The 106,576-nt window shown below is 70.5% G+C and carries 95 protein-coding genes and 2 tRNA genes (1 of these 97 cut by a window edge); 47 read left to right on the top strand and 50 right to left on the bottom strand.

Annotation, left to right across the window (positions count from 1 at the left end):
• The 4 genes from cofE to IEW13_RS10905 form a co-directional block, all read left to right on the top strand.
• Positions 1 to 71, top strand: partial view of a coenzyme F420-0:L-glutamate ligase gene (gene cofE / locus IEW13_RS10890; protein WP_188550944.1) — the 3' end only. 1,105 nt of this gene lie to the left of the window's left edge; 71 of the gene's 1,176 nt are visible here — the last part of the coding sequence; its start codon lies off the left edge, out of view; the stop codon is at positions 69 to 71.
• Positions 72 to 80: 9 nt separating this feature from the next.
• Positions 81 to 851: a TIGR03089 family protein gene (locus IEW13_RS10895; RefSeq protein ID WP_188550945.1), complete on the top strand. Its 771-nt coding sequence runs from the start codon at positions 81 to 83 to the stop codon at positions 849 to 851.
• Positions 852 to 935: 84 nt separating this feature from the next.
• Positions 936 to 1,715 carry a CoA transferase subunit A gene (locus IEW13_RS10900; RefSeq protein ID WP_188550946.1) on the top strand — a complete coding sequence of 260 codons (780 nt, stop codon included), beginning with the start codon at positions 936 to 938 and terminating at the stop codon, positions 1,713 to 1,715.
• Positions 1,712 to 2,368, top strand: a complete 657-nt coding sequence (locus IEW13_RS10905) for a CoA transferase subunit B (protein ID WP_188550947.1) — start codon at positions 1,712 to 1,714, stop codon at positions 2,366 to 2,368. The genes IEW13_RS10900 and IEW13_RS10905 overlap by 4 nt, the downstream gene beginning before the upstream one ends.
• A 124-nt stretch (positions 2,369 to 2,492) precedes the next feature.
• On the opposite strand, the gene manA is transcribed toward IEW13_RS10905, so the two are convergent.
• From manA to IEW13_RS10930, 5 genes are all read right to left on the bottom strand, one after another.
• Entirely contained in the window at positions 2,493 to 3,710 is a 1,218-nt protein-coding gene (manA, locus tag IEW13_RS10910) for a mannose-6-phosphate isomerase, class I (protein WP_188550948.1), read from the bottom strand.
• 418 nt (positions 3,711 to 4,128) lie between these two features.
• Positions 4,129 to 6,873: an NlpC/P60 family protein gene (locus IEW13_RS10915; RefSeq protein WP_188550949.1), complete on the bottom strand. Its 2,745-nt coding sequence runs from the start codon at positions 6,871 to 6,873 to the stop codon at positions 4,129 to 4,131.
• 442 nt (positions 6,874 to 7,315) lie between these two features.
• Positions 7,316 to 8,935: an LCP family protein gene (locus IEW13_RS10920; protein ID WP_188550950.1), complete on the bottom strand. Its 1,620-nt coding sequence runs from the start codon at positions 8,933 to 8,935 to the stop codon at positions 7,316 to 7,318.
• Positions 8,936 to 8,944: 9 nt separating this feature from the next.
• Positions 8,945 to 9,460, bottom strand: a complete 516-nt coding sequence (gene purE / locus IEW13_RS10925; protein WP_229745103.1) for a 5-(carboxyamino)imidazole ribonucleotide mutase — start codon at positions 9,458 to 9,460, stop codon at positions 8,945 to 8,947.
• Between the two features lie 98 nt (positions 9,461 to 9,558).
• Positions 9,559 to 10,659: a 5-(carboxyamino)imidazole ribonucleotide synthase gene (locus IEW13_RS10930; protein ID WP_229745104.1), complete on the bottom strand. Its 1,101-nt coding sequence runs from the start codon at positions 10,657 to 10,659 to the stop codon at positions 9,559 to 9,561.
• Positions 10,660 to 10,936: 277 nt separating this feature from the next.
• On the opposite strand from IEW13_RS10930, the gene IEW13_RS10935 reads away from it, so the two are divergent.
• Entirely contained in the window at positions 10,937 to 11,422 is a 486-nt protein-coding gene (locus IEW13_RS10935) for a GtrA family protein (protein WP_229745094.1), read from the top strand.
• A 30-nt stretch (positions 11,423 to 11,452) separates the two neighbouring features.
• On the opposite strand, the gene IEW13_RS10940 is transcribed toward IEW13_RS10935, so the two are convergent.
• Together IEW13_RS10940 and IEW13_RS10945 are read right to left on the bottom strand one after the other, a co-directional pair.
• Positions 11,453 to 12,616, bottom strand: a complete 1,164-nt coding sequence (locus IEW13_RS10940) for an alkaline phosphatase family protein (protein WP_229745095.1) — start codon at positions 12,614 to 12,616, stop codon at positions 11,453 to 11,455.
• Positions 12,617 to 12,627: 11 nt separating this feature from the next.
• Complete coding sequence (locus IEW13_RS10945) at positions 12,628 to 13,251, bottom strand: DUF5998 family protein (RefSeq protein WP_188550954.1); 624 nt, start codon at positions 13,249 to 13,251, stop codon at positions 12,628 to 12,630.
• 142 nt (positions 13,252 to 13,393) lie between these two features.
• Between IEW13_RS10945 and IEW13_RS10950 the strand changes: the two genes are divergently transcribed.
• Both IEW13_RS10950 and IEW13_RS10955 read left to right on the top strand, forming a co-directional pair.
• The gene (locus IEW13_RS10950; protein ID WP_229745096.1) at positions 13,394 to 16,075 is read left to right on the top strand and encodes a bifunctional acetate--CoA ligase family protein/GNAT family N-acetyltransferase; all 2,682 of its coding nucleotides are present in this window, start codon (positions 13,394 to 13,396) and stop codon (positions 16,073 to 16,075) included.
• Positions 16,076 to 16,136: 61 nt separating this feature from the next.
• On the top strand, positions 16,137 to 18,791 hold the full coding sequence (locus IEW13_RS10955) for a DNA gyrase/topoisomerase IV subunit A (RefSeq protein ID WP_188550956.1): 2,655 nt from the start codon (positions 16,137 to 16,139) through the stop codon (positions 18,789 to 18,791).
• Positions 18,792 to 19,118: 327 nt separating this feature from the next.
• Here the strand turns inward: IEW13_RS10955 and IEW13_RS10960 are convergent, their stop codons facing one another.
• Both IEW13_RS10960 and IEW13_RS10965 read right to left on the bottom strand, forming a co-directional pair.
• On the bottom strand, positions 19,119 to 20,687 hold the full coding sequence (locus IEW13_RS10960; RefSeq protein ID WP_188550957.1) for an adenylate/guanylate cyclase domain-containing protein: 1,569 nt from the start codon (positions 20,685 to 20,687) through the stop codon (positions 19,119 to 19,121).
• Complete coding sequence (locus tag IEW13_RS10965; protein ID WP_188550958.1) at positions 20,684 to 21,616, bottom strand: biotin--[acetyl-CoA-carboxylase] ligase; 933 nt, start codon at positions 21,614 to 21,616, stop codon at positions 20,684 to 20,686. The genes IEW13_RS10960 and IEW13_RS10965 overlap by 4 nt, the downstream gene beginning before the upstream one ends.
• Before the next feature lie 129 nt (positions 21,617 to 21,745).
• Between IEW13_RS10965 and IEW13_RS10970 the strand changes: the two genes are divergently transcribed.
• The 8 genes from IEW13_RS10970 (at position 21,746) to IEW13_RS11005 (ending at position 29,999) form a co-directional block, all read left to right on the top strand.
• A complete protein-coding gene (locus IEW13_RS10970) occupies positions 21,746 to 23,335 on the top strand; it encodes an acyl-CoA carboxylase subunit beta (RefSeq protein WP_188550959.1) in 1,590 nt (529 codons plus the stop codon).
• A gap of 62 nt (positions 23,336 to 23,397) precedes the next feature.
• The gene (locus IEW13_RS10975) at positions 23,398 to 23,604 is read left to right on the top strand and encodes an acyl-CoA carboxylase subunit epsilon (protein WP_188550960.1); all 207 of its coding nucleotides are present in this window, start codon (positions 23,398 to 23,400) and stop codon (positions 23,602 to 23,604) included.
• A gap of 157 nt (positions 23,605 to 23,761) precedes the next feature.
• A complete protein-coding gene (locus IEW13_RS10980; protein WP_188550961.1) occupies positions 23,762 to 24,970 on the top strand; it encodes a CaiB/BaiF CoA transferase family protein in 1,209 nt (402 codons plus the stop codon).
• Positions 24,967 to 25,788: an enoyl-CoA hydratase gene (locus IEW13_RS10985; protein ID WP_229745097.1), complete on the top strand. Its 822-nt coding sequence runs from the start codon at positions 24,967 to 24,969 to the stop codon at positions 25,786 to 25,788. The genes IEW13_RS10980 and IEW13_RS10985 overlap by 4 nt, the downstream gene beginning before the upstream one ends.
• Positions 25,789 to 25,878: 90 nt before the next feature.
• Complete coding sequence (locus IEW13_RS10990) at positions 25,879 to 26,838, top strand: MetQ/NlpA family ABC transporter substrate-binding protein (RefSeq protein WP_188550962.1); 960 nt, start codon at positions 25,879 to 25,881, stop codon at positions 26,836 to 26,838.
• Between the two features lie 5 nt (positions 26,839 to 26,843).
• Positions 26,844 to 27,890: a methionine ABC transporter ATP-binding protein gene (locus tag IEW13_RS10995; protein ID WP_188550963.1), complete on the top strand. Its 1,047-nt coding sequence runs from the start codon at positions 26,844 to 26,846 to the stop codon at positions 27,888 to 27,890.
• Entirely contained in the window at positions 27,883 to 28,545 is a 663-nt protein-coding gene (locus IEW13_RS11000) for a methionine ABC transporter permease (protein WP_188550964.1), read from the top strand. The genes IEW13_RS10995 and IEW13_RS11000 overlap by 8 nt, the downstream gene beginning before the upstream one ends.
• Positions 28,542 to 29,999 carry an FAD-binding oxidoreductase gene (locus tag IEW13_RS11005; RefSeq protein WP_308420817.1) on the top strand — a complete coding sequence of 486 codons (1,458 nt, stop codon included), beginning with the start codon at positions 28,542 to 28,544 and terminating at the stop codon, positions 29,997 to 29,999. The genes IEW13_RS11000 and IEW13_RS11005 overlap by 4 nt, the downstream gene beginning before the upstream one ends.
• A 70-nt stretch (positions 30,000 to 30,069) precedes the next feature.
• Here the strand turns inward: IEW13_RS11005 and IEW13_RS11010 are convergent, their stop codons facing one another.
• From IEW13_RS11010 to IEW13_RS11030, 5 genes are all read right to left on the bottom strand, one after another.
• Positions 30,070 to 30,399, bottom strand: a complete 330-nt coding sequence (locus tag IEW13_RS11010) for a hypothetical protein (RefSeq protein WP_188550965.1) — start codon at positions 30,397 to 30,399, stop codon at positions 30,070 to 30,072.
• Positions 30,400 to 30,521: 122 nt separating this feature from the next.
• Positions 30,522 to 31,352 (bottom strand): Bax inhibitor-1/YccA family protein, encoded by an 831-nt coding sequence (locus IEW13_RS11015; RefSeq protein ID WP_188550966.1) that lies wholly within the window; start codon positions 31,350 to 31,352, stop codon positions 30,522 to 30,524.
• A 175-nt stretch (positions 31,353 to 31,527) separates the two neighbouring features.
• The gene (locus IEW13_RS11020; protein WP_188550967.1) at positions 31,528 to 33,102 is read right to left on the bottom strand and encodes an AbgT family transporter; all 1,575 of its coding nucleotides are present in this window, start codon (positions 33,100 to 33,102) and stop codon (positions 31,528 to 31,530) included.
• Between the two features lie 61 nt (positions 33,103 to 33,163).
• A complete protein-coding gene (locus IEW13_RS11025; protein ID WP_188550968.1) occupies positions 33,164 to 34,249 on the bottom strand; it encodes an inositol-3-phosphate synthase in 1,086 nt (361 codons plus the stop codon).
• Positions 34,250 to 34,374: 125 nt separating this feature from the next.
• Positions 34,375 to 36,057 carry a peptide chain release factor 3 gene (locus tag IEW13_RS11030; protein WP_188550969.1) on the bottom strand — a complete coding sequence of 561 codons (1,683 nt, stop codon included), beginning with the start codon at positions 36,055 to 36,057 and terminating at the stop codon, positions 34,375 to 34,377.
• A gap of 99 nt (positions 36,058 to 36,156) precedes the next feature.
• Between IEW13_RS11030 and IEW13_RS11035 the strand changes: the two genes are divergently transcribed.
• On the top strand, positions 36,157 to 36,546 hold the full coding sequence (locus tag IEW13_RS11035; RefSeq protein ID WP_188550970.1) for a hypothetical protein: 390 nt from the start codon (positions 36,157 to 36,159) through the stop codon (positions 36,544 to 36,546).
• Between the two features lie 7 nt (positions 36,547 to 36,553).
• On the opposite strand, the gene IEW13_RS11040 is transcribed toward IEW13_RS11035, so the two are convergent.
• On the bottom strand, positions 36,554 to 37,480 hold the full coding sequence (locus tag IEW13_RS11040) for a putative RNA methyltransferase (RefSeq protein WP_229745099.1): 927 nt from the start codon (positions 37,478 to 37,480) through the stop codon (positions 36,554 to 36,556).
• Entirely contained in the window at positions 37,477 to 41,700 is a 4,224-nt protein-coding gene (gene hrpA, locus IEW13_RS11045; protein WP_188550971.1) for an ATP-dependent RNA helicase HrpA, read from the bottom strand. The genes IEW13_RS11040 and hrpA overlap by 4 nt, the downstream gene beginning before the upstream one ends.
• Before the next feature lie 272 nt (positions 41,701 to 41,972).
• Here hrpA and IEW13_RS11050 point away from each other — a divergent pair, with 272 nt between their 5' ends.
• Both IEW13_RS11050 and IEW13_RS11055 read left to right on the top strand, forming a co-directional pair.
• A complete protein-coding gene (locus tag IEW13_RS11050; protein ID WP_188550972.1) occupies positions 41,973 to 42,896 on the top strand; it encodes an AEC family transporter in 924 nt (307 codons plus the stop codon).
• Positions 42,897 to 42,966: 70 nt separating this feature from the next.
• On the top strand, positions 42,967 to 43,947 hold the full coding sequence (locus IEW13_RS11055) for a TIGR01906 family membrane protein (protein ID WP_188550973.1): 981 nt from the start codon (positions 42,967 to 42,969) through the stop codon (positions 43,945 to 43,947).
• 181 nt (positions 43,948 to 44,128) lie between these two features.
• Here the strand turns inward: IEW13_RS11055 and IEW13_RS11060 are convergent, their stop codons facing one another.
• On the bottom strand, positions 44,129 to 44,674 hold the full coding sequence (locus tag IEW13_RS11060; protein WP_188550974.1) for a YceI family protein: 546 nt from the start codon (positions 44,672 to 44,674) through the stop codon (positions 44,129 to 44,131).
• A gap of 402 nt (positions 44,675 to 45,076) precedes the next feature.
• On the opposite strand from IEW13_RS11060, the gene IEW13_RS11065 reads away from it, so the two are divergent.
• Positions 45,077 to 46,045 carry a ribosomal RNA small subunit methyltransferase A gene (locus IEW13_RS11065; RefSeq protein WP_188550975.1) on the top strand — a complete coding sequence of 323 codons (969 nt, stop codon included), beginning with the start codon at positions 45,077 to 45,079 and terminating at the stop codon, positions 46,043 to 46,045.
• 61 nt (positions 46,046 to 46,106) lie between these two features.
• Here IEW13_RS11065 and IEW13_RS11070 read toward each other — a convergent pair whose 3' ends face one another.
• Both IEW13_RS11070 and IEW13_RS11075 read right to left on the bottom strand, forming a co-directional pair.
• Complete coding sequence (locus tag IEW13_RS11070; RefSeq protein WP_188550976.1) at positions 46,107 to 47,324, bottom strand: multidrug effflux MFS transporter; 1,218 nt, start codon at positions 47,322 to 47,324, stop codon at positions 46,107 to 46,109.
• A gap of 124 nt (positions 47,325 to 47,448) precedes the next feature.
• The gene (locus IEW13_RS11075; protein ID WP_268235196.1) at positions 47,449 to 48,441 is read right to left on the bottom strand and encodes a DMT family transporter; all 993 of its coding nucleotides are present in this window, start codon (positions 48,439 to 48,441) and stop codon (positions 47,449 to 47,451) included.
• A gap of 141 nt (positions 48,442 to 48,582) precedes the next feature.
• Between IEW13_RS11075 and IEW13_RS11080 the strand changes: the two genes are divergently transcribed.
• Positions 48,583 to 48,939 carry a VOC family protein gene (locus IEW13_RS11080; RefSeq protein WP_188550978.1) on the top strand — a complete coding sequence of 119 codons (357 nt, stop codon included), beginning with the start codon at positions 48,583 to 48,585 and terminating at the stop codon, positions 48,937 to 48,939.
• A gap of 114 nt (positions 48,940 to 49,053) precedes the next feature.
• On the opposite strand, the gene map is transcribed toward IEW13_RS11080, so the two are convergent.
• Positions 49,054 to 49,821: a type I methionyl aminopeptidase gene (map, locus tag IEW13_RS11085; protein ID WP_188550979.1), complete on the bottom strand. Its 768-nt coding sequence runs from the start codon at positions 49,819 to 49,821 to the stop codon at positions 49,054 to 49,056.
• 67 nt (positions 49,822 to 49,888) lie between these two features.
• On the opposite strand from map, the gene IEW13_RS11090 reads away from it, so the two are divergent.
• Positions 49,889 to 50,179 (top strand): helix-turn-helix transcriptional regulator, encoded by a 291-nt coding sequence (locus IEW13_RS11090; RefSeq protein WP_188550980.1) that lies wholly within the window; start codon positions 49,889 to 49,891, stop codon positions 50,177 to 50,179.
• A gap of 163 nt (positions 50,180 to 50,342) precedes the next feature.
• On the opposite strand, the gene IEW13_RS11095 is transcribed toward IEW13_RS11090, so the two are convergent.
• Positions 50,343 to 50,504, bottom strand: a complete 162-nt coding sequence (locus IEW13_RS11095) for a hypothetical protein (RefSeq protein ID WP_188550981.1) — start codon at positions 50,502 to 50,504, stop codon at positions 50,343 to 50,345.
• Between the two features lie 210 nt (positions 50,505 to 50,714).
• Between IEW13_RS11095 and IEW13_RS11100 the strand changes: the two genes are divergently transcribed.
• The 15 genes from IEW13_RS11100 (at position 50,715) to IEW13_RS11170 (ending at position 61,688) form a co-directional block, all read left to right on the top strand.
• Positions 50,715 to 51,128 (top strand): hypothetical protein, encoded by a 414-nt coding sequence (locus IEW13_RS11100; protein ID WP_188550982.1) that lies wholly within the window; start codon positions 50,715 to 50,717, stop codon positions 51,126 to 51,128.
• 421 nt (positions 51,129 to 51,549) lie between these two features.
• Complete coding sequence (locus tag IEW13_RS11105; RefSeq protein WP_188550983.1) at positions 51,550 to 54,390, top strand: DUF4040 family protein; 2,841 nt, start codon at positions 51,550 to 51,552, stop codon at positions 54,388 to 54,390.
• Positions 54,387 to 54,746: a sodium:proton antiporter gene (locus IEW13_RS11110; RefSeq protein ID WP_188550984.1), complete on the top strand. Its 360-nt coding sequence runs from the start codon at positions 54,387 to 54,389 to the stop codon at positions 54,744 to 54,746. The genes IEW13_RS11105 and IEW13_RS11110 overlap by 4 nt, the downstream gene beginning before the upstream one ends.
• On the top strand, positions 54,743 to 56,272 hold the full coding sequence (locus tag IEW13_RS11115; RefSeq protein ID WP_188550985.1) for a monovalent cation/H+ antiporter subunit D family protein: 1,530 nt from the start codon (positions 54,743 to 54,745) through the stop codon (positions 56,270 to 56,272). Before IEW13_RS11110 ends, IEW13_RS11115 begins: the two co-directional genes overlap by 4 nt.
• Entirely contained in the window at positions 56,272 to 56,625 is a 354-nt protein-coding gene (locus IEW13_RS11120; RefSeq protein WP_188550986.1) for a Na+/H+ antiporter subunit E, read from the top strand. Before IEW13_RS11115 ends, IEW13_RS11120 begins: the two co-directional genes overlap by 1 nt.
• On the top strand, positions 56,626 to 56,883 hold the full coding sequence (locus IEW13_RS11125; RefSeq protein WP_188550987.1) for an MrpF/PhaF family protein: 258 nt from the start codon (positions 56,626 to 56,628) through the stop codon (positions 56,881 to 56,883).
• Positions 56,880 to 57,236, top strand: a complete 357-nt coding sequence (locus IEW13_RS11130; RefSeq protein ID WP_188550988.1) for a cation:proton antiporter — start codon at positions 56,880 to 56,882, stop codon at positions 57,234 to 57,236. Before IEW13_RS11125 ends, IEW13_RS11130 begins: the two co-directional genes overlap by 4 nt.
• Before the next feature lie 115 nt (positions 57,237 to 57,351).
• Positions 57,352 to 58,176: a fluoride efflux transporter FluC gene (locus IEW13_RS17465; protein ID WP_229745100.1), complete on the top strand. Its 825-nt coding sequence runs from the start codon at positions 57,352 to 57,354 to the stop codon at positions 58,174 to 58,176.
• A complete protein-coding gene (locus tag IEW13_RS11140; protein WP_188550989.1) occupies positions 58,173 to 58,547 on the top strand; it encodes a fluoride efflux transporter FluC in 375 nt (124 codons plus the stop codon). The genes IEW13_RS17465 and IEW13_RS11140 overlap by 4 nt, the downstream gene beginning before the upstream one ends.
• A gap of 331 nt (positions 58,548 to 58,878) precedes the next feature.
• Positions 58,879 to 59,502 carry a PepSY domain-containing protein gene (locus IEW13_RS11145; RefSeq protein WP_188550990.1) on the top strand — a complete coding sequence of 208 codons (624 nt, stop codon included), beginning with the start codon at positions 58,879 to 58,881 and terminating at the stop codon, positions 59,500 to 59,502.
• 409 nt (positions 59,503 to 59,911) lie between these two features.
• Complete coding sequence (locus IEW13_RS11150) at positions 59,912 to 60,496, top strand: dihydrofolate reductase family protein (RefSeq protein WP_188550991.1); 585 nt, start codon at positions 59,912 to 59,914, stop codon at positions 60,494 to 60,496.
• The gene (locus tag IEW13_RS11155) at positions 60,493 to 60,798 is read left to right on the top strand and encodes a hypothetical protein (RefSeq protein ID WP_188550992.1); all 306 of its coding nucleotides are present in this window, start codon (positions 60,493 to 60,495) and stop codon (positions 60,796 to 60,798) included. The genes IEW13_RS11150 and IEW13_RS11155 overlap by 4 nt, the downstream gene beginning before the upstream one ends.
• A 31-nt stretch (positions 60,799 to 60,829) precedes the next feature.
• Positions 60,830 to 61,129 (top strand): DUF4287 domain-containing protein, encoded by a 300-nt coding sequence (locus IEW13_RS11160; protein ID WP_188550993.1) that lies wholly within the window; start codon positions 60,830 to 60,832, stop codon positions 61,127 to 61,129.
• A complete protein-coding gene (locus IEW13_RS11165) occupies positions 61,126 to 61,533 on the top strand; it encodes a VOC family protein (RefSeq protein WP_188550994.1) in 408 nt (135 codons plus the stop codon). The genes IEW13_RS11160 and IEW13_RS11165 overlap by 4 nt, the downstream gene beginning before the upstream one ends.
• Before the next feature lie 11 nt (positions 61,534 to 61,544).
• On the top strand, positions 61,545 to 61,688 hold the full coding sequence (locus tag IEW13_RS11170) for a hypothetical protein (protein ID WP_188550995.1): 144 nt from the start codon (positions 61,545 to 61,547) through the stop codon (positions 61,686 to 61,688).
• A 46-nt stretch (positions 61,689 to 61,734) separates the two neighbouring features.
• On the opposite strand, the gene IEW13_RS11175 is transcribed toward IEW13_RS11170, so the two are convergent.
• From IEW13_RS11175 to mfd, 10 genes are all read right to left on the bottom strand, one after another.
• Positions 61,735 to 61,811: transfer RNA gene (locus IEW13_RS11175), tRNA-Leu, on the bottom strand.
• A gap of 365 nt (positions 61,812 to 62,176) precedes the next feature.
• Positions 62,177 to 63,547, bottom strand: a complete 1,371-nt coding sequence (locus IEW13_RS11180) for an NAD(P)/FAD-dependent oxidoreductase (protein WP_188550996.1) — start codon at positions 63,545 to 63,547, stop codon at positions 62,177 to 62,179.
• Positions 63,548 to 63,576: 29 nt separating this feature from the next.
• Positions 63,577 to 64,896 (bottom strand): S8 family peptidase, encoded by a 1,320-nt coding sequence (locus tag IEW13_RS11185; protein ID WP_188550997.1) that lies wholly within the window; start codon positions 64,894 to 64,896, stop codon positions 63,577 to 63,579.
• Entirely contained in the window at positions 64,881 to 65,813 is a 933-nt protein-coding gene (locus tag IEW13_RS11190; protein ID WP_188550998.1) for a Ppx/GppA phosphatase family protein, read from the bottom strand. The genes IEW13_RS11185 and IEW13_RS11190 overlap by 16 nt, the downstream gene beginning before the upstream one ends.
• A 140-nt stretch (positions 65,814 to 65,953) precedes the next feature.
• Complete coding sequence (locus IEW13_RS11195; protein ID WP_188550999.1) at positions 65,954 to 67,747, bottom strand: OmpA family protein; 1,794 nt, start codon at positions 67,745 to 67,747, stop codon at positions 65,954 to 65,956.
• Between the two features lie 121 nt (positions 67,748 to 67,868).
• Positions 67,869 to 68,411, bottom strand: coding sequence for a DUF501 domain-containing protein (locus tag IEW13_RS11200; RefSeq protein WP_188551000.1), 543 nt, complete (start codon positions 68,409 to 68,411; stop codon positions 67,869 to 67,871).
• A complete protein-coding gene (locus tag IEW13_RS11205) occupies positions 68,408 to 69,070 on the bottom strand; it encodes an FtsB family cell division protein (RefSeq protein WP_188551001.1) in 663 nt (220 codons plus the stop codon). The genes IEW13_RS11200 and IEW13_RS11205 overlap by 4 nt, the downstream gene beginning before the upstream one ends.
• 173 nt (positions 69,071 to 69,243) lie before the next feature.
• A complete protein-coding gene (gene eno, locus IEW13_RS11210; RefSeq protein ID WP_188551002.1) occupies positions 69,244 to 70,521 on the bottom strand; it encodes a phosphopyruvate hydratase in 1,278 nt (425 codons plus the stop codon).
• Positions 70,522 to 70,573: 52 nt separating this feature from the next.
• On the bottom strand, positions 70,574 to 71,455 hold the full coding sequence (locus tag IEW13_RS11215) for a MazG nucleotide pyrophosphohydrolase domain-containing protein (protein ID WP_188551003.1): 882 nt from the start codon (positions 71,453 to 71,455) through the stop codon (positions 70,574 to 70,576).
• 280 nt (positions 71,456 to 71,735) lie between these two features.
• Entirely contained in the window at positions 71,736 to 75,413 is a 3,678-nt protein-coding gene (gene mfd / locus IEW13_RS11220; protein WP_373283572.1) for a transcription-repair coupling factor, read from the bottom strand.
• Positions 75,414 to 75,705: 292 nt separating this feature from the next.
• Between mfd and IEW13_RS11225 the strand changes: the two genes are divergently transcribed.
• Positions 75,706 to 76,326, top strand: a complete 621-nt coding sequence (locus tag IEW13_RS11225; protein ID WP_188551004.1) for a rhomboid family intramembrane serine protease — start codon at positions 75,706 to 75,708, stop codon at positions 76,324 to 76,326.
• A gap of 53 nt (positions 76,327 to 76,379) precedes the next feature.
• Here IEW13_RS11225 and IEW13_RS11230 read toward each other — a convergent pair whose 3' ends face one another.
• Positions 76,380 to 76,877: a GNAT family N-acetyltransferase gene (locus tag IEW13_RS11230; RefSeq protein WP_268235197.1), complete on the bottom strand. Its 498-nt coding sequence runs from the start codon at positions 76,875 to 76,877 to the stop codon at positions 76,380 to 76,382.
• Between the two features lie 244 nt (positions 76,878 to 77,121).
• On the opposite strand from IEW13_RS11230, the gene IEW13_RS17830 reads away from it, so the two are divergent.
• Positions 77,122 to 77,439: a type II toxin-antitoxin system RelE/ParE family toxin gene (locus IEW13_RS17830; protein WP_188551006.1), complete on the top strand. Its 318-nt coding sequence runs from the start codon at positions 77,122 to 77,124 to the stop codon at positions 77,437 to 77,439.
• Positions 77,440 to 77,462: 23 nt separating this feature from the next.
• Positions 77,463 to 77,732 (top strand): helix-turn-helix domain-containing protein, encoded by a 270-nt coding sequence (locus tag IEW13_RS11240; protein WP_188551007.1) that lies wholly within the window; start codon positions 77,463 to 77,465, stop codon positions 77,730 to 77,732.
• A gap of 27 nt (positions 77,733 to 77,759) precedes the next feature.
• Here IEW13_RS11240 and pth read toward each other — a convergent pair whose 3' ends face one another.
• Together pth and IEW13_RS11250 are read right to left on the bottom strand one after the other, a co-directional pair.
• Positions 77,760 to 78,356: an aminoacyl-tRNA hydrolase gene (pth, locus tag IEW13_RS11245; RefSeq protein WP_188551044.1), complete on the bottom strand. Its 597-nt coding sequence runs from the start codon at positions 78,354 to 78,356 to the stop codon at positions 77,760 to 77,762.
• A gap of 5 nt (positions 78,357 to 78,361) precedes the next feature.
• Positions 78,362 to 79,018 carry a 50S ribosomal protein L25/general stress protein Ctc gene (locus IEW13_RS11250; RefSeq protein WP_188551008.1) on the bottom strand — a complete coding sequence of 219 codons (657 nt, stop codon included), beginning with the start codon at positions 79,016 to 79,018 and terminating at the stop codon, positions 78,362 to 78,364.
• Between the two features lie 245 nt (positions 79,019 to 79,263).
• On the opposite strand from IEW13_RS11250, the gene IEW13_RS11255 reads away from it, so the two are divergent.
• Together IEW13_RS11255 and IEW13_RS11260 are read left to right on the top strand one after the other, a co-directional pair.
• Positions 79,264 to 80,055: a response regulator transcription factor gene (locus tag IEW13_RS11255; protein ID WP_188551009.1), complete on the top strand. Its 792-nt coding sequence runs from the start codon at positions 79,264 to 79,266 to the stop codon at positions 80,053 to 80,055.
• The gene (locus IEW13_RS11260; protein ID WP_188551010.1) at positions 80,052 to 81,524 is read left to right on the top strand and encodes a HAMP domain-containing sensor histidine kinase; all 1,473 of its coding nucleotides are present in this window, start codon (positions 80,052 to 80,054) and stop codon (positions 81,522 to 81,524) included. The genes IEW13_RS11255 and IEW13_RS11260 overlap by 4 nt, the downstream gene beginning before the upstream one ends.
• Before the next feature lie 89 nt (positions 81,525 to 81,613).
• Here IEW13_RS11260 and IEW13_RS11265 read toward each other — a convergent pair whose 3' ends face one another.
• Positions 81,614 to 82,546 carry a TAXI family TRAP transporter solute-binding subunit gene (locus IEW13_RS11265; RefSeq protein WP_188551011.1) on the bottom strand — a complete coding sequence of 311 codons (933 nt, stop codon included), beginning with the start codon at positions 82,544 to 82,546 and terminating at the stop codon, positions 81,614 to 81,616.
• 240 nt (positions 82,547 to 82,786) lie between these two features.
• On the opposite strand from IEW13_RS11265, the gene IEW13_RS11270 reads away from it, so the two are divergent.
• On the top strand, positions 82,787 to 84,226 hold the full coding sequence (locus IEW13_RS11270; protein WP_188551012.1) for a cation:dicarboxylate symporter family transporter: 1,440 nt from the start codon (positions 82,787 to 82,789) through the stop codon (positions 84,224 to 84,226).
• An 82-nt stretch (positions 84,227 to 84,308) separates the two neighbouring features.
• On the opposite strand, the gene IEW13_RS11275 is transcribed toward IEW13_RS11270, so the two are convergent.
• From IEW13_RS11275 to IEW13_RS11285, 3 genes are all read right to left on the bottom strand, one after another.
• The gene (locus IEW13_RS11275) at positions 84,309 to 85,286 is read right to left on the bottom strand and encodes a ribose-phosphate diphosphokinase (protein WP_188551013.1); all 978 of its coding nucleotides are present in this window, start codon (positions 85,284 to 85,286) and stop codon (positions 84,309 to 84,311) included.
• A complete protein-coding gene (gene glmU / locus IEW13_RS11280; RefSeq protein WP_188551014.1) occupies positions 85,283 to 86,854 on the bottom strand; it encodes a bifunctional UDP-N-acetylglucosamine diphosphorylase/glucosamine-1-phosphate N-acetyltransferase GlmU in 1,572 nt (523 codons plus the stop codon). Before glmU ends, IEW13_RS11275 begins: the two co-directional genes overlap by 4 nt.
• A 38-nt stretch (positions 86,855 to 86,892) precedes the next feature.
• Positions 86,893 to 86,964, bottom strand: a tRNA-Gln gene (locus IEW13_RS11285).
• 162 nt (positions 86,965 to 87,126) lie between these two features.
• On the opposite strand from IEW13_RS11285, the gene pcrA reads away from it, so the two are divergent.
• Positions 87,127 to 89,622, top strand: a complete 2,496-nt coding sequence (gene pcrA / locus IEW13_RS11290; RefSeq protein ID WP_188551015.1) for a DNA helicase PcrA — start codon at positions 87,127 to 87,129, stop codon at positions 89,620 to 89,622.
• A gap of 102 nt (positions 89,623 to 89,724) precedes the next feature.
• Here pcrA and IEW13_RS11295 read toward each other — a convergent pair whose 3' ends face one another.
• The 3 genes from IEW13_RS11295 to purN all read right to left on the bottom strand — a co-directional run bounded on the left by IEW13_RS11295 (position 89,725) and on the right by purN (position 92,356).
• Positions 89,725 to 89,961, bottom strand: coding sequence for a DUF3017 domain-containing protein (locus tag IEW13_RS11295; protein ID WP_188551016.1), 237 nt, complete (start codon positions 89,959 to 89,961; stop codon positions 89,725 to 89,727).
• Between the two features lie 73 nt (positions 89,962 to 90,034).
• The gene (gene purH, locus IEW13_RS11300) at positions 90,035 to 91,612 is read right to left on the bottom strand and encodes a bifunctional phosphoribosylaminoimidazolecarboxamide formyltransferase/IMP cyclohydrolase (RefSeq protein ID WP_188551017.1); all 1,578 of its coding nucleotides are present in this window, start codon (positions 91,610 to 91,612) and stop codon (positions 90,035 to 90,037) included.
• Between the two features lie 111 nt (positions 91,613 to 91,723).
• Complete coding sequence (gene purN, locus IEW13_RS11305; RefSeq protein WP_229745101.1) at positions 91,724 to 92,356, bottom strand: phosphoribosylglycinamide formyltransferase; 633 nt, start codon at positions 92,354 to 92,356, stop codon at positions 91,724 to 91,726.
• Between the two features lie 119 nt (positions 92,357 to 92,475).
• On the opposite strand from purN, the gene IEW13_RS11310 reads away from it, so the two are divergent.
• A complete protein-coding gene (locus IEW13_RS11310) occupies positions 92,476 to 92,949 on the top strand; it encodes a hypothetical protein (protein ID WP_188551019.1) in 474 nt (157 codons plus the stop codon).
• Between the two features lie 267 nt (positions 92,950 to 93,216).
• Here IEW13_RS11310 and IEW13_RS11315 read toward each other — a convergent pair whose 3' ends face one another.
• Entirely contained in the window at positions 93,217 to 94,494 is a 1,278-nt protein-coding gene (locus IEW13_RS11315; protein WP_188551020.1) for a cell division protein PerM, read from the bottom strand.
• A gap of 269 nt (positions 94,495 to 94,763) precedes the next feature.
• On the opposite strand from IEW13_RS11315, the gene IEW13_RS11320 reads away from it, so the two are divergent.
• The gene (locus IEW13_RS11320; RefSeq protein ID WP_188551021.1) at positions 94,764 to 96,314 is read left to right on the top strand and encodes a hypothetical protein; all 1,551 of its coding nucleotides are present in this window, start codon (positions 94,764 to 94,766) and stop codon (positions 96,312 to 96,314) included.
• A 266-nt stretch (positions 96,315 to 96,580) separates the two neighbouring features.
• Here the strand turns inward: IEW13_RS11320 and rdgB are convergent, their stop codons facing one another.
• From rdgB to clpS, 5 genes are all read right to left on the bottom strand, one after another.
• A complete protein-coding gene (gene rdgB, locus IEW13_RS11325) occupies positions 96,581 to 97,195 on the bottom strand; it encodes an RdgB/HAM1 family non-canonical purine NTP pyrophosphatase (protein ID WP_188551022.1) in 615 nt (204 codons plus the stop codon).
• The gene (gene rph / locus IEW13_RS11330) at positions 97,192 to 97,923 is read right to left on the bottom strand and encodes a ribonuclease PH (protein ID WP_272905385.1); all 732 of its coding nucleotides are present in this window, start codon (positions 97,921 to 97,923) and stop codon (positions 97,192 to 97,194) included. Before rph ends, rdgB begins: the two co-directional genes overlap by 4 nt.
• Before the next feature lie 177 nt (positions 97,924 to 98,100).
• The gene (locus IEW13_RS11335; protein ID WP_188551023.1) at positions 98,101 to 98,928 is read right to left on the bottom strand and encodes an MBL fold metallo-hydrolase; all 828 of its coding nucleotides are present in this window, start codon (positions 98,926 to 98,928) and stop codon (positions 98,101 to 98,103) included.
• On the bottom strand, positions 98,925 to 99,635 hold the full coding sequence (locus tag IEW13_RS11340) for a DUF2017 domain-containing protein (protein ID WP_188551024.1): 711 nt from the start codon (positions 99,633 to 99,635) through the stop codon (positions 98,925 to 98,927). Before IEW13_RS11340 ends, IEW13_RS11335 begins: the two co-directional genes overlap by 4 nt.
• Position 99,636: 1 nt before the next feature.
• The gene (clpS, locus tag IEW13_RS11345) at positions 99,637 to 99,933 is read right to left on the bottom strand and encodes an ATP-dependent Clp protease adapter ClpS (RefSeq protein WP_188551046.1); all 297 of its coding nucleotides are present in this window, start codon (positions 99,931 to 99,933) and stop codon (positions 99,637 to 99,639) included.
• Between the two features lie 124 nt (positions 99,934 to 100,057).
• Here clpS and IEW13_RS11350 point away from each other — a divergent pair, with 124 nt between their 5' ends.
• The gene (locus tag IEW13_RS11350; protein WP_188551025.1) at positions 100,058 to 101,389 is read left to right on the top strand and encodes a nicotinate phosphoribosyltransferase; all 1,332 of its coding nucleotides are present in this window, start codon (positions 100,058 to 100,060) and stop codon (positions 101,387 to 101,389) included.
• A gap of 123 nt (positions 101,390 to 101,512) precedes the next feature.
• On the opposite strand, the gene IEW13_RS11355 is transcribed toward IEW13_RS11350, so the two are convergent.
• From IEW13_RS11355 to IEW13_RS11365, 3 genes are all read right to left on the bottom strand, one after another.
• The gene (locus IEW13_RS11355) at positions 101,513 to 103,285 is read right to left on the bottom strand and encodes a DEAD/DEAH box helicase (protein ID WP_229745102.1); all 1,773 of its coding nucleotides are present in this window, start codon (positions 103,283 to 103,285) and stop codon (positions 101,513 to 101,515) included.
• A 117-nt stretch (positions 103,286 to 103,402) separates the two neighbouring features.
• The gene (locus IEW13_RS11360; protein ID WP_188551027.1) at positions 103,403 to 103,693 is read right to left on the bottom strand and encodes a DUF3039 domain-containing protein; all 291 of its coding nucleotides are present in this window, start codon (positions 103,691 to 103,693) and stop codon (positions 103,403 to 103,405) included.
• A 360-nt stretch (positions 103,694 to 104,053) separates the two neighbouring features.
• Positions 104,054 to 105,151 carry a PrsW family intramembrane metalloprotease gene (locus IEW13_RS11365; RefSeq protein ID WP_188551028.1) on the bottom strand — a complete coding sequence of 366 codons (1,098 nt, stop codon included), beginning with the start codon at positions 105,149 to 105,151 and terminating at the stop codon, positions 104,054 to 104,056.
• A gap of 181 nt (positions 105,152 to 105,332) precedes the next feature.
• Between IEW13_RS11365 and IEW13_RS11370 the strand changes: the two genes are divergently transcribed.
• A complete protein-coding gene (locus tag IEW13_RS11370; protein WP_188551029.1) occupies positions 105,333 to 106,058 on the top strand; it encodes a MerR family transcriptional regulator in 726 nt (241 codons plus the stop codon).
• The last annotated feature ends 518 nt before the right edge of the window (positions 106,059 to 106,576 follow it).

Genomic DNA, 106,576 nt, shown 5'->3' on the forward strand with positions numbered 1-106,576 from the left:
AGGCCGACGTACGGTACTCCTGGGAGCCCGACGGCCGGCCGGCCGCATGCGAACTGCATCTGACCACCTGAAGGAGGATCATGCCCGCAGCCGCGGAGCTGAGCCGCGTGTGCGCCGCCCTGGCGGGGCGGCAGACCCCGGCGCTCGTCTGGCACGGGACCGACGGGGAGCGCATCGAGCTCTCCGGCCGGGTCACGCAGAACTGGATCGCGAAGACCGCGAACCTGCTGTCGGAGGAGTTCGACGCCGGACCGGACGTCCTGGTCCGCCTGCGGCTGAGCAGCGACGGCGCACCCCAGGTGCACTGGCGGAGCCTGATCGTGGCCGCCGCCGCCTGGTGGTGCGGGGCGGAAGCTCTGTTCGCCGGACCGGGCGAGGACTGGGACGAGGTCGTGCCGGATCCGGCCAGTACGCCATCGGCCGTCCTGGACGTGGTGGCCGATGCCGATGCCCGGCTGACAGCCGGACCCGCGGGGGCCGCCGAGGAGACGATCGCGGTGGCGCTGCCGGGGCTCGCCCTCGCCAGCCGGCTGCCGGAGCACGCCCCGGTCTTCGACTACACCGGCGAGGTGCGCGCCCACGCCGATGTCTTCTCCGGCGCTCCGCCGGCGGCGCCCTCGCCGTCGCCAGGATCGGGTGCTTGCGCACCGGCCGGATCGTTCGTGGTCCCATGGCGGCCCGAGCCGCATCATGCCACCTCGCACGGGCTGCCTCCGGGCGCCGTCGCCCGCGTCCTGGCGGCTCTGGAGGGCGGCGCGGCGGTGGGACTGAGCGATCTGCGCGATCCGGCGCAGCTGCAGCGGGTTTTCGCCGCCGAGGGGATTCCCGTCGCCACGGCGAACGGCGGCTGAGCCGGGGCGCCGCCGGCGCTTAACGGTCGCCGCGCCCGTCATGACTCGGTTAACCTGGACTCACCCACAGAGAGGAAAGTCGTTATGGACAAAGTCGTCCCGGATGCAGCGTCGGCCGTGGCCGACATCCCCGACGGCGCGTCGATCGCCGTCGGCGGATTCGGCGTGGTCGGAGTGCCACACGTCCTGATCCGCGCTCTGCAGCAGCAGGGCGCCACGGATCTGGAGGTGGTCTCCAACAACGCCGGCCTGGAAGGACAGGGCCTGGGCCTGCTGCTGGAATCCCGTCAGATCCGCAAGATGGTCTCCTCCTACGTCGGGGAGAACCGCGAGTTCGCCCGCCAGTACCTCTCCGGCGAGCTGGAGGTGGAGCTGACCCCGCAGGGCACCCTGGCGGAGAAGCTGCGCGCCGGCGGCGCGGGGATCCCGGCCTTCTACACCATCACCGGGTCGGGCACCCAGGTGGCCGAAGGCGGCATCCCGTGGAAGTACGACTCCGAGGGCAATGTCATCGCGTCCTCGCCGGCGAAGGAGACCCGCACGCTGTCCTTCCGCGGCGAGGAGAACGAGTACGTGCTGGAGAACTCCATCGCCACCGACTTCGCGCTGGTGCGCGCCGCCGTGGGCGACCGGCTGGGCAATCTGCGGTTCCACTCCTCCGCGCAGAACTTCAACCCGATCGCCGCGCAGGCCGGCAAGGTCACGATCGCGGAGGTCGAGCAGCTGGTCGAGGTGGGCGAGCTCGCCCCCGATGACATCCACCTGCCGGGCATCTACGTGCATCGCGTCGTGGCGCTCTCCGCCGAAGAGGCAGCCGAGAAGCCCATCGAGAAGCTCACCACCCGCGAGGAGGCGGCCTCATGAGCCTGACCAGAGAGCAGATCGCGGCCCGGGCCGCCCGGGAGCTTCCCGACGGCGGTTACGTCAACCTCGGCATCGGCCTGCCCACCCTCATCCCGAACTACATCCCCCAGGGCGTGCAGGTGGTCCTGCAGTCGGAGAACGGCCTGCTGGGCGTGGGACCCTATCCCCGGCCGGACGAGGTGGACCCGGACCTGATCAACGCCGGTAAGGAGACCGTGACGCTGCTGCCGGGCGCGGCGCTGTTCGACTCGGCGCTGAGCTTCGGCATGATCCGCGGCGGCAAGGTGGACGCCGCGGTGCTGGGCGCGATGCAGGTCTCCGCTACCGGCGACATCGCCAACTGGATGATCCCCGGGAAGATGGTCAAGGGCATGGGCGGCGCGATGGACCTGGTCCACGGCGCCAAGCGCGTCCTGGTGGTGATGGAGCATGTCGCCAAGGACGGCAGTCACAAGCTGCTGGCGGAGTGCTCGCTGCCGCTGACCGGCAAGGGCGTGGTCGGGCGGATCATCACGGATCTGGCTGTGCTCGACGTCGCCGGCGGCAGCTTCACCCTGGTCGAGCGCGCCCCCGGCGTGAGCGTCGAGGAGATCGTGGAGAAGACCGGCGCGCCCGTCGATGTGCCCGCGGAGGTGCCCGAGACCCGCGTCTGAAACGGCGCCCCGGCTGAGCATGAGAGCCGACGCCGGCCATGGGCCAGTGCCGGCGCGGCCCTGAAGGCCCGGTTCCTCCCTTCCATGGAACGGAGAGGACCGGGCCTTCGCGCGTCGCGGCCTCTTACGCGAGATGGGAGACGAACAGGCGTCCGTCCCCGGAGACCTCACGCGGCTCGCCGGCCCCGAGGAACGCGCTCTGGCCCGCGCTCAGCTCCGCCGGCCCCGTCAGCGGCGCACCGAAACGGTAGACCCCGTCCAGGCACAGGACCAGAAGGGGACCGTCCGGGAGCGTGGTGCCCTCTCCGGCCCGTCCCAGCACGGTGAGCGCCACCTCGGGAGAGGTGCCGCGGAAGCTCATGGCACCGGCGTCCTGGCTCGGGTCCACCGCCTCGTGGGAATCCGGTCCGGCACCCTGGACCAACGGCTCTTCCGGGGCGAACTGCCCGATGCGCAGCAGCGTCGGGACGTCCACGTGCTTGCTGGTCAGCCCGCCGCGCAGGACGTTGTCCGAGGCGGCCATCACTTCGATCCCAGTGCCGTGCAGATACGCGTGCAGGGTGCGCGCACCGGTGGCCAGCACCTGGCCGGGGCGCAGATCGACGCGGTTGAGCAGCAGCGCCATCAGGATCCCCGCATCGCCGGGGTAGGCGGTGCTGACCTCGCGCAGCGTGTCCAGCGGAGTGCCACCACCCGGGTACGGGGGCACCTCGGCTCGGCCGGCCTGGGCGGCCTGCGCCCAGGCGTCGGCGGTCTGGCCGGCTTCCTGCGGTGAGCCCAGGATCAGCTCGCTCAGGGCCGCGAGCCGGGCTGCGTCGTCGGCGAGCGAGGAGTCCTCCGCCGTTTCCACCAGGCGGGCGCCGAACGCGGTCGGCTGCGCCTGCTGCAGCGCGGCGAGGACGGCGTGACTCTCCACCACCGGGCGGAAGCCGCTCAGCGCGGCGAACGGCGTGAGGGCGTAGATGATCTCCGGCTTGTGATTGGCGTCCTTGAAGTTCCGCGCCGGATCGTCCCGGGAGACACCGGCGGCCTCTTCCGCGGCGAAGCCCTCCTGCGCCTGGTCCCGGCTCGGATGCGCCTGGATGGACAGCGGCCTGGCGGCGCTGAGCACCTTCATCAGGAACGGCAGCTCGTGCCGGCCCTCGCCCAGCAGTTCGGCGGGAGCGCCGCCGATGACCTCGTCGAGTCCGCCTTCCGGCGTCCGGGAGGGCGCCAGCGGATGCGCGCCCAGCCAGAGCTCGGCTGCAGGCCGGCCGGTGGGCTCCTGGCCGAGGAGGCGCGGGATCTCCTCCAGCGAGCCCCAGTCGTAGTCGCGGACGGGATTCTCCAAGCGGAACGCCACGCGGCGGCTCCTTTCTCATGAGCTCCTGTGAGCGGGGACATCGGGTGCACGCGGCGCCGGCGCCGGGCACGTCCCATCCTCGCATGAGCACAACGGGACGGCTCACATCGCCGGCGCCGTAGGCATACCGCCGGGCGCTCTGCACCACCGGTTCACGTCGCGACCAGCCGGCAACAGCGCGGCGGCCTGGGGCACGTCAGAGATGCGGATACGGCCCCGTCCAGGTCGCCCCCTGCGGCCGGGGGCACACGCACAGCGGGCGGACCGGGACCCGTAGGTCCCGATCCACCCCTTCCCCAGTGCTGCCCCGCACGCCGGCGGGCCGGGCCGTCCGTCTTATGGCGGACCGCCCGGGCGATGCCGCCGGAACCGTGTCAGACGGCCGGCGGCGTCGTCCTCCTCGTGACGCGACGAGCGGTCACAGCACCCGGATGAACACGGCGCCGCGGCTCTTCATCCAGCTGTAGCTGCGGTGCGAGGTCCCGCTGCTGCTGGAACCGGCGTCGTACATGTAGCCGGCCCTGTCGGAGATGATCCCGATGTGCCCGGGAACCCAGATCAGATCGCCCGGCTTGGCTTCGCTCTCCGAGATCACCCGGCCGGCGTTCCGCTGCTGGCTCGTGGTGCGCGGCAGGTTGACCCCGTGCTGCTTGTACACGTACTGCACATACCCGGAGCAGTCCCATCCGGCCGGCGTCGTGCCGCCCCAGCGGTATGGGGTGCCGACGTACTTCTTCGCCGTGGAGATGATCGCGGCGCGCTTGTCTGCCTCGGACTGCTCGGCCTTCTTGCGCTCCTCTTCCGCCTTCTTGCGCTCCTCTTCGGCTTTCCGCTCTTCCTCCGCTTTGCGCTCCTGCTCGGCGCGCTCCCGGTCGGCCTGCTCCTGGCGTTCGCGTTCGGCGCGCTCTTCCTCGGCGCGTTCGCGCTCCTCCTGCTCGGCCCGCTCGCGCTCGGCATCTTCGGCCGCGCGGCGCTCCTCCTCGGAGGTCTCGTCCTCGCCCGGGGTCGTCTCCTCGGGAGTCGTCTCCTCGGGCTCGGTCGCGTCGTCCTCCGTGACTCCGCCGCCCGGCCGGGGGCCGGTCAGTTCATCACTCGTGTCCCGGACGCCGGATCCGATGTCGCCGCTGGGCGAGAACTCGGTGGTGCCGTAGCCCTCCGCCCAGACCAGGCGGGCGCCCTGGAAGGTCTGCTCGGCCCGCCCGTTCCCGGACTTCGGGTCCGTCGTGGGGTAGCCCAGGTGCCCGTTCTCCCAGCCCTTGGAACCCCAGTAGCTCTGCAGCACGCCCAGCGTGTAGTGGGCGCCCGTGCGCGGGCTCCAGTGGATGGATCCCTTCTGGAACTTCTGGAAGGAGCCGCCGTCCTTCAGGCCGCCGCGCTCCTCCTGGACGGGGAGCCCGAGCTCGTCCCACAGCTGGCGGTGCTTGGTGCCGATGGCGCCCCTGGTGCCGACCGCGCCGGTGGACTGCGACCAGTACACGCGCCCGTTCTCGTAGTTGCGGGCCTTACCGCCGGGCACATCGAATTCCGCGCTCGTCGGCTTGCCCAGGTACTTGCCCGCCTCGGACTCCGCGTAGCGCTCGATCGCGGTCTTGGGCGCCGGCGGGGTCTGGTTCGGGTTGCTGCTCTCGCTGCCGCCGGCGGTGCCGTTGTTCTGCATCTGCACGATGGCGCGGCGCATGTCCGGAAGCTTGGCGTAGTACGCCGCGCCCGGGCAGTCGGTCTGCCCCACGTCACGGTGACCGGAGACGGCGTTGATGGTGCGGCCGTTCACGGTGGCCCGGGAGTCCCCGGAGACGCCGTGCAGGGAGAGCTTCCAGGCGATGGCGTGCTCGGCGGCGCGGATCGCCTCGGCCGGGGGCGCGGAGCCGGTGAAGGTCCCCAGCGTCGAGATGCCGAAGGTGCCGCTGTTGTAGTTGGCGGCGTGCGCGCCGATCACGGGGCGGTCCATCCCGCCGGCACGCCCTTCCCAGAGCCGGCCGAACTTGTCCACGAGCATGTTGTAGCCCACATCGGACCAGCCGCGGCCCTGGGTGTGGAAGCTGTAGATGCCGCGCAGGATGCCGGGCACCTGCTCGGCGGTGTAGGTGTTGGACCCGGCCGTGTGGTGCACGATCGTGGCCCGGATGCTGGAGGCGTAGGAGGCGCTGCCGCGACGCAGGCTCTCGTTCGCGCCCCAGGAGCTGCGGGTGCCGTACTTGGGAGCCGGCACGCGCTTGACGGAGGCGTTCTGGGCGGTGACGCCCTCATCGACGGAGAACGCCGCGGTCTGCACCTCGCCCTCCTGGCTCAGGTCCAGTCCGGCGCCCTCGGCCTCAGCGCCCTCGGGAGCGGCCGCCTCGCCGGGCGCCACGGCGCCGGCGGGCTGATTCTGCTGCACCTGGAGAGCGTCGTTCTCGGTGTACTTCGGGTCAATGACGAACAGCTCGGCGTCCTGCGGGGCCGCCTCGCCCAGCACGCGCAGCTGCACGGCCTCGGCGGCGGCGTCCACCACGAAGGGCTCGGTGCCGTTCGTGGACTGGGGGCCGTCGGCGAGCTGTTCCTGGTCGACTTCCTCCCAGGCGCTCCACTGGTCGCCGATGCGGGTGCGGATCTCCACGTGGCCGCTCTCGGCGCCGGGCCAGGAGACGCCCACGACGTTCGGGTTGCTGCTGTCGAGTTCCAGCGCCTCGGTCAGGGCGGCGATGTTCACGCCGTCCTCGGTCTTCTGCGAGATGTCGCCGGAGATGTCGGGGCTCTGCTCGCCCGCGTCCTCCTCGGGAGCGTCGCCCTCGGGCGCCCGCTCCGCGGGCTCCTCGGTGCTCTCGGATTCTTCCGGAGCCTCCTCGTCGTCCTGCGTCGCAGCGCCCAGGGAGGCGTTGACGGCGGCGGCCGAGCCGTTCGCGTCATCGCTGTCGAGCCCGCCGACGAACCCCTGCTGGCGCTGCTCCGAGTACAGCAGGGTGGGAAGATAGGAGACGCCGGAGGCCGCGGCCCCCTCGGCGTCGACGGAGGCGGACGTGGCGCCCACTTCGGTGAGGCCGTCCTCGCTGACGTCGGTCAGGGCGAAGGAGTTGACCTCAGGCGTGACGGAGTCTGCCGATGCGGTAGTGGGAACGACCAGGCCGAGCGTCGCCAGCATGAGCGCCGAGAGCCCGATGCCCACAGTGCTTCTGTTGAGTTTCATGTCTGCAAGCCTTTTCGAGGAAGACAGGGAAGTTGAGGCTTGTCCACCTACTGACCGGCGTTGGCAGAACGACAACAGCAGGCGACATCTCAAAATTGTTACATACTTTCGGCGTGTCAGAGTCGACTTTGCTGGATTTTTGTGAATTACACCGATGTAGTTGTTCGCTGACATGGGCAAACGTCGCCCAAAAAATTCGGCCCGGATCTGGCCCTTCCTCACCGACGAGCGGCCGATGAGAGGCATCCGCACCCGGCCCGCCCTTGCCGATGCGCTGCGGGGGCGCGGATCTGGGATTTCCCCGCACGACGCCAGGACAGGGCATCCGGCCACGCCGAGCCGGGTGAAACGCGGCGGCGCGAAGAGCCGGTGGGCCCCTGTCCGCGACGGCGATTGCTTCCGCGCTCCAGGAGCGCCTTCGCGGGCGTAGCAGGGTACTGGATCAGGGCACGTAGCAGATGGCGTCGTCGCCCTCGCCCTCGGGGGCCGGCGCCGCGACGGCGCTCGCCTCTGAGGCCGATGCGGGAGCCTGTGCTCCCAGCGCGCCGCCGGAGCCTGCGGCGGTCACGGCCGGCCCTGCAACGGCAAGGCCAGGTGCTCCCGTTCCCGCAGCAGCGACGCCCAGGGGCATACCCAGCCCCGCAGCGGCGAGACCCTGCGGTGTTCCGAGTCCCCCAGCAGCGCTGCCCGGTCCCGCGGCGGCATCGGCGTCCGATTCCGCCTCGCTCTGCTCGATGGTCTGCTGCACGAGCGCATGGATCTGGGTGAAGTCCGGATGGGCGGGAGTCACCTCGGGCGGAACGAAGTCCAGTTCCTGCAGATCGCGCTGGCGGGTCTTCTGCGCCAGCTCCACGAAGGAGCTCAGCTGCGCCTCGGGGATGTCCGTGGAGACCATGTCCGGTGCCGCGCTGGCGATCGCCTGGAACCGGGTCAGGAGGGTCGCTGGCTCCAGCTGGCTGAGCATCGCCTCCTGCACGCAGCGCTGCCGCGCCATGCGCTCGTAGTCGCTCGAACCGCGCCGCGAACGGGCGAACCAGAGCGCGGTGCGGCCGTCCATCCGCTGCTCGCCGATCTCGATCCACCCGTGCTCCGGCTCGGCGTCGACCGAGGTCAGCACGGAATCCATCGGGACCCGCTGCCCGGAGACGATGGTGATGCCGCCGACGGCGTCGATCAGGCCGGCGAAGCCGTCCATGTCGATCATCGCGTAGAACTGGACCTCCAGCCCCGTGACACCGCTGGCCGCGTCGATCATCGCCTGCGCGCCCGGATCGTCCACATCGGGATAGAGCTCGGCGTGCTCCTGGCCCTGCAGGTACACGCTGTTGATGAGGCATTCGTCGCCGCAGTTGTACCCCTGCGGGTAGACCTGGTGCAGGGGGCTGTCCTCCGGGAAGGGGACGTTCTGCATGTTCCGCGGGATGCCGAACATCACCGCCTGGCCGGTCCGGGCGTCGATGCTGACGACGGTGATGCTGTCCGGGCGGATCCCCTCCCGGCCCTTGCCGGCGTCCGAGCCCAGCAGCAGGATGTTGTATCGCCCGTCCACGGGCTGCACGGCGCCGCCGGAGGCGAAGATGTCGGAGATGAGGCCGCGCTGGCTGTTGAGGGTGCCGGTGCCGTAGGCCAGTCCTCCCCCGACGATCAGCAGGACCAGCGCGGACGCCCCGGCGACCCAGGCGCGCACCCGCGGCTTCAGGCCGACGAACCGTACCAGGCGGAGGGTGTCGAAGAAGCAGAGCGCCCACACGATCGTGTAGGCCAGCAGGAAGAGGGTCAGCAGCAGCAGGGTCATGCTGCTGGTCGCCGCGGCCAGCAGGGACTCCAGCGATGTCAGCGCCAGGACGACCGCACTCAAGACCAGCAGCCACAGCGCCGCCGTCGCCGCCATGCCGATCCGGGCCAGCCGGCGGCTGCCGGCGACGAGCTGGACCGTCCCGGGCAGCAGCACGGTCAGCAGCAGGAAGTACCAGGCACGTGCGGTGCGGGCGCTCGGATCGGCTTTGGCCGGGTAGCGCAGCGGATCGACCAGCTCCGGGATACGGCGGGTACGCTCAGCCACGCCGCCCCCTCACCTGTCGCCCGTACCGGTCCGGGGGCCTTCCGCCGTCAGGCGCTCCGCCAGGGCGCGTCCCTTGGCAGCGGCCTGCTGCCCGAGCTCGTCCCGGAAGCGGTCCAGGCGCTCACGCACGGCCGCGGCCTCCGGCCCGGGGCCGGCGCCCAGGATCCGCGCGGCCAGCAGGCCGGCGTTGCGGGCACCGCCGATGGAGACCGTGGCCACCGGTACGCCTGCGGGCATCTGCACGATGGACAGCAGCGAGTCCATCCCGTCCAGGTGCTTCAGGGGCACGGGGACGCCGATGACGGGAGCCGAGGTGACCGAGGCGATCATGCCCGGCAGATGCGCCGCTCCCCCGGCCCCGGCGATCACGACCCGGTAGCCCTCGGCCACCGCCCGCTCGCCGAACTCCAGCATCTGCCGCGCCATCCGGTGGGCCGAGAGGACCTGCGCGTGCCAGCCGATCCCTAGTTCGTCCAGGACCTTCCCGGCCTGCTCCATCACGGGCCAGTCGGAATCGGAGCCCATCACGATGGCGACGTCCACGGCGGCTGCCGCTCCGGTTCCGGTGCTGGCCGCCCCGGTTCCGGCGTGGGCCGCCCCGGTTCCGGCGCCCTGGGTTCCGCTCATGAGGTCACCGTCCCCTCGAAGTAGTCGGCCGCGTGGCGGGCCCGTTCCAGCAGCGCGTCGACGTCCTCGCCGACGGCGTTGACGTGGCCCACCTTGCGGCCGGGACGCACGGACTTGCCGTACATATGCACTTTGATCGCCGGGTCGTGTGCCATCACATGCCGGTAGGCGCCGTAGAGGTCCTCGTACTCGCCGCCGAGCACATTGACCATGACGCTGGCGGGGAACTGGGCGCTGGTCTCCCCCAGGGGCAGGTCCAGCACGGCGCGCAGGTGCTGCTCGAACTGGGAGGTCACCGAGCCGTCCTGGGTCCAGTGGCCGGTGTTGTGCGGGCGCATGGCGAGCTCGTTGACGAGGTAGCGCTGTCGGCCGTCCTCCTCGACCAGGAACATCTCCATCGCCATCACGCCGGTGACGTCCAGGCGGGTGGCCAGGGAGATGACATCGGCGGCGATCTTCGCGGCAAGGCCGGGGTCCAGGCCCGGGGCCGGGGCGATGGCCTCCTTGCAGATGCCATCGCGCTGCCAGGTCTGCACCACCGGCCAGGTCGCGGTCTGGCCCATCGGCGAGCGTCCCACCATGACGGCCAGCTCGCGGGCAAACGGCACTTTCTCCTCGGCCAGGAGGCCCCCGGTGGCGGTCTCCAGCCACTCGGCGCCGTCCTCGGCGCGGGAGGCCACCATGACGCCTTTGCCGTCGTAGCCTCCGCGCGGGGTCTTGAGCACCACCGGCCAGCCCACCCGGTCGCCGAACTGCCGCAGGTCCTCCACGGAGGTCACCTGCGCCCACTGCGGATTGGGCAGGCCGATCTCGTCCATCCGGGCGCGCATGACCAGCTTGTCCTGGGCGTGGACGAGCGCCGCGGCTCCGGGCCGGACCGCGACCCCCTCGGCCTCCAGGGTGCGGAGGATCTCGGTGGGCACGTGCTCATGGTCGAAGGTGACGACATCGACCTCCGCGGCGAAGGCGCGCACCGTCTCCAGATCCTTGTAGTCCCCCACCGTGGACTCCGCGATCGCCTGCACCGCGCAGGCGTCCTCCGATTCGGCCAGTACCGCCAGGCGCACCCCGAGGGCTTCCGCCGCGGGTGCCATCATCCGGGCCAGCTGGCCTCCGCCAATCACTCCGACACGTGGAAAAGTCACAGCTGGAAGTCTATCCGCACCGGGGGTGCCGCCCTGGGGTTTCGGACCGGCGTTTTGGACCATGTGCCGCCCCGCAGGACCTAGACTGGCCAGTGGCTCTCTTCAGGTCCCGGCCAGCGCGCATCCGGCGTACGGGGACGGCCGGGGAGGGCTCAAGAACGCTGAAGGACCTGCGGGCCCTGGAAGACGCGCCGGGCGTGATGGCCGCGGCGACGTGAGGAGAACGACCGTGAACCGTTTCACCCGCCTGGCGCCGCTCATCGCGCAGCTGGCGAAGTTCGGCACCGTGGGCGGCGTCGCCTTCATCGTGGACATCTCGGTCTACAACCTCCTGCGGCTCACCGTGATGCCCGATTACCCCATCGGCGCCAAGGTCGTCTCGGTGATCGTGGCGACCACCGTCTCCTGGCTCGGCTCGCGCTACTGGACCTTCAAGGAAGGCCGGAACGATGCGCGGGTGCGGGAGGCGTTCTGGTTCTTCCTGATCAACGCCGGGGGCCTGGGCATCGCGATGGGATGCCTCTTCGTCTCCCACTACGTCCTGGGCTTCACCTCACAGCTGGCGGACAACATCTCCGGCAACGGGATCGGCCTGGTGCTGGGCACGGCGTTCCGCTATCTGATGTACAAGTTCGTGTTGTTCCGGGCAGCTCCGGAGGGTGAGGCCAGAGGCACGCACAGGACCGAGGACGAGCGCGTCGAGCGCAGCGCGTGAAACTCACGCGCCACGGACAGGGCTGCGCGCTCAGCTGCCCCAGATCATCAGCGGCAGCGCCAGCTCGGCGTCGCTGAGGCCGCCGTGATGCCCGAGCAGGCTGAGCGAGGAGGCGGAATCCCGGGCCGAGTCCACGACGGCGAAGCCCTCGCGGGCGATCACGATCAGGTCTCCCATGCGTGCCTTCGCCCGCTCCCCGACCGGGCCGAACAACCCGGCGCCGATGGCGTCCGCGCGGCGCAGCACGATGGCCCGTCCTGCGGTGCGCTCGCGCCACGCCGCCAGCATGTCGTCCTCCGCGCCGGCTCTCAGGTAGAGATGGACGGCGCGAGGCTCTCCGCCGGTGTGCCGCAGGCCCGCCTGCAGATCGGGGTGCGCGGCCAGGTCCAGCCGGTCCTCGTGCGGCACGTCCACCATGCCGTGATCGGCGGTGAGCAGCATCCGCGCATCGCGGGGAAGCTCCTCGGCGAGCCGGCGCAGCTGCGCGTCCACCCGCTCCAGTTCCTCCACCCACTGCCAGGACTCGCAGCCGTGCCCGTGGCCGATCTTGTCCAGCAGGCCCCAGTACAGGTAGACCAGCCGCCGGCCGGGGGCGCGCAGCGCCGTCAGGGCGTGGTCCACCCGCTCGCTGAGCGTCTTCGACGGCAGGAAGCCCCCGCCGCGCATCGATGCGTGGTTGAGGCCGCCCTGCGCGAACTTCGGCTCGCCCAGGCTGAGCACATCCGTGCCGTGGGCGGCCAGCCGTTCGAACAGCGTCTCGTCGGGCACCCAGGCGCGCGGATCGACCGCGGGGTCCCAGGAGAGCTGGTTGAAGACCACGTCCCGGGCCGGGTCCAGCAGGCGGTAGCCCACCACGCCGTGCGCGCCCGGCAGCAGGCCCGTGCCCAGGGTGGACAGGGAGTTCGCCGTGGTCGAGGGGAACCCGGCGGTCAGCTCCCCGGCCTGCGGCAAGTGGGCGCGCAGGAACGGCGCGTGGGCGGCCTTGGCGCGCAGCAGGCGCAGCCCGAGGCCGTCGATGAGCACCACCAGCACCGTGCGCGCCTCGCCTTCCGGCAGGAGCGCGCGGGCCCGGGCCGCGGCCGCCGGATCGAGCGCGGAGGCCGCGCCGATCATGCCGGCCGCCGCCGGGATGACATCGGCGAGCGAACCGCGCTCGTAGGGCGGCGGAAGCACTTCGCCGGGCAGTGGTGTCACCGATGTCACCGTCAGCCTGCCTGCAGGCCGGCGGCGGTCCGCGCCTGATGGACGCTCTCCCTCAGCCGGCCGGCGAACCGCAGCGCCTGTTCCAGCGCTTCCTGCCCCTCCGCCATCGCCGAGACCCGGATGCTCAGATCCTCGGCAGTGGAGGTGCCCGAGTAGCCGTGGTCCGCATCGCACTGCGGGTCGCCGCAGGCTTCGGGAACCAGGTCCAGGCGCCGCAGGGAGTCCCACGCCAGGGTGATCACGACGTCGGCCGGCAGCTGGCCGGGCCGGAACCGCTCCGGGTTCTCGTAGGTGCGGGCGATCAGCACGGTGCGCAGCCGGGTCAGCGGGATGTCCTCGGTGCTCACCCGCGCCGCAGTGCCGCCCTCGGGACCGCGGGGATCGTCGTCGATGTGCCCCAGGATGAGCCTGGTCGGCGTCAGCAGCAACGCCGAGATGTGCCGGTGAATGGAGTCCATGTCGAAGTGCGTGTCCACGTGCACCAGGTGGGAGAGCAGCGTCTCCTGGTACAGCGACTCGCTGAACACCGCCATGGCGAGCTGCGGGTAGAAGCCGGCGGTCTTCAGATCGCGCTCGAGCTGCAGCGTCTGCTCGCCCTGCGAACGCTGGGAGGGATATGCGGCCATGCTGGACATTGTCGCAGATGCCCCGGACACGCGGGGCTGCCGTCCGCACCGCCGCGTTCCGGGGAACGGCGGGACCCGGTCGTGGCGCCGCAGCCGTGTCTCAGGCGCCGGATCGGGGCGCGCCGTCGCTATGCTGGTGGGCATGACCGAGCGGCCGCCCTACCCCTCCTACTGGGAGGCAGACGTCGTGCTGCGCGACGGGACCACCGCTCATCTGCGCCCGGTCCGCCCCGAGGACGCCGAGGCCATGCAGGCCATGCACCGCAAGCAGTCCGACGAGTCGGTCTATCTGCGGTTCTTCGCGCCGCTGCCGGTGATCCCCAAACGGGACCTGGAACGCTTCGTCAACGTGGACTATCACGACCGGGTGGCGTTCGTGATGACCGTCGGCGGGGAAATCATCGGCGACGCGCGCTACGACCGGATCGACGAGCGCTCCGCGGAGGTCGCCTTCAACGTCGCGGACGACTACCAGGGCCGCGGCCTCGGCTCGATCTTCCTGGAGCACCTTGCCGCTGCCGCCCGCGAGCGCGGCATCCGCGAATTCCACGCCGAGGTCCTCCCCCAGAACCGGTCCATGCTGGCGGTGTTCATGGCCGCCGGCTACAAGATCACCCGGCAACTGGACGACGGCGTCGTCGCCGTGCACTTCAATCTGGACCCGACGGAGGAATCCCGCCGGGTGCAGGCGGCCCGGGAGCACCGGGCGGAGGCGCGCAGCGTCCACTCGCTGCTGCATCCGGCCTCCGTCGCGGTGCTGGGCGCCAGCCGGAAGCGGACCTCGACCGGCAATCTGCTGCTGCGGAACCTCAAGGAGGCGGGTTTCCCCGGGGAGATCTTCGTCGTGCATCCGGAGGCGGACCAGGTGGCGGGGTTCCCGGCCTACCGCTCCTTCGACGATCTCCCGGAACAGATCGACCTGGGCGTGATTGCCGTGCCGGCCGAGCGCTGCATCGAGGTGGTCCGCCAGTGCGCCCAGCACGGGGTCAAGGGCGTCGTGGTGATCTCCTCCGGTTTCGCCGAGGAGGGCCCGGAGGGCCTGGCGCTGCAGCAGCGGATGGTGGCCACGGCCCGGGCGCACGGCATGCGGGTGGTGGGACCGAATTCGCTGGGCGTCATCAATGCCGATGCCGCCCTGAACGCCTCGCTCGCCCCGTTCCTGCCGCCGGCCGGTCCCATCGGCCTGTTCGCGCAATCCGGCGCCTTCGGCACCGCGATCCTGGCCGAGGCCACCCGGCGCGGTCTCGGCGTGTCCAGTTTCGTCTCGGCGGGCAATCGCGCCGACCTGTCCGGCAACGACATGCTGCAGTACTGGGAGGAGGATCCGGCCACCAAGGTCGTCGGCCTCTACCTGGAGTCAGTGGGCAATCCGCGGAAGTTCTCCCGCATCGCCCGCCGGCTGTCCCTGAAGAAGCCGGTCGTGGTGGTGAAGGCGGATTTCACCGCCGAGGAACGCCCGCCGGGGCACCATGTGCGGTCGTCTCGGCTGTCCTCGGCCGCCCTCATCCAGATCTTCGAGCAGGCCGGCGTGGTGCGCGCCGACACGATGCACGCCCTGTTCGACGTGGCGCAGGTGTTCACTTCCCAGCCACTGCCGGCCGGGCGCCGGGTGGGGGTGATCGGGAACTCCGCGGCGCTGGCCACGCTCGTCGTCCAGCGGCTGCGGGCCGAGGGCCTGGAGGTCACCGTGCCGCCGGTCTCCATGCACCCGGAGGTCAGCACGGAGGAGTTCCGGGTGGAGCTGGAGCGGATGTTCGCCAATCCGGACGTGGATTCGGTCGTCATGACCTTCACACCCTCCTCCGGACCGCAGTCCGATGAGATCGCGCCGCTCTTCGCGCAGGTCTCGGCGCGTTCCGGCAAGACCACGGTGGCCTGCTTCCTGGGGATCATCGGCAATCAGGAGTTCCTCACCGCCCATGTGCCCGGCGACGACGGCGAGCCGGTCCCGGTCACGGTGCCGGCCTTCGGCGGACCGGAGTACGCCGCCTGGGCGCTGGCCCGGGCCACCGACTACGCCATGTGGCGCGAATCGGACCGGGGCACCACGGATCCTCCCGCGGGCGTGGACCTGCGTGCGGCACGGCGGCTGATCCGCCGGTTGCTGGCCGGCGTCCCGGCCGGGGAACAGCGCACCTTGGAGCCCGGCGAGGTCGCCGCGCTGCTGGAGACCGTCGGCATCTCGGTGGTGCCGCACGCCCGCGTGCACACGCCCGAGGAGGCCAGCGCCGCCGCCCGGGAGTTCGGCTTCCCGGTGGCGCTCAAAGCGGTCCACCACCAGCTGCGCCACCGCCTGGACGCCGGCGGGGTGCAGCTGAACATCGACAACGACGCGGAGCTGCGCGACGACTTCCTGCGCATCCAGGACCTGGTGCGGCGGGTGGGCGGCCATTCCGCCGGGGAACAGCCCTCGCTGGACGTGCAGCCGATGGCGCCGCCGGGAACGGCGTGCGTGGTCACCGCCGGGGAGGACCCCCTGCTGGGACCCGTGGTGTCGTTCTCCATCGCCGGTGACGCCACCGAGCTGCTCGACGATGTGGCGCACCGGGGGGCGCCGCTGACCAACGTGGATGCTCGCGAGATGATCACCAGCGTGAAGGCAGCTCCGCGGCTGCTGGGCTACCAGGGCACGCCGGCGGCGAATCTGAGCGCCGTCGCGGATGTCATCATGCGGCTCTCCGCCCTTGTGGACGAGTTCCCCGAGGTCTCCGAGATCGCGCTGCGGCCGCTGCACGCCGGCGCCGAGCAGGTGCATATCCTGTCCGCGTACGCCGTGCTGCGCAGCCAGCCGGACCGCAAGGACTCCGTGCGCAGGCTCAGCTGAGCGGTACAGGACGGTCCCGCGCCTGCCGGGCGCGGGCACGAACGAGTGAGAAAGAGGTTCCATGGCCAAGCGAAGCGGCTCATCGGCCGAGACGATCGTCGACATCGACGTCGCCGCGGAGATGCAGTCCTCGTTCCTGGAGTACGCCTACTCGGTGATCTACTCCCGGGCGCTTCCGGACGCCCGCGACGGGCTCAAGCCGGTGCAGCGGCGCATCGTCTACCAGATGGGCGAGATGGGCCTGCGGCCCGACCGGGGGCACGTGAAGTCCTCCCGCATCGTCGGCGATGTCATGGGCCGCCTGCACCCGCACGGGGACAGCGCCATCTACGACGCCCTGGTCCGGATGGCGCAGGACTTCACCATGCGCCTGCCGCTGGTCGACGGCCATGGGAACTTCGGCACGCTCGACTACGGCCCGGCCGCGCCGCGCTACACCGAGGCGCGGCTCACCCAGGCGGCGATGGAGATGATCTCTGGCCTGGACGAGAACGTCGTCGACTTCGTCCCGAACTACGACAACACCATGACCCAGCCGGAGGTGCTGCCCTCGGCGGTGCCCAATCTGCTGGTCAACGGCGCTTCCGGCATCGCGGTGGGCATGGCGACGAACATGCCGCCGCACAACCTCGGCGAGATCGTCGCGGCGGCGCAGCATCTGATCGAGCACCCGGACGCCAGCCTGGCCGATCTGATGCGCTACGTCCCCGGGCCCGATCTCCCCACCGGCGGGCGCATCGTCGGCCTGGCCGGGATCCGCGAAGCCTATGAGACCGGCCGCGGCAGCTTCCGCACCCGGGCGGTGTGCAGCATCGAGAACCTGAGCGCCCGCCGCAAGGGCATCGTGGTCACGGAGCTGCCCTATCTGGTGGGCCCGGAGAAGGTGATCGAGAAGATCAAGGACCAGGTGGGTGCGAAGAAGCTGGCCGGGATCGCCTCGGTGGACGATTTCACCGACCGGGCCCACGGGCTGCGGCTGGTGATCGGCCTGAAGAACGGCTTCGACCCGAACGCGGTGCTCGAGCAGCTGTACCGGCTCACCCCGCTGGAGGACTCCTTCGGCATCAACAACGTGTGCCTGGTGGACGGCCAGCCGCGCACCCTGGGGCTCAAGGAGCTGCTGGAGGTCTACCTGGAGCACCGGCTGAGCGTGGTGCGCCGCCGCACCGAGTTCCGGCTGGGCAAGGCCAGGGACCGGCTGCACCTGGTCGAGGGCCTGCTGATCGCCATCCTGGACATCGACGAGGTCATCCAGCTGATCCGCTCCAGCGACGACGCCGGGATCGCCCGCGGCCGGCTGATGGAGGTCTTCGACCTCAGCGAGATCCAGGCGACCTACATCCTGGATCTGCAGCTGCGCCGGCTGACCAAGTTCTCCCGGCTGGAACTGGAGCGCGAGCGCGACGAGCTGACCGCGACCATCGCCGAGCTGGAGGCCCTGCTGGCGGACCGGCAGAAGCTGCTGAACCTGATGAGCTCCGAGCTCGGGGAGATCGCCGAGCGGCTGGGCACTCCGCGCCGGACGGTCCTGGTGGAGGGCAACGGCCATGAGATCACCGGGAAACGCGGCGGCCGCAAGGCGCTCGATCCCGAGTCGATGCAGATTCCCGATGCGCCGTGCTGGGCGCTGCTGTCCACCACCGGGATGCTCGCCCGCACCACCGACCGGCAGCCGATCCCGGCGACCGGCAAGCGGGTCAAGCACGACGGGCTGCTGTCCCAGCTGCCCACCACCGCCCGGGCGCAGATCGGCGCGGTCACGAGCACCGGGCGCCTGGTGCGCCTGCCAGTGGTGGATATGCCCGCGCTCCCGCCGCAGGCCTCCAGGCCGTCCCTGGCCGGGGGCACGCCGATCCGGGAGTTCACCGCTCTGGACAAGGGCGAGCGGGTGCTAGGCCTGGTCTCGCTGGACGAGGAGGGGCCCGGATTCGCGCTGGCCACGGCAGGCGGCGTGGTCAAGCGGGTGGCTGCCGAGGCACCGCCGAACAAGGACCAGTGGCCGGTGATCGCGCTCAAGCCCGGCGACGAGGTGGTGGGCGTGGCGCAGCTGGAGAGCGGCGAGGAGGAGTTCGTGTTCGTCTCCGATGCCGGCCAGCTGCTGCGGTTCGGCGCCTCGCTGGTCCGGCCTCAGGGCCGCGGCGCCGGCGGTGTGGCCGGGATGAAGCTCTCCGGGAACGCGCGGGTGATCCATTTCTCCGCCATCCGCCCGGAAGAAGCCGAGCGTTCCGTGGTGGTGACCATCGCAACCGGGGAGAACTATTACGGCGAGCCCTCGCTTTCAGCCAAGACGAGTGCCCTGGACGAGTTCCCGGTGAAGGGACGGGCGACGGGCGGCGTGCGAGCGCAGCGGTTCCTCAAGGGCGAGACGGGGCTGGTCCTGGCGTACGCCGGACCGGATCCTTCCGCCAGCGCCGCCTCGGGCGCGGCGCGCAGCCTGCCGGAGGAGCTGGTCCGGCGCGACGCCTCCGGCAGCCCGCTGGAGCACAAGGTGGAGTTCATCGGCCGCGGCCCCAAGCCCGAAGGCGATGCGCCCGCGCCGGGCGGCGCCCCAGGCGGGGGCGACGAGGGTGGTCCGGGGCCGGCTGGGTCTGCCGGGCCCGAGCTGCCGGTGGAGGAGCCGGAGTCCGCGGCCGAGCGGATCTCGCGGCTGAAGCAGGACGACGACGAGGACGCGGTGATCGTCGACCGCGAGGGCGACGGCAGCGCACTGTTCTAGCACCAGCGCCGTTCCAGGACCTGCGCACGGTGGGCCTACGCTGTGCAGCGCGGGCGCGCACCGCGACGTGCATTGCTGCACCTGCGCACGGTGGATCTGCACTGTGAAGGGCGGCCCGCACTGGGACGTGCATTGTCGGACCTGAGCACTGGGCCAGAGCCTCTCACGGGCTGCGTCGGGTAGGTGCGTGCCAGTGAATGAGCGCACCGTGGCAGAACAACACCCTAGTGACAGAACAACACCGTAGACGGTGTTGTTCTGTCACTTACGTGGTGTTCTGTGCACCATCGAGCGTCCCCCGGCGCTCTTGGTGTTCCCCGCGCGTCCCTAGTGCTGGCCGGGTGCCAGCCGGTCGGCGGCGTCCTCCTCGAAGTCGAGCTGCATCACATCGGCGGTGCCCCGCCGCAGCTCGTACGGCGTGATCTCCCCGATCCCCTGCAGCGTGACCGGGTCCTGGGGCACCAGGACCCAGGCGTCGCCGCGATCCAGGATGGCCTTGGTGTCCGGGTCCACGATGACCGTGCCCGGTTCGGCGATGGCGGTCAGCCGCGCCGCGAGATTCACGGTGGAGCCGAAGATGTCGCCCAGCCGGGAGAGCACCCGGCCCCAGGCCAGCCCTCCGCGGGCACGCGGCAGCTCCGGGTCCGCGCGGATCGCCTCGGCCAGGGTGACCGCGATCTGCGCGCCGAGGGTAGGCGTCGTCGCGGCGTAGAACACCTCGTCGCCGACGGTCTTGATGATCCGGCCGCCGGCCGAGGTGACGATGTTGTGGGCCAGGTTCTGGAACTTCTGCACCAGCCGGGCGAGCTCCTTCGGCTCCATCTTCTGCGACAGACGGGTATAGGACACCAGGTCGGCAAAACCCACCGCGCGGCCCAGCGGCATGTTCACATCGCTGCGCGTCTGGCGGTGCTCCACCGCGAGGCTCTCCTGGACGTCCAGGTTCAGCCGTCCGAACACCCCGGCCAGATTGCGGCGCCAGGCGTAGACCAGGAGCTTCTCCATCGGCTCGATGAGTTTCTCCAGCTCCGCAAGCACCTCCCGCCGGGCTTCGGCCTCGCTCAGGCCGCGCTCATCGGTCAGGTACTCCACCAGGGTCTCCATCTGCCACACCGCCAGCCGGTCCGTGGTGTGGCCGACTCCCCGGGCGAGCGACAGCGCCGTGTCCTCGTCCACGATGCCGTCCCGGACCAGCTCGGCGACGGTGCTCAGCCCCTGGGCGTCGGCCAGGGTGAACGCCACGTCGACGTCGTACACGCGCGAGAAGCCCAGCGCGCGCCAGATCTTGCGCGAGGAAGCGGAGGAGATCTGCGCCAGCTGCGCCAGCTCCTTGCGGTTGAGAACGCGTTTTCCGCCCAGCAGCCGCTCTTCCAGCTGCTCAGCGGCGGTACGGAACTCGAAGACGGTGTCCTCGTGCTCCTCCGGGATCGGCACCGCTCCGGCCGGGCGCTCGGGTTCGGCGGGCGGCTGCGGCGCCTCCCCGGTGCCCGCCGAGCCTTCTGGCGTCTCCGCGCCGGCTGAGGCCGGCGCAGCGTCTGCGGCGCGGTCGGGACCGGCGTCGTCGGTCCTGCGCCCCTGACCGTCGCGGCTCCCCGGAAGGGTCTCCGGCGCGGGGTCGGCGGGGCGGGCGTCGCGGTCGTCCTTGAGATCGCCACGCGGCCCGATCAGGCCCACCTTCTGGGGATCGGCCGCGTAGTCGGTCGCCGGCCGCACGATGGGGCCGGTCATGGGCGCGGCATCGGCGCTCGGGACACCATCACCGGAGACACCATCACCGGAGACGCCGTCACCAGAGACGCCATTGCCGGAAAGACGCGCCGCGGCGGCACCGTTCAGCCGCTCATCGGGGAGGCCGTCGAGCGGGTCAGCGGGAAGACCCTGTTCCGGCGCGCTCACGCAGCTCCCCCGTCGCGGCCCGCCGCAGCCGCGCCTGCGGTGCTCCCGGCACCAGCGGCACCGGGAGTACGGGCGCCGGCGTAGCCACCGGCTCCCGCGGGCCGCAGATGGTGGACATCGGCGGCGGAGATCGGCTCGCCGGCGTCGAGCAGCAGCTCCCCGCCGGGCCCCAGCCCGAGGGCGGTCCCCTCCCGCGCAGCACCTCCGGGAAGCTCCGCACGGACGCGGCGACCGAGGGTGGACACCACCGGCTCCACCTCCGCCCGGAGGCCGGGCACCGCATCGGCGCCGCCGTCCCTCAGCCGGTGGTAGAGCGGCGCGAACTCCTCCAGATACGCGATCAGCAGGGCCTCCCGGTCGGTGTGACCGCCGGCGGTGCGCACCGAGGCGGCGTGGGACACCGGCAGTGCACTCCGGTCCTGATGCACGTTCGTCCCGGCGCCGATGATCACGAGTGGTTCCTCGCCCAGCATGGCGACCCGGCCGAGAATGCCGGTGATCTTGCCCTCCGTGCCGTCCGCAGCCGTCACCAGGACGTCATTGGGCCATTTGAGCCGCGCGCGCACCCGGCAGGCCCGCTCCAGGGCCCGCACCAGCGCCAGCCCGGCCAGCAGCGGCACCCAGCCGAGCACGGCGCCGCGGTCACCGGCCGCCAGCCGGCCCGGACGCAGCAGCACCGAGACCATCAGGGCCGCCGAGGGCGGCGCGGTGAAGCTGCGCCCGCGGCGGCCAGCGCCGGCGCTCTGGTATTCGGCTCCGAGCACGGAATAGTCCGGCCAGGCGCCGGGCCCGGCCAGGGCACGCCGTTCCAGCTCCAGATTCGTGGAATCCACCTCCGGTAGCCACAGCAGCGCCGGTACGGGACCGCCGGGCCAGGACAGGCGCGCGGTGACGGCCTGAACATCGAGGTGAGGGGCGACGGTGTGCACGAGTTCACTCTAGGCAGCTTTAACGGCCTGCGACAATCTTTCCAAGGAAGTCCCCAGCGGGGGACACAACGGCGTTCAGCCCAGCGGTAGCGTGACGTTTCGCATGTGCTGGTTCACCCTGGAGGAAGCATGACCGAGTCCCGCCACGATCTGTTCACCACGGCCGGCCGGCTGGCGCAGTTCCACGAGCGCCGCGACGCCGCCCGGGCCGGGGACGAGCGCGGCATCGCCGCCCAGCGGGGGCGCGGGAAGCAGACCGCCCGCGAGCGCCTGACCGCCCTGCTGGACGAGGGCTCCTTCCAGGAGCTCGACGAGTTCGCCCGGCACGACAACACGCGATTCGGCATGGCCAGCAAACGTCCCGACGGCGACGGCGTCATCACCGGCCTGGGCACCATCGACGGGCGCACGGTGGCGGTGTTCGCGCACGACTTCACCGTGCTCGGCGGCTCCCTCGCGGAGGCCAACGGCCGCAAGATCGTCAAGGTGCAGGAACTGGCGCTGAAGCTCGGCTGCCCCATCATCGGCATCAACGACTCCGGCGGCGCGCGCATCCAGGAGGGTGTCGCCTCCATCGCGCTGTTCGCGGAGATCTTCCGCCGCAATGTGCACTCCTCCGGGGTGGTGCCGCAGATCTCGCTCATCATGGGGCCCTCGGCCGGCGGCGCGGTGTATTCCCCCGCGCTGACGGATTTCACCGTGATGGTGGACAAGACCTCGCACATGTTCATCACCGGGCCGGACGTGATCAAGACCGTCACGGGAGAGGAAGTCGGCTTCGAGGAGCTCGGCGGCGGGCACACCCACAACACGGTCTCCGGCAACGCCCACTACCTGGCATCCGACGAGCAGGACGCACTGGACTACGTGCGGGACCTGCTCTCCTTCCTCCCGCAGAACAACATGGACACCGATGCGGCGGAGGCCGCTGCCGCCGATCTGACGCCGACGGAGGAGGACCTGGCGCTCGACGCCCTCATCCCGGACTCGGCGAACCAGCCCTATGACATCCTCGACGTGATCGGCGCCGTCGTCGACGACGGCGATGTGCTGCAGGTCCAGGAGCTGTTCGCGCCCAATATCGTCACCGGCTTCGCCCGGGTGGAGGGCCGGCCGGTCGGCATCATCGCGAACCAGCCGATGCAGCTGGCCGGCACCCTGGACATCAATGCCTCGGAGAAGGCCGCCCGGTTCGTCCGCACCTGCGATGCCTTCGGCCTGCCCATCCTCACCTTCGTGGACGTGCCGGGGTTCCTGCCGGGCACCGAGCAGGAGTGGGGCGGCATCATCCGCCGCGGCGCCAAGCTCATCTACGCCTACGGCGAGGCGACCGTACCGCTCATCACCGTCATCACCCGCAAGGCCTACGGCGGGGCGTACTGCGTGATGGGATCCAAGCAGCTCGGCGCGGATCTGAACCTGGCCTGGCCCACCGGCCAGATCGCGGTGATGGGCGCCCAGGGCGCGGCGAACATCCTCTACCGGCGGCAGCTCAAGGCGGCCGAGGAGAACGGCGAGGACGTCGAGGCAGTCCGCGCCAAGCTCATCGAGGAGTACGAGGAGGAGCTGCTCAACCCGTATCTGGCCGCGGAGGCGGGTTACATCGACGCGGTTATCGCGCCGTCGGAGACCCGCGCCCGGATCGTGCGGGGCCTGCGGGCGCTGCGGAACAAGCGCGCCGAGCTGCCGCCGCGCCGGCACGGGAACATCCCGCTGTGACCGGCCACGAGCAGGCCCCGCAGCCAGGCGCCGGCGCCGAGCGGGCGATTCAACCGCCAGCGATGAACCTCACGACACGGGGCGCCGATGAGACCGAGCGCCTGGCGATCGTCGCGGCGCTGAGCGCCGTCTACGCCCGCGCCGCCGCCGCCGGAGGCGAGGCCGCCACAGACGTCGCTCCCGTGCGCCGCTGGGCCCGGCCCCGCCTGCGCGGCGGACTGGGCCGCGGCCCGGGCGCCTGGCGCAGCAGCGGCGGCTGGAGGCGCTAAAACCGCACTGCCGTGGGGCACCGTCCCGCGGTGAGAGACGGAATGTGTCGGTATATGACGCACCGTCGTCCGCCTTCGCGCACCGGGGAACTAGCGTCGCCACGGCGCCCGCTTCGAAGCGGGTGCCATCTGACGTGCCCGACGACAGAAGGCCCCCATGAGTGACGACACCCCCGCCGCGGATCGTTCCGGCCGTTCCGCAGGTCCCCTCGCAGGCATCACCGTGCTGGAGATCGGCGTGTTCATGGCCGGGCCCTTCGCCACCATGCAGCTGGCGGACCTCGGTGCCAGGGTGATCAAGATCGAGAGCCCCGGCACCGGGGACCAGACCCGCGTCGTCGGCCCGCACATCGCCGGCGAGTCCAGTGCCTTCATGCGGCTCAACCGCAACAAGGAGTCCGTGGAGCTCGATCTGAAATCCGAGGAGGGACGCCAGCACCTCAGGCGGCTGCTCGCCCGGGCCGATGTGCTCGTGGAGAACCTCCGCCCCGGCGCGCTGAAGAAGATGGGCCTGGGCTACGACGATCTGAAGACCGAGTTCCCGCACCTCGTCTACGCCTCCGCCTCCGGCTGGGGGCAGGACGGCCCGCTGGCTCCGAACCCCGGCCTGGACATCATGGCGCAGGCCCGCTCCGGCCTGATGAGCATCACCGGTTTCCCGGACATGCCGCCGGCGAAGGTCGGCGTGCCGGTCTGCGATCTCTCCACCGCCCTGTACCTGGCCCTCGCCGTGCTCGCCGCGATCCACGAACGCGGCCGCTCAGGCCAGGGCCAGTTCATCGACGTCTCGCTGTTCGAATCGGGCGTCTCCTTCGCGGTGTGGGAGGCCGGCGCCTACTTCGCCAACGGCGCCGTCGGCACCCCGCAGGGCTCGGCCCATCAGGCCTCGGCGCCGTACCAGGCCGTGCGCGCCGCCGACGGCTACGTCACGATCGGGGCGAACACCCAGGGGAACTGGGCCCGGCTGTGCCGCGCGCTCGGGCTGGGCTCCCTCATCGAGGACGAGCGCTTCGCCACCCCGGCGGCCCGTATGACGCATCGCGATGAGCTGATCGCCCTGATCGAGGATGCCTTCGCCTCCCGGTCGGTCTCAGACGTCGTCTCGCTCCTCGACGAGGCCGGGGTCCCGGTCGCGCCGATCAACGACTACGGTCAGGTCTTCACCGATCCCCATCTGAGGGAACGGGACTTCTTCTGGGACGCCCCGCACCCGCGCGCCGGCCGGGTGGAGCAGATCGGCAGCCCGATGCGGTTCTCCCGCACGCCTGCCGTGCGCGGTCAGGCCGGCCCTGTCCTGGGCGCCGACACCGAGCGGGTCCTGGCCGAACTCGCCGATGAGGCAGCACGGGAGGGATCAGCGCCGTGACCGGCTCAGCGAACGGCCCCGTGGGCGGTCCAGGCGCGCCCGCGGAAACCGGCAAGACCGGCGATCTCCTCATCGAGCGCCGCGGGCCGGTGCTGCACGTGACCTTCAACCGTCCGCACGCGCGCAACGCGATGACCCCCGGCATGTACAGCGGGCTGGCAGCGGCGCTGGAGGCCGCCGATGAGGACACCGAGGTCCGCGTGAGCGTCCTGCGCGGCGCCGGCGGGAAGGCCTTCGTGGCAGGCACGGACATCACCCGTTTCCGCGGTTTCGACGGGGACGACGGCGTGGCGTACGAGCGGGAGGTCGGCGCGATCCTCCAGCGCATCCTGGCCGTGCGCAAACCCGTCGTGGCCGCCATCGACGGCTACTGCATCGGCGGCGGGCTGAGCATCGCCGCCTGCGCCGATGTCCGCATCGCCTCTCCGACGGCGAGCTTCGGCGTGCCCATCGCGCGCACGCTCGGCAATACCCTCGCAGCGGACACCCTGCGCCGGCTGGTGACCCTGCTCGGCGAATCCCGTGCCGCGGCCATGCTGCTGACCGGTTCCACCTTCGGCGCCGACGAGGCCGCGCGCAGCGGTTTCGTCTGGCAGGTGACCGAGGACCTGGACGGCGCCGTCGACGAGCTGGCCGCGCGCATCGCCGGGCTCGCCCCGCTGACGCTGTGGTCGATCAAGGAGCTTCTCCGCCGGGGCGCCGGTTCCTCCCCCGTGGACGATGACGATGTCCTGCGCCGGGTCTACGGCAGCGAGGACTTCGCCGGCGCCGTGGACGGATTTCTCTCCAAGACGCCCTGGACCTGGCTGGGCCGCTGATCCACCGGCGGCCGGGCCCGGATCGGCTGCGCCGCGACGGCCCCGCCGTCTGAGATTCCACCGTACGAGACGAAGGATGAGAAGAACGCTATGAGCGCGAAGAGCGAGCTGCGACGCAGCGTCGAGGACAGCCGGCGGAAGCGTCGCACGACGATCCTGGTGATCGCCGGGGTGGCCGTGGTCGCCCTGGTCGCCGGCATCATCGGCGTCGTTCGGACGCTGTCCGGCGAGGAGGCAGCCGACGACGGCCGGCTGGCGATCACCATCGCCGCGGGCGAAGACAACGAGTACCACGACACCATCGCCGAGGTCGCCGCCGAGAAGGGACTCGACGTCACCTGGCAGAACCTCGACGACTGGGTGCTGCCGAACACCGAGGTCGCGGCCGGCACGCTGGACGCCAACTCGTTCCAGCACATCCTGTTCCTGAGCAACTTCAACGTCGAGAACGGCGAGGACCTGCAGCCGGTCTTCTCCACCATCATGAGCCGCTGGGGCATCTTCTCCCCGCGCCTGGACAGCACGGAGGAGATCGAGCCGGGCTCGGCCATCGGCATCCCGGACGATCCCTCCAACGGCGGGCGTGCGCTGTTCATCCTGCAGGACGCCGGGCTGATCGAGCTCGACCCCGAGGCCGGTGCCTACCCCGACACCGATGACATCATCGACAACCCCCGGGACCTGTCCTTCACCGAGATCACCGCCACGACCATCCCGCAGCAGTTCGACGATCCCAGCCTCGCCGCGGTCGTCGTGGGCATCCACTATTTCGATCCCTCGCAGAACATCGAGATCGAGGACGCGCTGTACCTGGACGACCCGGATGCCGAGTCCTCGCTGCCGTACGTCAACGTCGTGGCCACCCGCGCGGACAATCTGGACAACCCCGCCTGGGACATCCTCGAGGAGGCCTACGACGACCCGCGGGTGATCGAGGCCATCGAGGAGGAGTTCTTCGGCACCACCATGCGCGTGCACGTCCCGGCCGAGACCCTGCGCGAGACCCTCGCGGAACTTCAGGAAGAGGCCCAGCAGAACCAGGGCGCGTGAGGACCATGAGCACCACCAGCCGGCAGCCGGCGATCCGGTTCGAGAACGTCTGGAAGACCTTCACCCACAAGGGCCGGCAGAGCCACGCCCTGCAGGACGTGTCCCTGGACGTCGCCCCCGGCGACATCTTCGGCATCGTCGGCTATTCCGGCGCCGGCAAGTCCACTCTGCTGCGCACGGTGAACGCGCTCGAACGGCCCACCAAGGGGCGGGTGTTCGTCGGTGAGACGGAGATCTCCGCGCTGCACGGCCCCAAGCTGTACGCGCAGCGTCAGCGCATCGGCATGGTCTTCCAGCAGTTCAACCTGCTGCGCTCGCGCACGGTGTACAAGAACATCGCGTACCCGATGAAGCTCGCCGGCTACTCCCAGGAGCAGATCCTGGACCGGGCGGAGGAGCTCCTGGACTTCGTCGGGCTCTCCGACAAGGCGCTCAGCTACCCCTCGCAGCTCTCCGGCGGGCAGAAGCAGCGGGTGGGGATCGCGCGGGCACTGGCCACGCAGCCGGAGATCCTCATCTCGGACGAGGCCACTAGCGCGCTGGACCCGCAGACCACGACCGAGGTGCTGGACCTGCTCGAGCGCGTGAACCAGGAATACGGCGTCACGATCCTCATGGTCACGCACGAGATGGACGCGGTGCGCGCCATCGCCAACCGGATCGCGGTGATGGAGAACGGGCGGGTGGTCGAACACGGCAGCGCCTACCAGGTCTTCTCCTCGCCGTCGACGCCCATCGCCGCGCGGTTCGTCTCCTCCTTGCTGCAGCACGTGCCGGACGTCAAGACGCTGGAGGCGATCCGGAAGGTCCACCGCGGCAGGCTGGTCCAGTTGCACGTGGAGAACCGGGAGACGAACGATCCGTTCCTGTCCCGGACCGCCCGGAAGCACGACGTCGACTTCAACATCGTGTACGGCGGGGTCAGCGAACTGGAGGGCCGGTTGTTCGGCAGCCTGACGGTCGAACTGCTGGGGTCCGAAGCCCAGGTCGATGCGGCGGTCGCCGAGCTCGGCCGCGTGGCGCAGGTGAACGAGGTGACCGGTCATGCGTGAGATCAATCTGGAGGCGTTCCTGCCCCGGCTGGGCGACGCGGTCTTCGAGACCCTGCTGATGGTCAGCGTCTCGTTCGTCCTGGCGTCCGTGCTGGGCGTGCTGCTGGGGCTGCTGCTCTACGCCACCCGGCCGGGCAATCTGCTGCAGAACCGTCCCGTCTTCGCGGTGCTGAACCTGCTCATCAACATCATCCGGCCGATCCCGTTCCTGATCATCGCCGTGTCGATCATCCCGCTCACCCGCGCGATCGTCGGCACCAGCATCGGGCCGGTGGCCGCCATCATCCCGCTGACCCTGGTGGCCACCGTCGCGGTCGCCAGGATCGCCGAATCGAACCTCGTCGCGGTCGATCCGGGCACCATCGAAGCCGGCGCGGCGATGGGCGCCAGCCCGGTCCGGGTGCTGTTCACGATCGTCATCCCCGAGGCGCTCGGCCCGCTCACCCTGGGCCTGACCTACATCCTGGTCGCGTTGGTCGACTCGACCGCGGTGGCCGGCGTCATCGGCGGCGGCGGCCTGGGCGATCTGGCCATGCGGTACGGCTACCAGCGCTTCGACTGGTTCGTCGTCGGCGTGATCGTGGTGATCCTGATCGTGCTGGTCCAGGTGGCGCAGTGGCTCGGCAATGTCATCGCCAGGAAGGTCATGCATTGACCGGGAGCGAGCGCGGCACGGCAGGCGCGCACGATCCGGTCGATCTGGCCGCCATGCGCGCGGACGTAAGCGCCGGAGCCCTCATCACCGACGCCGATGTCCTGGCCGCGCACTCCCAGGACCGCGCGCCGTTCTGCACGGCGGGCCGGGCCCGGGCGCTGGTGCGTGCCCGCTCGGTCGAGGATGTCCGTGCCGTGATGCGGTTCGCCCACCGGCAGGGGGTCCCCGTGGTGCCGCAGGGCGCACGTACGGGCCTGGCGGGCGGGGCGAACGCGGTCGACGGCGCGATCCTGCTGGACGTGTCGGGGATGAACCGGATCCTGAACGTCGACCCGGTCGAGCGCACCTGCACGGTGGAGCCCGGGGTCGTCAACCAGGATCTGAAGGACCACGTGCACTCCTTCGGCCTGGCCTACCCGCCGGACCCGGGCTCGGTGGCGATCTCCACCATCGGCGGCAATGTCGCCACGGACGCCGGCGGCCTGTGCTGCGTGAAGTACGGCGTCACCCGCGATTACGTCCGCCGCCTGCGGGTCGTCCTCGCCGATGGCGAACTCACCACCCTGGGCCGTCCCACGGCCAAGGGCGTGGCGGGCCTGGCGCTGTCGCAGCTGTTCATCGGGTCTGAGGGCACCCTGGGCATCATCGTCGAGATCGAACTCGACCTGGTTCCCGCGCTCCCGCCTCCGGTGACCGCGGTAGCTCTGTTCCCGGCGCAATCCGGTGCCGCAGAGACGGTGAGCGCGGTGGCCGCGGCCGGCTACCGGCTCTCCATGGTCGAGTACCTGGACCGCACCACGATGGGCATCCTGCAGGACTACCGGGATTTCGGCCTGCCGGCGGAGTCCGGCGCGATGCTGCTGGTGCAATCCGACGGCGACGGCGACACCGGCCGCGCCCACACGGACCTGCAGGCCTTCGAAGGGGTGGCACACGAACGCGGAGCCTCCGAGGTGTGGGTCTCCGACGATCCGGCCGAATCCGAGGTTCTGGTAGCGGCGCGCCGGGCGGTGAACCCGGCCTTCGAGAAGTTCACCCATGCCCGCGGCGGCGGGCAGTTCATCGACGACGTCTGCCTGCCGCTGGGCGCGCTGCGCCGCTTCTTCGAAGAGCTGGACCGGCTGGCCGCGCAGTACCCGGATGTGGTGATCGCCAACAGCGGTCACGCCGGAGACGGCAATATGCACCCGTGCGTGTTCTTCGATGCCGCCGACGCCACGGCTGCGGCACATGCCCAGCTCGTCTTCGACGAGCTCATGGCGCTGGGTCTTGAACTCGGCGGCACGATCACCGGCGAGCACGGCGTGGGCGGCCTGAAGCGCTCGTGGCTCGCACGCGAACTGGATCCGGTCGCCCAGGACCTGCATCTGCGCGTGAAGCAGGCCTTCGATCCCCGCGGCATCCTCAACCCCGGGAAAATGCTCGCGGACCTCAGCCCGCAAGGCACCGCCTAGGACGCTTCACGTGCATGATGCCTGGCCGGCCGGTGGTGCAGACTGAAGCGACAGCTGGTGGATCGGGCCGCTAGAGCGCCCTGCGGAGCCGTACCGCTCGCTGCCACGCGGCGTGCTCGGTGTCCCCGCCGGCTGCCAGGCAGTCCTGCAGCAGCGCCGTGAGCTGGTAGCCCAGCGCCGCGTCGCCGTGGTCTGGCACCGCCGGGCAGGGCCCCGGAAGAGCACTCGCCTGCCAGGACAGCCCGGCCAGATCGCTGAGCGCCGACCGGATGAGCGCGCGCCGGCTATGGCCCGGAGAGGATCCGGCATCGAGCTGGGCATAGCTGAGGCCGAGGACCCGGCGCCGGAGTCTTTCGATCTCGACGCCGAGGCCCTCGGCCTCAGAACTGTGCATCGTCATAGCTGGACTGTACAGCCGCGACGGCTGCGTGCGGGCGAGGCGGCTGCCGTCGGAAGCGAATCGTCTCTGCCGCCGCCGCGCCTACGCTGAACAGGTCCTGAACGAACCGGCTCAGGGGCAGGTCAGTCGCCGCCCCGGAAGTAGGACAGCAGGCGCAGGATCTCGACGTACAGCCAGATCAGGGTCACCATGAGGGAGAAAGCGCAGAGCCAGGCGAACTTCTCCGGGACGCCGGCACGGACGCCGTCCTCAATCATCTGGAAGTCCATCACGAGGGTCAGCGCCGCCAGGACGACCGCCACAATGCCGATGATGACGCCGAGCTGGACTGCGCCCACGATGGGCAGGTCGATCACGACGGAGCGTGCGCCACCGGAACCGGTGAACATCACGAAGGCGAAGTTCACCAGGGCGAAGACGGCGTAGCCGGCGACTGCGAGGATGAGGAACTTCTGGAACTTGCCCGTCACGCGGATGATGCGCATGCGGAACAGCACGAGCATCACGGCGAACACGCTCAGGGTGGCCAGCACGGCCTGGACCACGATGCCCGGGAAAGCAGCCTCGAAGAAGCTCGAGATCCCGCCGAGGAACACGCCCTGGAACGCGGCATAGGCGATGATGAGCGCCGGCGAGGGATCCTTCTTGAAGGCGTTGACCAGACCCAGGACGAGGCCGACCAGCATCGCAGGGAAGGCGAGCGCCGGGACGAACCAGCCCAGGGCGGCGCCGACGAGCAGGATGCCGAACAGCGACGCGGTCTTCATGACCACGTCCTCGTACGTCATCCGGCCGGTCTGCCGGGCGGTGGCCGTCGGCTGGTTGTAGATCTCCTGCAGCTGCTGGTCCGTCATGAACGGCTGCTGCTGGGGCTGCTGGCCGTAACCGGCCGGAGCCGACTGGCCTTCGCGGACGCCACGGTTCAGGGCGCTCCGCAGAACGGGATTGCTCATGCTCTCGTTCCTTACGTCGGTCAGATGGTCGTCAGGCTCATGACTGGTACGTCACGTCACCAGTCAGTCTATCCGTAGAGAGAACTCCCGGATGCACGCTCCTATTCGCTGGGCTGGAAAATTCCCAGCGTTCCCCCAGGTACGAGGACGGCCTACGGGACCAGCTGCCGGACACTCATTGCGCGGGGTAGTCGATCGCCGCGCCGGGACCCCATGGGATCCCGGTCGCCCACCAGATGAAGAACAGCGCGCCCCAGAACACGAACATCGCCAGCGAGAGCGGGATAGTGAAGGAGAGCAGCGTGCCGATCCCGGCGTCCTTCTTGTACCGCTGCAGGAAGCCGAGAACGACGACGAAGTACGGGCTCATCGGCGAGATGATGTTCGTGGTGGAGTCCCCGATGCGGTAGAGCGCCTGAGTCGTCTCCGGGGAGATGCTCAGGAGCATGAACATCGGCACCAGGACCGGCGCCATGAGCGTCCACAGGCCCGAACCGGAGGTGATGAAGAGCGCGCCGAGCGCCACCAGCACCCAGCCGCCGAGCAGGATGAGGAACGTTCCTGCGCCCAGCGAGCCGAAATACTCGGCACCGCGGATGGCGAGCACCTCGCCGAGCCCGGACATCTGGAACAGGGCGAGGAACTGGCTGGCGGCGAAGAACAGCACGATCACCGGCACGAACGGCTGCAGGCCCTTGGCCATCATCTCCGGGATGTCCGAGGGATGCGTGATCGTGCCGGTCACGCAGCCGTAGACGATGCCGACGATGAAGAAGCCGAAGCCGATGATGGCGGCGATCCCGGCCATCAGCCCCGATTCCGGCCCGAAGCCGCCGGCCTCGTCGCGCAGGAAGGAGCCTGCCGGCGCGGCCAGGGCCACCAGGATGCCGGCGCACAGGACGAGGGCCACGAGCGAGGCGATCATGCCGCGCTTCTCGGCCGGCTCCAGCTCCATCGTGAGGTCGTCCTCGGCGACGTCGGCCCCGTCCTCCACCGGATCGAGCTCGATCTGGTCGGCGCGCTTGGACAGCAGGAGCTCCGCCATCAGCGTGACGGCCGCGGCGACCACGAACATCGAGACGAAGTTGAAGTACAGGTTCGCCACCGGCGTGACCACGTAGTTCTCGTCGATGATGTGGGCCGCCGAGGTGGACAGGCCACCCAGGATGGCGTCGAGCGAGTTGACGAAAGGCGCCGCGGAATAGCCGCCCGAAGTCGCCGCGTACGCCACCACGCAGCCGAGGATGGGGTTGCGCCCCACCGCCCGGAACGCCAGCCCGCCGAGCGGGATCATCACCATGTAGGCGGCGTCCGAGGCGATCGAGGATGCCGTCCCGGCCAGGGCGACGATGAAGGTGATCCAGCGGGGCGAGGCCCCGGCGACAGTGGCCCGGAGCACCGCCGGGATGAGGCCGGAGCGCTCCGCCACCGCCACGCCGAGCAGGACGATCAGCACCAGCCCCAGCGGCGGGAAGGTGACGAAGTTCTCCGTGGCCCCCGCGACCACTTCCCGCAGGGACTCCGCGCTGAGCAGGTCCGTGACCGTGACGGTCTCCCCCGTCGAGGGGTTGTCCGCCTGGACGCCCGCCGCCGAAAGGGCCTTGGACAGCAGCAGCACGATGGCCGCCAGGCTCAGGAAGAGCCAGAAGGGATGGGGAAGCTTGTTGCCCGCCTTCTCGATGAAGAGAAGGACCCGCATCACCCGGGTGAGGTCGCCCTGGGCCGGGGCCGCCGCGCTGGGATTCGACATGGCTCTCCTTGCTTGTGTGACGTGCGCCTCACACTAGCAAGGAGACATGCCGCCTACCAGATCATCGTTCCAGCTGACCGGCGATGAAGTCCTCCACCGCCTGGCGTGCCAGATCGTCGGCCTTCTGCTCCGGCGGGGACTTCATGAAGTAGGACGACGCGGAGATCAGGGCACCGCCGATGCCGCGGTCCAGAGCGATCTTGGCGGCGCGCACGGCGTCGATGATGACGCCGGCGGAGTTGGGCGAGTCCCAGACCTCCAGCTTGTACTCCAGCGAGACCGGCGCATCGCCGAAGTTCCGGCCCTCCAGCCGCACGAAGGCCCATTTGCGGTCGTCCAGCCATTCGACGTAGTCGCTCGGGCCGATGTGCACATCGCGGGCGGGCAGGTCCTGCACGATGTTCGAGGTGACCGCCTGGGTCTTGGAGATCTTCTTGGACTCCAGCCGGCGGCGCTCCAGCATGTTCTTGAAGTCCATGTTGCCGCCGACATTGAGCTGGTAGGTCCGGTCCAGGATCACGCCGCGGTCTTCGAACAGCTTCGCCATCACACGGTGGGTGATGGTGGCGCCGATCTGGCTCTTGATGTCATCGCCGACGACGGGCACGCCAGCGGCCTTGAACTTCTCGTCCCACTCCTTCACGCCGGCGATGAACACCGGCAGGGCGTTGACGAAGGCGACCTTCGCCTCGATGGCGGCCTGCGCGTAGAACTCCGTCGCCTGCTGGCTGCCGACCGGCAGATAGCAGACCAGGACGTCCGCCTTGGCCTCCTTGAGCGCCTGCACCACGTTCACCGGCTCGGCGTCGGACTCCTGGATGGTGTCCTGGTAGTACGCGCCCAGGCCGTCCAGGGTGGGCCCGCGCAGCACCGGCACGCCCGTGGGCGGGACGTCGGCGAGCTTGATCGTGTTGTTCTCGCTGGCGTGGATCGCCTCGGCGATGTCCATGCCGACCTTCTTGCCGTCCACGTCGAAGGCGGCGACGAACTCCAGGTCCCGCACGTGGTAGTCGCCGAAGGTCACGTGCATGAGGCCGGGCACCTTCTCCGCCGGGTCCGCATCGCGGTAGTACTCCACTCCCTGGATGAGGGAGGAGGCACAGTTGCCGAGGCCGGCGATGGCCACCCGGATCGGGTTCTCAGACACGCAGATCACTCCTGTTTCTTTGGTCGTCACAGCACGTCGATGAAGCGTGCCGTCTATCGTATCCCCTGGTCAGCTCGCCCGATCCACGTATGTGACGCGGATCTGCCGGCGGGCCACCCGCGCGCTCACGCGCTGACCACGAGCGGCTCCAGCACGATGCCCTCGTGCTCGCGTTCCACCCCGGCCAGCCTCCACCGGTCCGGAAACAGCGCAAGCAGCGCGCCGTCGGACCGGGACAGCACCTCCACGCCGCGTTCGCGGGAGAGCACGCTCACCCACTCCGGCGTGGTCCGCCTGGCCAGGGAGAAGTTCAGCTGCTCCAGGGTGCACGGCGCGTTGAACTCGTTCACCATGCGGTCCTCGGCCACCTCGAACTGCATCGGGCCCACTGCCGCCAGGACCGGCGCCTGGTCGCCGCGCAGGTCCGATCGCAGCACCTGGATCACGCCCTCGTGGTCGAGCTGCTCGATCCCGCGGCGGAACTGCTTGTACTTGGAGGAGTCCTTGGCCCGGATGACCTTGAAGTGCTCCGGGGAGAACGTCGGGATCCGCGGGAACACCACCTTCCGGTCCACGTAGAGCGAGTCCCCGACCCGCAAGGCGGAGGCGTTGACGAGGCCGACGATGTCTCCCGGGAAGGCGGTGTCGACGACCTCCCGGTCCCGGCCGAACACCTGCTGGGCGTACTTCGTGGCGAAGGGCTTGCCGGTGGTGGCGTGCGTGACCACCATGCCGCGCTCGAACACCCCGGAGCAGACCCGGATATAGGCCAGCCGGTCCCGGTGGTTGGCGTCCATTCCCGCCTGCACCTTGAAGACGAAACCGGAGAAGGGCTCCTCCACCGGCCGCGGGTTGCCGTCCTGGTCCGGCCGGGGACCGGCGGCCGGGGCGATGTCCACCAGGGCGTCGAGGAGCTGGTGCACGCCGAAGTTCAGCACGGCCGAGCCGAACATGACCGGCGTCGACCGCGCGGCGAGGAACGCGTCCTGGTCGTGCTCCTGGCCTTCGAGTTCCAGCAGCTCGGCCTCCTCCAGCGCGGTGTCCCAGTCGCCGCCGATCATGGCGGCGGCCGCATCGGCGTCCAGGCGCTCCTCCTGGGCGATGCCGGCGCCGGCATCGGTGCGGGTGAAGCGGATGAAGTCGCCGCTGGCGCGTTCCAGCACCCCGTGGAACTCCCCCGCGATGCCCACCGGCCAGGTCAGCGGGGCCGGCCGCAGCCCCGTGCGCTCGGTGATCTCGTCCAGCAGCGCGAGCGCCTCCTGGCCCGGGCGGTCCCATTTGTTGATGAACGTGATGATGGGGATGTCCCGGTGACGGCACACCTCGAAGAGTTTCATGGTCTGGGCTTCCAGGCCCTTGGCCGCGTCGATCAGCATCACGGCGGCGTCCACGGCGGAGAGCACCCGGTAGGTGTCCTCGGAGAAGTCCGCGTGTCCCGGGGTGTCCACCAGGTTGATGACGGTGTCGCGGTACTCGAACTGCAGCGCGGCGGAGGAAATCGAGATGCCGCGGTCCTTCTCCATCTGCATCCAGTCCGAGACGGTGGCGCGCCGGTTCCCCTTGCCGTGGACGGCACCAGCCTGCCCGATCACCCGGGCGTGCAGGGCCAGTGCCTCGGTCAGCGTCGACTTGCCCGCATCGGGATGGGAGATCACCGCGAAGGTGCGACGGCGATCGGCCTGGGCGCGTATGCGGGCAGGCGGAAACGGGGCGGAATTCGGCGCGGCAGTCACGGCGCACGATTCTACGCTCTGCGGCGCAGAACCGGAGAACTTCCCCGTGCGTGCCCGGCCGGCGCAGCAGCGCATCGCACCGTGTTCACCGCCGTGCCCGAGCTGTGCCGGAACGCGCGCGGGTCCACCGGAGGGCGCCGGGCAAACATGTCCGGGCGGATAGACTCGGTCCTGATGAGCAGGCGACGCGAGCAGTACCCCCGACTGAGCCGGCAGGCTCCCGCGGAGCAACGCCGGGAGCAGCGGCTGCGCCGGACGCCGATGATCCTCGCGTCGGCCCTGGGCGTCCCGCTGCTGACGGCAGGGCTGTTCTTCTCCTACCAGTTCGGCGAGGTCCTGGGGCTGCTGATCCAGTTGAACGCGAGCTTCGGCCAGATGCTCAGCGTGCTGGTGTTCGCGCTGCTGGGACCGCTGGGACTGATCGCCTGGATTATCTGCCTCCTGGTGGCCCGTCGCCGGCAGACGGTGCGGTGGCGGATGTGGTGGTCCGCCGGGGCGCTGCTGGCCGCGGCGGCGTGCCCCGTGACCGTGCTCATCATCGGATTCGCCGGCTTCGGAGGCTGAGGCTTCGCTAGCCCCGTCCGGCTGGACAGGCATACGCCGCGACGATGACCTCGGCGGCGACGCCGACGCGGTCCGGCAGCGCGGCGGCGCGGGCGTCCAGCTCCGCATCGGCGGTGTGGAAGGCGCTGGGTCCCATGGCCGCGAGCGCGCGGGCCTCAGCCCGGCTCAGATCCAGGGGCAGGCGCAGCACCTCCCGATGGACTTGCGGGAAGCCGCGCAACTGTGCCGCCAAGCGTGACTCCTTCGCCTCGTCCACCGACACCATGCCCAGCGGGACGATCAGCTCGCGCAGGTGCGCCGGGGTGGGTGTCACCACCAGGAGCCTGCCACCGGGCCGCAGCACCCTCGCCAGTTCCGCCGGGTTGCGCGGCCCGAACACGCTCAGCACCGCATCCAGGCACGCATCGCCCAGCGGCAGCCGGTCCCGCAGATCCGCGCCGATCGCGGCCATCCGCGGATGCTTCCGGGCGGACCGGCGCAGGGCCGCCACCGAGAGGTCCAGGCAGATGCCCGAGGCCTCCGGTAGCGCGTCGAGCACGCCGGCCAGGTGGTGTCCGGTGCCGCCGGCCAGGTCCAGCAGGAGACCCCGGCGCTCCCCCGGCTCCGCCGCGATGGCAGCCCCCGCGGTGGCGCCGGTGGCGGTCGCGAGAACGGCCTCGGTGTCGGTGACGGCTTCACCGGCGAGCGCGGCGAGCCGCGCGGTGATGCCTTCGTAGTGGCCGGCGCCCAGGAACTCTTCGCGGGCGGCGATCATGGCGGGCGTGTCCGCCAGCGGCGCCGGGCGCCCGAATCTGAGGGTCAGGTGCCCCTGGCGCGCCTGGTCGAAGGAGTGCCCGGCCGCGCAGGCTACGCCGCCGGCGCGGGCTTCGAGGTCGCCGCCGCACACCGGGCAGCGCAGCGCCTCGAGCACACCGTCCGGCAGCCTCCGGTTCACCGGGCCTCCTGCAGCGCCTTCTGGATCCGCTGTTCCGAGACCGGCTTGGGCGTGCCGAGTTCCTGCGCGAAGAAGCTGACTCGCAGCTCCTCGATCATCCAGCGCACCTCCACCAGCGCCGGCCCCGGCGGAGTGCCGGGTTTGAGCCGGGATTCCGCCTTCCGCAGGGCCTCCTGCTGGGCGTGCACGCGATCCATCAGGCTCTTGTCCCGCGCCGGGTTCTCCGGGAGCTTGTCCAGTCGGCGCAGGTCCGCCTGGACGTAGCGGGGCAGGTGCTGCAGGCGCTTCCAGCCGGTGGCGGCGACGAACCCGCTGCCGAGCAGACTCGCCTGATGGGCGGAGATGTCCTGCAGCTGCGCCAGCAGGATGAGCGAGGACGCCCTCGAAACACCTTTGGCGACCTCGGCCGCGGCGGCCAGCACGCGGTGGACCAGCCGGACGACGTCCACCGCCTTGTCCAGCAGCTCGTCCCGGACCCGCAACCGCAGCGCCTCGAACTCCTCTCGGCGGCGCAGCTGGATCCGCGGGGAGTCCGGGTCCAGGCCGGATTCGACCATGATCCGGTCCACCGTGGCCAGGGCGCAGTCCGCCAGGACGCCGGCGACGCCGCCCTCCGCGCCCGCGAACACCAGCTTCTCCTGCGTGGTGAGGTAGCCGGCAAGGGTCTTGGAGGGATCCCCGGCACGCAGCAGGAGCAGCCTGCGGGTGCCCGCCCAGGTGGCGCTCGCCGCGGAGTCCTCGCGGTCGAGTACGACCAGGTCGACCGCGCTGCCGCGGTCCACCAGTGCCGGATAGCCCGTGACGGCCCGTCCGGCGCTGTTGCCGGAGAACGTCTCCGGCAGCTCGCTCAGGTCCCAGTCGCGCAGGCCCTCCCGCTCGAAGGCGACGGCGGCGCGGGAAAGGGTCTGCTTCACGGCGGGCGCGTTCTTCGCCTGCAGCGAGGCGAGGTCCTCCCCGGTGGCGATGACGGCACCGGATTCGTCGTGGATCGTGAACCTCAGCCGCAGATGCGCCGGTACCCGGGCGGGGTCGAAGTCCTCCGGATCGACCTGCACGTTCTCACCGTGCCCGCCCTGCGCGCTCCTGGTGGCGGCGTACCGCGTGAGACCGTCCGCCAGCGCCACGCGCAGCTCGCCCCGGTAGGGTTCCAGGCCGTCGAGCACGGCCGCGGCGACGTCCGGTGCCGGCACGAAATGCCGCCGGATCTGTTTGGGCAGCGACCGCAGCCAGGCGGTCGCCAGCTCGTCCCGCAGGCCAGGTACCTGCCAGGAGAACACCTCCGGCTCGAGCTGGTTGAGCAATGCGACCGGGATGTGGACGGTGGCGCCGTCGGCGTCGCTGCCGGGTTCGTGCCGGTAGCTGATCCGGGCCTGGGAACCGTCGGGCATGGGCCAGTGCAGGGGGAAGGCGTCGTCGGCCTCGGCGCCTGGCTCGTCCTCGCCGAGCAGCTGCTCCGGCGTCAGATCCAGCAGGCCGGGGTCCTCCTGCCGCGCTTTCTTCCACCAGGAGTCGAAGTGGCGGCCCGAGACGATGTCCGCGGGCAGCCGTTCGTCGTAGAACTCGTACAGCGCCTGATCGTCGATGAGTCCCCGGCGCCGGGTGCGCGACTCCAGCTCTTCGATGGACTTCAGGACCTCGCGGTTGCGGGCCAGGAACTCGTGCCGGCCGCGCCAGCCGCCCTCGACGATGCCCTCCCGGATGAAGATCTCCCGGGCCAGGACGGGATCGTGCCGGGCCAGCGCGACCCGGCGGCCGGCGATGAGGGTGACGCCGTACAGGCTGGTGCGCTCGTAGGCGCAGGCCTGTCCCTGTTTGCTGGACCAGTGCGGTTCGCTCAGCTGCCGCTTGACCAGGTCGCCGCCGACTTCCTCGACCCATTCCGGTTCGATCCTGGCGTTGGTGCGCGCCCACAGCCGGGAGGTCTCCACGAGCTCGGCGGCGACGATGAGCTGCGGCGGTTTCTTGAACAGCGCGGAGCCGGGGAAGATCGCGAAACGCGTGCCGCGGGCCCCCAGGTACCCCTTCTCGTCCGGGGTCCGGGCGCCGATGTGGGAGAGCATCCCGGCCAGCACGCTGCAGTGCACCGCCTTGCCCAGTGCATGCCCGCCCTGGCGGGCGTTGCCGCGTGCGCTCTTCTGGTCGCCGCGGGCTCCATACTGACCGCCGGCATCAGAGGCAGCACCGCCATCGGCGTCGCTTCCTCCGGCTCCGGCGAAAGTCCACCGCAGCGGTCCCACCTCGACTCCTTCCCCGGAGACCATCGCCTGGAGCTGACCGACGAGGTCCTGCCACTCCCGGATCCGCACATAGTTGAGGAACTCCCTGCGGCACAGCTTGCGGAACTGGGAGGAACCGAGTTCGCGGCGCCGCTCCTGAAGATAGGTCCAGAGGTTCAGCAGGGCGAAGAAATCGCTGTCGGGATCGTCGAAACGCCGGTGCAGGCCCTTGGCCTCGGCCTGGTTCTCCAGCGGCCGTTCCCGGGGGTCCTGGATGGACAGCGCGGCGACGATGACGATGGCTTCGGCCGCCACGCCCCGTTCCGCGCCGGCCAGGATGATCCCGGCGAGCCTGGGATCCAGCGGAATGCGGGAGATGCGCCGGCCCCGCTTGGACAGGTGATTCCGCCCGTCTTTGCCCGTCACCAGGGCGCCGAGCTCGCCCAGCAGCTGGCGGCCGTCGCGGATCGCGCGGGCGCTGGGCGGGGTGAGGAACGGGAACGACTCGATCGCCGCATCGTCGTCGGCGAAGCCCAGCGAGGCCATCGTCAGGACGACGTTGGCCAGATTCGTCCGCAGGATCTCCGGATCGGTGAACCGGTCGCGGGACAGGTAGTCCTCCTCGGAGTACAGCCGGATGCAGATACCGTCGCTGGTACGGCCGCAGCGGCCTTTACGCTGATCGGCGCTGGCCTGGGAGATCGGTTCGATGGGCAGGCGCTGCACCTTGGTGCGGGTGGAGAACCGGGAGATGCGCGCCGTGCCGGGATCGATCACGTACTTGATCCCGGGCACCGTCACGGAGGTCTCCGCGACGTTCGTGGCCAGGACGATCCGGGGCCTGGCGCCGGGGGTGAAGATCCGGTGCTGCTCGGCGGCGGAGAGCCGGGAGAACATCGGCAGCACCTCGTACCGGGAGGCCTTGGGCCCGAGCCCCGGCAGCCAGCCTTCGAGCGCCTCTTTGGTGTCGCGGATCTCCCGCTCTCCGGAGAGGAAGACGAGGATATCGCCGGGCGGCTCGGCCAGCAGCTCGCGGACGGCGTCGAGGATGCCCTCGAGCTGATCGCGGTCATCGGAGCGCTCCCCCTTGGACTGGGACACGGCGCGCCCGAGCTCCGGGTCCCCCGCCTCATCGGCGTCCGGGTCCGCGCCGCCGTGAGCCGTCTGATCGGCGGCCAGCGGCCGGTAGCGGACCTCCACCGGATATGTGCGCCCGGAGACCTCTAGGACCGGGGCGTCGCCGAAGTGCGCGGCGAACTGGTGCGGATTGATCGTGGCGGAGGTGATGATCAGCTTCAGGTCCGGCCGCTTGGGCAGGATGGTCTTCAGGTAGCCCAGGAGGAAGTCGATGTTGAGGCTGCGTTCGTGTGCCTCGTCGATGATGATCGTGTCGTAGGCACGCAGCAGCGGATCGTGCTGGATCTCGGCCAGCAGGATGCCGTCGGTCATCACCTTCACCCGGGTCTCGGGCTTCACATCGGCCTGGAAGCGGACCTGATGGCCCACAGCGGTTCCCGGTACGGTGCCCAGTTCCTCTGCGATGCGCTCGGAGACGGTGCGGGCGGCGATGCGCCGCGGCTGGGTGTGCCCGATCATCCCGTCGACGCCCCGGCCCAGGGCCAGGCAGATCTTGGGCAGCTGGGTGGTCTTGCCCGAACCGGTCTCGCCGGCGATGACCACGACCTGGTGGTCGCGGATGGCGGCCGCGATCTCGTCCCGGACGGCGCTGACGGGAAGCTCGGGCGGGAACTGAGGGTGCAGTTCCACCGCGGCACGGGCCTGCCGGAGTCGTTCACGTTGCTGCCGACGCTGGCCGCCGTCCTGGCGGTCACCGTGCCGCTTGTTGCCCGGCCCGCCCTGCGAGCCCCGGCGGCGACCGCGGGAGCGTGCGCGCTTGGGCCGGCCGGAAGCGCCGGCCGAGCGTTGTTCCGGACTGCGTTCTGGACGCTGTTCCGGGCCTTGTTCCGGACGCTGGCTGGGAGCGGGTTCGGGTGCGGAGGACATCCCCTCCAGCCTACTCGGACGCGGAGACTGGCTAGAGTGTGTGAGGGCGCCCGCGCAGACGGACCCGGCCCGGGCAGGCACGTACGCACCGGCGGGGGCCTGTCTGGATCGGACGGCGGCCGCGGTGCGAACGACGGCCGGGGTGCAAGCAGTGCGGTTCAGGTGGCGCGCCACCAGTGTTGCTGTGGCGCGGGCGGTCCGGATCGCGCTGGATCATGACCGCAAGGGCCGGATCATGGCGGCAAGGAAGGGGATTCGAGAGTGGCGCGGGCGTGCTAGGGGTACTGGAGGGCTTCGGTGTCATCGGCGTCGTGATCTTCGTCGGCTTCCTGCTCGGCCGGCTCGACATCCTCGGCGACACCGGTCAGCAGGCTCTCGCCCGGCTGATCTTCTACGCGGCGACCCCGGCTCTGCTGTTCACCACCATCGCCGAGTCCCCCATCGACCGGACCTTCTCCTCCGCCCTGCTGGCGACCGGCGGGACGGCGCTGTTCCTCGGGGTGGTCTTCGCCCTCCTCTCCCGCTTCGTCTTCAAGCGCAGCACCGGCGTGGCGGTCATCGGCGGATGGGCGGTCTCCTACGTCAACATCGGCAATCTGGGCCTCCCGATCGCGGCATATGTCCTGCAGGACGTGGGCTACGTGGCGCCGGTCCTGATGTTCCAGCTGGTCGTGCTCGCCCCCATCGGCATCGCGGTGCTGGACGCGCAGGGCGCCAAGGCCGGAACCGCCTGGTGGCGGAAGCTGTTGAAGATACTGGGGAACCCCCTGCTGATCGGCTCCGCCGCGGGCGTCGCCTGCTCCGCGACGGGATACCGGCCACCGACGGTGCTGTACGAGCCCATCTCCCTGATCGCCGGGATCTCGGTGCCGGCGGCGCTCATCGTCTTCGGTTTCTCCCTGCGCAACGGATGGAAGATCCCGCCGCGGGACGCCCACGCCGAGCTCGGGCTGGTGATGCTCTTCAAGCTCATCCTGCACCCGTTCCTGGCATGGCTGGTGGGCGGGCCGCTGCTGGGGTACTCGGGCCTGGACCTGTTCGCCATCGTGCTCACCTCAGCCCTGCCCACCGCCCAGAATGTCTACATCTACGCGCTGCGCTATCAGCGCGGCACGGCCCTGGCCAGGGACGCCGTCTTCCTGACCACCTTCACCTCGATCGCCGTGATCATCGGGGTCGCCATGCTGCTGGGCTGAGGTCCGCTTGTGGCGGTCTTCCCCGCGTGTCAGGCTCCCTTCGGCGCGCCCGGCGCGGGACAATGGGCACGTGGCTGATCAGAACGAGAACCCGAACGCCGACATGCTGTCCCGCCGGATGCGATCCGGGCGGAGACGGCAGGAGTCCGACGCCGAGCAGACGCAGGCGATGGACCCGGCGGACCTGCCGAGCGCTCCCGCCGCCGGCTCCGGGGCCTCCCCTGCCTCCGGGCCGGCTCCCGCCGCATCGTCGGGCCGTCCTTCGATGATCAGCGAGGAGGAGTGGGCGCTCATCAACGGCACCGCTCCGGCCGCTGAGCCCAGGGACCCGGAGGATCCGGTGCGCGCCGTCGAGGTGCCCAGGGGCCGGCAGGAAAGCCGCTGGGGCGCGCTGGGCGTCATCGGTACCATCTGGATCGCGCTGACCGTGCCGTTCGTGCTGGCTGCCGTCGCGGTGCGCGCCGTCGCCTCGCCGCTGTTCCTGCGGTTCGAGTACTTCTGGCGCCCCGGTTTCCCCGCCGACGAGTACGGCTGGTCCGCCGAGGAACGCCAGCACTACGCCTCGTACGTCCTGGGCTACCTGCACAACTTCGACGGCAGCCGGTACCTCGCCGATGTGGTCCTTCCCAGCGGCCAGCCGGTCTTCCTCACCGAGGAGATCGCGCATATGCAGGACGTGAAGTTCCTGATCAGCCTGCTCTACCTGATCGCGATCGTGATGGGCGTCGTCGCGGTGATCTTCATGCTGCTGCTCTCCCGCTCCAGCGCGGTGGGCGTCCGTCCGGGGCTGTTCTGGGGCAGCCTGCTGACGCTGCTAGGCTTCGCCGCGCTCGGCGTGCTGGGCGCGCTGGACTTCGATGCGTTCTTCACCGGTTTCCACCAGGTCTTCTTCGATGCGGGCACCTGGCAGTTCTATGTGGACGATGCGCTGATCCGGCTCTTCCCGCAGACCTTCTGGGTGGACGCCGGCATCGCCGCAGCCGCCATCGTGCTGATCGTCGCGATCACCCTGCTGCTGCTGAATCTGCCACGCCGCCGACGCCGGCACTGACGGATCCGGGGTCGCTGGCGCTTGGCACTGGCGCCGGTGGCACTGACGCGGCGGCCTCGCCGTCGTCAGCGGGCTTCCGGCCCTCGTGCTGGGCAGCGCGATGAACGAGGCCCCTGTCTCTCACGCCGTGAGCGACAGGGGCCTCGTTCGTTCAGTCGTGCAGATGCGCCGGGCTTGCGCCTCAGCCCTGCTTGACGACGGAGATCTCGACCTCCAGGGTCACCTTCTCGCCGACCAGCAGGCCACCGGTCTCCAGCGGAGCATTCCAGGTGATGCCGTAGTCGCGACGGTCGATCACCAGGGAGCCCTCGAAGCCGGCACGGGTGGCGCCGAAGGGATCGACGGCCTCGCCGCCGTACTCGAAGGGGATCGTCACGGACTTGGTGACGCCCTTGATCGTCAGATCACCGGTGACCTCGAGGGTGTCCCCCTTGGCCTGCACAGCGGTGGAGACGAAGGTGATCTCCGGATAGGTCTCCGGATCGAAGAAATCATTGGTACGCAGGTGGCCGTCACGCTGCTCGTTGTTGGTGTCGATGCTGGCCACCGTGACGTTCACCTTCACCGACGACTCGGCGAGGTTCTCCCCGGCTGCGACGATCTCGCCGGAGAACTCATTGAACTGGCCCCGCACCTTGGAGATCGCCGCGTGGCGGGTGACGAAACCGATGCGGGAGTGGGTCGGATCGATCTGGTAGTCGCCCCGGAGGTCGGCGAGTGCAGTCATGGTTCCTCTTTCCTCGGTTGATGTGTGCTGCCACAACTCTATGCAGAAATAGATGCAAACGCAAGAAGTCTGCGTGCTCCATGATACTCGCGGTGCGGTGGTCCTGCTACAGTGAGCGTCATGGCAGGAATCATTCTCATGGCCGGGCTCGGCCAGCAGCACGCGATGCGGCCCCGTCGCGCCTGACTCGGCGCCGACGCACCCGCCGATCCTTTTCGGATCCGCTTTCGCGCTGACCGCGCCGAGACCTCCGACCTCTCGTCAGACGAGTGACTCGGAGCCGGCCGACGTACCCTGCCTCCTGCAGGCGCCCGGTGGCGAGCTTGTCACCACTCCCCCGGTCCGTCCATTTCCGCCGTTCCTCTCCGAGCACTCCCGTACCGCGATCACGGAGTGCCTCCCTTGTCATCACGATCCAGCCGTTCCCTGCACGGCGGCCGGCACGAACTCGGCCAGAACTTCCTGCACCACCGCCCCACCATCGACCTCATCCTGGAACTCGTCCGCCGGACGGATGGTCCGCTGCTGGAGCTTGGCGCCGGCGACGGCGCGCTCACGGTGCCGCTGTCCCGTCTGGGCCGGCCTCTCACCGCGGTGGAGCTGGACGAGCACCGCGCGGCCCGGCTTGCCCGGCGGCTGCCGGAGGTCCGGGTCCTGCAGCGCGATGCCCTGCGCGTCCGGCTGGACGCCGAGACCATCGTCGGCAACGTTCCCTTCCACCTGACCACACCCATTCTGCGCCGGCTGCTAGAGCACGGCGGCCCGCCTAGAAGCGCGCACGCCACCGGTCGCGATCAAGGCAGCCAGAGAAGCGGCGATCGCCCCCGCGGCGACGACCGCCGGCACGGCGACGGCTGGCGCGATGCGCTGCTGCTGGTGCAATGGGAAGTCGCCCGTAAGCGCGCCGGCGTGGGCGGCGGCACCCTGATGGGCGCCCTTGCCGCGCCGTGGTTCGAGTTCGCCCTGCACGGCAGGGTGCCGGCGAGCGGTTTCCGCCCGATGCCCAGCGTCGACGGCGGCGTCTTAAGCATCCACCGCCGCGAGTCGCCCCTGCTTCCGGCATCCGAGCGGCGAGGGTACGAGGCTTTCGTCCGCGCGGCGTTCACCGGCCGCGGTCGCGGCCTGGCGCAGATCCTCGGACGCGTTTCAGACCGGCAGCACGCAGGCACCGGCGGAACATCCCGGCCACCGGGCGCACCGCACGACCGGACACGTGAGCCCGCACGCCCCGGCGCGCGGCCACGCGGGGCCGGCCCCCGGGAGCCGGCACTGGTTCGCACGGCGCTGCGCGCGGCGGGCATCGGCCCTCAGGCGCTTCCGCGCGATCTCGCTCCCGCGCAGTGGGTCATGCTGTGGCAGCGGCTGAGCTAGCCGCCGACTGCACCCGCCTGATGCCGTGCCCGCGGCATCAGGCGGGCGCTGTCTGGGCACCTCAGGTCCGGGCCCGGCGCCCGGCCATCAGGTAGAACACGAACCCGACGGCTGCCATCGCCCCGCAGCCGGTCATCACGGCCGCGGTGGCCAGGCCGTCGTTGCCGAGCACGCCGACCAGCGGCGTCACCGCGGCACCGAGGCCGAACTGCGCCGCGCCGAGCACGGCTGCGGCGGTTCCGGCGGCCTCGCCGTGACGGGACAGCGCCAGCGCCGTGACATTGGGGACGGTGAGCGAGACACCGGCGAGCATGCAGAACAGCGGCAGCATGAACCAGGCGATCCCCTCGGCGCCAGCGGCCTGCGCCGCCACAAGCGCCAGCCCAGCGACGCAGATGAGGCCCAGAGCGCCGGCGATGATCCTCTCCGGCGCGATCCGCCTCAGCAGTGGCGGGTTCAGCTGCGCTCCGCCGATCAGCACGAGGCCGGCGGCGCCGAAGACCAATGCGTACTGCAGTTCGCCCAGGCCGTACTGGCGCTGGAAGACGAACGAGGAACCGGCGATGTATCCGAAGAGGCAGCCGAACGCGAGTCCCACCACCACGATCAGCAGGATGAAGCGGCCATCGCCGAGCACCGCCCGGTAGCCCCGGAGCGCTTGTCCCGGCCCGGAGCGCCGCCGCTGCGGGGGCAGCGTCTCCGGCAGCGCGATGACAGCGAGCAGGATCAGCATCGCCCCGGCGACCGCCAGCACCGCGAAGATCCACCGCCACGAGCCGGCCAGCAGCACCACGCCGCCCAGGGAGGGCGCCAGCACCGGGGCCGCGCCCATCACCAGCATCAGCCGGGATATCACGACGGCGGCGGCGCTGCCGGCGGAGACATCGCGCACCACAGCCATGGCCACGACCGTCGCCGCGGCGGCGCCGACGCCCTGCAGAACGCGCAGCACGCCGAGCACGGTGATGTCCCAGGCGAGCACGGCAAGACCGGACGCCACCACGTGCAAGGCGATGCCGAGGATGAGCGGAAGCCGGCGCCCGGCCGCATCGGAGAGGGGACCGATCAGGAGTTGCCCGGCGGCGAGGCCCAGCAGCGTCCCGGTCAGCGTCAGCTGCACCAGCGTCCCGCTGGCCGAGAGGTCCTCGGCGATGGCGGGGAAAGCGGGCAGGTACATATCGATGGTGAGCGGGCCCAGGGCGACGAGCGCGCCGAGGATCAGGATGAGGCCGGCGGTCATCGGCCGGGTGGTGCCGGCCGGCTGCGCGGTGGAGGTCATCGGGCTCCGTTCCGGAACATGCCCGCCGGGGGCGTCGTATCGGGGATCATGTCTCAAGCATGCCCTGGAGGCGGGCCGCTTCGAGCCAGCGGGGTCCCTCGCAAGGACACGGCTGGCCCGCGGCTCAGCCGAGCGCGACGAGCACGATGCCGCAGGCCACCACGGCGGCGCCGAGGATCCTCGGCGCCGGCTCCTTCTCCTTGAACAGCCACCACGCCAGCAGGGCGCCGATCACGATCGAGGATTCCCGCAGCGGCGCCACCAGCGCGACCGAGGCATGCTGAAGTGCATAGAGCACCAGCACGTACGCACCGGGCGAAAGCACAGAGACGATGAGGACGGGGCGGCGATCCGCGCGCCAGGTGGGATGCACCGCCGCCCGGCGCCTGATCACCCAGGGAAGCATGAGCAACGACTGCGCCGTGCATGCCGCGGCGAAGTAGATCAGCGGCGGCACGCCCAGCGCGGTGACGGAGAAGTCGTCCCACAGCGTATACGCGGCGATCCCGGTACCTGCGAGGGTGCCGTACAGCAACCCCGCGCCCAGGCCCGGCGAGGGGTGCAGCAGCCCGCGGCCGGTGACCACGAGGATCCCGCCGACGGCGAGCAGACCGCCCAGCAGCGCGAGGGCCGGGGGCCGCTCCCCCAGCAGCAGGACCGCGACGAGCACGGAGAGCACCGGCCCGACCCCGCGGGCCACCGGGTAGACGATGCCCAGGTCCGCGTGCCGGTAGCCCAGCTGCAGCAGCACCGAATAGGCGATGTGGAAGACCGCTGTGACCGCTGGCGCGAGGACCGTCTCCCAGCCCGGGACGTGGCCCTGGGCGAGCATCAGCCAGCACGCCAGCGGCACGCACAACAGGGCCGAACCCGTGAAGTACATCCAGACGAAGACGGCGGCGTCGCCGCGGACCCGTTTGGCGGCGAGGTTCCATGCCGCGTGCAGGACCGCGGCCGTGAGAACCATCCCCAGCGCCGCGGGAGTCATGCCGGACCTTCCTTCACCGGCGCCCTGCTCCCCGTTGAGGCTGTCGAGCGCCTCGCGCATCACATCGGCGTGGCCGTTGTGACGGGCGTGCTCCTCGATCATCCACCGGAGCCGCGTGCGCAGGCGCACCTGGGCCGTCGTCGTTCATGGGCTCAGCGTATGCGCCAGGGAGCCCTGGGAATGCGGCGGGTGGCGTGAGAGGGCCGATGCGATCCGAGAAGGCACATGTGCGGGGTTCCCCTGCCGGGCACGGGATGAAAGGATTCGCATATGAACATCACCCAGCGCATCATCGTCCTCGACGCGGCGGACATCGATGCGGAGAGCCGCTTCTGGGCCTCCGTACTCGGCGGCACGGTGGACGCCGCCGACGACGACTGGCACCGCGTCCACGCCGGCGACGAGTACGTCCTGGCGGTCCAGCTCGCCCCCGACCACGTGCCGCCGCAGTGGCCGGAGGGCACACCGCCCCAGCAGATCCACCTCGATCTCCACGTCGACGACATCGGCGCCGCCCACGAGGAGGTTCTCGCCGCCGGCGCCACGCTGCTCAAGCGTGGCTCCGAGGACGAGAGGTTCCACGTCTACGCCGATCCCGCGGGGCATCCGTTCTGCCTGTGCTGGTAAGCCCGACGCCAGTTGTGGGCGGTGTCCGCTACGGCCGCGCGCCTAAGGCCGGCAGGTCGGGCATCGCATAGCTGCATGCCCGGCGCCTGAGCCCTCCTCACCAGAGCCGCGCCCCTAAGGCAGGGTGAGGATCTCGGCGCCGTCCTCGGTGATCGCGATGGTGTGCTCGCTGTGGGCGGTCAGGCAGCCGGTCGCGCTGCGCAGGGTCCACCCGTCGGGGTCGGTGACCAGGGTAGCGGTGTCCGCCATCACCCACGGTTCCAGCGCCAGCAGCAGCCCCGGGCGCAGTGTGTACCCGCGGCCGGCCCGGCCGGTGTTGGGCACATGCGGGTCCTGGTGCATCGTCGACCCGATGCCGTGACCGCCGAACTCGGTATTCACCGGGTAGCCGGCCCCGGTGAGGACCGCGCCGATCGCGTGGGAGACGTCGCCCAGGCGCACGCCGGGGCCGGCAGCGGCGATGCCCGCCCGCAGCGCCCGCTCGGTCGTGTCGATCAGCTCGGCGCCGCCTGGAGGCTCCGCCTCGCCGACGAGGAAGCTGATGGCCGAGTCGGCGGCGATGCCGTCTTTCAGGACGGCCAGGTCCAGGGTCAGCAGATCGCCGTCGGCGAGTTCGTAGTCGCGGGGTTTGCCGTGCAGCACCGCGTCGTTGACGGACGTGCAGATGTAGTGGCCGAAAGGACCGCGCCCGAAGGCCGGGGCGTAGTCGACGTAACAGGATCGCCCACCGCCTTCCGCGATCATCTCCGCCGTCCAGCGGTCGATCTGAAGCAGGTTGGTGCCGGGAGCTACGCGCTGCCGCAGGGTCCGGAGGATATGCGCGACGAGCGCGCCGGCACCCCGTGCCCTGCGGAGTTCGGCCGGGGTCAGGATCTCGATCATGCGGCGGGTCCTTCTCGGGAGACCAATATCTATACCGGCCATACTATCCCGGTATTAGAATCGGCTCATGGTCAGGTTGCCACTCACCGCCGCCGAGGTCGAGCGCGGCCGGCGGCTCGGTGCGCTGCTCCGGCGGGCTCGCGGGGATCGCCCGATGCTGGACGTCGCGCTCGCGGCACGCGTCTCACCGGAGACTCTGCGGAAGATCGAGTCCGGCCGGGTCGCCACGCCAGCCTTTCCCACCGTCGCCGCCATCGCCGGCGTCCTCGGGCTGTCGCTCGACGCGGTGTGGGCGGAGATCAACGCGACCGCGCACGAACCGGTACCTGCCGGAGGGCATCAGCGACGAGCGCGGTGAGACCCCGGCGCCGCGGACGGCGGAGGCGACCGGCGGCCCAGCGACCGTTCCCCTGCAGGACCGCGAGGGGAGCCGCCTCGGGGCCGGCCTCCGCCATCGCCTCGACCGCGTGCAGGGCTCCCGCCGGCTGGCTCCCTGGATCGCGGAGGTCGGGTTCGATGCCTCAGCCGTAGCCGCCGTAGGGATTGCGGTAGGCGCCAAGCGCGTCGATGATCGCGCGGCGGGCGTGCGCGCTGCCGGTGGTCACCGCCTCGAACCGGTGGCGGTCGAGAACTCTCGCGTGCGTCGTCATGAAGGTCCGTGCGCGGGGCACATCGATACTCATGGACATCGCCCTGTCAGGGACCCGTATTCCCGTCTTGTACGAAACGGCCAGCTGTCCGCGTTCCCGCGGGAGGCTACCGGACCGCACACGTTCATCACGTGTTCACGCGTACCGTCCATGATCCGTGATGACGGGCCCGTCATACCCCGAGGGCCTGCCCGCCGGAAGGGGCGCACCCGCCGGCCGGCCCGCACGCCGAGGAGGAGCACCATGGCACAGCAACCGGACAGGACGCTCCCGGCCGGAGCCGCCGTGAGCACAGGGACCACGGGCGTCCCGGCCAGGCACCGGAACCTGTGGAACCGGCTGGTCCCGCCCAGCGGGCCGGCCGAAACGGTGCAGGGCGAGGCTCTGCGCATCGCCGGGAACATCCATGACGGGCTCGCCCGCCACGGCAGGGCCGACCATGACCACGACTGCCGCGCGATGCTGCGGGAGTTGCCGGCCTATCTGGCACTGGGCACGACCCTGCCGGCCGAAGAGTTCACCGAGGCGCGCCGGATCGCCGAGGCGCTCCGCACCGGCAGGCCGGCGCCGGCCGAACGGCTGTCCGACCTGGTGGCGCGGTGGATCGCCCGGAACCCGGCGCCGATTCCGCTGGCGAGGCCGCCGTACCGGCGCTGACCGCCGCAGGTCTCGAGCGGCTGGAGGCCTTGAGCGGATAGGGACGTCGCGCCCGCCTGCGCCGCCCGATGACCGCGGCCGCATCGCAGACCCGCGCCAGGCCGGAGCCTGTTACCGACGCCGCTCCGGCACCGCCTCGCGGCCCCTGGCGCATGCGTCCGCCCCAGGCCTGACGAGGGACGACGCCGGTCTAGCACATGCACGCGCATGCCTGTCCCGCGGGCATGTCGCATTGACTGTGATCAGCGCCATCGGCTAGAACTGTGGGAACGAGTTCGGCAGGATCGTCCGATCCTGAACGTGGTGTGCCGGGAAGTCTGGTCGGCGGTACTTGTCGTCGACCCGTGAGGTTCTCACCTGTGGCACTACGAAGGTTTCCCCTGCGTCCGCGACGTGAAGGTGTCGATGTGAAAGCACGGCCGTGCCGCTGAGCCTGATCCTCGCCCTCGCGGGCGGGCTGGTGCTGTTCGCTGCCGTCATGGCACGAGTCCTGGGACGCCGCGCCGGATGGCCCATCGCCGCCGGCATGGGTGCCCTGGCCGCCGCGGTCGCCGCGCGCGCACCCGGTTCCGGAGCCGTCACCGAGACCGTCTCGTGGATTCCCACCATCGATGTGGCCCTGCGGCTGCGCCTGGACGGCCTCTCCTTCCTCTTCGCGCTGCTGGTGCTGATCATCGGCGCCCTGGTGATGGTGTACTCCTCCGCGTACACCTCCTCCAAGGGCGCAGTCGGGTTCTACACCCTGATGACCGCGTTCGCCGCCTCGATGCTGCTGCTGGTCCTCGCCGACGACCTGATCGTGCTGTTCGTGGCGTGGGAGTTCACGACGCTGTGCTCGTACCTGCTCATCCTGCGCTCGAACCGCAAAGCCGGCCCCCCGGCCACCCGGACCCTACTGCTGACCGCCGGTGGCGGGCTCTGCCTGCTCGGCGCGGTCGCCCTGGTGTCGAACCGCACCGGCACCACCGAGCTGACCGCAGCCCTGAACCACGAGGCCTGGGCACAGGATCCGGGCTTCGCGGCGGCGGCGGCGATCCTGGTGGCAGTGGCCGCCATGACGAAGTCCGCGCAGTTCCCGTTCCACTCCTGGCTCCCGGACGCGATGGTCGCCCCGGCCCCGGTGAGCGCCTACCTGCACGCCGCGGCGATGGTCAAGGCCGGCATCTTCCTGCTGATGCTCTTCGCCCCCGCTGCCTCCCACTCACCGGTGTGGCCGGTCATGCTGATCGGCTTCGGCCTCATCACCGCCGTCATGGGGGCGCTCTTCGCGCTGCAGCGGACCGATCTGAAGGAACTCCTGGCGTACTCCACCGTCAGCCAGCTGGGCCTGCTGATGGCCGTCATCGGCGTCGGCACCCCCGACGCGATGCTCGCCGCGAGCGTGCACGTGGTGGCCCACGCGCTGTTCAAGTCCGCCGGCTTCATGCACGTCGGCTTCCTGGAGAAGCGCCTGGGCACCCGTGACATCCGCGAACTCTCCGGCCTGTGGCGCTCGCGCCCCTGGGACGCGGTGATGATCGTCCTGGCCGCCGCCAGCATGGCCGGCATCCCGCCGGCGCTCGGCTTCGTCAGCAAGGAACTCGTCTTCGACTCCATGCTGCTGCTGCCGGCCGGCAGCGCCCTGGGCTGGACCGTCGCGCTGATTGCCAGCGCCGGCGCCGTGCTCACGGTCGCCTACAGCGCCCGGATGGTCGTCACCACCCTCCCGGGACCGGCCATGCGGCCGAACGAAGGAGTCCGCACCGGCGCGATGTCCCTGGCGATCAGCCTCGCCGCGGTCACCGGCACCGGGATCGGCCTGACGGTGTGGCTGCTGGACGATCTGCTCGCCCCTGCAGCCGCGGTGTCCGCCGGCGTCGGGGCGGGCGAGATCTACGGCCTGTCCCTCTGGCACGGCTTCAACGCGCCGCTGGCGCTGTCCGCCGCGGCCGTGGCCGGCGGCTTGCTGATCACCGTCCGCCGCACTGCGGTGGACCGGCTACTCGTCGGCCGGTCGCTCTTCCCCTCAGACGGCACGACGCTGGTCCAGGCCTCCCAGGACGGCATCATCCGGGGCGGGCGCCGGGTGGGCGATCTCACCCGCACCGACTCCCCCGCCGCCCATCTGGCGGTACCGGCCGTGCTGATCGCCATCGCCGGCGCCGGCCTTCCGCTGCTCTGGCCGGGCTGGGGCACCGCGAACGTCGAGGCTCCGGATGTTCCGCTGTTCATCATGGTCGCCGCCGGCGTGATCGCCGTGATCGTGGCCCGAGCGCGGCTGGCGGCGATCATCTCGGTCGGCGTGGCCGGGTTCGCCGTCGCCATCTGGTTCTTCGTCCTCGGCGCCTCCGACGTCGCCCTCACCCAGCTGCTGGTGGAGATCCTCACGGTCGTCATCATGGTGCTGGTCCTGCGCCGCCTGGGCCGGGAATTCACTCCCACTCCTCGGGCCCGCCGCGTCGGCGCCGGTATTGCCGCCGCGGTCGCCGGCGTGACCGCGTTCTTCGCCACTCTGGCGTTCACCGGCCACCGCGGGCTCTCGCCGGTCGGCGAGTACTTCCTGCGGGAGGCCGAGAACGACACCGGCGGCACCAATGTGGTCAACACCATCCTGGTGGACTTCCGCGCACTGGACACGCTCGGCGAGCTGGTGGTGCTGGCGATCGCCGCGCTGGCGATCAACTCGCTGCTGGTGGCCCGCCGCCCGGTCTCCGGCCCGGCCCCGTCGCTGCTGCGGACCCCGCTGGCAGATCCGGCCAGCAACGCCGTGTTCCTGCGCGTCCTGGACCGCTTCCTGGTGCCGCTCATGCTGATCGGCTCGGCCTATGCCCTGTTGCGCGGTCACAACGACCCCGGCGGCGGCTTCATCGCCGCTCTCATCGGTGCCTCCGCCCTCGCCCTGGCGTACCTCTCGGCCTCCTCGGACGAGAACCGGCGCCTGAACCGGCCCTATCGGGCCATCGCCGGCGCCGGCATCATCGTCGCGGTCGGCTGCGGCCTGCTGGGGCTGCTGGACGACTCGTTCCTGCGGCCGCTGCACTTCGACGTGCTGGGGGTGCACATCACCACCGCGCTCATCTTCGATCTGGGCGTGTACCTGGCCGTGTTCGGCGTCATCCTGGCCGCGCTCAACCTGCTGGGCACCCGGCAGGGAGCCCAGGAGACCGCCGAGGGCCTCCCCGCACCGGAGGAGACTCCGGTGACGGTCGCCGCCCCCGTGGCCCCTGCCGCAGCTGGGCGGGGACATGACGACGGGCACAGCACAGAGGAGGCACGCTCATGATCCTCGCCCTGACCATCGCCGTGCTCGTGGCCGGAGCGGTGTACCTCGTCCTGCAGAAGGACTTCTTCCGGGTCGTGCTCGGCTTCGTGCTCCTGAGCCACGCGGTGAACCTGCTGCTCTTCAGCGCCGGAGGGATCGACCGGCGCGGTGAGCCGCTCGGCTCCGGGCCCGACCCCGCGGTGACCGCCGACGCGCTGCCCCAGGCGTTCGTGCTGACCGCGATCGTGATCGCCTTCGCCATCACCATCTACCTGATCGTGCTGGCCGTGACCGGCAGACCGGACACCGACGGCGACGCCGCGGCGGGTGCAGCTGGCACCGAGCAGGACACCGATGACGAGGAGGCTCGCCGATGATCGAGATGCTCATCCCGATGTTCGTCGCCGTGCCCCTGATCATGGCCGGCGTCACCGCCTTCGGGCAGGAGGGACGCCGCTGGCCGCTGGCCGTGCTGATGACGGTCCTGGCCGCCAACCAGCTCGCCGCGATCCTCCTGGTCGCCCGCACCCGTGACGGCGAGGTCCTCGGTCACGGCGTCGGCGGCTGGTCCGGCGGCATCGCGATCCCCTTCGTCGCCGATGCCTTCTCCGCGCTCATGCTGGCGGTCACCGCCCTGCTGACCCTGGTGTGCTCCTGGTTCGCGATCGCCGCCGGCACAGGGAAGATCAAACTCTTCGCGCCGCTCGTGCTGGCGCTCACCGCCGGGGTGAACGGTGCGCTGCTGACCGCGGACTTCTTCAACCTGTTCGTGTTCATCGAGGTCATGCTGCTGCCGTCCTACGGCCTGCTGGTCCTGGCCCGGCGCGGCGAGGGAACGCTGCGCTCGGTCAGCGGCTCCCGGCTGTACGTGACCTTCAACCTGTTCGTGTCGACCGTGTTCCTGGCCGGCGTCGCCCTCATCTACGGAACCGCCGGGACGGTGAACCTCGCCGAGCTGGCCGGCGCGGCGCAGGAATCCCCGCTGGTGGCGGCGGCCACCGCGGTGTGCCTCTTCGCCCTGGCGATGAAGGCCGCCTGCGTGCCCACCCACGGCTGGCTCGCCCGGGCCTACCCGTCCACCTCCCCCGCCGTGACGGCCCTGTTCTCCGGTCTGCACACCAAGGTGGCGATCTACGCCATCTACCGGGTCTACGCAGTGGTCTTCGACGGCGACGAGCGCTACCTGTGGATCGGCCTGGTGGTGTTCTCCCTGACGATGGCCATCGGCGTGCTGGGCGCCGTCGGCGAGCAGACCACGCGCTCCATCCTGGCCTTCCACATGATCAGCCAGATCGGGTACATCCTGCTGGGCGTGGCGCTGTTCACCGAGGCGGGCCTGACGGCCGGCATCTTCTACCTGCTGCACCACATGATCGTGAAGGCGTCCCTGTTCCTGTCCACCGGGGCGGTCGAGGAGCACTACGGCACAGGGAACCTGGACCGCCTGCGCGGGCTGGTGCGCAAGGAACCGGTGATCGCGGCGAGCTTCTTCATCGCGGCGCTCTCCCTGGCGGGGCTGCCGCCGTTCTCCGGGTTCATCGCCAAGCTCACCCTGGTGCTGGCCACCGTGGAGGCCGGCCACATGACAGTGGTGGCGGTGGCCCTGGCCGTCAGCCTCATCACGCTGCTGTCCATGCTCAAGATCTGGAACGCCGTGTTCGCCGCGCCGCGCAAGGAGAGCGAGGAGATCGAGGAGCTGGCAGCCTCCGCGGGGCCGGGAACGCAGCGGGTCATCACCGCAGCCAAGACCGGGGTGCGCACCTCCCTGGTCCTGCCCGGTCTGCTGCTGGCGCTCGTGACGCTGTGCCTGGGCCTGGGGGCCGAGTTCCTCCTGGGGCTGTCCTCCACCGCAGCCGCCGGCCTGCTGGACACCAGCTCCTACGTCGAGGCGGTGATGCGCTGATGCGCCTGCTCACCCTTCCCTTCCGCGTGGTGATCTTCGCCTTCTGGTTCGGCTGGCAGATCATCGTCTCAGCCGGGGTGGTGCTCGCCGATATCCTCACCCCGGGGTTGCGGCACGAGCCCCGCGTGGTGCGGATGCCGCTGGAGTCCCGGACGGACTTCCACACCACGGTCATCGCCTGCCTGATCACGCTCACCCCCGGCACGCTCACGCTGGGCGTGACCACCGAGACCGATGGCAGGCGCACGCTGCTGATCCACAGCATGTACCACACGGACGATGCTTCCGCCCTGACCGATCTGAACGATATGGAGCGGCGGATGCTCCGCGCACTGACTCTGGGAGGCGCCTAAGTGATCGCCCTCGACATCGCCATCGCCGGCTGCTTCGTCGCCCTGCTCATCTCGGTCCTCCGGATCGTGCTCGGCCCGACCGCTGCCGACCGCACGGTCGCGGCGGACCTGCTGACGTTCTCCGTCATCGGGCTGCTGGCCCTGTACGGCACCAAGCACGCCAGCCAGGGCACGTTCGACCTGATCCTGGTGGCGACGCTGGTGGCCTTCCTCGCGGCCGTATCCCTGGCCCGGGCCCTGACGAGGGGGCGCCGATGACCGTGCTCGCCATCATCGGCCAGATCCTGGTGATCCTTGGCGCGGCCATCTTCGTTGCCGCCGGGATCGGCCTGCACCGGCTCAAGGATCCGTACACCCGCACCTCGTCTGTGGCGACCGCCGCGGGTCTGGGCGTGGCGTTCATCGTCGCCGGCTGCCTGTTCATGGACCCGGACCTGTCCTCCACCGTGAAGGCCGTCATCGCGATCTTCCTGCAGCTGGTGACCTCCGCCGTCGGCGGTATGGCCATCGCCCGCGCCGCGGTCCTGTCAGGGCACCGGTTCATGAAGGGCACCGACACCGGGGAGCTCGACGGCGCGGAGATGGGCGAGCCGGACCCCTCCCAGGACTGACTGCCCGCGGAGGGGAACCGCCGGGCGCCCCGTTCCTGCGGTTCCGCGTCCGGACGCGCGCCCGGATCGCCCGGGGCCGGGGCACAGGACGCGGCGGTGGTCGTAAGCTGCTCCCGTGCCTGAACCACTCCGCCCGCGCCGCCGCGCCACCGATATGCCGGCGGCCGACGACTCCTCTGCCAACGCCCCTGCCGCCGCAGGGCCGGCCGATGGCTCCCTCGGCGACCCCGCCGGCACACCGGCCGGAGCTGCGTCCATGCCACCCGCCAGGACCTCCAGCTACGACCCTGACGGCCCGCACGGCGGACCTGCCGCCGATGACTCCGCTGACCCCGGGCCCGGCAAGGTTCCTGCCGGTACTCCCGCCGGGGCCCGGGATGCCGCTGCCCCTACGGGAGGGGGCGGCTCCCTGGGGAAGACCGGTGTCGGGGGAACCCTCGGCATGGCAGCCCTGGTCGCCGTCGGCGGCGCGTTCGGCACCGGGGCACGCACTCTGCTGGACACGGCGCTCCCCTCCCCCGCGGTGGCGCCCTGGCTTCCCTCCGGTGTGCTGACGGCGAACCTGAGCGGTGCTTTCCTGATCGGGCTGCTGGCGTCCCTGCTGGCCGGGATGCGCTCAGACGACCCGGGCCGCCACCGGCTGTGGCTGCTCCTCGGCACGGGCGTCCTGGGCGGATACACCACGTACAGCGCTCTGGCGCTCGACACCTCCACGGGGCTGCTGAGCGGTTCCGGGACCGCCGCCGCTCATGCTGCGCTCTACGCCGGCGGTTCCGTCGTCGCCGGGGTGGCGGCCTGCGGCCTCGGCGTGGCGCTGGCGGTGATAATCCGGCGGGCGTTTTCCACTCGCCGGGCAGACCGGAGCGAACGCCACCGGGAGCCAGAGGACGGCCGGGACCCCGTGTCCCGCGCACGCGATCCAGAGGGCGGGCAGCGATGACGATCCTGGCGATCATCGGCGCCGGAGCACTCGGCTCGGCACTGCGCTATCTGAGCGAGAGCCTGGTGCCGGCACGGCTCCGTTCCCGGTTCCCCTGGGGCACCTGGCTCGTCAACATCGCCGGTTCCTTCCTGTTGGGCCTGCTGGCCGGCGGTATCGGCGACCCGTTCTGGAGCGTGGTCCTGGGCACCGGCCTGCTGGGCGGGTACACCACGTTCAGCGCCGCGAGCCTGCAAGTGATCGAGCTGGCCCAGCAGCGACGCTACGCCGCGGCGTGCAGCCATGCGACCGGGATGCTCCTCGCCGCCGTTCTCGCGGCTACCGCCGGACTCGTTCTAGGCGGCATCGTGGCGGGCGGCAGCACGGGCTGAGTTGCGCTGGGCGGCAGCACGGGCTGAGCTGAGCCGCGGCTGGACTGCATCGGGGTCGCAGGACCACGGCTGCGCTGAGGGGCACCACGGCCTGCGCTGCGGCGACGGACTCAAACGCACGTCAAGGTAAAACGCGAGCGCTTCTCAGCCGGTTCACGAGGCACCCGCCGCGCGCCGAGGCGGGAGAGCGTCAGCGATGTCGTGAATCCAGAACAGCACTCGCCTCACCCACGCATCCATCCATCCACGACGCGTAGCCGAGTCGGACGATGAGAAAACCCTCATCGCCTCTGGCTGGACCCTCCGGGTACGGAACTGCGAGCATGGAAACATGACGATGACACGTGCTTCTGTCCTGTTCGGCTCGACGCTTCTGGCCGGAGGGCTGGTCCTGTCCGGTTGCACCGGTGTGGACACCGGCGACCCCGGCACCGAGCCCGTCACCGTCCCACCTCCCGTCGGCGGCGACGACGGCGCTGCGGAAGCGGACGGCGCCGAGGGCAGCGGGAATCCGGACGGTACCGAGGCCCCAGGAGGCGGCACCGACGCCGAGGTTCCCAGCCAGTACGCCGGGCCGCTGGCGGCCGTCGCCGCCGCTGAGGAGGAGACCGGGGGCACGGCCTTCGAGATCGACTCCGACGACGGCGCTTGGGAGGTCCACGTCGCGGTCGGCGACGATGAGATCGAGGTCCGGGTGGACTCGACGGGCCAGGAGGTCCTGGGCACCGAGCGCGAAGGCGGGCTGGACTCCGATGACCGCGAAGGCCTGGAAGCCGCGCAGATCTCGCTGAGCGAGGCCGTGATCATCGCGATCAACGAGTCCGGTGCGAGCGGCCCGCTGGACGACGTGGATCTGACCAGGGAAGACGGCCGGCACGCCTGGGACGTCAACTTCGACGATCTCGAGGTCTACGTGGACGTGACCGACGGCAGCATCATCAAGATCGACGACTGAACGGGTTCACACCCTGGATCGCCCGCGGCGCACCCTCCGGAAGAGTCGGTCACGGGCCCGCCAGCGTCGACTTCTGCGCCCCGTGCGTGCCCGTCCTGTGCCCGTTCTGCGCCCCGTGCGTGCCCGTCCTGTGCCCGGGCGCAGCTGAAGAATGAGGATGGCCACCCCGGGCAGATAGTGGCGGCGAGCCCCGGAGGAAGGGCACGGCGGCCGTACCTCGTCGTCATTGTCCCCTCCTCTCCATGCATACCCGGCCTGAGGGCACGCATGGGCGGTCGTGCGATGCCTCGGTCACGGCAAGTCCCCGGGAACTCATCCCCGTACTGTTGACCACTTCCCGATCGACCCCTAATGTACAACCATATGGTTGCGCATTTAGCGGCGCCAGTTCACCGGTCAGGAAGGGCCTATGGGAACGCTGATCATCACCGCATTCACCTCGCTCGACGGCGTCATGGAGGCTCCGGGAGGCGAAGAGGGGTACCGCAACGCCGGGTGGAGCTTCAACCAGATCCCCTCGGACGACGCTGCTTACGAACTGAAGGACTATGAGCAGGCAGAGGCCGGAGCGCTGCTCCTCGGCCGTCGCAGCTATCAAGCTTTCGCACCGATCTGGCCCGCGATGACCGAGGACTTCGCCCGCTACAACACCCTGCCGAAGTATGTGGTCTCCACGACCCTGACCGAGAATGAGCTTGTGAGCAATTGGGGCACAACCTCGATCCTCCGCTCCCTGGAAGAGGTCGCCCGGCTGAAGGAGACCGAGGGTGATCCCATCCTCGTCCACGGCAGCGCCACCCTCGGGCATGCCCTGGCCGATGCCGGCCTGGTCGACCGCTACCACCTGCTGGTCTTCCCTCTGCTTCTCGGCGCGGGGAAGCGGCTCTTCAGCACGGCCGACAAGGATGCCACCCGCCTGCGCCTCGCCGAGCACGAGGCCTATAGCAACGGCGTGCAGAAGATGGTCTACGACGTCGTCCGGGCGGAATCGTGAGCACCGTAACCGCGGACATCACGATGTCCCTGGACGGCTATGTGACCGGCCCCGACAGCGAGCTCGGTCGGGGCGGTGATGCGATCCAGCGGTGGGCGTTCAACGCCAAGGACTCTCCACGGGACGAGCAGTCCTCGAGCACGCCGCGTCGCGTACCGGGCGACTTCCGTATCCACCCCTCCCCCGTCCTCATGGCTGCCGGTACCCGCCTCTTCGACCTGGTCGACGAGCGGATCCTGCTCACCCAGACCGACGTCGTCGTCACCGACCACGCCACCCACCTCGCCTACCGAGCCGACTAGCTGCGGCGGCGCTTTCCAGACAGGAGAGATCGTGTCTTTCCAGGCCTACCTCGACAACATCGAGACCAAGACGGGCATCACGCCCCGACGATTCACTGAGCTCGCCGCTGAACGAGGTTTCGGGCCCGGCACGAAGGCGGCGCCGATCATCCAGTGGCTCGCCGAGGATTACGGGCTGGGGCGCGGCCACGCGATGGCCCTCGTCCACGTGATCACTAAGGGTGAGACGGTCAGCGCCAAGCATGTGGGCACCGGAAGCACGCACAGCGACGCCGGGGACCGCCTGTGGCTCGACGGCAAGGACACCCGTCCGGAGGACTGGGGATCATGACGCGCTCGATCAGCATCGCGCTGCCCATCGAGGACCGGGCAAGATCCTACGCCTTCTACCAGGAGACCCTCGGTCTCAAGCCGATCGGCGAACCGGCCGAGGACGGCGTTCCGGAGCCGCTGCAGTTCCGGCTGGACGAACGCACCGCGCTGGCGCTGATCCCCAGCGGCGGCTTCAGCTGGGTCATCGGTGGCCGGGAGGTCGCGACGCCAGGGATCAGTGAGGTCCTCTTGGGGCTGAGCGTGGCATCGCCCGAGGAGGTGACCGCCGTCGTCGACCGGATGCGCGCCCATGGCGGACGGGTGCTGGCAGAACCCGAACAGCAGGACTGGGGCTTCACCGCCGTAGCCGCGGACCCCGACGGCCACGCCTGGCAGATCGTCGCCGAGTCCGAGGGAACGTGAAGCGAGGACCGATGACCGGCACCTCGGCCGAGGCTCACCGTGAATCGCTGCAACTGCCCAGTGTGCGTGGAGCCATCGCCGAGGCGGTGCCGTTGCTGAGCGGAGAGATGAGCAGCTTCCAGTACGACGTCATAGCCTCGCCGCTGCGCGACTGAACAGGGCCGTCGCTCACCGCTCTGCCACCCTGGGCCTCAAGGCCGGTGGTGCCCCCGGTGGGACTCGAACCCACACTGAGCGGATTTTAAGTCCGCTGCCTCTGCCGATTGGGCTACGAGGGCGTGCTGACAGTCTACTGACCGGCTCGGTATGACGGTGCCGCTACATCGTCGATCCGCCGTTATGTCGTCGCTGTGCTCGTATAGATCGTCACTCTCCATACGTGTCACCGAGGTCCTGAGACATCACAGTCACTCTCCATATGTGGGGAGCGACGACGTACGGGCGCAGCGACGATTTAAGCGCGAACGCCTCGGACGGGGCACCGGTCGCAACACGACGCGCTGGCCCGAGCACTCAGCACAACGGCCCGCAGCCCCGTCAGGGGCGGCGGGCCGTCGGCGTGTCCCGGTCAGCGTCGGCTGGCGCCGGCAAGGCCAGCACCGGCAGCGCTGATCAGGACCGGGCGCTCAAGCGAAACGAGGCTTCAGGAAGCCTTCTCCTTCTTGGGGGCCGGCTTGGACTGCGCGGCCTCCACGAAGTTCTTCCGCGGCACGTCCAGGTCCTTCAGCGGGGTGAGGTCCCGGCCGAGGATCGCGCTGATGATCCAGTTGGCGAACACGCGCTTCTTGCGGTCCAGCGTCGGGATCGCCGCACCGTGGTAGCCGCGGTGCATCAGCCAGGCGAGCACGCCGCGCGCTTCGAAGTCACCGATCTGCGAGACGCCCTGGTACAGGCCCAGGCCGGCGACGGAGCCGATGGTCTTGTGGAAGTACTGCTGGAAGTCGGTGCCGCCGCGCAGCGCCTTGAGCACGTTCGCCGCCAGCACGGGAGCCTGGCGCACCGCGTGCTGCGCGTTCGGCACGCAGAACCCGCCGACGCCGCCGCCGGTCAGATCCGGCACGGCGGCATTGTCGCCGGCGCCCCAGGCACCCTCGACGACGCCGTTCTCGTCCTCCACCTGAAGATCGGCGCGGACGGTGAGGCGACCGCGCTCGTCGATCGGCAGATCGGAGTCGATCAGCACCGGGTTGGCCTTCACGCCGGCGGTCCACACGATGGTGTCGGCGTCGAACTCCTCGCCGTTGGAGAGCTTGACGTGCTTGTCGGTGCAGTCCTGCAGGAAGGTCTCCAGGTACACGTCCACGCCGCGGCGGCGAAGGTCCTCGACGACCCAGCGGGCCTGGGCCTCGCCGACCTCGGGCATGACCCGGGCCATGCCCTCCACCAGCACGAAGCGGACGTCGGACTGGGTAAGGGTGTCGTACTGGGCGATGGCGTCGCGGACCATGTCCTCCAGCTCGGCCAGGCCCTCGATGCCGGCGAAGCCGCCGCCGACGAACACGATGGTGAGCAGCCGGCGGCGCTCCTCGTCGTCTTCCACCAGGGATGCCTCGGCCACGCGGCTGAGCACGTGGTCACGCAGCGCGACGGCCTCTTCGATCCGCTTGAGGCCGATGGCCTCCTCCTCCAGGCCCGGGATGGGCAGGGTGCGGGCGACGGAGCCGGCGGCCAGGACGATGTGGTCGTAGTCGAGCTCGAAGGCCTCGCCGGTCTCCGGCTCGATGACCGCGGAGCGGTCGGCGTGCTTGATGGAGGTGACCTTGCCGGTGATGACCTCCGCGCCGGGCAGGTTGCGGCGCAGCGGCACGACGGCGTGCCGGGGCTCGATCGAGCCGGCCGCGACCTCCGGCAGGAACGGCTGGTAGGTCATGTAGGGGTTCGGGTCGACCACGGTCACGGTCGCCTCGCCACGGCCGAGCTGCTTGAGCAGCAGCCGGGCAGTGGTCAGGCCGAGGTAGCCGCCGCCGACGATGAGAATACGAGGACGCAGTGTGGAGTTCCTGATGAGTGCCATGTGCCCATCGTAGGCGATTGTGAAAGTTTTCACGATTTGGGGGCGCGCTGCGGCTTGAGCCGCGCGGCAAGCGCTATCACCAGGGTGAACACTGCCGCCAGTAGCAACCCGGAGGTGACGGCGATGCCCGCCACCGGCAGCGGGGCATGCCGTTGCGCTGCCTCCGCCCGGCCGGGCTCCAGCCGCTGCACTACGGCATCCGTCCCGGCCTCGTCGGGAGTCTCGATCGGCTCGGTGCGCAGCGGCTCGGCCTGCCGGTGCATCGCCACCCACGCCTCCAGGTCCCCGAGCGTCTCAGCCGACCCGGTGGCGCGCGAGGCGAAGGCCGCGGGCGGGTCCACCCGGCCGTGGCCGACAGCGGCATCGGGCAGTTCACCGTCGTGTCCGGGCACCGGCCGCGCGGTCTGAAGCAGGCGCGCGGCGATGTCCTGGGCGGAGGCCTCCGGGTCACCGGCGCGCATGAGCGCCGCCACCCCGGCGACGATCGGGGCGGCGAAGGAGGACCCCTCGGCCAGGCCGGTCCCGCCCTCGTGCCATGCCACGGGGATCTGCACGCCGGGACCCATCAGGTCCACCGCGGTGCCCGGCGCCGAGGCGTCCGGTGCGAGCCGGCCCTCCCGGTCCAGGCCGCCGACGCCGAGCACCCCGGGCATCGTCGACGGGGACCACGCCTGCTCGGCACCCTGACGGCGGTTCCCCACGCACGCGATGATCAGCACGTCCTTGTCCATGGCGTACTGGAAGGCCTCGTCCCAGCTCTCCGGCCACGACGGCTCGGACCAGCCCAGGGAGAGGTTGATGACATCCGCTCCCTCGTCGGCGGCCCAGCGGACCGCATCGGCGACCTGGTCGCGTGCGCCGGGGACGTCATCGGGCCCTCCCCCGCCCAGCCACACGGAGGCGGAGAGCAGTTCGGCCTCCGGCGCCACGCCCGTGGGGTTGCCGTCCTGACCGTTGCCAGCGATCACGCTGGCCACGGCGGTGCCGTGGAAGAGGACGTTCTGGGCGCCGATGGGTTCGGTGCCGTCGGTGCCCGGGTCACCGAAGCTGCGCGCCCCGGCGAGCTCTGGCAGGCCGGGGTGCGAGTCGTCGACGCCGGAGTCGATCACGGCGACGCGCGCGCCTTCCCCGCGGGTCTCCTCCCAGATCTCCTGAATCCCGAGCTGCTCGAGGTACCAGGCTTCGTGGGCGGCGGCGGGCAGACTGGCCGGCAGCGGCGCCACCAGCAGCGGAGCGGCGAGCAGCAGCGCCGCCGCCAGATGCAGGAGGCGGCGCGCGGCGGGGCTCGCGGGGCGTGGCCGTCGCGGGGCGCGGGACCGGGGCATCGGGCTGTTCAGCTCAGACTCCATGCGATGCCGTCGAGGATGTCCCGTTCGCTGGTCAGGATCGCGGGCTCGCCCGCGCGGTCGCGGAGGCGTTCGACGACGCGGTCGTAGATCAGCGCGCCGGTGGCGATCACGTCCGCGCGGCCGGGGTGCATATAGGGCAGGGCGGCGCGCTCGCCGGCGGTCATCTCGGCCAGTTCCCGGGCAGCGGCGGTGACCTGGGCCGCCTGCAGCCGCGCGCCGTGAATCCGCTCGGGCCGGTAGCCGTCCAGACGGAGGATGTGCGCGGTCAGCGTCGTGACGGTTCCGGCGACGCCGACGAGGGTGCGCACCCCGCTCAAGCTCACATGCGTCTCGGCTTCGTCGAGGGCGGCGTCGATGTCCGCGAGCGCGGCCGCGCGGGCCTCGGCGGTGATCTGCTCACGGCCGGTGTGCCGCTCGGTCAGACGCACGCAGCCGATGTCCATGCTCCAGGCGGCGGCCACGCCGGAGTCGTCGCCGAGGACGAGCTCGGTGGAGCCCCCGCCCAGATCGCACACCAGATAGGGCGCCTCGGCGCCAGTCAGCCCGCGGGTGGCGCCGTCGAAGGAGAGCGCGGCTTCCTCATCGCCGGAGATCACCTCGGGGCGGACGCCGAGCCGTTCCTCGATGCCGGAGAGGAAGACCTCGCGGTTGGCCGCGTCGCGGGTCGCGGAGGTCGCAGTGAAGCGGATCCGCTCGGCGCCCTCGCGCCTGACGACCGCCGCGAACTCCTCGGTGGCGGCGAATGCCCGCTCCAGTGCTTCCGGGGCGAAGGCCCCCGTGGCATCGACGCCCTGACCGAGCCGGACGATGCGCATGTCCCGCACCACATCGGTCGCGGTGCCGGCATCGGCGTCGATGTCGGCGATGAGGAGGCGCAGGGAGTTGGTGCCGCAGTCGAAGGCCGCTACTCGTGTCATAGGGAAAGCCTAACGGTCTGACCTGGGCGTCCGGGCGTGACGGCACCACCGGTCGGATCGCGGCGCCGGCGCAGCGAAGTCCATGCCGTCCATGCTGTCCCCGTCATGGCGCCTATCCCCCCGGTGCACGCGCTTCCGGCTCAATCCGTGCCCGCGGTGAGCTCGGCGACGAGTTCCTGCGGCAGCTCGATCTGGGCGCTGTCCGGGATCCGCAGGATCAGCGGGCCGTCGAGGTCCGGCGGCAGTTCGAACTCCGCGAAGGCGGGAGTGCCCTCGTCGGGGAGATCCCGCCCCGTGGCCAAGACCTCGGAGCACACGCAGTGGGAGGGGGCCGAGACCGGGAAGTACTGCCGCCCGGCCGCGACGTCGACCAGGCCGAGGTTCCCCAGGCCGGGCTCGGTGCCGCCGGAGTAGGCGTTCTTGCCCAGCAGCTGCGGGTCCTCGGCGGCGCGGCTGCCGCGGAAGGCGTTCGCCTCGTAGCCGGTACCGGCCAGGCCGAGGGCGAAGCGCATGGTCACGGTCATGCCGTCGCGTTCGGCGCCGAGCACGTCGAAGCGGAGCTCGTGCTCGGTCTCGTCCTCCTCCGGTGCAGGCAGCACATAGGAGGCGAGCGCGCCGGGCTCCGCCTGCGTCTGCTCGGCCTCGTCCAGGTCCTGCAGTTCCTCGGCCCCCAGGTCGATGCCGTGACCGGAGTCCTCCGTGGCGGTGTAGCGGAAGCTCACCCGGCGGTTCAGTTCGCGGTTCTCGGGCAGGTCGTTGCCCTCGGCATCCTGGTTGGGCGCCAGCGGCCGGTCGTAGCTGTGGCCCTCCGTCTCGACGGAGATGCCGTCGTCCAGCAGCGGCGTGATCGCTTCGGCCACGGCCTCTGCCCGGTCTTCGGAGAGCCGCTGGTTCACCTCGTGGCTGTCGATGTTGTCGGTGTGCCCTTCGATGACGACGGTCTGCCCGGCGGCCTCCGCGTTCAGTTTCTCCGCGGCGTCCTCGATCACCTGCTCGGCGTCGGCGGAGAGCTCCGATTCGCCGAACTCGAAGAGCACATCGGCGGGCAGGCTGACTTCCTGGCTCTCGCCGGCGATGGTGGTGGAGACTCCGCTGAGCGATTCGCTGCGCGCGGACAGCGGCTGCCGGTCGTAGCTGACCGCGCCGGTGCCATACTGGCCGGACATCTCGTGGCTGCGCGGTGTCAGCTGCGTCAGCCCGTCGTCCTCGGGCAGTTCGAACGGCGTGCCGGCGGTGACGGGGACGCCGCGCAGGGGTTCGGCCCATTCGGCGAAGAACAGGTCGATCTCATCGGATTCCGGGGCGGGGAAGTCGATGTAGACGAGCGCCACGCCGTCCCGGGGCGCGCTGCGGGGCAGGCTGGAGCAGACGCAGTTGATCCGCGCCTTGCTGAAGTCGTGCTCCTCGGACATCGGCTCCGGGTCCGGGGCGGCAGCCATGGCAGCGCCGGCGGAAACGGCGCCGTCGTTGGCGAAGCGACCGTCGGCGCGCAGCGGCGCGATCACCTCGCTGGCGCCGCGGTCGATCAGCCGCATCCACGGCGCCGCCTGGGAGCGGCTGAAGAACGGCGAGACCTGCTGCGGGGAGAGTTCGCTGCCGGTTTCCGGTGCCAGCCAGGCGTAGACCAGCCGGGCGAAATCGCCATCGGAATCCAGCGAGACCACCTGGAGCTTGGCGGTCTCCTCTCCGTCTTCGCCGGGCAGCGCGACGATCCGCTCCGCGACGGGCTCGGGAAGGGTGGTGGAGGTGCGGAAGCCGTCGTCGTCGGTGATGATGGCGGGCTCAGCCGGGGTCTCCTCCGGTTCCGGCGGCGCCGGCTGCGGATCGTCCTCCTCGGCCGGGGAGCATCCCGCGATGAGCAACGCAGCGGCCGTCGAGGCGGCTGCGAGTACGTTCAGGCGGGGGTGGCGGCGTCGGCGGTCTTCTGTCGGCATAGGGGCGTGTCCGTCCTCGAAGTCGTCATCGCGTCATTGACAACGTACCATCGGGATCCGGCTCGTCCCGGCGCGTGACAGGACGGTCACATCGGCCGCCGACGCGGCCGCGGTCAGTCCCTCACTCGCAGAGGCAGAGCTCGGGCCGCCACTCCTCGCGGATCAGTCCCAGGGCGCGGTCGCCGATGGGATTCACGCCCGGGCCGGCGGCCAGCGCGTGCGCCACGAGCGCATGCAGGCATTTGACCCGCTCGGGCATGCCACCGGCGGAGAACCCGTCGATCTCGTGGACCTCGCCCAGGCCGAGGCTGGCTGCCAGTGCGGCGCGGTCCGCCAAGTACGCCTCGTGGGCGCGCCGGTAGGCTGCCGCGAGCTCGGCGTCCTCACCCAGCTCGGCGGTCATCTGCGCCATGAGACCTGCGGCTTCGAGCCGGGAGCAGGCCATCACGATGGCCGGATGGCTCAGGTAGTAGGTGGTGGGGAACGGCGTCCCGTCCTCCAGCCGGGGGGCGGTGACGGCCACGAGCGGCTTGCCGCAGCGGCATCGCGCGCCGATGCCCGCCAGGCCGCGGGGCACCCGGCCGAGTTGCTGACGCAGCACCTCCCGGTCATCCGGACGGACGGGGTCGGAGGGCGGACCGGGTTCGGCTTCGGTGGTCGTCATTCCTCTTCTTCTGCTGGATCGGAGCCGGTGCCGGCTCCCGGAGTGCCGGAATCCGACCCCTGCTGGGTCTGCGGCTGCGTGCCGGCTTCGAGTATAGAGTTCAGCAGTTCCTCGGGCCATGAGCGGCTGGACGTCCTGGTGGGCGCTCCCCCGGCCTCCTCGCGCGGCATGGCGACCGTACCGGTGCCGGCCTCTTGACCGCCCTCCTCGGAGTCCCTGGGCTGGACCACGACGTAGGCCTGCTCCTCGGGGAGCACGTAGAACTGGTCTTCCCGGGCTCGCTGCATGACGTATTCGGGGTCCTCCCAGCGGTCCTTCTCCTCGTGCAGCTGGGCGATCCGTTCCTCCTCCTGGGCGATCTCCCGCTTCAGGCCGAGGATCTCCCGCTCCTGCTTCAGGTAGGTGTTCACTGTCGGCGCGGACATCAGCACGATCACGAGGGTCGCCAGGCCCAGGAGCAGCGCCCGCCCCGAGAGCCGGCGCCCGGCCTCGGTGCGGTCCTCTGGCAGGCGTTCGCTCACCGCGCTGGTCCGCGCAGCTACGGCGGGGCGGCTCTTGGCGGAGGGATCGGAGCCGGTCCGGCGGGTGGTCTTGGCCGCGCCCGCGCCGCCCCGGCGACGGGGTACTGCCCGGGGCCGGGCGCGGTCACTGCGTGCCACGAGTACTCACCTATCTGGCCTTGCTGATCGGGGAAGGAAGGAGGAAGGCCGTGACACGATTGTGCCGTGCCGGCCGGCGCCCGGACAGCATTTCGCCCGGAGTGTCCGCCATCTGCGCAACGGCTTAGGGCGAACGCTCCGGGCGAGGGATGCCCCGGGAGGCGGTGTGGCGGCTATGCGAACCGCGGGAAGGCACCGCGACCGGCGTAGCGGGCCGCGTCGGCCAGCTGCTCCTCGATGCGCAGCAGCTGGTTGTACTTGGCCACGCGCTCGGAACGGGCCGGTGCGCCGGTCTTGATCTGCCCGGCGTTGGTGGCCACCGCCAGGTCGGCGATGGTGGTGTCCTCGGTCTCACCCGAGCGGTGCGAGATCATCGCGGTGTAGCGGTTGTTGTGGGCCAGCGCCACGGCGTCGAGAGTCTCGCTGAGCGTGCCGATCTGGTTGACCTTCACCAGCAGGGAGTTCGCCGCGCCCTCCTCGATGCCGCGGGCCAGCCGCTCGGGGTTGGTGACGAACAGATCGTCGCCCACCAGCTGCACCTTCTCCCCCAGCCGCGACGTCAGCTGCGCCCAGCCGGCCCAGTCGTTCTCGTCCAGTGGGTCTTCGATGGAGACCAGCGGGTAGTCGGCGACCAGCTGCTCGTAGTAAGAGGCGAGCTCATCGGCGCTGAGCGTGCCGCCCTCGAACTGGTAGGAGCCGTCCTTGAAGAACTCGCTGGAGGCCACGTCCAGGGCCAGTGCGATGTCCTTGCCCGGGGTCCGGCCGGCGCGCTCGATGGCCTCGAGGATGAGGTCGAGCGCTTCGCGGTTGCTGCCCAGGTTCGGGGCGAAACCGCCCTCGTCGCCCAGGCCGGTCGCCAGGCCCTTGCCCTTCAGCACGGCCTTCAGGTTGTGGTACACCTCGACGCCCCAGCGCAGCGCCTCGGAGAACGAGTCCGCGCCGATGGGGGCGATCATGAATTCCTGGATGTCCACGTTCGAATCGGCGTGGGAGCCGCCGTTGAGGATGTTCAGCATCGGCACCGGCAGCAGATGCGCGTTGGGGCCGCCGAGGTAGCGGTACAGCGGCAGATCCGCGGACTGCGCGGCGGCGTGGGCCACGGCGAGGGACGCGCCCAGGATGGCGTTGGCGCCCAGGCGTCCCTTGTTGGCGGTCCCGTCGAGCTGGGTGAGCAGCGCGTCGACGATCCGCTGATCGTCCGCCTCCTCGCCGACGATGGTCTCGTTGATCTCGTCGAGCACGGCCTCGACCGCGCCGCGCACGCCCTTGCCCTGGTAGCGCTCGGGATCACCGTCACGCAGCTCGGCGGCTTCGTACTCGCCGGTGGAGGCGCCGGAGGGGACGGCGGCACGCCCGACGGCACCGTCGTCAAGCAGGACTTCCACTTCCACCGTGGGATTGCCGCGCGAGTCGAGGATCTCCCGGGCGGTCGATGCGATGATTTCGGCCACAGCTGCTCCTTTTAGAGTGCTTCGTCGAAGGGTGCGGGTGTCGCCCCCAAGCCTAACCCCGCGCGGCGTCCTCCTGCGCGCGCAGCTGAGCCTCCTGCGCGCGGTTGTGCCGCCGCAGGGCACTCTCGGCGTCCAGACCGGAGGCCTCCGCCAGGCTGACTGCCTCCCATAGCAGAGCGCCGATGCGTGCCTCCGCTGCCGCTCGCTCCTCCTCCGCGCTTCCTGCTGTAGCGGTGCCGGTGACACTAGGCTCGCCTGTCATCGCATCGCTGCTTGTTCCAGTGCCGGGAAGGTTCCCGGCGCCGCCGGGCACGGCCGCAGCGGTGCCAGCGACGCTGGGGGAGCCTGCCCCGCCGGTCGCAGCAGTGCCGCGCACGTCAGAGCCGCCTGTCACCGCATCGGCGGCTGCCCCCTCAGCGGGGTGCGCCGGAGCGCCGGTGCGGGGGGCGAGGCCGGCGCGGTGCGCACGCCGAAGCAGCTTCTGCGTCCGGGCCAGTTCCGGCAGCCGTTCGGGGATGCCGTCGAGCGCGGAACGGCGCTCGGGCTTCTCCCGTTTCTTCTGCTCCTCCCAGGACCGCTCGGCCTGTTCCTTGGCCGCTTCGATGTCCTCTCCCGGCGGAGCGGCGTCCGGGCCGAAGACGTGGGGGGTCCGCGCGGCGAGCTTCACTGCAAGCCGCCGCGCGACCTCGTCGAAGTCGAAGGTGCCGCGCTCGGCGGCGACCTGGGCGTGAAAGAGCACCTGGAACAGCAGATCGCCGAGTTCGTCGGCGAGTTCGTCCGGGTTCCCGGCGTCCACCGCCTCGGCGACCTCATAGGCCTCCTCAATGGCGAACGGTACGAGCGACTCGTGCGTGTGCCGACGGCTCCAGGCGCAGCCGTCCGGGGCGCGCAGGCGCCGCATCATCTCCAGCAGGCGGTCAGTCGACTCGCTCATCCGGCCTCTCCCCTCCTCTCGTGCCCGGCATCGCCCCGAGCGCCGGTCCCTCTCACCACATCGGCCTCTCGTGCACGCGCCTGGCCGGCGGGTGTAAGCGCCTGCCCGCGGCCCTCCAGCCAATGGTGTTGCCGCCGACGAGCGCGCAGAAGGGTGCGCCGCCGCGGGGATCCAGCGCGGCCCGTCGACTGGAAGGCGTAGCCCGTCAGCCGGGAGACACAGGCGCCTCCCGTACCGCGCAGCATGCGTATATGAGCCATCGCCGTCCCTCCTCGCCGCCTCAGTCCCGGCCGGCCGCCGCCGGTTCCGTGGCCTGAGCCGTTCCCCCGTCGGGCGCGTTCGCCTCCGTGTTCTCGGGGGCCGGCAGCAGCGCATCGAGTACCTGGGTCGCCCATTCCAGCAGTGGCCGGTCCACGACGTCCTCGCGCCGGATTCCGCCCGCTCCGGCGTTCACGGTCGGCTTGGGTACCAGGATGGACCGGGTGGCCGGCTTGATGAGCGACTTCGGGTAGAGCCGCTTGAGCCGCACCGTCATGGCGTCACCCAGTTCGACCGGCGCGAACCGGATGAAGTTGCCCTGGGCCACGACCTCCGTGACGCCGGACTTCCTGGCCCTGATCCGGAACCGGGCGACATCGGCGAGCGTCTCCACCGCCGGCGGGTAGGGGCCGTACCGGTCGACGAGTTCCGTGAGGACCTCCTGCACCTCCGCCTCGGTGGCGGCGGCAGCCAGTTTGCGGTAGGCCTCCAGTCGCAGGCGCTCGTGCTCGACGTACTCGGTGGGCAGATGTGCGTCGATCGGCAGTTCGATGCGCACCTCCGCTTCGGGCTCGGTGTTCTCGCCGCGGAAGTTCGCCACGGCCTCGCCCACCATGCGCACGTACAGATCGAAGCCGACGCCCTCGATATGGCCGGACTGCTCACCGCCGAGCAGATTGCCCGCACCACGGATCTCCAGGTCCTTCATCGCCACCTGCATGCCGGCGCCGAGCTCGGTGTGCGCGGCCAGCGTGGTGAGCCGGTCATGCGCGGTTTCGGTCAGCTCCCGGTCCGCCGGGTAGAGGAAGTAGGCGTAGGCCCGTTCCCGCCCTCGGCCCACCCGGCCGCGCAGCTGGTGCAACTGGCTGAGGCCCAGCCGCTCGGCATGGTCAATGATGAGTGTGTTGGCGTTGGAGATGTCGATGCCGGTCTCCACGATGGTGGTGCACACCAGCACATCGAACTTCTTCTCCCAGAAGTCCAGGATCACCTGTTCGAGCCGGGTTTCACTCATCTTGCCGTGGGCGACGCCGATGCGGGCCTCCGGGACGAGCTCGGCCAGGCGCTTGGCGACCTTGTCGATGCTCTGCACGCGGTTGTGCACGAAGAACACCTGCCCCTCGCGCAGCAGCTCGCGCTTGATCGCCGCGGAGATCTGCTTCTCCTCGTAGGGGCCGACGAAGGTCAGGACCGGGTGCCGTTCCTCCGGCGGCGTCGCCAGGGTGGACATCTCGCGGATGCCGGTGACCGCCATCTCCAGGGTGCGCGGGATGGGGGTGGCGGACATGGCGAGCACGTCGACGTTGGTGCGCATCGCCTTGAGCGTCTCCTTGTGCTCGACGCCGAACCGCTGCTCCTCGTCAATGATGACCAGGCCGAGATCCTTGAAGCGCACTTCCCCGGAGAGCAGCCGGTGGGTGCCGATCACGACGTCGAGGCTGCCGGCGCGGATCTGCTCCTTGACCTTCTCGCTCTCGGCGGCGCTCTGGAAGCGCGACAGGGCGCCCACCGTGACCGGGAACCCGGAGTAGCGTTCGGAGAAGGTCTCCAGGTGCTGCTGCACCAGCAGCGTGGTGGGCACCAGGACCGCGACCTGCTTGCCCTCCTGGACCGCTTTGAAGGCGGCGCGCACGGCGATCTCCGTTTTGCCATAGCCGACGTCTCCGCAGATCAGCCGGTCCATCGGGACCGGCTTGCGCATATCGGCCTTGACCTCCTCGATGGTGCTCAGCTGATCCGGGGTCTCCACGTAGCTGAAGGCGTCCTCGAGTTCCTGCTGCCAGGGGGTGTCCGGGCCGTAGGCGTAGCCCTGCGTCGCCTGCCGTGCGGAGTAGAGGCGGACCAGCTCGCCGGCGATCTCCTTGACCGCCTTGCGGGCCCGTGCCTTGGTCTTGGACCAGTCCGCCCCGCCCATCTTGTTCAGCTGGGGCGCCTCGCCGCCGACGTAGCGGGTCACCTGGTCCAGCGCGTCCGAGGGCACGTAGAGCCGGTCGCCGGGCTGCCCCCGTTTGGAGGCGGCATACTCAAGGACCAGGTACTCGCGGGTGTGCTTGGCATCCCCCTTGCCGGTGGTCCGCTGCGTCATCTCCACGAACCGGGCCACGCCGTGCTGCTCGTGCACCACGTAGTCGCCGGGCTTGAGGCTTAAGGGATCCACCTGGTTGCGGCGCCGGCGGGCCGGGAGACGGCGCATGTCCCGGGTGGAGCTCGCCGAGGCCTTCCCCAGGACGTCCGCCTCGGTCAGCAGGGCGAAGCGCTCGGACTCGTCGACGAAGCCGCCCAGCGCGCCGGCGGCGGCGATGCTCACCACGCGTTCCGCCGGTGCCTCGGTCAAGCCGTGCTCGTGCAGGACGGCCGGCACATCGGCTTCGGCGAACACCTCCCGCAGCCGCTCGGCCGGACCCCGGCCGTCGGTCACGACGGCGACCCGCCAGCCGTCGCCAACGAGCTGGCGGACATCGGCCAGGACGTCCTCGACGTTACCGGCGTAGCCGCGCGGCTCCCGGGCGGGCAGGTGCAGCTGGGGCGCATCGGCGTCGTCCAGGAGCTCCTCGTCGCGGGCGAAACCGCCCAGCTCCCACCAGTCCAGGCCCAGCAGCGCGGCGGCTTCCCGGGTGTCGGCGAGGGTGCGGAAGCTGGCCAGGGAGAGATCGATGGGGGCTTCTCCACCGGCGGAGGCGCCGGCCCAGGCGGCGGCGAGGAACTCCTCCGTGGTGGCGACGAGGTCCTCGGCGCGGGCAGAGACACGTTCCGGTGCGGTCACGACGATGCGGGCATCTCTTGGCAGCACCGCGACGAACGGCTCCATACCGTCGACGAGCGCCGGGGCGAGGGACTCCATGCCCTCCACCGCGATGCCGGCGGCGATCTTCTCGAGCATCTCGCGGGCCTGGGGCATGGCGGAGACGAGGTCCGCGGCGCGGGAACGGACCCGTTCCCCCAACAGGACTTCGCGGCAGGGCGGCGCCCACACGGTTGGCTCCGGTTCACCGTCGGCCAGAGGGAGGGAGCGCTGGTCCGCCACGGAGAACGGCCTGATCTCCTCCACCTCGTCACCGAAGAACTCAATCCGAAGGGCCTGCTCGGCCGTCGGCGGGAAGACATCGAGGATCCCGCCGCGGATGGCGAACTCACCACGGCGTTCCACCATGTCCACCCGGGAGTAGGCAAGACCGGAGAGCCGTTCGGCCAGGCTGCTCAGCTCGGCTTCGTCGCCACGAGCCAGCGTGACCGGCTCCAGCTGGCCCAGTCCCTTGACGAGGGGCTGCAGCACGGCGCGCACGGGTGCCACCACCACGCGCAGCGGCACCGGACGGGACGCGGGATGTGCCAGGCGGCGCAGGACCGACAGGCGCCGACCGACCGTGTCCGAGCGCGGGGAGAGCCGCTCGTGCGGCAGGGTTTCCCAGCTGGGGAACACCGCGACGGCCTCGGGGTCGAGGTATTCGTGCAGGGCACGTTCCAGGTCCTCCGCCTCGCGGCCGGTCGCGGTCACCACGAGCACGGGGGCCGCACCGGCAGCGCCGCCGTCGTTCGTTCCGTCCGCCGTGCGCTCCACTGCTGCACTCAGCAGCGGCGGCCAGAGACCCTTGACGGCGTCGATGCGCCCGCCGCCCGATCCGGTGGCGGCGAGTGCGGCGACGGCCGAGGCGAAGGCCTCCGTCTGCTGGAGCTGCTCTCTGATTCCCTGCAGGGTCACGCGTGAATGTCCTTATGTCTCTCGTGGTGCACGCTCTCGGGTGGCGCGAAGGCGCCGGCTGACCGGCAAGCGCCCCGGGCAACGGGCCCTTGGCGGTAGCGGGGAGTCCCGGCGCTCGCGCCGGTAGGGGCCGGTTCGGACCCGGTCCGACCCGACGATCGCTCCCAGCCTACTGCGGCGCACGGACAACAGCCGGTCCTCAAGCCTACTCGCGCCCGGGACCGGTTTCCCGGTCCGTCCAACGCCCGCAGCGCCAAGACTCTTCCCAGTCGACGTACGTAGAGTGGGACTCATGAGTGCCCCCGCCGCCAGGACGCCCAGGACCGAACCGTGGTATCAGCGCTTCACGCCGGTGCTCCTGCTGCTGGCGATCATGTGGGCGGTGCGTTTTCTTGACGCGATCGTGCCCGGCAGCTGGGTGATGTTCGGCATCCGCTCCTGGGATCCGTCATCGGCGCCGGGCCTGGTCCTCAGTCCCCTGCTGCACAGCGGCTGGCCCCATCTGCTCAGCAATACCGGCCCGTTCCTGGTGCTGGGACTGATCGTGGCGGCAGAGGGCGCGCGCCGGTTCTGGCTGGTCACGGCTTTCGCGGCGCTCATCGGCGGCGCCGGGACCTGGGTGGTGGGCGTACCGGGGACGCTCACGGTGGGTGCCTCGGGACTGGTGTTCGGCTACTTCGGCTACATCATGCTGCGCGCGCTGTTCTTCCGCGCCACGGCGCACCGGGTGCTCTACGCGGTCGTGGCGCTCGTGGTGGCCTTCAGCTACGGCTCGGGCTTCTTCCTGGGCTTGCTCCCGGTCACGCCGGGCATCTCCTGGCAGGGCCATCTGTTCGGCCTGATCGGCGGCGCCGTCGCCGCCTGGACCCTCAGCAACCGGGACGAGCCCGGCGGCACTCAGCTGAGACGCTGAACTGAAGAGCACCAGCACGCCGATCTACCGCTGAGGCGCCCGCCAGGCCCGCCTCAGGGGCGGATCGCCGCATAGATCAGCATGTCCCGCCGACGGCCGGCGATCTCCTGGTGGCTGCGCAGCAGTCCTTCGCGCGCGTAGCCGCACCTCTCGGCGGTCCGGATCGAGGCGATGTTCCAGGGCTCGATGTACAGCTCGATCCGGTGCAGTGCGGGGATGGACCAGCCGAACGAGGTCAGGGCGCTCAGCGCCTCCACCGCCAGTCCGCGTCCGCGCGCCGAGGGGCGGATGGAGTATCCGGCGCTCGCTCTGCCGGTCTCCAGCTGGCGCAGCCAGAGGCCGCACGACCCCAGGGCTTCGTCCGTGTTCTTGTACGCGATGATGAAGGAGAATCCGGTGCACTCGCTGTGCCGGTCTCGCTGTCGCTGCACCCAGGCGAGCGCCTCCGCCTCGTCCGCCTCAGCGGGGAGCGAACCGGTCGCCGGCACATACGGGTCCGTCGACAGCTCCATCGCCATCGGGACATCGGCGGAGCACGGTTGGCGCAGCACAACCTCTCCGGAAGCGGGCGGAACGGACGGCTACGGCGGAAGCACGGTCATGCTCTCCAGTATGGTGAGCCGGGCGCCACGCCGCCACGCGTACGTTGTCTCCGCAGACACCGCGTTGACAAACTGCTTTGCGGATAGGCGATCCGCCACCGCACGTCACAGAGGATGACGCCCGACCGTCTCCATCCACAGCTTCCCTGCACGGTTCCCGGCAGTAGGACCACGCCGCCTACGCTTGCCGAGCATGACGGACTGGTCCATAGCCCACTCGACGGAGGTAGCGTCTTGGCTCAAGACCCTTCGCTCTGAGGATGCGAGTCACGCTATGAAGGTCCTCGATCAGCTCGCAAATCTTGGTGGCGCTCTTGGAATGCCTCGATCACGAAACCTAGGAGGGAGCCTTTATGAGTTGCGCTTCCGCTGTGAGCACGTCGATCGCCGTATCACCTACACGCTCCGGCCCGAGCGGCGTATCATCACACTTACCACCTTTCGAAAACAACGCAGGAACGAACGCGCCGAGATCGCCCGCGCCCGCCTGATGCTCCGGAGGACACCGTGAAAACCACTCCACACGAGACAGTCATGGCAGAGATGCTCGCGAACATGACGGAGACGGAGCGGATCGAATTCTGGAAGAGCGGCAAGAAGATCGACCACATGCTGGAATTCGCCCAGTCGGTTTACGATGCTCGTACGGCAGCGGGGCTTTCGAAGCGTGAACTGGCAGCCGAGATAGGTGCAGACCCCGTGCTGATCGAGGACATCGAAGCAGCCGATGTCGTTCCCACCCTAGAACTACTGGAACAGATCGCGAACGCGACAGGAAAACGCGTTCACATCGCCCTGGTCTGATACAAGCCGCCGGGCCGCCACTGGGACTCAGCGGCCGTGGTAGCGCTGCTGCGCGGCCAGGAGCCCTTCGGTAACGAGCAGTTCGGCGGCATCGGCGGCATCGGCGAGGAACACCGGCAGTTCCTTGCGCTCGGCGGCGCTGAAGGGCTTGAGCACGAAGTCGGCGGTGTCCTGCCGGCCCGGCGGGCGTCCCACGCCCAAGCGCAGACGCAGGTAGTCCTTCGTCCCGAGCGCCTTGGTGATGTCGCGCAGGCCGTTGTGGCCGCCCTCTCCCCCGCCGATCTTGAGCTTGATCGCACCGAAGGGCAGATCAACATCGTCGTGCACGGCGACGACCCGCTCCGGCGGCACCGAATAGAACGCCGCCAGCTGCGAGACCGGCCCGCCGGAGAGGTTCATGTAGCTGAGCGGTTTGGCCAGCACGACGCGGGGCCCCGGCCGGCCGCCGGGCAGCACGCCCAGGCGGGTCGTGCCGGCCACGGCCCGGGCCTTGGCCCGCGCGAGGGTCGTCCCGGTCCGGCCGGCCAGCTCGTCGACGAGCATCTGGCCGACGTTATGCCGGGTAGCCGCATAGCCGGGCCCGGGATTCCCGAGCCCGGCCAGCAGCCAGTGTCCCTCGCTCAGCGGACTCAGTCCTCGGAGTCCTCAGACTCGGACTCGGCATCCGAGCCGGACTCCTCGGTGGCCGGAACGGCGTCGCCCTCGACGGCGTCGCTCTCCAGCTCGGCCTCGAGCTGCTCCTGGCTGAGCTCGGCGGAGATGTTCACCACGAGCTGCTCACCGTCGGTGACCAAGGTGGAGCCCTTGGGCAGGACGACATCGGCGGCGTAGATGTGGTCGCCGGGCTCGCGGCCCTCGACGTCGACCTCCACGGACTCCGGCAGGTTGGTGGCCTCGGCCTCGACGGTCAGGGTCTGCGCGTCCACGCTGACCAGGGTGCCCGGAGCGGCCTCACCGGTGACGTGCACGGGGATGTCCACCTCGACGCGCTCGCCGCGGCGGACGATGATGAGGTCCACGTGCTCGATCAGGTAGGTCACCGGGTGGCGCTGCACGTCCTTGGCGATGGCCAGGGTGGTGTCCTTGGCACCGTCCACGGTGAGCTCCAGCAGGGCGTTGGGGGTCTTCAGCGCCATCATGATGGCGTGGCCGTTGAGGGTGATGTGACGGGGGTCCTCACCGTGGCCGTAGAGCACCGCGGGGACCTTGTCGGCTCGGCGGATGCGGCGGGCGGCACCCTTGCCGAACTCGGTACGGGATTCGGCTTCCAGCTTGATATCGGACATATCGTTCTCCTTTGCGGGTCGTGTGCGTCGGCGTGCGCGTGACGGTGCAGATTCCGAGCTTCCCGCATGGGATATGCCGTACCAGTGCATCCGCGTCGATCACGGAGCGCCCGCGCCAGGCGGGCCTCCCTCGCCGAGGTGACCGCACGATCATAGCCCGCCCCGGCCCCGGGGGTGAAATCCACCGGCCCGCCCGGGGCCCGCCCTGCCCGCCGGAGGCACGGGCATCGGCTAGATTCGTTGCGATGCGACTGCTGCTGTGTGAGGACGACAACCAGCTGGCCCGAGGGCTCAGCCGGGCACTCAGCCGTGCCGGGCACAGCGTCGAGCGCGCCGCGGGGGCGGCCGAGGCACTGCGGCTGATCCGTGCCGGCGTACCCGATCTCGCCCTGGTCGACCTGTCCCTGCCCGACGGCCATGGCAGCGAGGTGGTCAAGCGGCTGCGGCAGCACGCCCACGTCGGGATCATCGTCATCACCGCCTACGGGGACGAGCGCTCCCGCGTGCTGGGCTTGCGGGCCGGCGCCGATGACTACGTCGTCAAACCGTTCAGCCTCGCCGAGCTGCTGGCCCGCATCGACGCGGTGGCCCGTCGCACCCGCCCGCTGCGGGAGCTGCGGACCGCGCCGCTGGAGTACGCCGGCTTCCGCCTGGAGTCCGAGGCGCGGCTGCTGCACCTCCCGCCAGAGTTCCCCGCACCGCGCCCAGACCAGGGCCCGGCCGCACCCGACGCAGCAGCGCACAGGGAACACGCCGTGCAGCTGACCGGCAAGGAGGCAGCCATCCTGGCGCTGCTCATGGCGCATCCGGGCAGCACCGTGCCGCGCGAGCGCTTCCTCGACGAGATCTGGCCCTCCGGGCCCGCGAGCGCCTCCCGCTCCCTGGACACGCACATCGGCGCCCTGCGGGCGAAGCTGCCGCCGCCGATGGAGATCGCCACCGTCCGCGGGGTCGGCTACCTGCTGCGCGCCGCCCCGGACGAGCTGGCCGGCGGGCCGGGGGAAGACCGGGCGGAGGAAGCCGGAGAAGGGCCGTGAAGCGCAGGTTCGCCATCGCCAGCGCGCCGGTCCTGGTGCTGCTGCTCCTGGCGCTCCTCATCCCGGCCGCCCTCGCGCTGGCGAACCGGCACACCTCGGCGCTGATCAGCGACCGGCTCCTGGACGCCGGGCGCCTGGCGTCCCTGACCCAGGAGGGCCTGGCGGGAGATCCGTCCCGCCTCCGGGCTGAGCTGGATGCCTACGCGCAGCTGTACGACACGCCCCTGCGGCTGGTCGGTCGTGACGGCTCGGATCTGCACATGGCCGGGCCGCCGGCCGCGGGCCCGGCGCAGGCGGAACCCGAGGCGGTCGCCCAGGCGCTCTCCGGGACGCAGCGGCTCAGCACGACGACCGTGTGGCCCGGCGGGCCCGAGCGCCTGAGCCTGGTCGTCCCCGTGGGCCATGATTCCCAGGTGATCGCCGCCCTCGTGATGGAGGTGCCCACCGAGGCCACCCGGGAGCGGATCACCCGTGACTGGCTGCTGCTGGGCGGGCTGGCGATCATCCCGGCGGGACTGCTCATATGGCTGGCCTGGCCGATCTCCGCCTGGGTGGTCCGGCCGCTCGAGCGGCTGCAGCAGTCGATGGACCGGATGCGGCGCGGCGAGCTGAGCGTCCGCGCCGACACGGAGACCGGGCCGCCCGAGCTGCAGGGCGTGGCCCGCGCGTTCAACAGCATGGCCGACACGGTCGTGTCCACCCTGGAACGCCAGCAGCAGTTCGTCGCCGATGCCTCCCACCAGCTGCGCAATCCCCTCGCCTCGATGCACATCGCGGTGGAGAACCTGGAACCGCATCTGATGGCGGACGGCGAGTCCCGGGAGGCGTTCGACGAGACGCTGGACACCGTGCAGCGCATGGAGCACATCGTGGCCGGGATGCTCGCCGCGACCAGGCTGGAACACGCGTCCCGTGCTCCGGACCGGGCGCAGCTGGTGACCGTACCCCCGGCGTCCGTGGCTGGCTGGCAGGCCCACGCCGAGCATGCCGGCGGACGCCTGCGCGTGGACATGGAACCCGCCGCCGTACCCGAACCCGCCGGCGGGCTGGAGTCGCTCGTGGATGAGCTGATCGACAACGCCTTCCGCCTCGGCGGCGCGAGGACGGTCGTGGTCCGGGGCCGGCGGCTGCCCGGGGACGGCGCCGCGCATGCCGCCGGCGCGGGCTACCTGATCGAGGTCGCCGACGACGGCCAGGGCCTGCCGCCGGACGAACTCGCTCAGGCCGGCACCCGGTTCTGGCGCTCACCGCGGAACCAGAACACCCCGGGCACGGGACTCGGCCTGAGCATCGTGCGCCAGGCCGTGGAGGACGTCGGCGGCAGCCTGGAACTGCGTGCGGCTCCCGGCGGCGGCCTGATCGCCTCGCTGCGGCTGCCGCTGGCCCCTGACGGGTCCGGGCCTCCCCGCCATGCCTCGGATGGTCCGGGCGCTTCGGACGGCTCCGCTGCTGCGCCGGACGAGGCCTGAACTGCGAGGTCGCAGGGTACCGATGCACTCCCGCTTCCGCCGGGCGGCCATGCGACCGACCAGGCGACCGACCCAGCGTCCAGCCACTGTCACGGTTTCTGCTCGCGGAACCAGCGCGCCGCGCCGGGATGCAGCGGCACCGGCACCGTCGCGGCGCCGGTGCGGACATTGATCTGCCCTGCTTCCGGCCGGGCCTGGGACAACTCCGCGGCATGATCGAAGACCAGCCCGGTCAGCCGCCACGCGATCTCCTCGGGAAGACGGGCATCGGCGCCCAGCAGCGTCGGCACGGCCAGCGTCTGAGCGGTTCCGAGCCCCGGGTACATGGACACCGGGACCGTCACCGGCATGTAGTGCATGGGAGTGGCGGCGACGACGTCCTCCACCACGTCCGCCAGGCTCAGCAGCGCGAAGCCGCCGTGCTCGCCCAGCTGGGCCAGCGCCGGCGTGGGCATGCCGGTCAGGCTCACCACGGCCTCGACCTCTCCATCCATGAGGGCCGTGGCGGAGGCCGCCTGGGAGTAGTCCCGCAGCCGGGGCCTGATTCCCGCCACCTCGAAGATGGCCTGGGCCATGAACCGGGAGCCGGAAAGGGGAAGGCCGCAGGCGATCTCCCGCCCGTCCAGGTCCCGCAGCGAGCGCACGGCCGCCTCGGCCGGGACCACGACGTGGAAGACGGACTCGAACAGCCGGCCCAGCGCGAGCGCACCGGACCCCTCGCTCTCCGCGATGTCGATGTTCATCAGCACCAGCTCCACCTCGCCCCGGTCCAGCAGCCTGATGTTCTCCCAGGACGCGTCGGTGTAGAGCAGCTCGAGCTGGGCCTGCGGCCACTCGCGATTGACGACATCGGCGATGGCCTGGCCGATCTCTCGGTAGACGGCGCCCTCGGGTCCAGTGGCCAGCCGCAGCGGTGAATCCGGCGCCGGGACCTGCGGCCCCTCGCATCCCAGGGCCGGCAGCAGCGCACCGGCCAGCCCCGCGGCGAGCACACCGCGCCGCGGCAGCCGGGTCCCTGTCATGCGCTCCAGGATAGCCGCCGCTGTCAGGACAGGAAGCGCGGCCGGGTGCCGGCGGCCGCGGGAACGCCAATGTCAAGGCAATGTCAAGAAAGGCGCCCTGTGCTTGGAGCCGCGGCTGAGCGGTCGGCATGCTGTTCGTTGGCGCCGCCGCCGTGTGACCTGATTCACAGACCGTTCTGCAGGCCGGTCCACCGGCAGCGCCGAGGCTACGCAGACGACCCGGTTCAAAGGAGAACTCTCATGAGCAGCACGCCGGCCCCCGCGGACGGGGTCACACGCAAGAAGAAGCCCCTGTGGAAGCAGCTCTACTTCTGGGTCCTGGTGGGCATCGCCGCGGGCATCGCCTTCGGCCTGGCCCTGCCCGAGGCCGCTGCCGGGATGCGCTGGCTGGCGACCTTGTTCATCAACCTCGTGAAGGTCGTGATCGCCCCGACGATCTTCGCCACCGTGGTGGTCGGCATCGCGGGCCTGGGCAATCTCGCCAAAGCCGGCGGGCTCGCCCTGCGGACCGTCATCTACTTCAACCTGACCACGGTCGCCGCCCTGGCGCTCGGGCTCGTGGTGATCAACATCCTGCAGCCCGGTGCAGGCCTTGGCTACGACCTGGCGAGCTTCGACGGCAGCGCCGCCGACGAGACGATCGCCTCGGCCGGCGAGACCGCCGGTGAGGGCCTGTCCGGTTTCATCCTGTCCCTCGTGCCCACCAGCTTCATGTCCGCCTTCGTCGACGGCCAGCTGCTGCAGGTCCTCCTGCTGGCGGTTCTCGTCGCGGTGGCGATCACGATGCTCGGCACCCGCGGCCAGCCGATCGTGCGCGCCCTGGACGCCATCGCCAAGGTCATGTTCGGCGTCATCAAGCAGGTCATGTGGGTCGCGCCGGTCGGCGCGTTCGGCGGCATCGCCTTCACCGTCGGCGAGCACGGCTCGGCGATCCTGGGATCGCTGGCGTTCTTCATGGGCTCGTTCTGGCTGACCTGCCTGATCTTCGTGTTCCTGGTGCTCGGGCCGATCGCGTACTTCGCCGGGTTCAACATCTTCAAGTACATCCGGTACATCAAGGACGAGCTCCTGATCGTGCTGGGCACCTCCTCTTCGGAGACGGTGCTGCCGCGGATGATGGCCAAGCTCGAGGCGGCGGGCGTGCCCAAGCACGTGGTGGGCCTGACCATTCCGACCGGCTACTCCTTCAATCTGGACGGCACCGCGATCTACATGACGATGGGCGCCCTGTTCATCGCCCAGGCATTCGGCATCGACGTGCCCATCGCCACCCAGATCGGGCTGCTCGCCTTCATGCTCATCTCCTCGAACGGCGCCGCCGGCGTCTCCGGCGCGGGCCTGGTGACGCTCGCCGCCTCCATCGCCGCCTTCGACCACATCATCCCGATGGTGGGTCTGGCCCTGATCGTGGGCATCGACCGGTTCATGTCCGAGGGCCGCGCGCTGACGAACCTGACCGGCAACGGCATCGGCACCCTGGTGATCGCCCGTTGGACCGGGACGCAGGACCGGCAGCGCCTGCACGACGTGCTGAACGATCCCGGCCAGATCGACGTGGACGAACTCATGCGTGCCGACGGTCAGGCCGAGGACAACCCCTACGACGACGCGAACCTGCGCCGCAGTTCCGAGGCGATGTCCCGTAAGACCGGCGTCGCCCTGCGCGAGCGCGACGGCTGACGGCTCTCACGCAGCAAGCACGCAGGAAGGCCGTGCCCGTCGCCTGACGGGCACGGCCTTCCTGCGTGGGCGTTCCGGTGGCTCAGTGATCCACTTCGAAGAGGCTGGTGACCGAGCCGTCCTCGAACACCTCGTGCACCGCGCGTGCCAGCAGCGGCGCGATGGACAGCACGGTGAGCTTGTCGAAGATCTTGTCCGGGGTCAGCGGCAGCGTATTGGTCACGATGACCTCACGCGCCACGGACTTGGTCAGCCGCTCCACGGCCGGGCCGGAGAGCACGGCGTGGGTGGAGACGATGACGACGTCCTCGGCTCCGGCGGCCATGCACGCCTCGGCGGCCTGGACGATGGTGCCGCCGGTGTCGATCATGTCATCCACCAGGATGCAGGTGCGGCCCTCGACCTCGCCGACCACGCGGTTGGCCTTGGTCTCGTTCGGGCGGGTGATGTCGCGGGTCTTGTGGATGAACGCCAGGGGCACGCCGCCGAGGCTGGCCGACCAGTTCTCCGCCACCTTGATCCGGCCCGCATCCGGGGAGACCACGGTCAGTTCGCCCGGGTAATGGGCTTTGACGTACTCGGCGAGGATGGGCAGCGCGACCAGATGGTCGACCGGACCGTCGAAGAAGCCCTGGATCTGCGCGGTGTGCAGGTCCACGGTGATGAGGCGGTCCGCGCCCGCGGTCTTGTAGAGGTCCGCGATCAGGCGCGCGGAGATCGGCTCGCGGCCGCGGTGCTTCTTGTCCTGCCGGGCGTAGGGGAAGAACGGCGCGATCACGGTGATCCGCTTGGCGGAGGCGCGCTTGAGGGCGTCGACCATGAGCAGCTGCTCCATCACCCAGTCGTTGATGGGGTCGCTGTGGCTCTGCAGCACAAAGACGTCACAGCCGCGCACGCTCTCGGAGAACCGCACGTAGATCTCACCATTGGCGAAGTTGTAGATGTCACTGCCGAGCAGCTCGGTGCCGAGGGCCTCGGCCACCTGCCTGGCCAGGTCGGGATTGGCTCGTCCAGAGACGAAGACGAGCTTCTTCTCTCCGCTGGTCGTGATGTCGGTCATGCGCCGCGCTCCTCGGAAGTGTGCTGATCGGGCTGCCCCTGGGCAGCGTTGGTCTCCTGGTCGTTGTGAGGCTGTGGCTGAGCGCGGGTGCCGGCCTGCCCATCGGGCGCCGCCGGGCTCGTCCCGCTCTGCTCGGCTTCACGGGCGGAGCTGGCGGCCTGCGCCGCGGCGCTCCCGGGCCGCTTCTGCTCGACCCAGCCCTCCAGATTGCGCTGCGGCGCGACGTTCAGCGCGAGCGCGCCCGGGGGCACATCCTTGCGGATCACAGTGCCGGCACCAGAGTAGGCCCCGTCGCCCACCGTGACCGGCGCGATCAGCATCGTGTCCGAGCCGATCCGCACGTGCGAGCCCACCCGGGTGCGGTGCTTGCTCACCCCGTCGTAGTTGACGAAGACGGTGCCGCAGCCGATGTTGGAGTGCTCGCCGATCTCCGCGTCGCCGACGTAGCTTAAGTGCGGGACCTTCGACCCGGTGCCGATCTGCGCGTTCTTGGTCTCGGCGAAGGCGCCGATCTTGCCGTCCTGCCCCAGGTCGGTTCCCGGCCGGAGGTAGGAGAAGGGGCCGACGGTGGCGCCGGCGCCGATGACCGCGCCCTGGACGTGGCTGCGGGTGACGGTCGCGCCCACGTCGACCCGGGCATCGCGCAGCGTGGTGTCCGGCCCGATGACGCTGCCGGCGCCGACAACGGTGTCCCCCTGCAGGTGGCTTCCCGGCAGGACGGTGACGTCCTGCGCCAGGCGCACGCCGGCGTCGACCCAGGTGGCGTCGGGATCCACGATCGTGACGCCCTCGCGCATCCAGTGCTCCAGCAGCCGCCGGTTGAACTCCTTGCCCAGGCGGGCCAGCTGCACGCGGTCGTTGACGCCCTCCACCTGCCACAGGTCCTGCGTGGTCATCGCCGCGACGGACTCCCCGGCCTCGCGGGCCAGGCCGATGACGTCCGTGAGGTACTTCTCTCCCTGTGCGTTGTCCGTGCTCAGCGCGGGCAGATGCGCGCGCAGCGTGGCGGCCCGGAAGGCGTAGATGCCGGAGTTGATCTCCGTGATGGCGCGTTCCTCGGCGCTGGCGTCCTTCTGCTCCACGATCGCGGCCAGCCCGCCGCCGGCGTCCCGGACGATGCGCCCGTAGCCGGTCGGATCGGGGACCCTGGCGGTGAGCACGGAGACGCCGTGCCCGCCGGTCTCATGGAATTCGGTGAGCTCCCGCAGTGTCGCGGCGCTCAGCAGCGGGACATCGCCGTAGGTGACCAGCACCGTGCCGTCCAGGTCCTCCGGCAGCCGGGCCAGCGCGCACTCAGTGGCGCGGCCGGTGCCCGGGATCTCGTCCTGATCGGCGATGGCGACGCTGCCGGAGATGTGCTCCGGGAGCCCGTCCAGGTGCTCCGCCAGGAGGTCGCGCTGATGGCGCAGGACGACGACGAGCCGGCCGGCGCCGGTCCCCGCGGCGGCCTCCAGCGCGTGGTGCAGGAGCGAACGGCCGCCGAGGGGGTGCATCACCTTCGGAGTGGTCGATTTCATCCGCGTGCCCTGGCCTGCGGCGAGGACGATCACGGCTGAGGGTGAGGGCATAACTGGCCAGCTCCTTGTTCGGGCGACGGCAAGGCTCGCTCCGCCTCTAGGATTCGAACCTAGACTGCACGGCTCCAAAGGCCGGCGTGCTGCCATTACACCAAGGCGGATCGCGCGGGACGCAAAGCGCAAAACATCATCTTGCCACTCTGCCGTGCCGCGACCAAACGTCGCCACCCTCGGGATGCCCGCGGTCTCCTGCCGTCGGACGCAGTCCGCACGGGGCGGATCGTCAGCGCGTTGTCCGCGCCCTTCGCTAGGCTGGAGGGATCATGAGTTCTCTCTTCGACGACCTGCCTCTGCCGCCCGCCCGGGGCGCCTCTCCCGCTGCCACGCTCCCCGGTCTGGGGGCACCCTCGGAGCCCGGGGCATCCCCGGGCACGGACGGCACGGGCGACCGGCCCGCGGCGGAGCGCTCCGGCCCCGCCGGCCCCGGTGAGGCGGGGACGCGTGCCGCGGTGAACCCCGAGGATCTGCTCGCCGGTCTCAACCCGGAGCAGCGCGAGGCGGTGCTGCACAGCGGCAGTCCCCTGCTGATCGTCGCCGGGGCGGGGTCCGGCAAGACGACGGTGCTCACCCGCCGGATCGCGCAGCTGCTGGCCTCGGGCCGGGCGCAGCCGGGACAGGTGCTGGCGATCACCTTCACCAACAAGGCCGCCGCGGAGATGAAGGAGCGCATCGCCGCCCAGGTGGGCCCTGCGGCCAACGCCATGTGGATCTCCACCTTCCATTCGGCATGCGTGCGGATCCTGCGCCGCGAGGCCCAGCACCTGGGGCTGCGTTCGACCTTCTCCATCTACGACGCCGCCGATGCGCTGCGCCTGGTGACGTTGTGCGCCCGGGAGGCGGATCTGGATCCCAAGCGGTTCCCGCCCAAGACCCTGGCCAACCGGATCTCCCAGGCGAAGAACGACTTGGTGGACGCGGATGCGTTCAGCGCGGCGGCGAGCGAGAGCAACCCGATGGAGCAGGCGATCGCCCAGGTGTACCGCCGGTACGAGGCGCGGCTGCGGGAGGCGAACGCCTTCGACTTCGACGATCTGATCATGACGACGGTGCATCTGTTCCGCGCTTTCCCCCAGGTCGCGGAGCACTACCACCGCCGTTTCCGGCACGTGCTGGTGGACGAGTACCAGGACACCAACTCCGCGCAGTACGCGCTCATCCGCGAACTGGTCGGGGCCGACGGGGACTCCCCCGTCAGGCCCGGCGGCACGGCAGGAGCGGAGACGCCGATGGCGGAGCTGACGGTCGTCGGCGACGCGGATCAGTCCATCTACGCCTTCCGCGGGGCGACCATCAGGAACATCATCGAGTTCGAGAAGGACTTCCCGCAGGCCCGCACCATCATGCTGGAGCAGAACTACCGCTCCACCCAGAACATCCTCTCGGCGGCGAACGCCGTCATCGCCCGCAACCCGGACCGGCGGGAGAAGCGGCTGTGGACCGACCGCGGCGCCGGAGAGAAGATCGTCGGGTACACGGCCGACAACGAACACGACGAGGCGCAGTTCATCGCCGACGAGATCGACCGTCTCTCGGACGAGGGCGTCATCGGCGGCTACGGCGATGTGGCGGTCTTCTACCGCACCAACGCGCAGTCCCGCGCGGTGGAGGAGGTCCTCATCCGGGTGGGCCTGCCCTACCGCGTGGTGGGCGGCACCCGATTCTACGAGCGCAAGGAGATCAAGGACGCGCTCGCCTACCTGCGGGTGCTGAGCAACCCGGAGGACACCGTCAACCTGCGCCGGATCCTCAACGAGCCCAAGCGCTCGATCGGGGCACGGACCGAGGGCGCCGTCGCGGCGTTCGCCGAACGGGAACGGGTCTCCTTCGCCCAGGCGCTGCGCCGGGTCGAAGAAGTGCCGGGGCTGGCGTCCCGGAGCGTCAAGCCGGTGCTGTCCTTCGTCCAGCTGCTCGACGATCTGCGGGAACTGAGCGCCACGACGCAACCGGCGCGGGTGCTGGAGGCGGTGCTGGAGCAGACCGGCTATCTGGCCGGGCTGCGCGCCAGCCAGGACCCGCAGGACGAGTCCCGGGTGGAGAACCTGGCCGAGCTGATGGCGGTGATGGAGGAGTTCCACGCCTCCCGCCCGGAGGCGGGCCTGGCGGACTTCCTGGAGCAGGTCTCCCTGGTGGCCGACGCCGATCAGATCCCGGACGAGGAGAACGGCGTCGTGACGCTCATGACGCTCCACACCGCGAAGGGCCTGGAATTCCCGGTGGTGTTCCTCACCGGTCTGGAGGACGGCTCGTTCCCGCACAGCCGTGCCTTCTCCGATCCGACCGAGCTGGCGGAGGAACGTCGTCTGGCGTATGTGGGGCTCACCCGGGCCCGCAAGCGGCTGTACCTGACCCGGGCTCAGACCCGCAGCCTGTGGGGCCAGCCGCAGTACAACCCGCCCAGCAGGTTCCTGGGCGAGATTCCCGAGGACCTGCTCGAATGGCGACGACTGGGCAGCGATCTGCGGCTGCCCGGCTCGGACTACTCCCAGCCGGGCTTCGGCCTGGGACGGGCCGGTTCGCGCGGCGGCGGGGCAGGTTCGGCACCGCCACGCGCCTCATCGGCAGGCTTCCGCAACCGCATCGACCCGAATCGCGCCGTGATCAGCGTCTCCCCCGGCGACCGCGTCAGCCACGACGCCTTCGGCCTGGGCACGGTGCAGGAGGTCAGCGGCGAAGGCGATAAGAGCATCGCGACGGTGGACTTCGGCTCCGAGGGCGTCAAGCGGCTGCTGCTGCGCTATGCGCCCATCGAGAAGCTCTGAGCACCCCGCAGCACTGTTTCCAGGCTGGTGCACTGATTCCGCGTGAACTCACCGGGAGATAGTGCACACGCCCGGAAACAAGGACCCCAGACGGCGCCCCGCCTACCCGGCCGGGCCGGGCACCTGCGAGGCCAGGACGCCGATGCCGGCTGCCAGCAGCAGCATCGTCGCGACGTCCAGCAGCCGTGTCCTGCGCACCGCGAACATCTCGCCCCAGCTGCCCGGAAGCAGGCGCAGCAGGCCGAGCACCGCCAGCACACCGGCCAGCACATAGCCGCCGGCGCGGAAGCCCGAGAGGACCACGAGCACGGCGGCGGCCACGATACCGGCCAGGATCACGGCGAGCAGCCAGTCCCCGCGGGTGGGATGCGCAAAGCGCCCCGCCCACGCGGCGAACCGGCTGCGACGACGTTCAGTGGAAGAAATGGCGGGTTCCCGTCGTGAACAGCACCGCACCGGCCTTCCGGGCGGCTTCGGTGGTCTCCTCGTCACGGATGGAACCGCCGGGGTGCACGACGGCCCGCACGCCGGCGTCCAGCAGGATCTGCAAGCCGTCAGCGAAGGGGAAGAAGGCGTCGGAGGCAGCGACCGCACCTGCGGCACGTTCGGCCCCGGCGCGCTCGACCGCCAGGCGGCACGAGTCCACCCGGTTGACCTGGCCCATGCCGATGCCCACGGAGGCACCGTCCTTGGCCAGGAGGATCGCATTGGACTTCACCGCGCGGCTGGCCCGCCAGGCGAAGGCGAGCTCGGCCAGCAGTGCCTCATCGGCGGGTTCGCCGCTGACCTGCGTCCAGGTGGCCGGATCGTCTCCGGGCGCCTGGAACCGGTCGCGGTCCTGGACCAGCAGCCCGCCGGAGATCTGCCGGAACTCCTGAGCGGGAGCCTCGACCTCGCCGGTCTCCAGGAGCCGCAGGTTCTTCTTCCGCCCGAGGATCTCCAGCGCCGCGGGCTCGAAGGACGGCGCCGCCACGACCTCGGTGAAGATCGGGGCGATGCTTTCGGCGAGCGCCGCCGTGACAGGCCGGTTCACGGCGATCACGCCGCCGTAGGCGGACACCGGGTCACAGGCGTGCGCGCGGGCGTGGGCCTCGGCGATGTCCGCGCCGACGGCGATGCCGCAGGGATTGGCGTGCTTGATGATGGCCGCGGCGGGCTCGGCGAAGTCATAGGCGGCCCGCATCGCCGCGTCGGTGTCGACGTAGTTGTTGTAGGACATCGCCTTACCGCCCAGCAGGCGGGCGCCGGCGAGCCCGCCACCGGCCGGGGCGGTGTAGACCGCGGCCCGCTGGTGGGGGTTCTCCCCGTACCGCAGCGCCTGCCCGCCCTGGTAGGCCAGGCCGACGAACTCGGGGGCCACCTCGTCTTCCGCCGGCTCCTCACCCGAGACGGCCTCGGCCACCCGTCCGGCCAGCCAGCTGGCGACGGCCGCATCGTAGGCGGCGGTGTGGGCGAACGCCTTGGCCGCCAGCGCCCGGCGCTGCGGGTAGTCGTAGCCGCCCTGCGCCACCGCCTGGAGCAGATCGTCGTACTGGGCGGGATCGACGACGATCGCCACGGAGTGCGCGTTCTTCGCCGCCGCGCGGACCATGGAGGGGCCGCCGATGTCGATCTGCTCGATGCACTCGTCCTCGCCGGCGCCGCTGGCGACGGTCTGGGTGAACGGGTAGAGGTTGCCGACCACGAGATCGAAGGCTTCGATGCCCAGGTCCTCCAGCTGGGCCAGATGCTCGGGTTTGCGGGTGTCGGCGAGAATGCCGGCGTGCACGCGCGGGTGCAGTGTCTTCACGCGGCCGTCGAGGCACTCGGGGAAGCCGGTGAGCTCCTCCACCCGGGTGACCGGCACGCCCGCTTCCTCGATCTTCGAGGCCGTCGAGCCGGTGGAGACCAGCGCCACGCCGTGGGCGTGCAGCCCCCGGGCGAGGTCCTCCAGGCCGGTCTTGTCGTAGACCGAGACGAGTGCTCGGCGGATGGGTCGGGTGTCGCTCACGCTCTCTCCGTTTCTGCTGTGTGCGGGTTTCTCACGTCTTCGGGGCCGTGGAGCGCGGTCCGTGCCCTGATCTGCCCGGTCCGCGCTGCCCCGGCTGCCTGACCTGCGGGTTCATTCGCGCTCCGCTGGCGGATACCCGCGGGTGTGCCTGCCTTCGACCGTCAGTTCCCCCTCGGCCAGGAAGCGCAGCACCTCGACCAGTTCGGCGCGCTCCACTTCGCGGATCCTCTCGTGCAGGCTCGCCTCGTCGTCTCCGGGCAGCACCGGCACGGGCACCTGGGCGATGATCGGCCCGGTGTCGACTCCGCCGTCGAGCAGGTGGATGGTGGATCCGGTGACCTTCACGCCGTGGGCGAGCGCGTCCCGGACGGCGTGGGCGCCGGGGAAAGAGGGCAGCAGCGCCGGGTGGGTGTTGATGATCCGGTCCGGGAAGGCTTCCAGGAACGCCGGGCCGAGGATGCGCATGAACCCGGCCGAGACGACCCAGTCGGGCCGGTGAGCTGCAGTGCTGCGCGCCAGGCGCTCGTTCCAGCTCGCCCGTTCAGCTGCGGTCGCGCCGCGCGGCAGGGGCTCGCAGAACGTCGGAAGTCCCGCCCGCTCGGCCCGTTCCAGGGCGCCGGCCCCGGGCTGATCGCTGCCGACGGCCACGACGTCCACGCCGGTGCCGGGCCGGCCCGCGGGGAAAGCGTCCAGGACCGCCTGGGTGAGGGTTCCGGAGCCGGAGGCAAGAATGACGCAGCGCACGGAAGCCAAGTCTATCGCGCCGATGCCGCGCCGCGCGGCACTGCCAAACCCGTCCTGCCGGCGCCTGCCCGGTGCGTCGTGACGACGCGGGCGTGGGCGGGCCTGGCAGACTTGGGACGGTGACCACACCATCGGCGCCTCGCAGCGACAAGACGACCTCTCCCGGCAACGACGAGCAGGACCCCGGCCGCCGCCAGGCGCTCCGGGTCTCCCGCGGGGTGCTGGTGTTCTCACTGCTGGTCTTCGGCGCGCTGCTGACGGCGAACTACCCGCTGCCGTGGAAGCTGGCCGCGATCGTCTTCGCCCTGGGCGCCTTCGGCTACGGCATCTACGTGGTCGTGCTGGCGATCCGTGCCAAGACCGGGCCCGCGGTGCCGATGATGGTGCTCATCGGCGCGTTCCTGGCCGGGTGGATGGGCCTGCAGGCCACGGCGATGGCGGTGGTCTGGCCGATCCAGTCCCAGTACGAGACCTGCCTTTCCGGCGCGGTCACGGAGACCGGGACCCGCCACTGCCAGGAGCAGTACGTCCAGCAGCTGGAGGACATGACCGGCCGGCTACTGCAGATGCCGGGAGCCCCGTCGGCGCCCTGACCGGCCCGCTCACCACCCTCCGTCCCCGCCACCGGTTCGGGCGCGCCTGACCTCCCACCCGCCCGGGCGGGCAATCTCATGCGCCCGGGCGGGCAAGCGGGCAAGGAGGACACGCGGGATCGCGCGCGCTCCGGACGGCTCCAGTGCTTGCCGCCGCTGCCGGCTTCCACCGCGCTGAGGCACCAGGGGCCCGGACGGTCCGCCATCCCCTGCGGGGCAGCGCAGACCGCGTCGCGGCTCCGCCTGCCCGGGTCTTCGCCTGCGTCCTCAGCCGAGCTTCTGCCGGAGCGCTTCGCGGACCTGCTCGCGCCGCTCCCCCGCGCTGCTGCCCAGGCGTTCCCAGCCGTCCTGGATCCGGGTGCGCCGGTCGTGCACCGCCAGCACAGTCACGGCGCCGAGCCCGGGCGGTACGGCCAGGGTGAGTCCCGCGAGCCAGAAGGGGCTGCCGACCTCCGCCAGCCGGCCCGGGCCGAGGCTGCCGGAACCGAGCAACGACCAGAACGCCCCGCCGAGGAACAGGGCCACCGTCAAGGCGGCCACCGCCCAGTACCGCCCCGGTTCGCCGCGGAGCCTCCGCCAGGCGAGCACGGCACCTGCGACGAGCAGCAGCACGGGGCCCGCCCAGCCCCAGGGCTGCTCGCCCTGGGGCAGTGCCGCCAGTGCGGGAATCGCCGGCAGCGGGCCGGTGGTGACATCCAGCAGGTGGTAGCGAGTGCCTTCCCCGACCGTGAAGCCGGCCCCGGTCATCCAGGCGGTGGCCCAGGCGAGCGGGACGGTGAAGAACAGGGCCTGCAGGGCGGTCATCGCCGCCACTCCCGCCGCTCCCGCCTCATAGGCGGACTGGATCTCAACCACGCCGGCCCATCCGGCCCATAGCGCCCCGCCGGTGACGACGACGGCCAGCAGGAGGACACCGGCGGCGATGTCCCTGGCCGAGCGCAGCCCCGAGCCCAGCGTGGCGGCGAGGTCCTCTCCCAGCCTGTCGCCGAGCGATCCGCGGACGATCTCCCGCGGAGTCGGCGCCGCCCCGAGGTGAGGGAGGCGGGCAGCCATCCCCAGTGTGACCGCCACGACCACGACGATCGCGGCACGGGACGCGGTGAGCGGCTCGGGGTCGGTGAACGCACCGGCCAGAGCCCCCGCACCGGCGAGCACGAGCAGGGAGACGGCGACGAGTGTGCCTGCGGCGGCCGGGACCGGCCACAGCGCGGCGCCGGCCCGGAGCGCGTTGTGGGTGAGCGCCTCGGCGGTGCGGCGAGCGGCTCGGTAGAGCACCAGAGCGGGCAGGAGCGCCAGCACGGGAGAGAAAAGGGAGAAAGTCCCGCTCGGCAAAGCCACCGGCAGCCCGAACGCGGCCGCGACGAGGGTGGCGGCGTTCCCCGGCACCGCCGAAAGCCGGACGTCCTCGCCCTGCATCCAGAACCACTGCGCCAGCCCCAGCAGGAACGCGGCCACGGCCAGCAGGCCCCATGCCGTGACGGCTTCGAGGGCCGCGAGGGTCCAGGGCGAGCGCTGCAGGGAGCGATGTGCGGAGGAAGCGTTCATACTGCCTCCATCGTCCTCCGTCCCGGCGTCCAGACCGGTCATGACACTCCGAGGCGGCGCGGATCGGGGCACGGCGCCGGTGCAGATCACAGTTCCGGGGCATGCGGGGGCCGCAGTCCCGAGCGGTACGAGGACCCGCGGAATCACGGCATGCAACGGTCCAGTGTCAGTTTCGATACACTGAGTCGTCTCTGCACATCGCGGCCAGCGCACATGTTAACTTGGCCTTGACTTATGAGCCAGACCACCGTCCCCCTTAGGGAGAAGCCATGAACTCCGGCGTCCCCGGCCCGCCGCCCATGCCGCCCCACGGCCCGGATGGCCCGGGCGGGCCCTATGGATCCCAGCCCCAGCCGCCGCAGCACGACCCCCAGTACGGGTCTCAGCCGGCCCAGTCCTATGGACAACAGGGCCAGCAGGGACAGCCGGGACCGGAGTCCCCGTACGGCCAGCAGCCGGGGCAGTCATATGGACAGGATCCTTACGGCGGCGGACAGCACGGCCAGGGTCAGCCGCAGCAGGATGCCCAGTACGGCCAGGGTCAGTCCTACGATCCTGCGTACGGTTCCCAGCCGCAGGCGCAGCCCTACGATCAGCAGGGTTACGGTTCCCAGCCACAGGGTCAGCCCTACGCACCGGGCTACGGCCAGGGACCTTATGGCGAGCAGGCACCGCAGAGCCCTCCGTACGAGCCCCAGCAGGAACAGGGCTACGGATCGCCGCAGCCGGGTGCTGCGCCTTTCGCCGCCACGGCCGGCGGATACGGCCAGGCACCGGGCCAGTTCGGGCCGGCCGCCACCAAGAAGAAAAAGAAGTCCAACAAGCCACTCATCTTCTCCCTCATCGCCGTCGGCCTGGTCGTCATCCTGGTGGTCGTGGGACTGCTGGTGGTCAACACGGTCAACCGCAACCAGTACGGACCGGACCGCATCGCCACCGAGTACCTGGGCGCGCTGGAGGAGGGCGATCTGGCGCGGGCGAGTGAGCTCGCGGCGCCGGTCGTGCCCAACAGCGCCTCGGAGGAACTGCTGGATCCGCGCTACGCGAATGCGAGCGAGACGACCGTCACCGACGCGGAGGTCGTTGAGACGACTGTCGACGGCGACAACGCCACCATCAACGCCACCTACCGGCTCGGCGAGGAGACCTACGATCTGGTGCTCACCGCCGTGCGGGACGGCCGCCAGGGTCTGTTCTTCGACAACTGGGTGCTCAACGGCCCGACCCTGTCCACCATCACGGTGCCGGTGCCGCAGGGCCTGCCCGCCACGCTCAACGGGGAACCGCTGGAGGTCGAGTCCGAGGGCGGCGAGGTCGAGTACGCCGTTTATCCCGGCACCTACGAGGTGGGCGTGGAGTCGTCCAGTTTCGTGGAGGCGACCGGTGACAGCGCGACCGTGGCCTTCGCCGACTCGGAGGCGCCCCAGCCGACGACGCTGAACGTGGACGCCAACCCCACTCAGGAACTGACCGACGAGGTCCAGCGGCAGGTGGACGAGAAGGTCGACGAGTGCGCCGAGGTGACCGAGGTGCGTACGGAACGGCAGGACGGTTGCCCGTTCATCTTCCAGTCGGGATCCGATGTGGCCGATGACGCGGAGAACGTGCAGATCGAGGTGAAGTCCAAGCCGCAGATCGAGGTGTATCTCAACGATCCGACCCGGGCGACGTTCTTCACCGCCGACGCCGGCTCCTGGAACTTCGAAGCGGACTCCCGCGAGCACAGCGGCGGAACCTGGTACGGCACCCGGGACGCCGACTTCGAGATGAGCGGCTCGGTCACCATCGAGGGCGACAGCGTCACCGTCGAGTTCAACTAGGCGGAATCCCCGCCAGGACCCCCCCCCCCGCCGCAGACACTGGCACTGCCCGGAGGGAATGACGAGGGGCGCGGACACCGTACAGGTTTCCGCGCCCCTCGTTCATCCGGCTGCGCGTGCCCGGGCACCCCCCCGGCGCGCAGGCCGGGCTCAGGCAACGCGTCCCAGGGCACACGGCACACATGCCGGGAGGCAGCATCTCCCACGGGCACAGCATGCTTCACCGGCACAGCGTCGCCACGAGGCCATGAACCCGTTCAGGCCAATCAGGGCAGCTGAGCGGAGAGCGATTCCGCGAGAGGCACGAACGCCCTGGCACGGTGCGAGATGGCGTTCTTCTCCTCCGGCGCGAGTTCGGCCACGCTGCGCCGGTACTCGCCGTCTTCCTGCAGCAGCAGGATCGGATCGTAGCCGAACCCGCCGGTACCGCGTCTGGCATGTGCCAGGCGCCCGGCGAGCCTTCCTTCGAACACCTGCTCCCTGCCGTCGGGGAACACGAGCGCCGCGCTGCACACGAACGCCGCCGCCCGGTGCTCATCGGCGATGTCCGCCAGCTGCGCCAGCAGCAGATCCAGGTTCGCGGCGTCGTCGCCGTGCCGGCCCGCCCAGCGCGCGGAGAAGATGCCGGGTGCGCCGCCGAGCACGTCCACGCTGAGGCCCGAGTCGTCGGCGATGGCGATCACGCCGTGCGCCTGGCTGAGGGCGCGCGCCTTCTTCAGCGCGTTCTCGGCGAACGTCACGCCGTCTTCCACGGGTTCGGCGGCGTCGAGCTCCGCTGCGGAGACCAGCCGCGCGCGCTCCCCCAGTGCGGGGCCGAGGATCGCGCGCAGTTCGCCGAGCTTGTGCGCGTTGTGGGTGGCGACCGCGACGGTGGTCGTCATGCGTCCTCCTCGCGGGCGGCCTTCTGCAGCTCGGTGAGCCTTGCGCACCCCTTCTCCGCCAGGTCCAGCAGCGCCCCGAGCTCGCCGCGGTCGAACGGGACTCCCTCCGCGGTGCCCTGCACCTCCACGAACCGGCCCGAACCGGTCATCACCACGTTCATGTCCGTTTCGGCTGTGGAGTCCTCGTCATAGGGCAGGTCGAGGACCGGCTGACCCCCGACGATCCCGACGCTGATGGCGGCGATGGAGTCGACGAGCGGCTCGTGGGCGGCCGGGATGATCCCGCGGCGCCGGCCGTAGTCGACCGCGTCCGCGAGCGCGACCCAGGCACCGGTGATCGCGGCGGTGCGGGTGCCGCCGTCGGCCTGAAGCACATCGCAGTCGATCACGATGGAGTTCTCGCCCAGCCGCTCCAGGTCGACGGCGGCGCGCAGCGACCTGCCGATGAGCCGCGAGATCTCATGCGTGCGTCCGCCCACCTTGCCCTTGCGGGACTCCCGGGCATTGCGGGTGTTCGTGGAGCGCGGCAGCATCTCGTACTCGGCGGTGACCCAGCCGAGCCCGGAACCCTTGCGCCAGGACGGGACCGAGTCGGTCAGCGAGGCGGCGCACAGCACCCGGGTCCGGCCGAAGCTCACCAGGACGCTGCCCTCGGCGTGGTCGAGCCAGCCGCGTTCGAATCGGATGTCACGCAGCTCGTCCGGTGCGCGTCCGTCGGCTCGGATCATGTCTCTCCTCGTTCCTCGTCGGATGTGTGGTTCCCGCAGCGTCCCGGAGAGCCGGGAAGCATACGGTGTCCCGGCTGCCGGGCCCCACGGCGGTCTTCGCGCTCGTTCCGTGCCGCGCCCGGAAGCGGAGCCGGTCCGGCACGACGGGCCCTGCGGAGCGCATCGGCGCGCGCCGGGTCAGCCGGTGGCGAGCCGGTCGTGACCCACGCCGATGCGCTCCCCCACCCGGACGGCCGACAGCGGCCCGGCATAGGCCCCGGCAGCCTCGGCCAGGACCGCTTCCGGATCGGTCCAGGCCGGGATGTGGGTGAGCCTGAGGCTGCGGGCGCCTGCCTCGGTGGCGATCTGGCCGGCGCGATGGCCGGTCAGATGGATACCGCGGACGCTGTCCCGGCCCTCTTGGAAGGCCGCCTCGCATAGGAACACGTCGGCGTCTCTGGCGGCCTCCACCAGGCCGGGGCAGGCGTCGGTGTCCCCGGAGTAAGCCAGCACGGCTCCGTCGGGGCCGGTGATCCGGAGGGCATAGGCCTCCACCGGGTGCTCCACCAGGGACGGCTCGATGAGGAACGGGCCCACGCGGAATCCTTCCCGGTTGCGCAGCTGCCGGAAGTCGAAGGCGGCGGAGAAGTCCGTGTCGTCATCCGCGGCGTGCGCGGCCGGATCGGTCCGGTATGCGCGTTCCAGGCGTTCCTTCGCGCCCTCCGGAGCGAAAACCGGCAGGACGCTCCGGACGGTGGTGCCGTTCATGACGTCCGGGTGGTAGGTGCGGTAGACGTACATCCCGCACAGATCCATGCAGTGGTCCGGATGCAGATGGGAGAGGACGATGGCGTCGAGCTGATCGAGCCCGATGTGGTGCTGCAGCCGGGACAGGGCGCCGTTGCCCAGATCCAGGGCGATGCTGGTCGTGGTGCCGTCCGCCGCTTCGGCCTGCAGCAGATAGCAGCTGGCGGCCGAGTCCGGGCCCGGATAGGAGCCGGCGCAGCCGATCACCGTAAGCCTCATATGTCCTCCTCGTCGGTACCGCGTCCGCCGCCTCCGTCGCCGGCGTCCGCGGAACCTAAGTCGGGTCCGGCGGCGCCTGCCGCGCCGCCCGGGCGATGGGTGTCCTCGTCATCCGCGGTCGTATCGTCCTCCAGGCCTTCCAGCAGCGCCTCGGCGAGGGTCTCCTGGAGCCAGGTGAGGAATTCGTAGACCGCGAAGATCATACTGTCACTGTCCTCGCCGCGTCTGCCGTGCCGGTCACGTCCGGCGCGTTCGGCGAGGTCGCGGACGTCGTCCTCGTCCTCGATGCCCATACGCGAGGCCAGCACGAGGCGGACGTCGGTCAGCGCGGCCAGCCAGGCCTGCGCCTCGGGCTCGGCAAGCCGGAGCGGGTCGCTGCGGCGCAGAGTCAGCAGTGCGGTCTTCAGGCGGGCGATCTTGGCGTCCCGCAAGCCGGCCTCGGTATAGCGCCGGAACTCGGCGGCGCGTTCCGGGTCGTCCGGCGCGGCGTCAGGCAGCAGGCGCGCCAGCGCGGGGTCCGACGGCGGCGCGGTGTTCTCGCTGATCCCGACGATGCGCGAGAACTCGTCCTGCGGACCCTCGTCCCGGCCGCTTCCCAGCAGGGCGATCGTGTCGGAGAACACGCTGGCGATCAGACTGCGTTCGCCGGGTTCCAGGTGCGCGGTGAAGCGGGCAGGACGGCCCTGCCGCATGAAGGCGGTGGCCATCTCAGGCATCACCCCGCTGGCAGGTGGCCCAGAGTCCGTACCCGTGCATCGCCTCGGTGTCGCGTTCCATCTCTTCCCGGCTGCCGGTGGCCACCACGGACTTGCCCTTCTCGTGGACCTCCAGCATCAGCGTGGTCGCCTTCTCGCGGGAATAGCCGAAATAGGTCTGGAAGACATAGGTCACATAGCTCATCAGGTTCACCGGGTCGTTCCAGACGATGGTCACCCAGGGGATGTCCTGCTGCACCACCGGCCGGCTGAGGATGTCCGGTTCCGCGGTGGTCTGGGGACCCGCCATCAGTGAGGCACAGCGCATTGTTCAACTGTACGTGAACTGCAGGCCCTCGTGACGACATAGCCCTCAGGCCGGCTCCGCTGCCGCCGTCGGTCTTCCCTCAGGTCGTCGTCTAGGATGTGGGCTTATGAGCCATGGGACCGGGCGCCCGTCGAGCGCCCTGCTGACGGACAAGTATGAACTCACCATGGTGCAGGCGGCGCTGCGCTCTGGAGCGGCCCAGCGGCGAACGGTTTTCGAACTGTTCGCGCGCCGGTTGCCCGATGGCCGCCGTTACGGTGTCGTGGCAGGCACGGGGCGGTTCCTGGAGCAGCTGCGGGATTTCCGGTTCGGGGAGGAGGAACTGGGGTTCCTCGCCGATCACGATGTGGTGGACGCGGCGACGATCGACTGGCTCGCGGACTTTTCCTTCCGCGGTTCGATCCACGGCTATGCCGAGGGCGAGGTCTACTTCCCGCACTCCCCTCTGCTCACGGTCGAGGCCACGTTCGCCGAGGCGGTCGTGCTGGAGACGCTGGCGCTGTCGACGTTGAACTTCGATACGGCGATCGCCTCTGCCGCCTCCCGGATGACCGCGGCTGCGGGAGGCCGGCCGTGCATCGACATGGGGTCCCGCCGCACGCATGAGCAGGCCGCCGTCGCCGCTGCCAGGGCGGCGGTCATCGCCGGTTTCACGGCGACCTCGAATCTGGAGGCCGGCCGCCGGTACGGGCTGCCGACGGTGGGCACCGCAGCGCACGCCTTCACGCTGCTGCACGACACCGAGCCGGACGCGTTCCGCGCCCAGGTGGACTCTCTGGGCACCGACACGACCCTGTTGCTGGACACCTATGACGTGCCCACGGCGTTGCGCACCGCCGTCGACGTCGCAGGACACGAGCTGGCTGGCGTGCGGCTGGACTCCGGTGATCTGCTGGCGCAGGCGCACGAGGTCCGGGCGGAGCTCAATGCGCTGGGTGCGACGGAGACCGGGATCACCGTGACCTCTGATCTGGACGAGTTCGCCATCGCCGCCCTGGCGGCGGCTCCGGTGGACGCCTACGGCGTCGGTACACGGCTGGTGACCGGTTCCGGGGCTCCGACCGCCAGCCTCGTCTACAAGCTGGTCCGCCGCACCGACGACGCCGGGCAGTGGCACAACGTGGCCAAGCGCTCAGCCGGCTCGAAGAGCTCCATCGGCGGGCGTAAGCGCGCGTACCGCATCCTGGACGAGGGCGGGGCCGCCGCGGAGGAACTCATCGTCGTCGGAGACGGCCAGGAACCGCCGGAGGAACAGCGCTACCGGAGGCTGCAGATTCCGCTGGTGGTGGACGGTGAGGTCGTGCCTGAGCACATCGGCTCGCAGGGCGTGGCGGCAGCGGCGGAGCGGCATGCTGCGGCCCGGGCCGAGCTTCCCGCGGAGGCGCTGCGGCTGCAGCGCGGTGAGGCGGCGATTCCCACCCGGTTCGCCGGCGCCTGACTCCTCACGGAGGTGGAGTTCCCGCCGCAGGACCGCCCGCGGCCGCTTGGCCTCCCTTGAGGCTGCGCCGCCGGCATCACAGGGCAGGGAGAGCATTGAGGCGGCCGAAGCTGCGGCTGTGCTTCAGCGCTTGCCGACGAACCAGCCGCGGAGGGTCTCGATGCGTTCCTGCACCTGCTCGTAACTGGCCTGTCCCACCGGCGGCCCCCCGCATCGGCGACGCAGTTCCATGTGGATGGTGCCGTGCGGCTGCCCCGAGCGGCGCGCCCAGGCGCCGACGAGCGACTGCAGTTCCTTGCGCTGCTTCTTCAGCGCCCGGTGATCGGGCTCGCTGCTCTCTTCCTCCTGGTCCGGGGGCGGGCTTCCGCCGCTCTTCCGGCTGGAGTGCTTGGCCTGGTGGCTGCGCAGCAGTGCCTCGACCTGGTCCGGTTCCAGCAGACCGGGGATGCCCAGGAAGTCGAGTTCGTCGTCGGAGCCGATCGCGCCCCCGACGCCGAACTCGCCGCCGTCGTAGAGCACTTTGTCGAAGGACGCGCTGGACCCGAGCGCCGCATAACTGCCTTCCAGTTCGGAGGAGGCGGCTTCGGCGCGCTGTGCCTGTTCCATCGATTCGTCGTCGAGCAGGATCTCCTCGACTTCTTCACCGGGCTCTCGTCCCAGGACATGGTCCCGTTCGACTTCGAGCTGGTTGGCGAGGGCCAGGAGGATGGGCACGCTCGGCAGGAAGATCGACGCGGTCTCCCCGCGGCGACGCGCCCGGACGAAGCGGCCGACCGCCTGCGCGAAGAACAGCGGCGTCGAGGTGGAGGTGGCATACACGCCGACCGCGAGCCGCGGGACGTCGACGCCCTCGGACACCATGCGGACGGCGACCATCCAGCGGCGCTCGGACTCCTGGAACTCGTCGATGCGCGCCGAGGCGCCCTTCTCATCGGAGAGGACGGTGGTGACCTTCTCGCCCGTGATCTGCTCCAGCTGCTTGGCGTAGGCGCGAGCCGTCTCCTGGTTGGTGGCGATCACCAGACCGCCGGCGTCGGGAACGGAGCGCCGCACCTCGGTCAGGCGCTGGTCGGCGGCGCGGAGCACCGCCGGTATCCATTCGCCCTCCGGGTCCAGCGCGGTGCGCCAGGCCTGCTGGGTGAGGTCCTTGGTGGCGCTCTCCCCCAGCTGCTGGCGCATCTCGTCGCCGGTGCGCGTTCGCCACCGCATCTCACCGGAGTACGCCAGGAACATGACCGGCCGGACCACGCCGTCCTCGAGCGCGCGGCCGTACCCGTAGGAATAGTCGGCGCTGGAGGTGCGTATCCCGTCCTCGTCGGGCACGTACTCCACGAACGGGATGGGTGCGTCGTCAGAGCGGAACGGCGTACCGGTCAGGGCCAGCCGCCGGGTCGCTCCGTCGAATGCCTCACGGACGGCGTCACCCCAGGACAGCGCGTCACCGGCGTGGTGGACCTCGTCCAGGATGACGAGGGTGCGGCCGGCAGCGGTGCGGTTGGCGTGCAGGGCGGGGTGCGCGGCGACCTGCGCGTAGGTCAGCGCGACGCCGTGGAAGCTCGCGCCGTGCTTGCCGTCGCTGTTCTTGAAGTTCGGGTCCAGGCGGATACCGACCCGCGAGGCCGAGTCGGCCCACTGGTGCTTCAGGTGCTCAGTCGGCGCGACGACGGTCACCCGCCGGACCACCCGCTGGGAGAGCAGCTCCGCGGCGAGCCTGAGCGCGAAGGTCGTCTTGCCTGCGCCCGGGGTCGCCACGGTGAGGAAGTCGCGCGGTGAGGCGTGGAAGTACTGCTCGAGCGCCTCTGCCTGCCAGGCACGGAGCTTTCCAGCGGTGCCCCAGGCCGCGCGGGCGGGAAAGGCGGGAGAGAGATTCTCTGCCGCCGTCGTTGATGGTTTCACGTTCGCGTCACACCGTGCTCGAGGGGATCTGCTGTGGACTACCGGCGCATGCGTGGTGCCGAGGACGCACGTCGATGCGGCCCGGTCCGCCATGGCGCCGGGCTCTGCGCGCGGCCGTCAGGAGTTCCCGCCGCCGGGCATGGTCTCGTAGATCTCCTTGCACTTGGGGCAGATGGGGAACTTTTCCGGGTCACGGCTGGGAACCCACACTTTGCCGCACAGGGCGATCAGCGGATTGCCGGTGACCATCGACTCCATGATCTTGTCCTTGGGCGCGTAGTGCGAGAAGCGCTCGTGGTCGCCGGGCTCGACGAGCTGCTCCTGCCGCTCCCGCTCGATCGTGCCGGCCCCGCCCTGACGGGGTGCGTTCAGCGGGCCATCGGGTGCGCCGGGAATGCTCTCGCTCATACCTCCATAGTAGCTTCGCGGAGCGCTGCATGCTCGTTCCCGGCGCGAGTCCGGGGAGATGTCCGGGAACAGTGGCTCGGCTCGCGACCCAGGCACGGGGAACCCCAGTGCTGCGGTCCCTCGACAGTGCTGGGTGAGGGGGCTGGTCCCACCGGGAGGACATTCTTCGCGATTACGCCAGCATCCCGGGCAGCGACGAGACACGATGCCTGCACCTCTCCCTGTCCGCCGCCGATCAAGCCCCACGCCGAGCACACCGACCTGACCGCCCCAGGCCCATCGATGAATCGCATTCCTAGGGGAAACTCTTCCTGAGCAGGGCCTCCCCTGTCGTGTGGCGTCACCGGACTCGAAACTGCTTCACTGCTGGGTCCGGAATGGTGTCGGCGTCAGCCGACCAAACGCTCTCCTATGATGGATGCCAGCCCGGGCCTCTGTGACGATGCGACGCTGTTCGGGGAGCCAGTCTTGATCGGCCGGGGTTCCGCGGGTTAAGCGGATGGCGAGCGCGCTCGCCTCGGACTGGTATCTGGCGACCGCTCGTGCTGCGGCCCGTCCCGCGTGGCGACGGATGTCGGCGCGCCAGCGTCGGCGGGCCCGCAGGTTTGCCAGGGGCATTGCTTCCTCGGATGCGATGTCCCCGTCTCGGACCAGCATTTCTGCTCCTTCGGTGATCATCCGTCCCTGCCGGTGGCGGAGCACGAGAGCGACGATGAACACCGCGAGGAAGACCGGAACCATGACGGCGCCGTATACCTTGAAGATCAGGAACTGGTCGCTGCTGGCAAGGCCCGCCCAGTCCCAGATCCCGTGGAGCACGATCGCGGCCAGCAGCCCGAGGAGCACGGGCAGAACCTTGGCGGCCCGTCCGCGACGGTGTGCCGCGATGCCGATGCCAATCGCGGTGATGGCGACCATGAGGGAGTGGAAGAAGGGCACCATGGCGACTCGCATGAACAGAGTCACGCCCAGCGTTGCGACCGCCGCGGTATCCGCACCGCCGGATTGGACGACCTCCATCAGCGGACGCCCGAAGTAGAGGCTGTTCTCGATGAAGGAGAACCCGATACCGATGAGCCCGGCGAACACGATCGCGTCAAGCACGCCCGTGACCTCGCGCCGCCTGTAGATCAGCAGCCAAAGCAGGAAGAGCCCTTTCAGAACCTCCTCCGTCACGGGTGTGATCATCAGCGGGCGCACCCATGCCCCCACATCCGCTCCCCAGATGACGTTGACCAGGTCATGCAACCATGCCTGGGTCCAGATCGAACAGAAGGCGGCCACGCTCGCACCCCACACGAACGCGGACACGAGAAGGCGGGGCCGCCCGCGATGCCACCGGTTCAGCCAGAGGAACGCCAGGATCACTGGTGTCACGACGATCACCGACAGCGCCAGGCCTGCTCCGACCCAGGCGATGCCGATCTGGGCTGACACCCAGACGACGGACCCGATCATGGTCGCTGCCGCAACGACCGGCCAGATGATCCACAGCCGTCGGCGGCCTGCTTGCCTATTGATATCCATCTGTGTCCTTGCCTCCGAAGCTCGTCACGCCGTCCAACCGTCGGCGACTCCTCACAGTGGACACCATGCCCTTACGGCATACTCAAGAGGGACGGGAAGAAAGGGGGCCGGAATGGGATGGTCCACGCGCGAGGTCGCGAAGCTCGCCGGCACCACCCTGCGAACAGTGCGGCATTATCACGACATCGGACTGCTCGAAGAGCCCGAACGGCTGCCTAACGGGTACAAGTCCTACCGAACCGTGCACCTCGTCCGGCTCCTGGAGATCCGCCGCCTCACCCGCCTCGGCCTATCGCTGTCGGCCATCGCGACGGTATTGCAGGACCCCGCCGACCTGAACGAGACTCTGGATGCGGTGCAGGATGACCTCGCCGAGACCATCGCCCAGCTACAGCTGGCGCAGGAAGAGATCGCGAAACTACGTCGCACGCCGACCGGCACGGACCTGCCGTTCGATATCGCCGTCGCGGCGAAGGACGCCGAGCTCTCCGACGCGGATCGATCCCTGTATGCGGTCATCACGCAAGTCGCCGGTGACAAGGGCCACGAACACTGGAGCACCCTTCTCAAAGGCGCTGCTCGCACACCCGCCTCCGAGGAGTTCGACGCTCTTCCCGCGGACGCGGACGAGGAGACCCGGCACCGCCTCGCGGAACAGCTGGCACCCCAGACGGCGGACCTGCTCGCCCAGCACCCGCTTCCCGCCGACGCCCGCCCGGGCAGCATCCGAGAACGGGAACTGTTCGCTCGCACCGTCATCGAGGCCATGACCGACCTCTACAACCCCGCCCAGCTCGACGTCATCGCACGCATCTGGCGTGCGATCGGCATCGTGTGACGCAACCGGAACCTCATCGAGGGGACTAACGAGCTCGCCGCGTACCGTGCCGCGGGCAATAGCCTGCCAGCGCGTTGGTGGCTCACAGAACCCGGAGCGACCCCGCTCTAGGGATCACGACCGACTGGGCTCACTCCTGCGATCAGGTCACTGCACGCAGGAGTGAGCGGCTGCGCTCGGCCAATGAGACGCCCTGCCAAGAGCCACGTACGTCAGCGGCCGGCGAAGCGCGCCTTCGCTTCCGGGGTGCGCGGAGCGTAAACGTTGACGCGATTGCCGTCAGGACCGGCCGGCATCACCGCCCGGTTTCCCCCACGGCACCGTTCCTCGCCCCAAGCACCATAGCCCCGCGCCACACCATTCCAGGCACAAAAAAGAAGAGGCCCCCACCCACCACACAGGCAGAAACCCCCACCACACACCCACACACAAACCAAAAAAAGGGGGGCCCACCCACACAGGCAGACCCCCCAACAAGAATTGCGGCAGCGTCTTACTCTCCCACACCCCCTAGAGTG

It is taken from the genome of Sediminivirga luteola (assembly GCF_014639315.1).
Lineage (GTDB): Bacteria > Actinomycetota > Actinomycetes > Actinomycetales > Brevibacteriaceae > Sediminivirga > Sediminivirga luteola.

Excerpts from the sequence above, each read along its gene's own strand:
- IEW13_RS10895 (WP_188550945.1), top strand. The coding sequence starts at position 81 with ATGCCCGCAGCCGCGGAGCTGAGCCGCGTGTGCGCCGCCCTGGCGGGG.
- IEW13_RS10900 (WP_188550946.1), top strand. The coding sequence starts at position 936 with ATGGACAAAGTCGTCCCGGATGCAGCGTCGGCCGTGGCCGACATCCCC.
- IEW13_RS10905 (WP_188550947.1), top strand. The coding sequence starts at position 1,712 with ATGAGCCTGACCAGAGAGCAGATCGCGGCCCGGGCCGCCCGGGAGCTT.
- IEW13_RS10915 (WP_188550949.1), bottom strand. The coding sequence starts at position 6,873 with ATGAAACTCAACAGAAGCACTGTGGGCATCGGGCTCTCGGCGCTCATG.
- purE (WP_229745103.1), bottom strand. The coding sequence starts at position 9,460 with ATGGGCTCCGATTCCGACTGGCCCGTGATGGAGCAGGCCGGGAAGGTC.
- IEW13_RS10930 (WP_229745104.1), bottom strand. The coding sequence starts at position 10,659 with ATGATGGCACCCGCGGCGGAAGCCCTCGGGGTGCGCCTGGCGGTACTG.
- IEW13_RS10945 (WP_188550954.1), bottom strand. The coding sequence starts at position 13,251 with ATGGCCGCATATCCCTCCCAGCGTTCGCAGGGCGAGCAGACGCTGCAG.
- IEW13_RS10950 (WP_229745096.1), top strand. The coding sequence starts at position 13,394 with ATGACCGAGCGGCCGCCCTACCCCTCCTACTGGGAGGCAGACGTCGTG.
- IEW13_RS10955 (WP_188550956.1), top strand. The coding sequence starts at position 16,137 with ATGGCCAAGCGAAGCGGCTCATCGGCCGAGACGATCGTCGACATCGAC.
- IEW13_RS10970 (WP_188550959.1), top strand. The coding sequence starts at position 21,746 with ATGACCGAGTCCCGCCACGATCTGTTCACCACGGCCGGCCGGCTGGCG.
- IEW13_RS10975 (WP_188550960.1), top strand. The coding sequence starts at position 23,398 with ATGAACCTCACGACACGGGGCGCCGATGAGACCGAGCGCCTGGCGATC.
- IEW13_RS10980 (WP_188550961.1), top strand. The coding sequence starts at position 23,762 with ATGAGTGACGACACCCCCGCCGCGGATCGTTCCGGCCGTTCCGCAGGT.
- IEW13_RS10990 (WP_188550962.1), top strand. The coding sequence starts at position 25,879 with ATGAGCGCGAAGAGCGAGCTGCGACGCAGCGTCGAGGACAGCCGGCGG.
- IEW13_RS10995 (WP_188550963.1), top strand. The coding sequence starts at position 26,844 with ATGAGCACCACCAGCCGGCAGCCGGCGATCCGGTTCGAGAACGTCTGG.
- IEW13_RS11000 (WP_188550964.1), top strand. The coding sequence starts at position 27,883 with ATGCGTGAGATCAATCTGGAGGCGTTCCTGCCCCGGCTGGGCGACGCG.
- IEW13_RS11010 (WP_188550965.1), bottom strand. The coding sequence starts at position 30,399 with ATGACGATGCACAGTTCTGAGGCCGAGGGCCTCGGCGTCGAGATCGAA.
- IEW13_RS11015 (WP_188550966.1), bottom strand. The coding sequence starts at position 31,352 with ATGAGCAATCCCGTTCTGCGGAGCGCCCTGAACCGTGGCGTCCGCGAA.
- IEW13_RS11020 (WP_188550967.1), bottom strand. The coding sequence starts at position 33,102 with ATGTCGAATCCCAGCGCGGCGGCCCCGGCCCAGGGCGACCTCACCCGG.
- IEW13_RS11030 (WP_188550969.1), bottom strand. The coding sequence starts at position 36,057 with ATGCGCTGCTGCGCCGGCCGGGCACGCACGGGGAAGTTCTCCGGTTCT.
- IEW13_RS11035 (WP_188550970.1), top strand. The coding sequence starts at position 36,157 with ATGAGCAGGCGACGCGAGCAGTACCCCCGACTGAGCCGGCAGGCTCCC.
- hrpA (WP_188550971.1), bottom strand. The coding sequence starts at position 41,700 with ATGTCCTCCGCACCCGAACCCGCTCCCAGCCAGCGTCCGGAACAAGGC.
- IEW13_RS11060 (WP_188550974.1), bottom strand. The coding sequence starts at position 44,674 with ATGACTGCACTCGCCGACCTCCGGGGCGACTACCAGATCGATCCGACC.
- IEW13_RS11070 (WP_188550976.1), bottom strand. The coding sequence starts at position 47,324 with ATGACCTCCACCGCGCAGCCGGCCGGCACCACCCGGCCGATGACCGCC.
- IEW13_RS11080 (WP_188550978.1), top strand. The coding sequence starts at position 48,583 with ATGAACATCACCCAGCGCATCATCGTCCTCGACGCGGCGGACATCGAT.
- map (WP_188550979.1), bottom strand. The coding sequence starts at position 49,821 with ATGATCGAGATCCTGACCCCGGCCGAACTCCGCAGGGCACGGGGTGCC.
- IEW13_RS11090 (WP_188550980.1), top strand. The coding sequence starts at position 49,889 with ATGGTCAGGTTGCCACTCACCGCCGCCGAGGTCGAGCGCGGCCGGCGG.
- IEW13_RS11095 (WP_188550981.1), bottom strand. The coding sequence starts at position 50,504 with ATGAGTATCGATGTGCCCCGCGCACGGACCTTCATGACGACGCACGCG.
- IEW13_RS11100 (WP_188550982.1), top strand. The coding sequence starts at position 50,715 with ATGGCACAGCAACCGGACAGGACGCTCCCGGCCGGAGCCGCCGTGAGC.
- IEW13_RS11110 (WP_188550984.1), top strand. The coding sequence starts at position 54,387 with ATGATCCTCGCCCTGACCATCGCCGTGCTCGTGGCCGGAGCGGTGTAC.
- IEW13_RS11115 (WP_188550985.1), top strand. The coding sequence starts at position 54,743 with ATGATCGAGATGCTCATCCCGATGTTCGTCGCCGTGCCCCTGATCATG.
- IEW13_RS11120 (WP_188550986.1), top strand. The coding sequence starts at position 56,272 with ATGCGCCTGCTCACCCTTCCCTTCCGCGTGGTGATCTTCGCCTTCTGG.
- IEW13_RS11130 (WP_188550988.1), top strand. The coding sequence starts at position 56,880 with ATGACCGTGCTCGCCATCATCGGCCAGATCCTGGTGATCCTTGGCGCG.
- IEW13_RS11140 (WP_188550989.1), top strand. The coding sequence starts at position 58,173 with ATGACGATCCTGGCGATCATCGGCGCCGGAGCACTCGGCTCGGCACTG.
- IEW13_RS11145 (WP_188550990.1), top strand. The coding sequence starts at position 58,879 with ATGACGATGACACGTGCTTCTGTCCTGTTCGGCTCGACGCTTCTGGCC.
- IEW13_RS11150 (WP_188550991.1), top strand. The coding sequence starts at position 59,912 with ATGGGAACGCTGATCATCACCGCATTCACCTCGCTCGACGGCGTCATG.
- IEW13_RS11165 (WP_188550994.1), top strand. The coding sequence starts at position 61,126 with ATGACGCGCTCGATCAGCATCGCGCTGCCCATCGAGGACCGGGCAAGA.
- IEW13_RS11170 (WP_188550995.1), top strand. The coding sequence starts at position 61,545 with ATGACCGGCACCTCGGCCGAGGCTCACCGTGAATCGCTGCAACTGCCC.
- IEW13_RS11180 (WP_188550996.1), bottom strand. The coding sequence starts at position 63,547 with ATGGCACTCATCAGGAACTCCACACTGCGTCCTCGTATTCTCATCGTC.
- IEW13_RS11185 (WP_188550997.1), bottom strand. The coding sequence starts at position 64,896 with ATGGAGTCTGAGCTGAACAGCCCGATGCCCCGGTCCCGCGCCCCGCGA.
- IEW13_RS11190 (WP_188550998.1), bottom strand. The coding sequence starts at position 65,813 with ATGACACGAGTAGCGGCCTTCGACTGCGGCACCAACTCCCTGCGCCTC.
- IEW13_RS11195 (WP_188550999.1), bottom strand. The coding sequence starts at position 67,747 with ATGCCGACAGAAGACCGCCGACGCCGCCACCCCCGCCTGAACGTACTC.
- IEW13_RS11200 (WP_188551000.1), bottom strand. The coding sequence starts at position 68,411 with ATGACGACCACCGAAGCCGAACCCGGTCCGCCCTCCGACCCCGTCCGT.
- IEW13_RS11215 (WP_188551003.1), bottom strand. The coding sequence starts at position 71,455 with ATGAGCGAGTCGACTGACCGCCTGCTGGAGATGATGCGGCGCCTGCGC.
- IEW13_RS11225 (WP_188551004.1), top strand. The coding sequence starts at position 75,706 with ATGAGTGCCCCCGCCGCCAGGACGCCCAGGACCGAACCGTGGTATCAG.
- IEW13_RS17830 (WP_188551006.1), top strand. The coding sequence starts at position 77,122 with ATGACGGACTGGTCCATAGCCCACTCGACGGAGGTAGCGTCTTGGCTC.
- IEW13_RS11240 (WP_188551007.1), top strand. The coding sequence starts at position 77,463 with ATGGCAGAGATGCTCGCGAACATGACGGAGACGGAGCGGATCGAATTC.
- IEW13_RS11250 (WP_188551008.1), bottom strand. The coding sequence starts at position 79,018 with ATGTCCGATATCAAGCTGGAAGCCGAATCCCGTACCGAGTTCGGCAAG.
- IEW13_RS11255 (WP_188551009.1), top strand. The coding sequence starts at position 79,264 with ATGCGACTGCTGCTGTGTGAGGACGACAACCAGCTGGCCCGAGGGCTC.
- IEW13_RS11265 (WP_188551011.1), bottom strand. The coding sequence starts at position 82,546 with ATGACAGGGACCCGGCTGCCGCGGCGCGGTGTGCTCGCCGCGGGGCTG.
- IEW13_RS11270 (WP_188551012.1), top strand. The coding sequence starts at position 82,787 with ATGAGCAGCACGCCGGCCCCCGCGGACGGGGTCACACGCAAGAAGAAG.
- IEW13_RS11275 (WP_188551013.1), bottom strand. The coding sequence starts at position 85,286 with ATGACCGACATCACGACCAGCGGAGAGAAGAAGCTCGTCTTCGTCTCT.
- glmU (WP_188551014.1), bottom strand. The coding sequence starts at position 86,854 with ATGCCCTCACCCTCAGCCGTGATCGTCCTCGCCGCAGGCCAGGGCACG.
- pcrA (WP_188551015.1), top strand. The coding sequence starts at position 87,127 with ATGAGTTCTCTCTTCGACGACCTGCCTCTGCCGCCCGCCCGGGGCGCC.
- IEW13_RS11315 (WP_188551020.1), bottom strand. The coding sequence starts at position 94,494 with ATGAACGCTTCCTCCGCACATCGCTCCCTGCAGCGCTCGCCCTGGACC.
- IEW13_RS11320 (WP_188551021.1), top strand. The coding sequence starts at position 94,764 with ATGAACTCCGGCGTCCCCGGCCCGCCGCCCATGCCGCCCCACGGCCCG.
- rdgB (WP_188551022.1), bottom strand. The coding sequence starts at position 97,195 with ATGACGACCACCGTCGCGGTCGCCACCCACAACGCGCACAAGCTCGGC.
- rph (WP_272905385.1), bottom strand. The coding sequence starts at position 97,923 with ATGATCCGAGCCGACGGACGCGCACCGGACGAGCTGCGTGACATCCGA.
- IEW13_RS11335 (WP_188551023.1), bottom strand. The coding sequence starts at position 98,928 with ATGAGGCTTACGGTGATCGGCTGCGCCGGCTCCTATCCGGGCCCGGAC.
- IEW13_RS11340 (WP_188551024.1), bottom strand. The coding sequence starts at position 99,635 with ATGGCCACCGCCTTCATGCGGCAGGGCCGTCCTGCCCGCTTCACCGCG.
- clpS (WP_188551046.1), bottom strand. The coding sequence starts at position 99,933 with ATGGCGGGTCCCCAGACCACCGCGGAACCGGACATCCTCAGCCGGCCG.
- IEW13_RS11350 (WP_188551025.1), top strand. The coding sequence starts at position 100,058 with ATGAGCCATGGGACCGGGCGCCCGTCGAGCGCCCTGCTGACGGACAAG.
- IEW13_RS11360 (WP_188551027.1), bottom strand. The coding sequence starts at position 103,693 with ATGAGCGAGAGCATTCCCGGCGCACCCGATGGCCCGCTGAACGCACCC.
- IEW13_RS11365 (WP_188551028.1), bottom strand. The coding sequence starts at position 105,151 with ATGATCGGGTCCGTCGTCTGGGTGTCAGCCCAGATCGGCATCGCCTGG.
- IEW13_RS11370 (WP_188551029.1), top strand. The coding sequence starts at position 105,333 with ATGGGATGGTCCACGCGCGAGGTCGCGAAGCTCGCCGGCACCACCCTG.